Source organism: Bacillus sp. FJAT-27445, from assembly GCF_001510665.1.
Lineage (GTDB): Bacteria > Bacillota > Bacilli > Bacillales > Cytobacillaceae > Bacillus_D.
The window spans coordinates 151109-266451 of record NZ_LMTI01000003.1 but is presented as its reverse complement, the minus strand read 5'-3'; the positions used below and the strand labels follow the sequence as shown (position 1 = coordinate 266451).

General features: G+C 46.8%; 110 protein-coding genes and 1 riboswitch (2 of these 111 running past the window's edge). Of the genes, 27 read left to right on the top strand and 83 right to left on the bottom strand.

The window, feature by feature from the left end:
• The 5 genes from AR337_RS09805 to prfA all read right to left on the bottom strand — a co-directional run.
• Positions 1 to 273 carry the 5' portion of a KGG domain-containing protein gene (locus tag AR337_RS09805; RefSeq protein WP_059171836.1) on the bottom strand. It extends 123 nt beyond the left edge of the window, so the window shows 273 of its 396 coding nt (coding positions 1-273); the start codon lies at positions 271 to 273; its stop codon lies off the left edge, out of view.
• Positions 274 to 450: 177 nt separating this feature from the next.
• On the bottom strand, positions 451 to 1299 hold the full coding sequence (gene spoIIR / locus AR337_RS09800) for a stage II sporulation protein R (RefSeq protein WP_059171835.1): 849 nt from the start codon (positions 1297 to 1299) through the stop codon (positions 451 to 453).
• A 188-nt stretch (positions 1300 to 1487) separates the two neighbouring features.
• Positions 1488 to 1805, bottom strand: a complete 318-nt coding sequence (locus AR337_RS09795) for a general stress protein (RefSeq protein WP_059171834.1) — start codon at positions 1803 to 1805, stop codon at positions 1488 to 1490.
• Between the two features lie 87 nt (positions 1806 to 1892).
• Positions 1893 to 2753, bottom strand: coding sequence for a peptide chain release factor N(5)-glutamine methyltransferase (prmC, locus tag AR337_RS09790; protein ID WP_059171833.1), 861 nt, complete (start codon positions 2751 to 2753; stop codon positions 1893 to 1895).
• A complete protein-coding gene (gene prfA / locus AR337_RS09785) occupies positions 2746 to 3819 on the bottom strand; it encodes a peptide chain release factor 1 (protein WP_059171832.1) in 1074 nt (357 codons plus the stop codon). The genes prmC and prfA overlap by 8 nt, the downstream gene beginning before the upstream one ends.
• A gap of 337 nt (positions 3820 to 4156) precedes the next feature.
• Between prfA and AR337_RS09780 the strand changes: the two genes are divergently transcribed.
• On the top strand, positions 4157 to 5131 hold the full coding sequence (locus tag AR337_RS09780; RefSeq protein ID WP_172797533.1) for a cation diffusion facilitator family transporter: 975 nt from the start codon (positions 4157 to 4159) through the stop codon (positions 5129 to 5131).
• Between the two features lie 144 nt (positions 5132 to 5275).
• Here AR337_RS09780 and AR337_RS09775 read toward each other — a convergent pair whose 3' ends face one another.
• From AR337_RS09775 to AR337_RS09740, 8 genes are all read right to left on the bottom strand, one after another.
• On the bottom strand, positions 5276 to 5896 hold the full coding sequence (locus AR337_RS09775; RefSeq protein ID WP_059171831.1) for a thymidine kinase: 621 nt from the start codon (positions 5894 to 5896) through the stop codon (positions 5276 to 5278).
• 222 nt (positions 5897 to 6118) lie between these two features.
• Positions 6119 to 6334: a 50S ribosomal protein L31 gene (gene rpmE / locus AR337_RS09770; protein ID WP_059171830.1), complete on the bottom strand. Its 216-nt coding sequence runs from the start codon at positions 6332 to 6334 to the stop codon at positions 6119 to 6121.
• Positions 6335 to 6505: 171 nt separating this feature from the next.
• Positions 6506 to 7783: a transcription termination factor Rho gene (gene rho, locus AR337_RS09765; protein ID WP_059171829.1), complete on the bottom strand. Its 1278-nt coding sequence runs from the start codon at positions 7781 to 7783 to the stop codon at positions 6506 to 6508.
• 318 nt (positions 7784 to 8101) lie between these two features.
• Positions 8102 to 9064 (bottom strand): class II fructose-bisphosphatase, encoded by a 963-nt coding sequence (gene glpX, locus AR337_RS09760; RefSeq protein WP_059171828.1) that lies wholly within the window; start codon positions 9062 to 9064, stop codon positions 8102 to 8104.
• A gap of 106 nt (positions 9065 to 9170) precedes the next feature.
• Entirely contained in the window at positions 9171 to 10457 is a 1287-nt protein-coding gene (locus AR337_RS09755; protein ID WP_059171827.1) for a UDP-N-acetylglucosamine 1-carboxyvinyltransferase, read from the bottom strand.
• Between the two features lie 216 nt (positions 10458 to 10673).
• A complete protein-coding gene (gene fsa, locus AR337_RS09750; protein ID WP_059171826.1) occupies positions 10674 to 11315 on the bottom strand; it encodes a fructose-6-phosphate aldolase in 642 nt (213 codons plus the stop codon).
• A 132-nt stretch (positions 11316 to 11447) separates the two neighbouring features.
• Complete coding sequence (locus AR337_RS09745; protein ID WP_059171825.1) at positions 11448 to 12305, bottom strand: class II fructose-bisphosphate aldolase; 858 nt, start codon at positions 12303 to 12305, stop codon at positions 11448 to 11450.
• A 252-nt stretch (positions 12306 to 12557) separates the two neighbouring features.
• Positions 12558 to 12932 (bottom strand): response regulator, encoded by a 375-nt coding sequence (locus AR337_RS09740; protein WP_059171824.1) that lies wholly within the window; start codon positions 12930 to 12932, stop codon positions 12558 to 12560.
• A 197-nt stretch (positions 12933 to 13129) separates the two neighbouring features.
• On the opposite strand from AR337_RS09740, the gene AR337_RS09735 reads away from it, so the two are divergent.
• Complete coding sequence (locus AR337_RS09735; protein ID WP_059171823.1) at positions 13130 to 13663, top strand: DUF2529 family protein; 534 nt, start codon at positions 13130 to 13132, stop codon at positions 13661 to 13663.
• A gap of 69 nt (positions 13664 to 13732) precedes the next feature.
• On the opposite strand, the gene AR337_RS09730 is transcribed toward AR337_RS09735, so the two are convergent.
• From AR337_RS09730 to AR337_RS09685, 11 genes are all read right to left on the bottom strand, one after another.
• The gene (locus tag AR337_RS09730; protein ID WP_059171822.1) at positions 13733 to 15334 is read right to left on the bottom strand and encodes a CTP synthase; all 1602 of its coding nucleotides are present in this window, start codon (positions 15332 to 15334) and stop codon (positions 13733 to 13735) included.
• A 265-nt stretch (positions 15335 to 15599) separates the two neighbouring features.
• Entirely contained in the window at positions 15600 to 16214 is a 615-nt protein-coding gene (rpoE, locus tag AR337_RS09725; RefSeq protein WP_059172223.1) for a DNA-directed RNA polymerase subunit delta, read from the bottom strand.
• Between the two features lie 118 nt (positions 16215 to 16332).
• The gene (locus AR337_RS09720) at positions 16333 to 16542 is read right to left on the bottom strand and encodes a hypothetical protein (RefSeq protein WP_059171821.1); all 210 of its coding nucleotides are present in this window, start codon (positions 16540 to 16542) and stop codon (positions 16333 to 16335) included.
• Between the two features lie 163 nt (positions 16543 to 16705).
• Positions 16706 to 19966: a fused isobutyryl-CoA mutase/GTPase IcmF gene (gene icmF / locus AR337_RS09715; protein WP_059171820.1), complete on the bottom strand. Its 3261-nt coding sequence runs from the start codon at positions 19964 to 19966 to the stop codon at positions 16706 to 16708.
• A complete protein-coding gene (locus AR337_RS09710) occupies positions 19963 to 20637 on the bottom strand; it encodes a TetR/AcrR family transcriptional regulator (RefSeq protein ID WP_059172222.1) in 675 nt (224 codons plus the stop codon). The genes icmF and AR337_RS09710 overlap by 4 nt, the downstream gene beginning before the upstream one ends.
• 106 nt (positions 20638 to 20743) lie before the next feature.
• Positions 20744 to 21883: an acyl-CoA dehydrogenase gene (locus tag AR337_RS09705; protein ID WP_059171819.1), complete on the bottom strand. Its 1140-nt coding sequence runs from the start codon at positions 21881 to 21883 to the stop codon at positions 20744 to 20746.
• A 126-nt stretch (positions 21884 to 22009) separates the two neighbouring features.
• Positions 22010 to 23128 carry an acyl-CoA dehydrogenase gene (locus tag AR337_RS09700; RefSeq protein ID WP_059171818.1) on the bottom strand — a complete coding sequence of 373 codons (1119 nt, stop codon included), beginning with the start codon at positions 23126 to 23128 and terminating at the stop codon, positions 22010 to 22012.
• 50 nt (positions 23129 to 23178) lie between these two features.
• Positions 23179 to 24033, bottom strand: a complete 855-nt coding sequence (locus tag AR337_RS09695; RefSeq protein WP_059171817.1) for a 3-hydroxybutyryl-CoA dehydrogenase — start codon at positions 24031 to 24033, stop codon at positions 23179 to 23181.
• Positions 24034 to 24090: 57 nt separating this feature from the next.
• A complete protein-coding gene (locus AR337_RS09690) occupies positions 24091 to 25278 on the bottom strand; it encodes an acetyl-CoA C-acetyltransferase (protein ID WP_059171816.1) in 1188 nt (395 codons plus the stop codon).
• A gap of 24 nt (positions 25279 to 25302) precedes the next feature.
• Positions 25303 to 25473, bottom strand: a complete 171-nt coding sequence (locus AR337_RS23105; protein ID WP_156424357.1) for a hypothetical protein — start codon at positions 25471 to 25473, stop codon at positions 25303 to 25305.
• 129 nt (positions 25474 to 25602) lie between these two features.
• Complete coding sequence (locus tag AR337_RS09685; protein WP_059171815.1) at positions 25603 to 27714, bottom strand: 4Fe-4S dicluster domain-containing protein; 2112 nt, start codon at positions 27712 to 27714, stop codon at positions 25603 to 25605.
• Positions 27715 to 27963: 249 nt separating this feature from the next.
• Here AR337_RS09685 and cls point away from each other — a divergent pair, with 249 nt between their 5' ends.
• The gene (gene cls / locus AR337_RS09680; protein ID WP_059171814.1) at positions 27964 to 29163 is read left to right on the top strand and encodes a cardiolipin synthase; all 1200 of its coding nucleotides are present in this window, start codon (positions 27964 to 27966) and stop codon (positions 29161 to 29163) included.
• A gap of 48 nt (positions 29164 to 29211) precedes the next feature.
• Positions 29212 to 30168, top strand: a complete 957-nt coding sequence (uvsE, locus tag AR337_RS09675) for a UV DNA damage repair endonuclease UvsE (RefSeq protein ID WP_059171813.1) — start codon at positions 29212 to 29214, stop codon at positions 30166 to 30168.
• Between the two features lie 114 nt (positions 30169 to 30282).
• Here uvsE and AR337_RS09670 read toward each other — a convergent pair whose 3' ends face one another.
• The 5 genes from AR337_RS09670 to speE form a co-directional block, all read right to left on the bottom strand.
• Entirely contained in the window at positions 30283 to 30468 is a 186-nt protein-coding gene (locus AR337_RS09670) for an H-type small acid-soluble spore protein (protein ID WP_059171812.1), read from the bottom strand.
• A 155-nt stretch (positions 30469 to 30623) separates the two neighbouring features.
• On the bottom strand, positions 30624 to 32294 hold the full coding sequence (gene argS / locus AR337_RS09665) for an arginine--tRNA ligase (RefSeq protein WP_059171811.1): 1671 nt from the start codon (positions 32292 to 32294) through the stop codon (positions 30624 to 30626).
• The gene (locus AR337_RS09660) at positions 32291 to 32719 is read right to left on the bottom strand and encodes a DUF1934 domain-containing protein (RefSeq protein ID WP_059171810.1); all 429 of its coding nucleotides are present in this window, start codon (positions 32717 to 32719) and stop codon (positions 32291 to 32293) included. The genes argS and AR337_RS09660 overlap by 4 nt, the downstream gene beginning before the upstream one ends.
• A 483-nt stretch (positions 32720 to 33202) precedes the next feature.
• Complete coding sequence (gene speB / locus AR337_RS09655; RefSeq protein WP_059171809.1) at positions 33203 to 34075, bottom strand: agmatinase; 873 nt, start codon at positions 34073 to 34075, stop codon at positions 33203 to 33205.
• Positions 34076 to 34178: 103 nt separating this feature from the next.
• Complete coding sequence (speE, locus tag AR337_RS09650) at positions 34179 to 35009, bottom strand: spermidine synthase (RefSeq protein ID WP_059171808.1); 831 nt, start codon at positions 35007 to 35009, stop codon at positions 34179 to 34181.
• Between the two features lie 260 nt (positions 35010 to 35269).
• Here speE and AR337_RS09640 point away from each other — a divergent pair, with 260 nt between their 5' ends.
• Complete coding sequence (locus AR337_RS09640; RefSeq protein ID WP_059171806.1) at positions 35270 to 37336, top strand: transglycosylase domain-containing protein; 2067 nt, start codon at positions 35270 to 35272, stop codon at positions 37334 to 37336.
• A gap of 308 nt (positions 37337 to 37644) precedes the next feature.
• Here the strand turns inward: AR337_RS09640 and AR337_RS09635 are convergent, their stop codons facing one another.
• Both AR337_RS09635 and AR337_RS09630 read right to left on the bottom strand, forming a co-directional pair.
• A complete protein-coding gene (locus tag AR337_RS09635) occupies positions 37645 to 38154 on the bottom strand; it encodes a YwhD family protein (RefSeq protein ID WP_059171805.1) in 510 nt (169 codons plus the stop codon).
• A 40-nt stretch (positions 38155 to 38194) separates the two neighbouring features.
• Positions 38195 to 38851, bottom strand: a complete 657-nt coding sequence (locus AR337_RS09630) for a site-2 protease family protein (protein WP_059171804.1) — start codon at positions 38849 to 38851, stop codon at positions 38195 to 38197.
• A 184-nt stretch (positions 38852 to 39035) separates the two neighbouring features.
• Here AR337_RS09630 and AR337_RS09625 point away from each other — a divergent pair, with 184 nt between their 5' ends.
• Positions 39036 to 39221 carry a 2-hydroxymuconate tautomerase gene (locus tag AR337_RS09625; protein ID WP_059171803.1) on the top strand — a complete coding sequence of 62 codons (186 nt, stop codon included), beginning with the start codon at positions 39036 to 39038 and terminating at the stop codon, positions 39219 to 39221.
• Between the two features lie 90 nt (positions 39222 to 39311).
• Here the strand turns inward: AR337_RS09625 and AR337_RS09620 are convergent, their stop codons facing one another.
• The 3 genes from AR337_RS09620 to AR337_RS09610 all read right to left on the bottom strand — a co-directional run bounded on the left by AR337_RS09620 (position 39312) and on the right by AR337_RS09610 (position 41678).
• On the bottom strand, positions 39312 to 39821 hold the full coding sequence (locus AR337_RS09620; protein ID WP_059171802.1) for a YwgA family protein: 510 nt from the start codon (positions 39819 to 39821) through the stop codon (positions 39312 to 39314).
• An 88-nt stretch (positions 39822 to 39909) separates the two neighbouring features.
• Positions 39910 to 41208 carry an HD domain-containing protein gene (locus AR337_RS09615; RefSeq protein ID WP_059171801.1) on the bottom strand — a complete coding sequence of 433 codons (1299 nt, stop codon included), beginning with the start codon at positions 41206 to 41208 and terminating at the stop codon, positions 39910 to 39912.
• A gap of 248 nt (positions 41209 to 41456) precedes the next feature.
• Positions 41457 to 41678 (bottom strand): DUF1450 domain-containing protein, encoded by a 222-nt coding sequence (locus tag AR337_RS09610; RefSeq protein ID WP_059171800.1) that lies wholly within the window; start codon positions 41676 to 41678, stop codon positions 41457 to 41459.
• Positions 41679 to 41970: 292 nt separating this feature from the next.
• Between AR337_RS09610 and AR337_RS09605 the strand changes: the two genes are divergently transcribed.
• Positions 41971 to 42762: an RsfA family transcriptional regulator gene (locus tag AR337_RS09605; protein WP_059172221.1), complete on the top strand. Its 792-nt coding sequence runs from the start codon at positions 41971 to 41973 to the stop codon at positions 42760 to 42762.
• 97 nt (positions 42763 to 42859) lie between these two features.
• On the opposite strand, the gene AR337_RS09600 is transcribed toward AR337_RS09605, so the two are convergent.
• Positions 42860 to 43699, bottom strand: a complete 840-nt coding sequence (locus AR337_RS09600; RefSeq protein WP_059171799.1) for a lipoate--protein ligase family protein — start codon at positions 43697 to 43699, stop codon at positions 42860 to 42862.
• A 412-nt stretch (positions 43700 to 44111) separates the two neighbouring features.
• The gene (gene tnpA, locus AR337_RS24040) at positions 44112 to 44450 is read right to left on the bottom strand and encodes an IS200/IS605 family transposase (protein WP_367576257.1); all 339 of its coding nucleotides are present in this window, start codon (positions 44448 to 44450) and stop codon (positions 44112 to 44114) included.
• A gap of 482 nt (positions 44451 to 44932) precedes the next feature.
• Between tnpA and zupT the strand changes: the two genes are divergently transcribed.
• Positions 44933 to 45739: a zinc transporter ZupT gene (zupT, locus tag AR337_RS09590; protein ID WP_059171797.1), complete on the top strand. Its 807-nt coding sequence runs from the start codon at positions 44933 to 44935 to the stop codon at positions 45737 to 45739.
• Between the two features lie 120 nt (positions 45740 to 45859).
• Here the strand turns inward: zupT and pta are convergent, their stop codons facing one another.
• On the bottom strand, positions 45860 to 46837 hold the full coding sequence (pta, locus tag AR337_RS09585; RefSeq protein ID WP_059171796.1) for a phosphate acetyltransferase: 978 nt from the start codon (positions 46835 to 46837) through the stop codon (positions 45860 to 45862).
• A 352-nt stretch (positions 46838 to 47189) separates the two neighbouring features.
• Here pta and hemQ point away from each other — a divergent pair, with 352 nt between their 5' ends.
• The gene (gene hemQ, locus AR337_RS09580; RefSeq protein ID WP_059171795.1) at positions 47190 to 47933 is read left to right on the top strand and encodes a hydrogen peroxide-dependent heme synthase; all 744 of its coding nucleotides are present in this window, start codon (positions 47190 to 47192) and stop codon (positions 47931 to 47933) included.
• Positions 47934 to 48221: 288 nt separating this feature from the next.
• Positions 48222 to 48728 (top strand): spore coat protein GerQ, encoded by a 507-nt coding sequence (gerQ, locus tag AR337_RS09575; RefSeq protein WP_059171794.1) that lies wholly within the window; start codon positions 48222 to 48224, stop codon positions 48726 to 48728.
• Between the two features lie 72 nt (positions 48729 to 48800).
• Here gerQ and AR337_RS09570 read toward each other — a convergent pair whose 3' ends face one another.
• The 4 genes from AR337_RS09570 to AR337_RS09555 form a co-directional block, all read right to left on the bottom strand.
• Positions 48801 to 49172 (bottom strand): DUF423 domain-containing protein, encoded by a 372-nt coding sequence (locus tag AR337_RS09570; RefSeq protein ID WP_059171793.1) that lies wholly within the window; start codon positions 49170 to 49172, stop codon positions 48801 to 48803.
• 17 nt (positions 49173 to 49189) lie between these two features.
• Entirely contained in the window at positions 49190 to 49465 is a 276-nt protein-coding gene (locus AR337_RS09565; protein ID WP_059171792.1) for a YwdI family protein, read from the bottom strand.
• Positions 49466 to 49623: 158 nt separating this feature from the next.
• Complete coding sequence (locus AR337_RS09560; RefSeq protein ID WP_059171791.1) at positions 49624 to 50001, bottom strand: DUF1259 domain-containing protein; 378 nt, start codon at positions 49999 to 50001, stop codon at positions 49624 to 49626.
• A gap of 104 nt (positions 50002 to 50105) precedes the next feature.
• A complete protein-coding gene (locus tag AR337_RS09555) occupies positions 50106 to 50786 on the bottom strand; it encodes a uracil-DNA glycosylase (protein ID WP_059171790.1) in 681 nt (226 codons plus the stop codon).
• A gap of 162 nt (positions 50787 to 50948) precedes the next feature.
• On the opposite strand from AR337_RS09555, the gene AR337_RS09550 reads away from it, so the two are divergent.
• Positions 50949 to 51272 carry a general stress protein gene (locus AR337_RS09550; RefSeq protein ID WP_059171789.1) on the top strand — a complete coding sequence of 108 codons (324 nt, stop codon included), beginning with the start codon at positions 50949 to 50951 and terminating at the stop codon, positions 51270 to 51272.
• A 722-nt stretch (positions 51273 to 51994) separates the two neighbouring features.
• On the opposite strand, the gene AR337_RS09545 is transcribed toward AR337_RS09550, so the two are convergent.
• The 11 genes from AR337_RS09545 to fdhD form a co-directional block, all read right to left on the bottom strand.
• Positions 51995 to 53014: a thiazole biosynthesis adenylyltransferase ThiF gene (locus AR337_RS09545; RefSeq protein WP_059171788.1), complete on the bottom strand. Its 1020-nt coding sequence runs from the start codon at positions 53012 to 53014 to the stop codon at positions 51995 to 51997.
• Positions 53015 to 53120: 106 nt separating this feature from the next.
• The gene (gene moaD, locus AR337_RS09540) at positions 53121 to 53354 is read right to left on the bottom strand and encodes a molybdopterin converting factor subunit 1 (protein WP_059171787.1); all 234 of its coding nucleotides are present in this window, start codon (positions 53352 to 53354) and stop codon (positions 53121 to 53123) included.
• A complete protein-coding gene (locus AR337_RS09535) occupies positions 53347 to 53808 on the bottom strand; it encodes a molybdenum cofactor biosynthesis protein MoaE (protein WP_059171786.1) in 462 nt (153 codons plus the stop codon). Before AR337_RS09535 ends, moaD begins: the two co-directional genes overlap by 8 nt.
• A gap of 58 nt (positions 53809 to 53866) precedes the next feature.
• Positions 53867 to 55786 carry a molybdopterin biosynthesis protein gene (locus AR337_RS09530; RefSeq protein WP_059171785.1) on the bottom strand — a complete coding sequence of 640 codons (1920 nt, stop codon included), beginning with the start codon at positions 55784 to 55786 and terminating at the stop codon, positions 53867 to 53869.
• 12 nt (positions 55787 to 55798) lie between these two features.
• Positions 55799 to 57031: a gephyrin-like molybdotransferase Glp gene (gene glp / locus AR337_RS09525; protein WP_059171784.1), complete on the bottom strand. Its 1233-nt coding sequence runs from the start codon at positions 57029 to 57031 to the stop codon at positions 55799 to 55801.
• Positions 57032 to 57062: 31 nt separating this feature from the next.
• Positions 57063 to 57668, bottom strand: coding sequence for a molybdenum cofactor guanylyltransferase (locus tag AR337_RS09520; protein ID WP_059171783.1), 606 nt, complete (start codon positions 57666 to 57668; stop codon positions 57063 to 57065).
• Between the two features lie 36 nt (positions 57669 to 57704).
• Positions 57705 to 58514 carry a formate dehydrogenase accessory protein FdhE gene (locus AR337_RS09515; protein WP_156424356.1) on the bottom strand — a complete coding sequence of 270 codons (810 nt, stop codon included), beginning with the start codon at positions 58512 to 58514 and terminating at the stop codon, positions 57705 to 57707.
• A gap of 125 nt (positions 58515 to 58639) precedes the next feature.
• Positions 58640 to 59368 carry a formate dehydrogenase subunit gamma gene (locus AR337_RS09510; RefSeq protein WP_059171781.1) on the bottom strand — a complete coding sequence of 243 codons (729 nt, stop codon included), beginning with the start codon at positions 59366 to 59368 and terminating at the stop codon, positions 58640 to 58642.
• Positions 59361 to 60188 (bottom strand): 4Fe-4S dicluster domain-containing protein, encoded by an 828-nt coding sequence (locus AR337_RS09505; RefSeq protein ID WP_059171780.1) that lies wholly within the window; start codon positions 60186 to 60188, stop codon positions 59361 to 59363. Before AR337_RS09505 ends, AR337_RS09510 begins: the two co-directional genes overlap by 8 nt.
• A complete protein-coding gene (gene fdnG / locus AR337_RS09500; RefSeq protein ID WP_156424380.1) occupies positions 60188 to 63163 on the bottom strand; it encodes a formate dehydrogenase-N subunit alpha in 2976 nt (991 codons plus the stop codon). Before fdnG ends, AR337_RS09505 begins: the two co-directional genes overlap by 1 nt.
• 100 nt (positions 63164 to 63263) lie before the next feature.
• Entirely contained in the window at positions 63264 to 64025 is a 762-nt protein-coding gene (gene fdhD, locus AR337_RS09490; RefSeq protein WP_059171777.1) for a formate dehydrogenase accessory sulfurtransferase FdhD, read from the bottom strand.
• Positions 64026 to 64591: 566 nt separating this feature from the next.
• Here fdhD and pdxK point away from each other — a divergent pair.
• From pdxK to bshB2, 3 genes are all read left to right on the top strand, one after another.
• Entirely contained in the window at positions 64592 to 65401 is an 810-nt protein-coding gene (gene pdxK, locus AR337_RS09485; protein WP_059171776.1) for a pyridoxine/pyridoxal/pyridoxamine kinase, read from the top strand.
• Positions 65402 to 65563: 162 nt separating this feature from the next.
• The gene (locus AR337_RS09480) at positions 65564 to 65911 is read left to right on the top strand and encodes a YojF family protein (protein ID WP_059171775.1); all 348 of its coding nucleotides are present in this window, start codon (positions 65564 to 65566) and stop codon (positions 65909 to 65911) included.
• Positions 65912 to 65950: 39 nt separating this feature from the next.
• Entirely contained in the window at positions 65951 to 66616 is a 666-nt protein-coding gene (gene bshB2 / locus AR337_RS09475) for a bacillithiol biosynthesis deacetylase BshB2 (RefSeq protein ID WP_059171774.1), read from the top strand.
• 614 nt (positions 66617 to 67230) lie between these two features.
• Here bshB2 and AR337_RS09470 read toward each other — a convergent pair.
• A complete protein-coding gene (locus AR337_RS09470; protein ID WP_059171773.1) occupies positions 67231 to 67677 on the bottom strand; it encodes an SRPBCC family protein in 447 nt (148 codons plus the stop codon).
• Between the two features lie 214 nt (positions 67678 to 67891).
• On the opposite strand from AR337_RS09470, the gene AR337_RS09465 reads away from it, so the two are divergent.
• Genes AR337_RS09465 through AR337_RS09455 form a run of 3 tightly spaced genes read left to right on the top strand, consistent with a single transcriptional unit; the run spans position 67892 to position 70317 of the window.
• On the top strand, positions 67892 to 68617 hold the full coding sequence (locus tag AR337_RS09465; protein WP_059171772.1) for an ABC transporter ATP-binding protein: 726 nt from the start codon (positions 67892 to 67894) through the stop codon (positions 68615 to 68617).
• Positions 68617 to 69645 carry an ABC transporter permease gene (locus tag AR337_RS09460; RefSeq protein ID WP_059171771.1) on the top strand — a complete coding sequence of 343 codons (1029 nt, stop codon included), beginning with the start codon at positions 68617 to 68619 and terminating at the stop codon, positions 69643 to 69645. The genes AR337_RS09465 and AR337_RS09460 overlap by 1 nt, the downstream gene beginning before the upstream one ends.
• Before the next feature lie 21 nt (positions 69646 to 69666).
• Entirely contained in the window at positions 69667 to 70317 is a 651-nt protein-coding gene (locus AR337_RS09455; RefSeq protein WP_059171770.1) for a TetR/AcrR family transcriptional regulator, read from the top strand.
• A gap of 44 nt (positions 70318 to 70361) precedes the next feature.
• Here the strand turns inward: AR337_RS09455 and AR337_RS09450 are convergent, their stop codons facing one another.
• From AR337_RS09450 to AR337_RS09440, 3 genes are all read right to left on the bottom strand, one after another.
• Complete coding sequence (locus AR337_RS09450; protein WP_059171769.1) at positions 70362 to 71432, bottom strand: sorbosone dehydrogenase family protein; 1071 nt, start codon at positions 71430 to 71432, stop codon at positions 70362 to 70364.
• A gap of 78 nt (positions 71433 to 71510) precedes the next feature.
• Entirely contained in the window at positions 71511 to 72179 is a 669-nt protein-coding gene (locus AR337_RS09445) for a DNA alkylation repair protein (RefSeq protein WP_059171768.1), read from the bottom strand.
• A 26-nt stretch (positions 72180 to 72205) separates the two neighbouring features.
• Complete coding sequence (locus AR337_RS09440; RefSeq protein ID WP_156424355.1) at positions 72206 to 72697, bottom strand: GNAT family N-acetyltransferase; 492 nt, start codon at positions 72695 to 72697, stop codon at positions 72206 to 72208.
• Positions 72698 to 72817: 120 nt separating this feature from the next.
• Between AR337_RS09440 and AR337_RS23490 the strand changes: the two genes are divergently transcribed.
• Complete coding sequence (locus AR337_RS23490; protein ID WP_172797532.1) at positions 72818 to 72961, top strand: hypothetical protein; 144 nt, start codon at positions 72818 to 72820, stop codon at positions 72959 to 72961.
• Positions 72962 to 73027: 66 nt separating this feature from the next.
• Here the strand turns inward: AR337_RS23490 and AR337_RS09435 are convergent, their stop codons facing one another.
• The 4 genes from AR337_RS09435 to AR337_RS09420 form a co-directional block, all read right to left on the bottom strand.
• Positions 73028 to 73219, bottom strand: coding sequence for a hypothetical protein (locus AR337_RS09435; protein WP_059171766.1), 192 nt, complete (start codon positions 73217 to 73219; stop codon positions 73028 to 73030).
• A 117-nt stretch (positions 73220 to 73336) separates the two neighbouring features.
• A complete protein-coding gene (locus AR337_RS09430) occupies positions 73337 to 73537 on the bottom strand; it encodes a hypothetical protein (protein ID WP_059171765.1) in 201 nt (66 codons plus the stop codon).
• 209 nt (positions 73538 to 73746) lie between these two features.
• The gene (locus tag AR337_RS09425) at positions 73747 to 74292 is read right to left on the bottom strand and encodes a hypothetical protein (RefSeq protein WP_253701600.1); all 546 of its coding nucleotides are present in this window, start codon (positions 74290 to 74292) and stop codon (positions 73747 to 73749) included.
• A gap of 31 nt (positions 74293 to 74323) precedes the next feature.
• Complete coding sequence (locus AR337_RS09420) at positions 74324 to 75424, bottom strand: PRK06851 family protein (protein ID WP_059171764.1); 1101 nt, start codon at positions 75422 to 75424, stop codon at positions 74324 to 74326.
• A gap of 432 nt (positions 75425 to 75856) precedes the next feature.
• On the opposite strand from AR337_RS09420, the gene AR337_RS09415 reads away from it, so the two are divergent.
• A complete protein-coding gene (locus AR337_RS09415) occupies positions 75857 to 76393 on the top strand; it encodes an HD domain-containing protein (RefSeq protein ID WP_059171763.1) in 537 nt (178 codons plus the stop codon).
• Positions 76394 to 76435: 42 nt separating this feature from the next.
• Here AR337_RS09415 and AR337_RS09410 read toward each other — a convergent pair whose 3' ends face one another.
• From AR337_RS09410 to AR337_RS09380, 7 genes are all read right to left on the bottom strand, one after another.
• Complete coding sequence (locus AR337_RS09410; protein WP_059171762.1) at positions 76436 to 79465, bottom strand: Ig-like domain-containing protein; 3030 nt, start codon at positions 79463 to 79465, stop codon at positions 76436 to 76438.
• 22 nt (positions 79466 to 79487) lie between these two features.
• Positions 79488 to 79571: riboswitch (cyclic di-GMP riboswitch) on the bottom strand.
• Positions 79572 to 79831: 260 nt separating this feature from the next.
• The gene (gene ybaK / locus AR337_RS09405) at positions 79832 to 80314 is read right to left on the bottom strand and encodes a Cys-tRNA(Pro) deacylase (protein WP_059171761.1); all 483 of its coding nucleotides are present in this window, start codon (positions 80312 to 80314) and stop codon (positions 79832 to 79834) included.
• A gap of 63 nt (positions 80315 to 80377) precedes the next feature.
• Positions 80378 to 80833 (bottom strand): hypothetical protein, encoded by a 456-nt coding sequence (locus AR337_RS09400; RefSeq protein ID WP_059171760.1) that lies wholly within the window; start codon positions 80831 to 80833, stop codon positions 80378 to 80380.
• A gap of 206 nt (positions 80834 to 81039) precedes the next feature.
• Positions 81040 to 83493 (bottom strand): S8 family serine peptidase, encoded by a 2454-nt coding sequence (locus AR337_RS09395; protein WP_082686916.1) that lies wholly within the window; start codon positions 83491 to 83493, stop codon positions 81040 to 81042.
• Between the two features lie 414 nt (positions 83494 to 83907).
• Positions 83908 to 86391 carry a S8 family serine peptidase gene (locus tag AR337_RS09390; RefSeq protein ID WP_059171759.1) on the bottom strand — a complete coding sequence of 828 codons (2484 nt, stop codon included), beginning with the start codon at positions 86389 to 86391 and terminating at the stop codon, positions 83908 to 83910.
• A gap of 199 nt (positions 86392 to 86590) precedes the next feature.
• A complete protein-coding gene (locus AR337_RS09385; protein WP_059171758.1) occupies positions 86591 to 87238 on the bottom strand; it encodes a response regulator transcription factor in 648 nt (215 codons plus the stop codon).
• On the bottom strand, positions 87213 to 89048 hold the full coding sequence (locus tag AR337_RS09380; protein ID WP_253701597.1) for a GAF domain-containing sensor histidine kinase: 1836 nt from the start codon (positions 89046 to 89048) through the stop codon (positions 87213 to 87215). Before AR337_RS09380 ends, AR337_RS09385 begins: the two co-directional genes overlap by 26 nt.
• Positions 89049 to 89600: 552 nt before the next feature.
• Between AR337_RS09380 and AR337_RS09375 the strand changes: the two genes are divergently transcribed.
• The 4 genes from AR337_RS09375 (at position 89601) to AR337_RS09360 (ending at position 93819) form a co-directional block, all read left to right on the top strand.
• A complete protein-coding gene (locus tag AR337_RS09375; RefSeq protein WP_059171756.1) occupies positions 89601 to 91388 on the top strand; it encodes a TIGR04190 family B12-binding domain/radical SAM domain protein in 1788 nt (595 codons plus the stop codon).
• 168 nt (positions 91389 to 91556) lie between these two features.
• Positions 91557 to 92327 (top strand): transporter substrate-binding domain-containing protein, encoded by a 771-nt coding sequence (locus AR337_RS09370; protein ID WP_059172218.1) that lies wholly within the window; start codon positions 91557 to 91559, stop codon positions 92325 to 92327.
• Positions 92328 to 92397: 70 nt separating this feature from the next.
• On the top strand, positions 92398 to 93063 hold the full coding sequence (locus AR337_RS09365; protein ID WP_059171755.1) for an amino acid ABC transporter permease: 666 nt from the start codon (positions 92398 to 92400) through the stop codon (positions 93061 to 93063).
• A gap of 12 nt (positions 93064 to 93075) precedes the next feature.
• On the top strand, positions 93076 to 93819 hold the full coding sequence (locus AR337_RS09360) for an amino acid ABC transporter ATP-binding protein (protein WP_059171754.1): 744 nt from the start codon (positions 93076 to 93078) through the stop codon (positions 93817 to 93819).
• A 378-nt stretch (positions 93820 to 94197) separates the two neighbouring features.
• Here the strand turns inward: AR337_RS09360 and AR337_RS09350 are convergent, their stop codons facing one another.
• From AR337_RS09350 to AR337_RS09325, 6 genes are all read right to left on the bottom strand, one after another.
• Positions 94198 to 95403, bottom strand: coding sequence for an MFS transporter (locus AR337_RS09350; RefSeq protein WP_059171752.1), 1206 nt, complete (start codon positions 95401 to 95403; stop codon positions 94198 to 94200).
• A gap of 370 nt (positions 95404 to 95773) precedes the next feature.
• Entirely contained in the window at positions 95774 to 96481 is a 708-nt protein-coding gene (locus AR337_RS09345; protein ID WP_059171751.1) for an ABC transporter ATP-binding protein, read from the bottom strand.
• Positions 96481 to 97260, bottom strand: a complete 780-nt coding sequence (locus tag AR337_RS09340) for an ABC transporter ATP-binding protein (RefSeq protein ID WP_059171750.1) — start codon at positions 97258 to 97260, stop codon at positions 96481 to 96483. The genes AR337_RS09345 and AR337_RS09340 overlap by 1 nt, the downstream gene beginning before the upstream one ends.
• On the bottom strand, positions 97235 to 98206 hold the full coding sequence (locus AR337_RS09335) for a branched-chain amino acid ABC transporter permease (protein WP_059171749.1): 972 nt from the start codon (positions 98204 to 98206) through the stop codon (positions 97235 to 97237). Before AR337_RS09335 ends, AR337_RS09340 begins: the two co-directional genes overlap by 26 nt.
• 11 nt (positions 98207 to 98217) lie before the next feature.
• Complete coding sequence (locus AR337_RS09330) at positions 98218 to 99096, bottom strand: branched-chain amino acid ABC transporter permease (protein ID WP_059171748.1); 879 nt, start codon at positions 99094 to 99096, stop codon at positions 98218 to 98220.
• Positions 99097 to 99235: 139 nt separating this feature from the next.
• Positions 99236 to 100414, bottom strand: a complete 1179-nt coding sequence (locus AR337_RS09325; protein WP_059171747.1) for an ABC transporter substrate-binding protein — start codon at positions 100412 to 100414, stop codon at positions 99236 to 99238.
• Between the two features lie 280 nt (positions 100415 to 100694).
• Here AR337_RS09325 and pepT point away from each other — a divergent pair, with 280 nt between their 5' ends.
• Positions 100695 to 101933: a peptidase T gene (gene pepT / locus AR337_RS09320; protein ID WP_059171746.1), complete on the top strand. Its 1239-nt coding sequence runs from the start codon at positions 100695 to 100697 to the stop codon at positions 101931 to 101933.
• A gap of 53 nt (positions 101934 to 101986) precedes the next feature.
• On the opposite strand, the gene AR337_RS09315 is transcribed toward pepT, so the two are convergent.
• The 7 genes from AR337_RS09315 to AR337_RS09285 form a co-directional block, all read right to left on the bottom strand.
• Positions 101987 to 103195 carry an ABC transporter permease gene (locus AR337_RS09315; RefSeq protein ID WP_059171745.1) on the bottom strand — a complete coding sequence of 403 codons (1209 nt, stop codon included), beginning with the start codon at positions 103193 to 103195 and terminating at the stop codon, positions 101987 to 101989.
• Entirely contained in the window at positions 103196 to 104080 is an 885-nt protein-coding gene (locus AR337_RS09310; protein WP_059171744.1) for an ABC transporter ATP-binding protein, read from the bottom strand.
• Between the two features lie 257 nt (positions 104081 to 104337).
• Complete coding sequence (locus tag AR337_RS09305) at positions 104338 to 105357, bottom strand: LacI family DNA-binding transcriptional regulator (protein WP_059171743.1); 1020 nt, start codon at positions 105355 to 105357, stop codon at positions 104338 to 104340.
• Between the two features lie 87 nt (positions 105358 to 105444).
• The gene (locus AR337_RS09300; protein ID WP_059171742.1) at positions 105445 to 106260 is read right to left on the bottom strand and encodes a carbohydrate ABC transporter permease; all 816 of its coding nucleotides are present in this window, start codon (positions 106258 to 106260) and stop codon (positions 105445 to 105447) included.
• The gene (locus AR337_RS09295; protein WP_082686945.1) at positions 106260 to 107120 is read right to left on the bottom strand and encodes a carbohydrate ABC transporter permease; all 861 of its coding nucleotides are present in this window, start codon (positions 107118 to 107120) and stop codon (positions 106260 to 106262) included. The genes AR337_RS09300 and AR337_RS09295 overlap by 1 nt, the downstream gene beginning before the upstream one ends.
• A gap of 222 nt (positions 107121 to 107342) precedes the next feature.
• On the bottom strand, positions 107343 to 108650 hold the full coding sequence (locus AR337_RS09290) for an ABC transporter substrate-binding protein (protein ID WP_059171740.1): 1308 nt from the start codon (positions 108648 to 108650) through the stop codon (positions 107343 to 107345).
• Positions 108651 to 108921: 271 nt separating this feature from the next.
• The gene (locus AR337_RS09285; RefSeq protein ID WP_059171739.1) at positions 108922 to 109248 is read right to left on the bottom strand and encodes an MGMT family protein; all 327 of its coding nucleotides are present in this window, start codon (positions 109246 to 109248) and stop codon (positions 108922 to 108924) included.
• Between the two features lie 253 nt (positions 109249 to 109501).
• Between AR337_RS09285 and AR337_RS09280 the strand changes: the two genes are divergently transcribed.
• The 3 genes from AR337_RS09280 (at position 109502) to AR337_RS09270 (ending at position 113537) form a co-directional block, all read left to right on the top strand.
• Positions 109502 to 110761, top strand: a complete 1260-nt coding sequence (locus AR337_RS09280; RefSeq protein WP_059171738.1) for a GGDEF domain-containing protein — start codon at positions 109502 to 109504, stop codon at positions 110759 to 110761.
• A 250-nt stretch (positions 110762 to 111011) separates the two neighbouring features.
• Positions 111012 to 111731: a YebC/PmpR family DNA-binding transcriptional regulator gene (locus tag AR337_RS09275; protein WP_059171737.1), complete on the top strand. Its 720-nt coding sequence runs from the start codon at positions 111012 to 111014 to the stop codon at positions 111729 to 111731.
• A 126-nt stretch (positions 111732 to 111857) separates the two neighbouring features.
• Positions 111858 to 113537, top strand: coding sequence for a hypothetical protein (locus AR337_RS09270; protein WP_059171736.1), 1680 nt, complete (start codon positions 111858 to 111860; stop codon positions 113535 to 113537).
• A 67-nt stretch (positions 113538 to 113604) separates the two neighbouring features.
• On the opposite strand, the gene AR337_RS09265 is transcribed toward AR337_RS09270, so the two are convergent.
• The 3 genes from AR337_RS09265 to AR337_RS09255 all read right to left on the bottom strand — a co-directional run.
• Positions 113605 to 114108: a cupin domain-containing protein gene (locus AR337_RS09265; RefSeq protein WP_059171735.1), complete on the bottom strand. Its 504-nt coding sequence runs from the start codon at positions 114106 to 114108 to the stop codon at positions 113605 to 113607.
• 31 nt (positions 114109 to 114139) lie between these two features.
• A complete protein-coding gene (locus AR337_RS09260) occupies positions 114140 to 114988 on the bottom strand; it encodes a neutral zinc metallopeptidase (RefSeq protein WP_059171734.1) in 849 nt (282 codons plus the stop codon).
• A 253-nt stretch (positions 114989 to 115241) separates the two neighbouring features.
• Positions 115242 to 115343 carry the 3' end of an FAD-binding oxidoreductase gene (locus AR337_RS09255; RefSeq protein WP_059171733.1) on the bottom strand. It continues 1017 nt past the right edge of the window, so the window shows 102 of its 1119 coding nt (coding positions 1018-1119); the start codon falls outside the window, past its right edge; the stop codon is at positions 115242 to 115244.

The window sequence follows — 115343 nt, the reverse complement described above, 5'->3', positions numbered from 1 at the left end:
GAATTCCTTGCCACGCGAATCAGCAGTTGCCTCTCCGCCCTTTTTACCGATTTCTTGATAGAAATCCTTGTCATGTGATTCAGCTGTGGCTTCCCCGCCTTTGCGGCCAATTTCCTGGTAGAAATCCTTGTCGCGGGAATTTGCTGTTGCTTCCCCGCCTTTACGGCCGATTTCCTGGTAGAAATCCTTATCGTGCTTCCTGCTTGTCGCTTCTCCACCCATGCGTCCCGCTTCTTCTCTAGACATCTTTCCGTTGTTATTGTTTTTAGCCATCGTAAGATCACTCCTTCGAAGATTGTTGGTGCACACCCCCTTTTTATCCGCTATCGCCGCTTAAAAACTCTTATTTCACTTTTGTTAGCTACTTGTAATCGCATAGAAAAATTGACGGAAGAAGAACCCGATAATGGTAAATTTTTCTACACAAAAAAGAGTCCTATATTCGGACCCTTAATCGATTATTTTTTTCCAAAGCTCGACGACAAAAAATTTCACTTTAACTGGCTGTTCATCCTCTGGAGTGTAAACCTTAGGGCTTTGGTTCAAGGAATCCTGTTTGCTTTCATAATCCTTGGCCCCCTCTTCGCCAAGTCCGCCTGCCGGTTTACCAAGTTTTTTCGCGCCATTCCCTTCAACCAGGCCTGAACTGGTTAGAGGACTAACCGTTTCAGCTGGTTCACCAGGAGCAGTTTTTTCAACAGGACTCAATGCGTGCTTTTCATCAGCATGTTTTTCAGCCGGTTCAGTTCTTGAAGGCGCCTTGCCATTTCCATCTTCAAATCCCGGCGACCTCACAGCTGTCCCGCTTGAAAAATCGAGGAAACAAAGCGGCGGGTACAATACGCACCACCAATTCGCCCCCTTCCCTTCACCAAGGGTAATCAAGATTGCCTCATATTCACCGGCAGGATAGAGGAACTGTCCATACAGTTTTGTAGGAAATTTCACGGTTCCGAATTCAGTCTTGGCAGCCTGGGATGACCCATTTTCATCAAGTACTTTCCTGACAACGGCCTGAATTTCAGGAAGATGGCCCTTTATGACACCCCTGGCTTCTTCCAGGCTCGTCAAATCTTCAACCCACTCCGTAATCTTTACGTTAACTTCGTCGCGCACCTTGCGCTTTAATTCCTGGTCCTTAGCTCTGTCGCTATTTGCGAGAATCCTTAACCGGATAGCCTCGCCCGGGATAATAATTTCCTCTTTGCCGGAGGCTTTTATTTGCGGAGCATATAAATTCACTATAGTTCCAATTGATAATACCACCAAATACAGCCAAACGATTACTTTATGTTTCATTTCCCCCACCGTCCTTCACTATCAACAGTGTCGCCAAAATGGGAGAATCATAAACTAGCAGGATGCTTTTTGTTAAATTAGGTTAAAAACCCGAGTTATTTGCAGGACATTTCACATCATGGATTGAATGCGGGTTCCAGACAAACACAAAAAACCCGGCGATTTGCCGAGTTAAACAATGATAGTTTTTATATATGCGACACCGCATGTACACGGCTTCGCTCCTTTAAAAGGACGTATTTCCCATCATTTAAAACGGTTGATTTTATTTGGGTAAGCGTGGCAAAATCCATATCGTCGTGGTCCACGTATTCCTGTATGATATCCCACAGCAAGTGGCTGTCTGTTACTTGGATAACAGGAATGTCGATTTCTCCCTCAATACTTGTTTCCTCTTTTATAACGAGTGTCATATCCTCCGACCGGTAGCCTTTATTTCTAAGGTCTACTATGGCGTCCTCAAGCCTTTGGATACTATCAAATATGCCGACAATGGCATTGTCCATTTTGTCTTCCCCCTGTGACTAATAGTGCCGACTTCTTTATTTACCCAGCCGCAAGCACTGTTAAACACATTTATCTAAATTTAATATTTACGTTCGTTCAATAAACACCATTCGGTCCTTCCCATTTATATCACTGACAACTTCAACTTTGGCAGACGGAAAGGCTTTTTTACATAGGAAACCAACAGCCTCTCCCTGGCCGGAGCCAATTTCAAATCCAACTAGCGCCCGACGGTTCAGGACAGCTGGCAATTCCTCCATGAACCTTTTATAAAAATCCAGCCCATCACTGCCCGCAAAAAGGGCCCGGTGCGGCTCATGATCTGTTACGATATCCGACATCCACGCCCTGTCGCCATCAGGAATATAGGGTGGGTTGGATAAAATAATATCGAACTTCGTTTCAGCGTCTATAAAAGGCTTGAGGAGGTCGCCATGGACAAACTCCACCTCCGCACCAAGGCGGCGGGCGTTTTCCTCTGCAACCGCTAAAGATCCTTCAGCGATATCGGTGGCTGCCACAGCAAGCCTTGGCTCCTCAAGTTTCATCGAAATGGCTATAGCACCGCTCCCGGTCCCGATGTCCGCAAGCCGCAGCCCTTCCGCTTTGCCAAACAATGAACTAATCCGTTTAAGCGCTCCCTCGACAAGCTCTTCCGTTTCGGGGCGCGGGATCAGAACTTCTTCGTTAACTATAAACGGCCTGCCGTAAAACTCTTCCTGGCCAATGATATACTGAACTGGCTTTCCTAAGGCATGCTGCCGAACCGCTTTTTCAAATTGCTCGAGCTGGCGAGGGTTTAATTCATCCCTCATCATTAGAAACAATTGCGTCCGGTCTATTCCCAAGATATGCCTTACTAAAACTTCCCCGGCAAATTCCTCGCGCCCAGCTTCCTTTAAAAAAGAAGAAGCCCAGTTCAGGGCTTCATATACCTTCTTACTCATTAGAAGCACGTTCCAGCTTTGCGGACTGGTCTTCCATGATCAATGCATCGATGATTTCACCAAGCTTGCCTTCAAGAATCTGGTCAAGCTTCTGGATGGTGAGGCCAATTCGGTGATCTGTAACCCGGTTTTGAGGGAAATTGTACGTACGGATCCGCTCGGAACGGTCGCCGGTCCCAACCGCGGATTTACGCACCTGATCATACTCAGCCTGCGCCTCCTGCTGGAACTTGTCATACACGCGGGCACGGAGAATTTTCATCGCCTTATCCCTGTTTTTATGCTGGGACTTTTCATCCTGCATTGAAACAGTTATTCCAGTAGGAATATGGGTAAGCCGGACGGCTGACATAGTCGTGTTAACGGATTGTCCACCCGCGCCGCTGGATGCGAACGTGTCGAAGCGGATATCCTTGTCATGAATTTCAACTTCCACTTCCTCCGCTTCAGGAAGGCATGCGACAGTTGCGGTTGATGTATGGATTCTCCCGCCTGATTCTGTTTCAGGTACACGCTGGACACGATGCGCCCCGTTTTCAAATTTCAGTTTGGAATAAGCACCGGTTCCATTGATCATGAAGATGATTTCCTTGAAACCGCCTAGTCCGGTTGGGTTTGCATCCATAACCTCAGTCTTCCAGCCCTGGGATTCAGCATAACGGCTGTACATCCGGTAAAGGTCTCCAGCGAAAAGCGCCGCTTCATCGCCTCCTGCTGCCCCGCGGATTTCAAAGATAACGTTTTTGTCATCATTCGGGTCCTTCGGGATAAGCAGAAGCTTTAGCCTTTCTTCATATTCCTCAACCTGCTCGGAAAGCTCGTTCACTTCCTCTTTCACCATTTCGCGCATCTCTGCATCCAGCTTATCATCCAACATCGCCTTCGCATCCTGGAGCTGGGCTTTCGCTTCTTTGTATTCGCGGTAAACCTGGACAGTTTCCTGTATATCTGACTGCTCCTTGGAATATTCGCGGAGCTTCTTTGAATCATTTATAATGGCTGGGTCGCTCAAAAGCTCATTCAGCTTTTCATAGCGATCCTCAACAGCCTGGAGACGATCAAACACAAGCATTCACCTCAGTTTTAAAGTCCATATCGGTTTTATCCTACTCTTTATGGTCAGAAGATTCTCACCCCGTATTGAAAGCAGGAGGGAGATTCAATGCAGAAAGGCCCGATTGGTTCAGATAACCATCAGCAGGCATATAAAGCCTTCCTGATGAAAGTTTCACTCTATTATAATATAGCGGGAAATCTCCGTCAAAGCCGCTGTTAATCATGAAGCCTCAACTGTTTCCCTCGAAAGGGGAATTCCTCGGCCATGGAATTCCCTTCTTTTTGTATAAAAAAGGGTTAAATCCAAAGGAGGCGGGTACTTTTTTATACAAACGGAACAGGAAAGGATGAGTCTGGTGACCTTTGTTGCACTTTTAAAAAAAGGTAATAAATCCTCCGGGATTGCAGCACTCGCCAATACAGTGCTTGCTTTGATTAAAGGAATTGCTGCCTTCATCAGCGGAAGCGGGACGATGTTTGCGACCACCTTACATTCCGTGGCTGATGCTACAAATCAGGCATTTGTTTTCATTGGAAGCGCACTTGCGGAAAAATCGCCAACACGCAGGTTTCCGACTGGATTTGGGCGTGTTATCAACCTGTTCGTGCTTGTAGCCGTTATTGTCATTTCCATTATGTCGTATGAAACAGTTTTAAAAGGCTGGGAATTGATTCAACATCCAAAGGAACCTGAAAGAGTTTTGCTAAATGTAGTGATTCTCCTTGCAGCGGTTGGCCTGGACGGAGCAGTGCTCGTCAAAGCGATGAGGGAAATTGTCCACGAAACAAGAAACAGCGCAAAAGGGCTTGCAATAGTCCCCGCGGCGTTTAAAAACGTTAAACTCGCTTCTCCGCCGACAAGGCTCGTTTTTTACGAAGATATTATTGCGACTGCTGGTGCTGCCATTGCCCTCATTGCCATTGTGCTTGCAAAGTTTACTGGCCTATTCTTTCTCGACGGTGTCGGCACGCTTTTAATCGGATTTATGCTTTTGGGGATTGCCATTAAAATCGGATTTGAAAATACAATTGGCCTAATTGGGGTCGCAGCCCCAAAAGTGATTGAGGACAGGATCGTGTCGATTATTTTTTCAGATCCGGATGTCGATGACATTAAAAAATTGCGGATTATCCAGGAAGGACGCCAATACCATGTTGAAGGTTATATTGAATTAAGAAAGGGATTAAGCCTTGCAGTTGCCGATGATATTAAATTCAGGGTAAGGGATCTGCTTCTTGCCGACCCTGATATCAGCGATGTCACCATTGGCATTTTGGAGACTGATGGTATCACCGATTGGAAACCGTCTGTTGAGGACTAGCCCTGAATTCCAGGTACAGTAGCGGTTTTTGAAAAACAGTCCCTGAACGGAAAATTGGTCTTTACGTTGCTTTCAATACTTACAAGAAAAATTCAGCTTACACTGTAAAAAAGAGGCTTGTCCGTAACGGACAGCCTCTTTAGGTTATAACGCACGTGTTTTATAAACAGCCTCGTCTGCATTAGACATGGAATTCGGGACTTCGTGATGGTGCCTGCAGCGCGGCTCATACGCCTCAGAAGCTCCCACGAGGATAATCGGGTCATCGTAGGATGCAGGTCTGCCATCAATCAGACGCTGAGTCCTGCTCGCAGGAGACCCGCATACGGCGCAGACAGCCTGAAGCTTGGTAACGAGCTCAGCAACCGCCATCAGTTGGGGCATCTTGCCAAACGGCTCCCCTCGAAAGTCCTGGTCAAGCCCGGCAGCAATTACCCGGAAGCCACTGTTAGCCAAGTGCTGGATAACATTCACCACTTCATTATCAAAGAATTGGACTTCATCTATAGCAATAACATCGACCTCAACGTCGACATGGTCAAAAATTTCAGTGGAATGTGAGATTGGCATCGCAATAAAGGAAGAACCATTGTGGGAAACAACGGACTCCTCGCTGTACCGATTATCAATTTTCGGCTTGAAAACAGCAATCTTCTGCTTGGCGAATTGGGCGCGGCGGACTCTCCGAATCAATTCCTCTGACTTCCCCGAGAACATGCTGCCACAAATAACCTCAACCCAGCCGCTTTGTTTCATTACGTACATACTGCTGCCTCTCCTTCCCTGCATACCCTGTTAATTATTATGTATATTCAATCGTTTTTCACACGTCAACTGGCAAAAAGCGCCCCTGCTACTGTTAGCTATACCCTTACGGTCGGGCTGAAATCATTCTTTTTGGCAAATTTCGATATTTTTCTTGATAGAAAAAGTAAAAAAAACAGGCAAGCGATGTTGATTCTTGCCTGTTTTTTGAACAGTTTTCGATTATTGCTGTTGCTCTTGCTTAATGCCGTATTTTTTGTTGAAACGATCAACACGACCGCCAGCTTCAGCAAATTTTTGACGACCTGTATAGAATGGATGGCACTCGGAGCAAGTTTCAACGCGAATTTCGTTTTTCACTGATCCGGTTTCAAACTGGTTGCCGCAAGCGCAAGTCACCATTACTGTTTTATAATTTGGATGAATTCCTGCCTTCATTCTTTTCATCTCCTTCCGCCCTGAATCATTTCGAAACAGAGTTATAGACCCGGGTGCATTTAGCCCCAAGTGGTAAAAAAACACTGTTATTATTATAGCAAGCCCATCACGGTTTTGCAAGATGGGATTTTCAAGAAAATAAGTTTGATTTGCCAGTAATCAACAGTTTGCTTACTGTTGTTTCCTAGCTGTGCTGCCCTTCATTTCCTCGCCAACCTGGGTGAAAAATTCCTCGTTCGACTTTGTTTGCTTTAGCTTTTTCAGGAAGCGCTCCGCAAAGTCGGGGCTGTCGGACATGGATTTCCTGATCGCCCAAAGCTTGTCAAGCTGGTCTTTCGGTAAAAGAAGCTCTTCCTTCCTCGTACCGGAACGGCGAATATCGAGAGCAGGGAAAATCCTTCTTTCCGCAAGGGAGCGGTCAAGGTGAAGTTCCATGTTGCCTGTTCCCTTAAATTCCTCATAGATAACATCGTCCATACGAGACCCCGTATCAACTAGGGCTGTAGCCAAAATGGTCAGGCTGCCGCCTTCTTCGATATTTCTTGCCGCGCCAAAGAATCGCTTCGGGCGGTGGAAGGCCGCAGGGTCAATGCCCCCGGATAATGTTCGCCCGCTTGGCGGGATGACAAGGTTATAGGCCCTTGCAAGCCTTGTAATACTATCCATCAGGATAATGACATCCTTCTTATGCTCGACAAGGCGCATCGCCCGTTCGAGAACAAGCTCGGCAACCTTGATATGGTTCTCAGGCACTTCATCAAAGGTTGAGCTGACGACATCCCCTGCTACTGATCGCTCGATATCAGTCACTTCCTCCGGGCGCTCGTCGATTAACAGGACAATTAGCTCGGCATCCGGATGGTTGGCTGTGATACTGTTGGCGATTTCCTTTAACAGCATCGTTTTTCCTGCTTTTGGAGGCGCGACAATCAGCCCGCGCTGGCCGAAACCGACTGGAGCAATGACATCCATGATTCTTGTGGAAATATGTTTTGGAGTCGTTTCCAGTTTGATTTGCCTATCCGGATAAAGGGCTGTTAAAGCCGGGAAGTGGACCCGTTCCTTTGCGGACTCGGGGTTTTCCCCGTTGACAGCCTCTACATGGAGCAAGCCATAATAACGCTCGCTCTCCTTAGGAGGCCTAACTTTCCCTGAAACCTTATCACCATTCCTTAAGTCAAAGCGGCGGATTTGCGATGCGGAAATATAAATATCCTCTGAGCTTGGAGAATAGTTGATTGGGCGCAGGAAACCAAAGCCTTCCGATTGGATAATTTCAAGGACACCTTCCATGAAAAAGTAACCCTGCTGTTCGGCACGAGCTTTTAAAATTGAGAAAATGAGTTCTTTTTTTGTCAGTTTACTGTAGTAGGAGACCTTATATTCCCTGGCCAACTCGTACAGTTCCTTTAGCTTCATATTTTCGAGGCTAGTAATTGTTAATTCCATTTGGACACCACGCTTTATTTATTTGGTTCTTCTCTTTGCTGCATCCTATGGGATGCACTCGTTTTTATTAAATGAAAACGGTCGAAAAACAGGCAAGCCTATCCATATAAAAACTATCTGAATGCCATGTTTCCTGCAGAGAGGGATATCATTGCTCATGAAGGGTTCTGGAAGTTTAATTGGAAGATTAGCAGATGCTTACAAAACAATTTCTATTTTACCCGTTATTTTAAAAAATAACCATGTTTTTTAATAATTTGGTCCGTTCCTCCCCTAAGGGGGTCCGGGCCAAACGAAACCGGCCCGGATTTTTTTTGACTACCTCATAACAAGGTTTGGTTTTTTATGGAGGCTATGGCGGCCTTCGATAAAGCGGACTGTCCCCGATTTTGCACGCATAACCACGGAATGCGTGGATCCATATGCGCCTTTGAATTGAACACCCTTCAATAGTTCGCCATCCGTAACTCCAGTGGCAGCGAATATCGCGTCATCTCCGCGTACAAGATCTTCCATCCGGAGTACTTTATTAACATCAAGGCCCATTTTTATGCAGCGTTCAACTTCAGCATCATTTTGCGGAACAAGCTTTCCGATTAACTCTCCGCCAAGACATTTCAATGCTACAGCTGCGAGCACTCCTTCCGGGGCGCCTCCCGAACCAAACAATATATCAACACCCGTAAAATCGAACGCTGTATTAATGGCCCCTGCCACATCACCATCATTGATAAGCTTGATCCTTGCGCCTGCTTCACGAAGCTCGGTGATGATACCAGCATGGCGCTCACGGTGCAGGACCGTCGCTACTACATCTTCAATGTCCTTGTTTTTTGCCCGCGCAACTGCCTTAAGATTGTCGAGGACAGAGGCGTTAATATCAATTTGGCCTACCGCTTCAGGACCGACCGCTATTTTATCCATATACATATCCGGAGCATGGAGCAGATTCCCATGATCGGCAACGGCCAATACCGCCAGCGCATTCCAGCCGCCGGAGGCAACAATGTTCGTCCCTTCTAGAGGGTCAACCGCGACATCCACTCTTGGTCCATAACCGGTTCCAAGCTTTTCCCCGATATACAGCATAGGAGCTTCATCCATTTCCCCTTCGCCGATTACAACAGTGCCCTTCATCGGTACCGTATCAAATACATCCCGCATAGCCGAGGTAGCCGCATCATCTGCTTCATCCTTTTTCCCGCGGCCCATCCAGCGGGCGGAAGCCAATGCCGCTCCCTCCGTTACCCGGACCAGTTCCATCGTTAAGCTTCTTTCCATCGGTTTTTCCCCCATTGTTGGTTTAGTTCTCTCCCTTAAATCCTCGTTCAAGCAAAAGGCAACTTTAAAAGGCGCTGCCTGGCGTGGCTGGCGCCTTCCTGAAGTATTACGTATTTTTCAGCTGTTCAACTTCCTCTTCGGTCATTGCTTCACGCCAGATAGTTGCTCCCAGGCCGTTCAGCTTTTCAACAAGATTGCTGTAACCCCTGTCGATATGCTCAAGGCCCGTCACTTCTGTAATTCCTTCGGCCATTAGTCCCGCGATGACAAGGGCGGCGCCTGCCCGGAGGTCGCTCGCTTTGACCTTCGCCCCTTGAAGCTGGACAGGGCCGGAAATGATTGCTGAACGGCCCTCAACTTTAATGCTGGCATTCATACGCCGAAGCTCATCGATGTGTTTGAAACGAGCTCCGTATATTGTATCCGTTACCATACTTGAGCCTTCAGCCCTTGTCAAAAGGGATGTGAACGGCTGCTGCAGGTCAGTAGGAAATCCAGGGTAGACAAGTGTTTTAATATCGACGGCTTTCAGCTTGTCCCTGCTCCTTACAAAAATCTGGTCATCGCCCGCTTCGACGTACACACCCATTTCACTTAGCTTTGCAATCAGCGACTCAAGATGAAGGGGGATGACATTGTCGACGAGCACACCTTCCCCCATAGCCGCTCCAAGAATGATATACGTTCCCGCTTCAATTCGGTCTGGAATAATGGTGTGGCGGCAACCGTGGAGGCTTTCAACACCGTCAATACGGATTACATCCGTTCCAGCACCCTTAATCCGTGCACCCATATTGGTAAGCAATGTGGCCACATCAATGATTTCCGGCTCCTTGGCAGCGTTTTCAATAACTGTCCGCCCTTTTGCGCGAACGGCCGCAAGCATGATATTGATCGTTGCTCCGACGCTGACAACGTCGAGATAAATTCTTGCTCCCCTTAATTCATCGGCCCGGAGATAAATCGCACCCTGTTCATTAGTTATGCTTGCTCCAAGTGCCTCAAATCCTTTTATATGCTGGTCGATAGGCCTTGGCCCAAGGTGGCATCCACCCGGAAGCCCTATGACGGCTTTTTTGAACCTTCCCAGCATAGCTCCCATCAGATAATAAGAGGCCCGGAGCTTCTTCACTTTCCCATTCGGCAGCGGCATAGAAATCATGGCCGAAGGATCAACCGTCATTTCATTATCAGACAACTGAACCTTTCCGCCGATTTCTTCAAGCAGCCCCTTTAGGATTTCAACATCAGAAATATCGGGAAGCCCCTCAATTGTAACAGGGGAATCTGCAAGTATTGTGGCAGGGATCAATGCGACAGCACTGTTTTTGGCACCACTTACCCGGACAGTCCCTTTGAGTGGGTAACCGCCGGCGATTTTTAGCTTTTCCATTTCCGACTCCTTTTCTAGCCATCGATCATAGCTTTATCGGCCGATAGCTTTGCTGTCGGCCGAAGTTAAAGGTATTATTTTCCATTATCATGTGTCACATTCCGGCAGTTTGTCTTATCCTCTAGTTTACACGAAAATTCCCTTTTCATGTATCGATAACTAAAAAAGTTCAAAAATAGTTAGGCAAAGCCAAACAGGCACTCGGGAATTCTGCTTTTAGCGGGAATTCCAGTCTTTAAGGAATGCCTCGATTCCTTTGTCGGTAAGCGGGTGATTAAATAACTGCAAAAGGACTTTATAAGGGATCGTCGCGATATGTGCGCCCCTTAATGCCGCTTCGGTTACATGCATCGGGTGCCTGATTGATGCGGCAATGATTTCAGTTTCCAAGCCATGAACATCAAAGATTTCAGCAATGGTGGAAATGAGATCCAGGCCGTTTTGGCCGATATCATCGAGCCTTCCCAGGAAAGGGGAAACATAGCTGGCTCCGGCACGTGCAGCCAGCAAAGCTTGGTTTGCATTAAAAATAAGCGTTACGTTCGTTTTAATGCCTTTTTGTGAAAAAGCATGGACAGCCTTAAGGCCTTCTGGCGTCATCGGCACTTTAATCGTAATATTCGGGGCGATCTTAGCCAATTCCAACCCCTCTTTGATCATGCCTTCCGCATCCAGGGCAATAACTTCCGCACTGACCGACCCCGGGACAAGAGCGGTAATTTCCTTCAGACGGTCTTCAAAGGATACTCCCTTTTCTTTTGCGACAAGGGACGGATTCGTCGTTACCCCTGATAAGAGTCCAAGCGCATATGCTTCACGGATTTCATCCATATTGGCTGTATCAATAAAAAACTTCATTGTTGACCTCCTGATGTTCCAATTTTTCACGCAGATGATAAATGAATTGAAACCGCCCTCTGGTCCAGGGGCGGTTCCATCAATCGTTATTTGGCCGCCGCTATTGATGGCAGGTTATGGCCATTGATTCCATTAGGCTTTGCCTGATGAACCAAATTCACGCATTTTGCCGATAACCGTTTCTTTAATCGCATCCCGAGCCGGCCCCAAATATTTACGCGGGTCGTATTCGTTCGGCTTAGCGGCCAGAACTTCACGGACAACCTTTGCAGATGCGATTTGATTTTCGGTATTCACATTTATTTTAGCCGTTCCAAGTGAAATGGATTTTTGGATGTCCTTTGTTGGAATGCCAGTTCCGCCGTGCAGTACCAAAGGCACGCCCGTCATTCTGCCAATTTCCTCCATTTCCTTGAATCCTAGGTTCGGTTCGCCTTTATATGGCCCGTGAACAGATCCAAGTGCTGGAGCTAAGCAATCGATTCCAGTCCGTTTTACCAGTTCTTCGCATTCCTTAGGGTCGGCATAAATAACGCCGTCTGCCACCACATCGTCTTCCTGTCCGCCAACAATGCCAAGTTCGGCTTCGACGGAAACACCTTTTGAGTGGGCATATTCAACCACTTTGGAAGTTGTTGCCACATTGTCCTCGAATGAGCCATGGGAGGCATCGATCATGACAGAAGTAAAGCCCGCCTCGATTGCTTCTTTGCATTTTTCAAAGCTTGATCCATGGTCAAGGTGGATCGCAACCGGAACAGTAATATTGTAATCCTCCATTAGGCCCTCTACAATTTTAACAACGGTTTTGAATCCGCCGATATAACGCCCTGCCCCTTCGGATACCCCAAGGATGACTGGGGACTTCTCTTCCTCAGCAGCCAAAAGGATTGCCTGTGTGAATTCTAGGTTATTCAGGTTGAACTGCCCAACAGCGTATCCTTCCGCATTTGCTTTTTTCAGCATTTCAGTCATGGAAACTAAAGGCATTGAACTTCCTCCTTATATTGGCCGTTTCCCTTACAGGGCTCCTTCAATAAGGTTCCCCTCCGCATGGCCGATTATGTAACGATTTTTGGCCGGTTGCGAAAAGCCTCGCCAGCCAATTTCATTAGTTATCATATCAAACCAGCCCCGAAAATTCCATCATTCAGTCAGAATTCGGCAATCTGCCATAATGAAAGCGCAGCCACTTCCTCTTTACCCAATCGATGGCAAGCAAAACTAGAAAGGATGGAGATTTTACACTCCCTGGCTCCTGCCGGCGTACATTTTAACGGCATTGCGGATATCATCAATATCAAAAGGTTTTGCAAAATGCGTCAGGGCCCCTAGGTCCTTCGCTTCCTGGATCATATCTAGTTCCCCGTAAGCCGTCATAATGATGACCCTGATCTCAGGATCAATAATTTTCATCCTTTTAAGGATTTCAATTCCATCCATTCCGGGGATCTTCATATCCAACAGAACGAGATCAGGTGAATGCTTCTTTACTATATCAAGTGCCTGGATGCCATTTGCAGCCTGGAATGTCGAATAGCCTTCCTTTTGGAATACTTCATTGAGCAGGATACGGATACCAAATTGGTCGTCAACAATCAATATTTTCCCTTTCATTTAACAATCGCCCCGATTCTACCAGCTAATTTTCTTTTCATTCCCATGCTCTTTCGCCACGGTTATTCCTTTTGAACTAGTTCTCCTTTTCTTTGTAAATTCCTGCAATTTTCTCTGCCTGATTTTACGACAATTTTTGCATCGTGCCTAAATTTGTCTATAATGAAAGAAATAATGAACACAAAGTGGAGGCGGCCATGCTTAAAATGTTTTCTACGCAGCTTGCCGGGCTGTTTGGCAGGATACAGGATAAACAGGAAGAGAATTTTGAAGATGCCGCACGCCTTTTGGCCCAGGCGGCAGCAGGTAATGGAAGGATTTTCATTTTCGGTGTAAAAGAAATGGAGGCAATCGGGCTTGAGGCTACGCTTGGTACAGAGCCATTAGTTTCCGCCGTTAAGTGGGATGGAAAGGAAACAGGAGAGTTCACTCCCGCTGACCGGGCTATGGTTGTAGCCCGTTATTCCATGGATTGTGAAGCAATTAACGCCGCAAAGCTGTTGAAAAAAGAGGGCATCCCATTTGCTGGCATATCGGCAGCTGCCGACGGTGAAAGCGGGGAGTCTCTTGAAGGCCTCGCTGATGTTCATATCTCACTTTTGCTTAAAAAGGGGCTTCTTCCTGACGAATCAGGCGGTCGTTATGGATTTCCCGCTCCTCTTGCCGCATTATTCGTGTATTACGGAATTAAGTTTACGATAGACGAGATTCTCGCGGAATATGAGGATTAATAGAAAAATGCAAGTGCCATAGTTAAAACGAAAGAGCCGGCCCTATTGATCAGGGCCGGCTCTGATATTTTAATTTTGATGGTCTAATGACGCATGGATGAACTCGCGGAACAAAGGCTGCGGGCGAGTCGGCCTTGAAAGGAATTCCGGATGGAACTGCGAGGCAACAAACCATGGATGGCCCTCGACCTCAATCGTCTCGATTAAGCGGCCATCCGGGCTTGTCCCGGAAAATACAAAACCTGCCTTTTCCATATCATGGCGGTAATGGTTGTTGAACTCATATCGGTGGCGGTGGCGCTCGTACACGACCTTTTCACCATAAGCTTCAAATACTTTAGTTCCTTCAACAAGCTTGCACGGATATAAGCCGAGGCGAAGCGTTCCGCCGAGGTCTTCCACATCTTTCTGCTCAGGCAGAAGGTCAATGATCGGGTTGGATGTACCCGGATCAATTTCAGCGGAATGCGCATCCTTCAAGCCAAGGACATTCCTGGCATACTCGATTGTTGCTAGCTGCATGCCAAGGCATATTCCGAAAAATGGAACCTTTTGTTCACGGGCATATTTGATGGCGGTAATTTTACCCTCAATTCCCCTGTCCCCAAAACCGCCAGGAACGAGGATTCCGTTCACATCGCCTAGAAGTTCACCGACATTCTCTTCTGTAACCTCTTCAGCATTGACCCATTTGATGTCGATATCGGCATCATACGCATAACCTGCATGCTTTAATGCTTCAACGACCGAAATATAGGCATCCTGGAGCTCAACATACTTTCCGACAAGCGCAATCGATGTTTTCGCGGAAAGGTGGGTTACCTTTTCAACCAGGGCGATCCACTCTGTCATATCCGCTTCTGTGCATTGCAGCTTTAAATGATCACAAACAATTTGGTCCAAATGCTGTTCCTGCAAAGCAAGCGGTACAGAGTAAAGCGTTTCGGCATCGCGGCACTCAATCACGGCCTCTTTGTTAATATCACAGAAAAGAGCGATTTTATCCTTCATATCCTGCGCTACAGGCATTTCGGTCCGAACCACAATGACATTCGGCTGGATGCCAAGGCTGCGCAATTCCTTTACACTGTGCTGGGTCGGCTTCGTTTTCATTTCGCCAGCTACCTTAATGTACGGGATTAGTGTGCAGTGGATGTACAGGACGTTTTCGTGGCCAATATCGCTCTTGATTTGGCGTATCGCTTCCAGAAATGGCAGCGACTCGATATCGCCGACTGTTCCGCCGATTTCCGTTATGACTACATCGGCATTCGTTTCGTGCCCCGCACGGAATACACGTTCCTTAATTTCATTGGTGATATGCGGGATAACCTGTACAGTTCCCCCAAGGTAGTCGCCGCGGCGTTCCTTTTTAAGGACAGTCGAATAAATCTTCCCGGTCGTTACGTTGCTGTTTTTCGTCAAATTAATGTCGATGAAACGCTCGTAGTGGCCAAGGTCAAGATCGGTTTCAGCCCCATCCCCAGTGACATATACTTCCCCGTGCTGATACGGGCTCATCGTCCCTGGATCGACGTTGATGTACGGATCAAATTTTTGAATGAACACATCCAAGCCCCTGTTCTTCAACAGACGGCCAAGGGAGGCTGCAACAATCCCTTTTCCAAGCGAAGAAACTACCCCGCCCGTTACAAAAATATACTTTGTCATTATAAAGTCCCCCTCTAATACAGTTTGTGCAATCCTGGTTTGTTTACTGCTTTTTCGCGAAAAAAAAAATACGGCGGCAAGCGGCTGATTCATACTAAGGGGAATTGTAACAGTGCACTGCGATGGATCCCATAGTCGAAAAATAAAATAAAAAAGCGCCCATCCTGCTTAAATAGCAAGGGAGCGCTTGATAGCATATTGTGTCCGTCCTTATTTAAGGAGCCCAAAAATGATTGTACAGGCAGTGAATCGGATTGTCAAGCAACTAAAGGTCCTCTTCTTCCTCATCCTCTGCAAGTTCTTCTTCCTCTAATTGCTCGAGGCTTTCCTCAAGATCCTCGTCTAGATCTTCATCCAGCTCCTCGTCTAAATCCTCCTCGAGGTCTTCATCAAGGGCCTCATCTTCAACAATATCAAAATCCTCTTCTTCTTCCTCGAAGTCTTCCACCTCATCGATATCATCAAATGATTCTTCTTCATCGTCAAGGACATCGTCTTCTAATTCATCAAGTTCATCGTATTCGAGCTCTTCTTCAAGCTCCTCATAATCTTCAAGCTCGTCAATGACTTTCTTCGCCTTCTTTTTCTTCGGCTTGACGGCGACAACCTGCTCTTCTTCGACTGTATCGACTGGAAACCAGACGCGAAGGCCCCATTTGTTTTCACCAAGGCTGATAAAACGCCCATCTATATTCAAATCGGTATAAAATTGCGCAAGTCTTGTCTTGATTTCATTTGCTGAAATATTTGCTGTCGCAGCAATTTCATCTAACAGCTCCTTGAAGGGCACTTGCTGTTTCTTGCTTTTCAGCAGTTCATAAGCCATTTCAATCAAAGACATTTCCTTTAACTGTTCTTTTGAGTATTGTTCTAAACTCAACGTCGGCACTTCCTTTCTCATTTGAACCACCAGGTCCAGGAAGAGATTCTTCCAAAATGCATATTCTTCATTATAAACAAATTCTTCCCGTTTTAGCCAGTTCTAATTTAGCACAATCTTAATTTGCCGGTCCGGTCCCATTTCCTCTCCCTTTTCCTCCCGTTTTCCGGTCCTTTTCCTTGGAAACTTCCTTGACAGTGAGATAAAGGAAGAGAATGGCAAGCAATAGGAATGAAATTGCTCCCAGCTGGCGTTGGTATAGGTAGTAGAGTGGCCAGGCTATGATTATGAGAAGCAAGACGACATATTTCAGTTTCACTTTTATCACCAGCCATTCTCCGGTTGTATGCCAATATTATATATGAAAGACAGGAAAATTTAATCGTTCCGGGAAATTTTTTGGAAAAAAATATTCTTGACCGGTCTGTTTTAAAAATCAGCCAGGGATGGCTGGCAGGCCATCCCCGGATTTTATTCTTTATCATCAACGGTTACATATTGCGCCTGTACTGGCCACCGACCTCATAGAGGGCATTTGTTATTTGGCCAAGGCTTGCTACTTTTACAGTTTCCATCAGCTCGGCGAAAATATTCCCTCCGGAAACGGCCGCTGCCTTTAATTTTTGCAGCGCATCAGCCGTTTTGTCGACGTTCTGCTCCTGGAACTGATTAAGGTTGGCAATCTGAATTTCTTTTTCTTCCTTCGATGCCCTTGCAATCTCCATATTGTTCAAATCTTCCTCTGATGGAGGATTTGGATTTAAATACGTATTGACTCCAATAATCGGCAACTCTCCGGAATGCTTCTTCATTTCATAGTACATCGATTCGTCCTGTATTTTGCCGCGCTGGTATTGGGTTTCCATCGCACCTAGAACGCCTCCGCGGTCATTGATCCGCTCGAACTCCTGAAGGACCGACTCTTCAACAAGGTCCGTCAATTCATCTATTATGAATGCTCCCTGAAGAGGATTTTCATTTTTCGACAGGCCATGCTCCTTCGTAATAATCATCTGGATCGCCATCGCCCTGCGCACCGATTCCTCGGTAGGAGTCGTAATCGCTTCGTCATACGCATTCGTATGAAGCGAGTTGCAGTTATCCTGCAGCGCCATTAATGCCTGCAAGGTAGTCCGGATATCATTGAAGTCGATTTCCTGGGCATGCAGGGAACGGCCCGATGTCTGGATATGGTACTTTAGCTTCTGGCTGCGTTCGTTGGCACCGTATTTATCGCGCATGACTGTCGCCCAAATCCGTCGGGCTACGCGGCCGATGACTGTATATTCGGGATCAAGGCCGTTCGAGAAGAAAAAGCTCAAGTTCGGCGCGAAATCGTTGATGTCCATGCCGCGGCTTAAATAGTATTCGACATACGTAAAGCCGTTTGCCAGTGTGAAGGCCAGCTGCGAAATCGGATTCGCTCCAGCTTCGGCTATATGGTAACCGGAAATCGATACCGAATAATAGTTGCGTACCTGATGGTCAATGAAGTACTGCTGGATATCCCCCATCATCCTCAGCGCGAATTCAGTCGAGAAAATGCATGTATTCTGGCCTTGGTCTTCCTTCAGGATATCCGCCTGGACCGTTCCGCGGACATTTTTTAGCGTAAAGGCCCGGACCTCGGCAAATTCTCCAGGAGTCAGGATGCGGCCAAGCTCAGCCTCTTTTTTCTCGACCTGCTGGTGGATTGCCGTGTTCATGAACATCGCGAGGATGATTGGCGCCGGCCCATTGATAGTCATTGAAACGGAGGTCGACGGATGGCACAGGTCAAATCCGGCATACAACTTCTTCATATCCTCCAATGTACAGATGCTGACGCCGCTTTCCCCAACCTTCCCATAAATATCCGGGCGGTAATCCGGGTCCTCCCCGTACAGAGTAACCGAATCGAACGCCGTGCTCAATCGCTTTGCATTGTCATCTTTTGATAGGTAGTGGAAACGGCGGTTCGTCCGCTCCGGTGTCCCCTCTCCAGCAAACTGGCGCTTCGGGTCCTCGCCTTCGCGCTTGAAAGGGAAAACTCCGGCAGTATACGGGAAGGCACCAGGTACATTTTCCCGGTAAACCCAACGCAGGATTTCTCCGTAATCCTTATATTTTGGAAGAGCTACCTTCGGGATATCAAGGCCTGATAGGCTCTTTGACTTCAGCACCGTCCTGATTTCCTTATCGCGGATCCGGACCACATATTCGCCCGCCTGGTAATCGGACTTCAGCTTTTCCCAGCCATCAAGGACTGTCTTTGATTCCGGGGTCAGTGCGGCTTCTGTCGCTTCCTTGATCCGGTTCAGCTCGGCAACTGTTTCTTCACTCCCGCCATCACGGAGTACTACGAGGACACCCTCGATTTGGAACAGCTTCCTGGCTAAATCCGCCTGCTCTTCCCCTTTTTTATGATAATTCCTGACCGTTTCGGAGATTTCCCTTAAATAATACCGGCGGTCCGTCGGAATAATAACATTTTGCTTTTCGACAAGAGCTTTTTTGGCAAAAGAGGTCTTCCAATCCGTCCCGGCCTTTTCATTTATTTTTTCAATCAGCGCGGCAAACACCGCATTCGTTCCCGGGTCGTTGAACTGGCTGGCGATTGTGCCGTATACCGGAAGTTCATCCGGTTCTTTTTCAAATAGCATATGGCTTCGCTGGTATTGCTTTTGAACCTGCCGCTTTGCATCCTCAGAGCCCTTTCGCTCAAATTTGTTTATAACGATAAGGTCGGCAAAATCAATCATATCGATTTTCTCGAGCTGTGTTGGCGCGCCGAACTCGCTTGTCATGACATACATCGATACATCGCAAATTTCGGTAATGGCGGCATCGCCCTGGCCAATTCCGCTCGTTTCGACTACAACCAAATCAAATCCTGCAGCTTTAACCACCGCGACTGCATCCTGGATTGCAAGGGAAAGCTCGCTTCTTGACGCCCTGGTCGCCAAGCTGCGCATATAGACGCGCGGGTTGAAAATGGAATTCATGCGAATCCGGTCCCCTAGCAATGCACCGCCGGTTTTTTGCTTGGTCGGGTCAACAGAGAGGATCGCAACCTTTTTTTCAGGTATTTCATTGATGAACCGGCGAATCAGCTCGTCGGTAAGAGAACTTTTCCCGGCTCCGCCTGTGCCTGTTATCCCAATAACCGGGACAGGCGCGGCTACTGCTTTAACCTTTTCGATAACTTCAGAGGCTGCAGCGGTTTCTTTATCTGCGCCAACCTGGTATTCGGCAAGCGTGATCATTTTAGCAATCGCTTTTGTATCACCCTTTTGAAGCGCCTCAATTTCGGCAGCCGGGTCCTTCGGAAGCGTTAAAAAATCACATTCCTTGACCATCCCATTAATCATGCCCTGAAGGCCATGCTTTCGGCCGTCTTCCGGTGAAAAGATGCGGGCAATACCGTATTCGTGCAGCTCTTTTATTTCACGGGGGATAATGACTCCGCCTCCACCTCCGTAAATACGGATATGGCCAGCCCCCTTTTCCTGAAGCAGGTCATACATATATTTAAAATATTCAACATGGCCGCCCTGATAGGATGAAATGGCAATGCCCTGTACATCCTCCTGGATCGCCGCGTTGACGACTTCCTCAACGGAGCGGTTGTGCCCAAGATGGATGACCTCCGCACCTGTCGATTGAAGGATTCTTCTCATAATATTGATCGAGGCATCGTGCCCGTCGAACAGGCTCGAGGCAGTAACGAACCTGACGTGGTGGACCGGCTTGTAGATTTCCTGTGTACTCATCGTTCTCCTCCTCTCAGTGTTGCATGTCCGCTTAATTGCCGGCTCTGTTTCCCTTTGGAAATTCCCCATAACAGGATCTCTGTCTGGTGCTCGATGTAATCGTCGAGCGTGAATCGTTTCCCAAGCGCCCAGCGGCGGAACCCCCACATTTGACCTAGAACAATAATGTCGTGGGAAATAAGCTCAATCTCCTTTTCCGTTAAATCCAATTCGCCATTTTCCGTACAGCGGTCCAGCAGCGTTCCGAACATGGCGGCCATTTCATTTTCCTTCCGCAGTACATAAGGAAGCGCGTCCCTTGAAAGCGACTTCGCCTCCTGGTACATAACGAGGACTTCATCCTGCATTTCATCCATAATCCGGAAATAATCGGCAATGCCCTGCTTCAGGCTTTCGAGTGTTGCGCCCTTGCCGTCCAAGTCCTTCATCAGCTTGCTGGAAACCTGGTCATAAATACTATCGCAAACTAGATAAAGGACGTCTTCCTTTGTCCGGATATATTCATAGAGTGTGCCGATGCTGAAGCCTGAAGCCTTCGCTATTTCCCTCGTTGTGGTGCGGTGGAACCCTTTTTGTTTAAAAAGGGCAACGGCTCCCCTAATCATTTGGCTGCGCCTTCTCCTCACAAGAAGCTCATCCTTGACGGAAGCATGGACTTCCCTTTTCTTCAAAAAAACCACCGCCTTTGCCGTGCCATAAGTAGATTTATTTTCATAGGTTAGCCGTTCGATAATCGTTCTAATGGACTCTAAATCTGAAAAAAGCAAATTCAGCCCGTTATTTCGTCAGCATCCGGGAAATTACGAGACGCTGGATTTCTTGGGTGCCTTCGTAAATTTGAGTAATTTTCGCATCGCGCATGTACCGCTCCACCGGATAATCCTTTGTATAGCCGTATCCGCCGAATACCTGGACGGCTTCCGTTGTGGCCTTCATGGCAGTATCGCCGGCAAACAGCTTCGCCATCGCGGAGGCTTTGCTATACGGAAGGCCTTCCGACTCTAGCCAGGCAGCCTGGTAGGTTAATAGCCTTGAAGCCTCCACAGCAGTAGCCATATCGGCAAGCTTGAAGGAAATCCCCTGATTCACAGCGATCGGCTTGCCGAACTGGTGGCGTTCTTGCGCATATTCGACTGCAGCGTCAAGTGCACCCTGGGCAATCCCGACAGCCTGGGCGGCAATGCCGTTCCTGCCGCCGTCCAACGTCATCATGGCTACCTTAAAGCCATCTCCCTCTTCACCAAGCCTGTTTTCAACCGGTACACGGCAGTCTTCAAAAATGATTTCCGTTGTCGGCGATGACCGGATGCCGAGTTTCTTTTCCTTCTTGCCTACCGAAAAGCCCGGGAAGTCTTTTTCAATAATGAATGCGGTTGTCCCTCTTTGTTTGCTTGTGGGATCCGTCAATGCAAAGACAATATAAATATCGGCAATGCCGCCGTTTGTGATAAAAATTTTCGAACCATTCAGCACATAATGATCGCCGTCAAGGCGGGCAGTCGTCTTCATTGCACCCGCATCCGACCCACTCCCAGGCTCAGTCAAGCCATATGCGCCGATTTTCGATCCCTCTGCCATTGGGCGGAGAAACTTTTGTTTTTGCTCCTCAGAGCCGAATTTGTAAATCGGCCAGCCTGCAAGCGATGTGTGCGCGGACAGGGTTACACCCGTCGACGCGCAGACGCGGGAAAGCTCTTCAACTGCGATGCAATAGGCAAGATAATCACTTCCAATGCCGCCATACTCTTCCGGCCATGGAATCCCAGTCAGGCCTAGCTCGGCCATTTTGTCAAAAATCTCCCTGTCAAAGCGCTCCTCTTCATCACGCTCGGCAGCGGTCGGGGCGACTTCATTCCGGGCAAAGTCCCGAACCATTTTTCGAATCATTTCATGCTCTTCAGTCAGTTTGAAATTCATTTTCGTTTCCCCCTGGTAGGTTTGGAGTTTTGTTATTTCCACAATACTGGTTTTAACCTCTCTAATTTAGAGCCCTAAAGCGTTACAGTATCCACAACCGCGTCCGTTATTACCATTAAATTGCAACTAAAGCTGCCTTGCAATGACATGGCGCTGGATTTCGCTTGTACCCTCGTAAATTTCGGTCACCTTTGCATCACGGAAGTACCGTTCGACCGGATAGTCCTCGGTGTAGCCATAGCCGCCGAATATCTGGATGGCTTCGATTGCCGTTTCGACTGACGTTTTGGAAGCGAAGAGCTTTGCCATCGAGGCTTCCCTGCCGCATTTCAGCCCCTCCGAACGAAGCGATGCGGCCCTGTAAACGAGAAGCCTGGCAGCTTCGATCGCTGTAGCCATATCGGCCAGCTTGAAGGCAATTCCCTGCTGCGCGGCGATTGGTTTGCCGAACTGATGCCGTTCTTTTGAGTATTCAGTTGCCGCAAAAAGGGCCGCTTCCGCAATACCAAGCGCTTGCGCCCCAATGCCGATTCGGCCAGCGTCAAGGTTTGACATGGCAATCTTGAAGCCCTGCCCCTCTTCGCCAAGAAGATTTTCGCGCGGCACCCTCATATCTTCAAACGTTAGCTGCACGGTACGCGAACCATGAAGGCCCATCTTCTTTTCGTCCTTGCCAATAATGAGGCCTTTTGTCCCTTTTTCAACGATAAACGCGGAGATGACATCCTCGGCTGTTTTCGCAAAAACAATATAGATATCAGCTTCGCCACCATTTGTAATAAACACTTTTGCTCCATTGAGGACATAGGAATCACCGTCTAGGACCGCCTTTGACTTCAAGTTTCCCGCATCCGATCCGGCGCCCGGCTCTGTCAGGCAGAATGCGCCAAGCCATTCGCCCGCCGCCATTTTCGTTACATACTTCTGCTTCTGTTCTTCAGTTCCGAAATAAAGGATCGGGTTGGTCCCGACAGAGGTATGGACCGACAGGATAACCCCGACCGCGGCGCTCACCCTGGAAATTTCGTGGATGGCGATTATGTATGACATAAAATCCATCCCGGCCCCGCCATATTCTTCAGGAACTGGAATGCCCATCAGGCCAAGTTCGCCCATTTTTTTCAGGACTTCCCTCGGGAACTCCCCCTTCTCCATTTTTTCAACAAAAGGAGCAATTTCCTTTTCCGCAAAGTCACGGACCATTTTCCTCATCATTTCCTGCTCGTCTGTAAACCGGATATCCATCTGCCATCCCCCTCATGAGCTGGTTCTCCTGTAAAGCTTAAGTTTGTCGCCTATTTCTGATAGTCATAGAAGCCGCGGCCTGTCTTTTTGCCGAGCCATCCAGCTTTCACATATTTCCTCAGCAATGGGCATGGGCGGTATTTACTGTCGCCAAAGCCTTCATAAAGCGTTTCCATAATATAGAGGCATGTATCAAGGCCGATAAAGTCAGCAAGGGTCAACGGGCCCATCGGGTGGTTCATGCCAAGCTTCATGACATCGTCAATCGCTTCCTTCGTCGCCACGCCTTCATATAGCGTATAAATGGCTTCATTAATCATCGGCATGAGAATCCGATTCGAGACAAAGCCAGGGAAGTCATTTACTTCGACCGGCACCTTATTCAAGGCTCTTGTCATATCTTCAATTTCCTGGTAGACCTCATCGGCCGTCGCCAGCCCGCGGATGATTTCCACTAGCTTCATGACCGGTACTGGATTCATGAAATGCATTCCGATGACTCTCTCAGGCCGGTCCGTTTCCGCTGCAATCTCCGTGATTGGCAAAGACGATGTATTGCTGGCGAGAATCGCATGCGCCGGCGCAATCTTATTGAGCTTCCGGAAAATATCCGCTTTAACGCCCATATTTTCTACGGCTGCCTCGATGACAAGATCGACGGAGGCAGCATCCTCAAGAGAGGTCGAAGCCGAAATACGCTCAAGTGTTTCCTCTCTTACGCTAGCTTGTAGCCTCCCTTTTTCCACGGCGCGATCCAGGTTCTTTTTAATTCCGTTTAAGCCGCGCTCGATTTGCTCGCCGCTTAAATCATTCAAAATGACGTTATAGCCGGACTGGGCGCATACCTGGGCAATCCCCGAGCCCATCTGTCCCGCCCCGATTACCATTACATGTTTAATCGCCATACTATCCCCTCCAAAATAAGGCGGGGGCAAAGCCGCCCGCCACTCTAATCTCGTATTCTATTGCTTCGGTACTTCGATCATTATGGCATCACCCTGTCCGCCCCCGCTGCAGATTGCGGCAATCCCAATTCCCCCGCCGCGCCTCTTCAGCTCATGCATCAGCGTTACGATGATTCTTGCGCCGCTTGCGCCAATCGGATGGCCTAGAGCTACTGCACCGCCATTGACATTGACTTTTTCTGGATCAAGGCCGGCGATTTTATTGCTCGCGAGCGCAACAGCCGAGAAAGCCTCGTTGATTTCAAACAGATCGATTTCCTCGAGTGAGCGTCCTGTTTTTTCCAAAAGGGCATTGATGACCAGGCCTGGCGTCTGAGGGAAATCCTTTGCTTCGACCGCAATCGAAGTATGCCCGTGGATAAGGGCTCCAATCGTGCGTCCCTCTCGTGTTGCGCGCTCTTCGCTCATTAATACAAGTGCCGCTGCCCCGTCATTGATTCCAGGCGCATTGCCTGCCGTGATTGACCCTTCCTTATCAAAGACAGACTTAAGCGCGCCAAGCTTTTCAATCGTCGTATCCTTCCTTGGCGATTCATCGTGCTCGACGACAACTGGGTCGCCCTTCCTCTGTTGAACCGATACAGGAACAATTTCTTCAGACAAAATGCCTTTTTCAATCGCTTCATTGGCGAGATGGTGGCTTCTCATCGCCCAAAGGTCCTGCTCCTCGCGGGTAATGCCCATTTCGGAGGCTGTCGAGTTCCCGTACGTTCCCATGTGGACGCCGGTAAAGCTGCAGCTTAGCCCGTCAACTAATAGAAGATCCTGCATCTGGGCATCACCCATCCGGAAGCCCCAACGCGCCTTTGGCAACATATACGGAGCGTTGCTCATTGACTCCATACCTCCCGCGACAATGACTTCCTCGTCGCCAGCCCGGATGATCTGGTCGCCGATTGTTACACTTCTCATCCCTGATGCGCAAACCTTATTGATTGTCTCCGTCCTGGCCTCCCAAGGAATCCCGGCATGGCGCGCGGCCTGTCTGGATGGAAGCTGGCCCTGGCCGCCCTGGAGGACGGAACCGAGAATTACTTCGCCAACGTCTTCCGGATTAACTCCTGCACGCGCGAGCGCTTCCTTTACGGCAATACCACCTAATTCGGATGCGGTAAAACTGCTCAGTGCCCCTCCAAATTTGCCAAATGGAGTCCTCACTCCGCTTAAAATAACTGTCCTGGCCATTCAATCTACCCCTTTACAGTTTTTTCACGTGACAATATCCCAATCCTCTGCCGTGTGCAGCATGCCAACGATTACCCACTGCTGCCAGCCGTTCTGGCTTTTCTGATTTCCGCGTTCAAACAGCCAGTCTTGGCTTCCTGATTTTAAGGCTTTTACGGGAAGGCGACCGAACGCTCGCTCAATTGCCTCACACACAATGTAAGCGTTTTACCTCTTACAGATAATTTTACAGTAAAAAAAGCAGGAACTAAAATTTAAGACACAACATTCATAATTTTTAGGAATTTGCGCTTTTCAGTTCCTGCTTTCTATTAAAATAATGAATTAAGAGAGAATCGGAGCTGACTGGCCAATAACCGAACGCTCCAGCAGCTCGGCAACGTCGTATGTTCCGACTTTTTCTTCTACTTCCTTTGCCTTCGTTCCATCCGATAGCATCGTCAGGCAGTATGGGCAGCCGGAAGAAATGACAGATGGATTGACAGCCAGTGCCTGTTCTGTCCGGGCCACGTTGATGCGGTGGCCGGTCTCCTCTTCCATCCACATTAGGCCGCCGCCGGCACCGCAGCACATGCCATTCTCACGGGTTCGGTCCATCTCGACAAGCTTAACGCCGGGGATTGCTTTCAAAATTTCCCTTGGTGCATCGTACACATCGTTATAGCGGCCCAGGTAACAGGAGTCATGAAACGTAATTGTTTCGTTCACTTCATGACGGGGCACAAGCCTTCCCTCCCGGACGAGGTCAAACAATAGCTCTGTATGGTGGTAAATTTGAGCCTCGAGCCCAAAATCCGGGTACTCGTTTTTGAAAATATTGTAAGCATGCGGGTCGATTGTAACGATTTTCCTTATTTCGTTTTTCTCGAACTCCTCGATATTCTTCACGGCAAGCTCCTGGAACAGAAATTCATTCCCGAGGCGGCGCGGCGTATCGCCGGAGTTTTTCTCCTTGTTACCCAGAATCGCGAATTTAACGCCTGCTTCATTCAGCAGCCTCGCAAAGGAAAGGGCAATCTTCTGGCTCCGATTGTCATACGAGCCCATCGAGCCTACCCAGAAAAGGTATTCAAATTCCTCACCCGCTTTTTTCGCTTCTTTTACAGTCGGCACATGTACATCCTCACGGGCTTCGCGCCAGTCCTCGCGCTCTTTGCGGTTCAATCCCCACGGATTGCCCTGGCGTTCAATATTGGTCATTGCCCGCTGCGCATCCGGATCCATTTTTCCTTCAGTCAAAACGAGGTAGCGGCGGAGATCGATAATTTTATCAACATGTTCGTTCATGACAGGGCATTGATCTTCGCAGTTCCTGCATGTCGTACAGGCCCAAAGCTCTTCCTCTGTAATGACATCGCCTATCAAGTTCGGGTTATATGCAGAAGCCGCTGCCGCTTCATCCGCGGCTACGCCCTTTGCTGCAAGTGCCAGCTGGTTCCCTTTCGTATCGGCAAAAGCGAACGCCGGAACCCATGGCTGCCTTTGTGTAACGGCAGCGCCATAATTCGTCAGATGGTCACGGAGCTTCAGGATAATATCCATCGGCGAAAGCATTTTTCCGGTGCCTGTTGCCGGGCACATATTTGTACAGCGCCCACACTCGACGCATGCATAAAAGTCAATTATCTGCAGCTGGTTGAAGTCCTCGATTTTCCCCACACCGAAGCTTTCCTGACTTTCATCTTCAAAATCGATTTTCTTTAATTTCCCAACCGGGCCAGTACGGCTAAAATATGTATTCACCGGGCCGGCGATCAGGTGAGCGTGCTTGGACTGCGGCACGTAAACCAGGAAGGCGAGCAACAGAAGCAAATGAATCCACCATGAAATATAAAAAACGGCCACTGCTGCAGTTTTGCCCATCCAGCCGAAGCCCGCGGCGATTGCGGATGCTACCGGCTCGGACCAGCTTCCTTCAGCCCCGTGCCAAATTATCCCCATTGCATTCCCAAGGAGTACGGAAAGCATCAAGCCGCCAATAAAAAAGAGGACGATTCCCGCCTTGAAGTTCCGTTTCAGGCGGACTAGCTTTTCAACATAGCGGCGGTGAAATGCCCAGGCCACGGCAACAAGGATCATGAGGGCCACAAGCTCCTGGAAGAAGGTAAAGCCGTGGTACAGCGGACCGAGTGGCAGATGAGAACCAGGCTTTATTCCCTTCCAGATAAAGTCGATTGCCCCGAATTGGACAAGAATAAATCCGTAAAAAAACATAACATGGATGATCCCGCTCTTCTTATCTTTCAAAAGCTTCTTTTGGCCAAAAACATTTGACCATATTGCTTGCCAGCGTTCCTTGGAGGCGGCGTCGAATTCAACTTTTTTGCCAAGCTTGATGTAGGCAATTCTTGTTTTCACCACATACACGAATAAACTGACTGCGTAAGCGGTTACAATTAGGAACGCGATAAAATTAATCCATAAAAGTTCCTTCACTCGAAACTCCCCTTCCCTTTTCTTTCCTATACCCCTTTAGCCCATTAGAAGAAAATTTCAAACCTAGGCAATTTTCAGAACTATATATACTTTCATTATAAGTTGAATGAGCATTCAGTCAACAGTTTTGTCGTGCGCTTTCAATTCATACAACCCCTCTTTTCGGTATAAGCTATGGGAATAGAGTAGCATCATGTTGAGTACTATTTGGAGATTCCAAATAACAAACTGTAAACGGAGGCAGGCCGCGTGTTCTTAATCCTATTGGCTGCATGTATTTTGTTGCTCATTGCCTGGCTGTTTGCTGACCTCTACTTTGGGAGATCAAAACGAATCAGGGACACAGGGTTTTCTCCCCCTCCCCGGCGCAGGGGAACGATCCGGATTTTTACGAGGGGCAGCAAACTGTTCAAGGATTATTTCACCGATTTAAGACAGGCAGACCGTTATATTCATGTTTTATTCTATATCGTCAAAGAAGATGCCCTCAGCCATGAATTTTTCGAAATACTCCGCGAGAAGGCCCGTTCGGGAGTCGAAGTCAGGCTCCTGGTTGACTGGATTGGCAGCATGGAGATAAAAAAAGAGACGGTTGCTTCGCTCAAACAGGAAGGAATCCACTTTGCTTTTTCGCACAAGCTCAGGCTTCCATTCCTTTTTTACACTTCCCAGGCCCGGAATCACCGGAAAATAACGATTATCGATGGGAAGATCGGCTATCTTGGCGGATATAACGTGGGAGATGAGTATATTGGCGGACACCCGAAGCTATCGCCGTGGAGGGATTATCACCTGAAGATCACCGGTGAATCGGTTCAGGATTTGCAGGATGTTTTCCTCATTGACTGGAAGGAAGCAGCCCGGGAAGATTTGCGGAAACATCCTTTCTACTTTTGTAAAAAAGAGACTGGAGAGGCAGAGCATCAGCTCCTCCCTACTTCGGGTTTCATGCTTGAGCAGACATGCCTTGAGCTTCTAAAGAGCGCAAACGAAAGAATCGTGATTGGCAGCCCATATTTTATTCCAAGCAAAAAACTGTTCGCCGAGCTGCTCTCCTGTCTGGGACGCGGAGTTTCGCTCACCATCATAGTCCCTGGCATTGCAGACCATCCGCTCGTAAAAGAAGCCTCCTATCGGTCCCTCCGCCGGCTTATTAAGGATGGTGCAAGGGTATACCAGTATTCGAACGGATTTTACCATGCGAAGACACTTTTGATTGATGATACCGTCTGTGACATCGGAACTGCCAATTTTGATAAAAGAAGCTTGTTTCTAAACAGCGAGATCAATTGTTATATGTTTGGGCCCGAACAAATAAACGAAGCTGTTGCCATCTTGGAGAATGATATTCTCGCCTCCAGGGAGCTTGAGCTTGCCTCGCTTGAAAAACCAGATATCTCTCGGTCGGCAAAGGAGCTAGTTGCAAGGGCTATATCGCTGTTTTTATAAGGTTTGGGTTATAAAATGTTTTAGGAAGGCGGACAGGGGGATGATTTTTTGAAAATTCGGTTTGGCTATGTATCAACAGCACTTTCCCTCTGGGAAGCTTCTCCGTCACGCACGATGACCTTTGCCCGATACAAGCTGCTCGGCAAAGAAGAACGGCGGGAAAAATTGCTTTCCCTGACAGCGGAAAATCTGTGGAATACACGAAGAATCCTTTACTACAACATTGCGCATGGTATTGAAGTCTACCGCTTTTCAAGCTCAATTGTCCCGCTTGCGACCCATCCCGAAGCCGGCTGGGATTTTGCCTCCCCTTTAAAGGACGAGTGGCTTGAGATTGGTGCGCTCGTGAAAAAATACAGAATCCGCGTGAGTTTCCATCCAAACCAGTACACATTATTCACCTCGCCGCGCGAGGAGGTAACAAAAAATGCAGTCCGGGATATGGAATACCATTATCGAATGCTTGAATGCATGGGGCTGGAGGAATGGGGAACGCTCAATATCCATATTGGAGGTGCTTACGGTGACAAAGAGTCCGCAATCATCCGTTTCCATGAAAATCTGCGCCAGCTCCCATCTCATATTAAGGGTGCAATGACACTTGAAAATGACGACAAAACCTATACAACAGAGGAAACTATAGACGTTTGTTTAAAGGAACGAATTCCGCTCGCCTTTGATTACCATCACCATATGGCCAATCTCTCGGAGCGGCCGCTTGAGGAGCTTTTGCCCGGAGTTTTTTCGACATGGGCCAAAAGGGAACAGGTTCCCAAAATCCACATTTCCTCGCCAAAAACAGAGAAGGCCTTCCGCTCCCATGCGGACTTTGTCGATTTGGAGTTCATCATGCCTTTATTAAAGCTTTTGCGGGAAGTGAGCCAGGATGTTGACTTCATGATTGAAGCGAAGGCGAAGGACCAGGCATTGCTGAAGCTTGTGCCGGAAGTAGCCGCCATCCGCGGGGTGAAAAGGATTGGGGGCGCCGCAGTGGAATGGAAGTAGATGTTTGGTATATGGCGGCTTTCTTATTAAGATTTTGCGGCTTGTCAAAAATAAGAAGCTTACCCATCCACCGGGTAAGCTTCAATGGTTTCATGGCTTAGGCAAGTTACAACCTTAGTCCACCTCTTCTATTAAGTTCAGGACAGGGACCGTGCGTTCCTGCTCGGGGATTTCCCGCCAGTAAATCCGGGCCGTTTTTTGTTTTTCGTCAACGTTCTGGATAATGACCCGGCTTCCCTCGTACGTCACGGTTATATTATCAGCCGATTCCATGATTTCTTTTGCGCGGCCTACATTCATAATACCCACTCCTCAAACAGATTCTCTACCATACTATTCGCCGGACGGGCCTTTTTTATCCAGCAAAATCTGTAGCCCAATTGCAGGAAATTGAAGTGAACGAAAACCATACAAAAAGCCCCCCGGGAGAGCCGGAGGGCGTGGTTTACATAGTATTACATCTTATCCGGTGCGGAAACGCCGATCAGGGATAAAGCGTTTTTCATCGAAATCTGGACTGCCTTCACGAGTGCGAGGCGTGCTTGTGTGCGTTCCGCTTGCTCTTTGTCGACGACCTTCTCGGCATTGTAGAAGCTGTGGAAGGCGGACGCCAAATCGAAAGCATAATTTGCGATACGGTGCGGGGTGCGTTTAAGTGCAGCTTCCCCTACAGCCTGTGGGAATTCGCCGAGCTTTTTCAGCAGGTCGATTTCCTTTTCCGACCTGATAAGCCCCAAATCGACATCCTTTTGGAAGTCAAAGCCCTGTTCGGAGGCCTGGCGCAAAATACTCGAAATACGGGCATGCGCATATTGGGCATAATATACCGGGTTATCGTTCGATTGGGATACAGCTAAGTCAAGGTCAAAGTCCATATGGGTATCAGCGCTGCGCATCGCAAAGAAGTAGCGGGTTGCATCAAGGCCGACTTCTTCAACAAGTTCGCGCATGGTGACCGCCTTACCGGTACGCTTGCTCATCTTCATTTTCTCGCCATTTTTATACAAATGGACAAGCTGGATGATTTCGACTTCAAGAACGTCGTTGTCATAGCCTAGTGCCTGAATGGCAGCTTTCATCCTCGGGATGTACCCGTGGTGGTCGGCACCCCAGACGTTGATAAGCTTTTCAAAACCGCGGTCCAGTTTATCCTTATGGTAGGCGAGATCCGGGGTCAGGTACGTATATGATCCATCCTGCTTAATCAAAACGCGGTCCTTATCATCGCCGAATGGTGTTGAGCGGAGCCAGGTCGCTCCTTCCTCCTCATATATATGCCCGTTGTCACGGAGCGTCTTTAAGGCCGCATCAATTTTCCCATTATGGTATAAGGAAGTTTCCGAATACCAAACGTCGAATTCAACGCGGAAATCTTGAAGGTCCTTCTTTAGCTTGGCCATTTCATATTTTAGACCGTATTCCCGGAAGAAGTTGAAGCGCTCCTCGTCCGGAACATTTAGATATTTATCGCCGTATTCCTCGGCAAGCTTCTTACCGATGCCTTTAATGTCCTCGCCATGGTAACCGTCTTCCGGCATATCCTTTTCCTGGCCAAGCGCTTGGAAGTAACGGGCTTCAACGGAAAGGGCAAGGTTATTGATTTGGTTTCCGGCATCATTGATATAGTACTCGCGCGAAACATCATAGCCAGCCTTCGCGAGAATGTTTGATAGCGAATCACCGACTGCCGCGCCTCGAGCATGCCCGAGGTGAAGGTCCCCAGTCGGGTTGGCGGATACGAACTCGATCTGGACTTTTTGGCCTTTACCGGCAGTTGTTTCTCCATACTTGTCTCCGGCATCCAAAATCGCAGGAATTAACTCTGTCAGATAGCTATTGTCCATGTAAAAATTAATGAACCCCGGCCCTGCGAGTTCTATTTTCTCAATCGATGCCTTTGATCGATCAAAATGTTCGACAATTGCATCAGCAATCACTCGTGGCGCTTTTTTTGCCACGCGTGCCAGCTGCATTGCCATGTTGGTTGAATAATCACCATGTGCCTTTTCCTTCGGGACTTCCAATATAACCTCGGGAAGCTGGTCTTCGGACGCAAACCCGGCTTTTATGACGGCCGCTTTAATTTCCTGCTTCAGGTTTTGCTGAACCTGTTCAACTAAATTCATTCAGTTTCCTCCTCAAACGTAATCGTTAAGCTATATGTACCTGCGGGTGAACCCGCAATCTGCAAATCATATTTCAGCATGAACATGCCGCCTCGGCCATTTTCCCTGATTGCCTGGGCAAGCCGCTCTGTGACAGCCACGACAGGAAGGGTCCCGTACTGTGTGTTATAGCTGCCTCGTGTTTCCTGGCCAAGCTTGAATGGCAATCTCATTTTTACTGCACCGCTTCTCAGAATTAAAGCTTCACCGCTGTCCATTTTTAAAATAGTACGGATGCTGCCCTCCTCCCCCATTTCCTCATACTGGAGGTAAACGCCGCTCCCCTTTTTGTAAAAAAAGCCGTTTGCAACGGTTGTATATTCATCCTTCACACCGGATTGGGCGATCGAGGTGCTAATGGTAGCAATAACGGGTTTCGGGTCCATCCGGTCCACTCCTCTTTAATCCCTTATAAATAAAAAATTATATCATGAAAATTGAACAAGCTCTACTCTGCTATTATAGCCATCAGCGCCCGACAATACAAAAAGCGCCTGATTCATGGAAGAAACAGGCACTTAAATATTTTTATGGTTTCTCATCACAAAAAGTGGTTTTACGAATGTGTTAATTTGCGCTACAGGCACACGCTTTCCGCGGGGCGTCAGTGGAGCCTCCTCGGCGCTTGCGCCTGTGGGGTCTCCACCTTGCCGCTGCATCCCGCAGGAGTCGGTGCCCTCCGCTCCAATCAACAAATAAGTTAGGCATTTTAATCATAAACCAGCACTTATGGTGAAGAACCCTTTTTATCATTTTAACCCTTGACAAAGTTTGGCCAAATGCCAAAAAGGTGTCGCTCAAGAACGAATATATTTCAGTCCAGCCACCTTTTGGAAACGGGGACCAGGATTCCAACTCACCTGCCGTGCTTATCTCACCCAGCCGAGAAGCATTTCTCTGATGAGTTTGCTTGCGGTGTTGGCTGTTTGTTCGGAGTTGTCATAAATCGGCGCCACTTCAACAAGGTCCGCACCTACGACATTAACTTGGGAACGCGCAATTTCATGAATTGAAGCTAGGAGTTCACGGGACGTGATGCCGCCAGCATCAACTGTTCCGGTGCCTGGTGCATGGGCCGGATCTAGGACGTCAATGTCAATCGTCACATAGACCGGTCGGCCGGCAAGCTTCGGTAATATTTGCTTCAAAGGCTCTAAAACCTCAAATTTGGAAATATGCATGCCAGCATTCTTCGCCCAATCGAATTCTTCTTTCATTCCGGAGCGGATGCCAAAAGAATAAACATTCGTTGGCCCGATCAGCTCGGCAATTTTCCTGATTGGCGTCGAGTGGGATAGCGGTTCGCCTTCATACTCTTCGCGAAGGTCGGTATGCGCATCCATGTGGATGATGGCAAGATCCGGATGCTTTTTGTAGACAGCCTTCATGACAGGCCAGGATACAAGATGCTCGCCTCCCATTCCTAGCGGGAACTTTCCCTCGGCAAGAACCTTGTCTACAAATTCTTCAATGATATCAAGGCTTCGCTTCGGGTTCCCAAACGGAAGCGGAATATCTCCTGCATCGAAATACTTAACATCGTCAAGTTCGCGGTCGAGATACGGGCTGTATTCTTCAAGCCCGATTGATACTTCGCGAATCCTTGCGGGGCCGAACCGTGACCCTGGGCGGTAGCTGACCGTCCAGTCCATCGGCATCCCGTAAAGGACCGCTTTGCTTTCTTCGAAGTTCGGATGGCTTTTAATAAATACGTTTCCTGAATAAGCTTCATCAAATCGCATTGGGGAATTCCTTTCCAGGCACAACGAGAGGGAGACTGGGGCCTCCCTCCGCTGTGCTTCCTTTTATTTTTGCCCGGCCTTAACAGAATATGGCCTGACTCTTTTATTTTACTAAATCCCCAACAAACTTAGGCAAAACGAATGCCGCTTTGTGGAGTTCCTTTGTATAGTACTTTGTTTCAATTTCATGGAAGCGGTCTTCGGATACTTCCAGCGGATCGTATTTTTTTGATCCGATTGTGAATGCCCACATGCCGCTTGGGTATGTCGGGATGTTGGCAATATACAGGCGGGTGATTGGGAAGATTTCCTTCACATCCCGCTGAACATCGCGGATCAGATCGGCTTTGAACCAAGGATTGTCGGACTGGGCAACAAAAATGCCATCTTCTTTCAATGCCCTTGAAATGCCAGCATAAAATCCCTTTGTAAATAGGTTGACCGCTGGGCCGACTGGCTCGGTTGAATCAACCATAATGACATCGTAGGCATTTTCGCTTTCTGCGATATGCATGAAACCGTCGCCAACCTTTACGTCGACACGCGGATCATCAAGCTTGCCGGCGATTTCCGGCAAAAATTTCTTCGAATATTCGATAACCTTTCCGTCAATGTCAACTAGTGTCGCTTTTTTCACCTGGGGATGCTTTAAAACCTCGCGGATAACGCCTCCGTCTCCGCCGCCGACAACAAGGACGTTCTCGGGGTTTGGATGCGTGAACAAAGGCACGTGCGCAACCATTTCATGGTAGACGAATTCATCTTTAATAGACGTCATAACCATGCCGTCGAGCAGGAGCATATTGCCCCACTCTTCCGTTTCAACCATTTCAAGCATTTGGAAATCCGTCTGTTCTGTATGTAATGTTCGTTTAATCTTCATTGTAATTCCGAAGTTTTCGGTCTGTTTCTCAGTAAACCAAAGTCCACCCATTTTTCCATCTTCCTTTCAAAGTAATTTTACCAAGGAAAGCCGCCATTCGCCCGATAAAAAAAGCGTCGTTTCTACTGCTATACTTCCCCAACTCATTAAATGCAAACATGAGAAAAAGTATAGAGGAATCCAGCAAAAATGCAAGAAATATTTTCAAGCTATCTCTCCCGAAATGTTTAAAAATCTTCCATTCCTTTCATACTGTAGATACGGCCCCGCATGGGCACGAATTTTCCTCAAGGGAGCAAAGGGGTGAAAGCATGGAAACCATGACTGGCGAGGGGCTGAAACGAGTTGTGAAATATTTGCGGGCGGCTGCATTTTTTGGCCTGTTCGGTTCGGCCTTACTTACACTGGCGGCGATGCTTATTCTCGTATACGTAAAGGTTCTTGGCGCTCCTCCGCTTGCCGTCCCTCAATCTACTCTTTATTTTGCAGATGATGAATCAATCATTGGGGAAACTAACTATGGGCAAAAGAGGTACTGGGTGCCTCTTAAAGAAATTTCACCCTATTTGGTCGAAGCGACCATTTCCATAGAAGACAGGAAATTTTACGAACACAGCGGTTTTGATCTTAAGCGGATTGCCGGTGCCGCCCTTGCCGATATCAAGGCATTCAGCAAAGTGCAAGGAGCGAGCACCGTTACGCAGCAATATGCCCGGAACCTCTTTCTCGAGCATGATAAAACATGGACCCGGAAGCTGCGTGAAGCCATTTACGCCATCCGGCTTGAAATGAATTATTCCAAGGAGGAAATCCTTGAAGGCTACCTAAATACTATCTACTACGGTAACAGGGCGTACGGCATCCAGGCTGCCAGCCAGTATTATTTTGGGAAAAATGCCGCCGATTTATCCCTGGCGGAAGCATCAATGCTCTCGGGTATCCCGAAAGGCCCTGCCGCTTTTTCCCCGTTTGCCTCCATGGAAAGGGCGAAACAGCGGCAAGGGATTATTTTGAAAGCAATGGTTAATAACGGCTATATCAAGAGCGCCGAAGCCGAAATGGCTTATGCTGCCAATCTGGGGCTGACGGGCAGGGATCCGCACCGCGAGCTGAAGGCCGCACCGTACTTCCAGGATGCGGTCTCCAATGCATTAAGGAAACAGCTTGGCCTGGATGAACGGGCGATCGCTCTTGGCGGATTGAGGGTATATACTACGATTGATCCGAAACAGCAGGAAGCCGCCGAAAAGCAAATTAAATCGGTCATCTCCCCAAAGTCGGAAATTCAGGCGGCCCTCGTTGCCATCAATCCGAAAAACGGTCATATCAAGGCCATGGCAGGCGGGCGCGATTATGAAAAGAGCCCGTTCAACCGCGCTGTCCAGGCAACCCGGGCACCTGGGTCGACGATTAAGCCGCTCCTCTATTACGCAGCTCTCGGGCAAGGCTACACACCTTCTACGATGATCAGAAGCGAGCAGACGACATTCCGATTTGAAAACGGCAGCCCTGACTACACGCCACATAACTACAATAATAAATATGCCGATGGGGAAATCACGCTTGCCCAAGCATTAGCGGTCTCAGATAATGTTTACGCGGTTAAGACGCATTTGTTCATTGGGGAAGAGACGCTCGTTGACACCGCGAAGGAATTCGGGATAACAACAAAGATGGCAAAGGTACCCTCGCTTGCCCTAGGCACTTCGGGCGTAAGGGTCATTGAAATGGCCAATGCTTACAGCCTCTTTGCCAATGGCGGCAAAAAGGTCGAGCCTACTCTTATTACCCGGGTTGAAACGGCAGATGGGAAAATTATTTACGAAAAGGAGGAACGGGACGAGGTGGTTCTTGACCCAGCCAAGGCGTATGTCATGACTCAGATGATGACGGGAGTTTTTGATAAAAAGCTGAACGGTTATACGTCTGTCACCGGAAGCGCAATAACAAAAGGGATGACACGGCCCTATGCCGGTAAATCAGGTTCAACTCCGACAGATAGCTGGATGATCGGCTTCACTCCCCAGCTTGTTTCCGCCGTATGGACAGGTTACGACGATGCCCGTGAGATTGACAGCGTCCCTGAAAAATCGTATGCGAAACAGATTTGGGTGCGCTTCATGGAGGAAGCGTTGGACGGGAAACCGGTTAAGGCATTCAAACCGCCGAGGGAAGGGGTCACAGGAGTATATGTCGATCCGGCAAACGGGAAGCTTGCTGTAAAGGAATGTCCGGTCCGCCGCTTTACCTATTTCGTGTCAGGGACAGAGCCAGTCGAATACTGCACCGACCATCTTGTGCATACACATTTGGAGAACGGCGGCGATAAAAAAGGCGGGAAAACATGGTACAAGCGGCTTTGGGACTGGAGTGACTAAGCTATCCTCCTTAACGGGCTTCCAAATGTCACAGCGGAGGGTTTTCGCTCCAGCCTAAATAAAGGCCAAAAGAACAAAATGCGCAAGCGCCTTGGTCAGCCCCGACCAGATTAAGACGGGGCCAGCAGGACGGGCCTGCCCTCCGGAGGGAACCGGCTTAAGACCTCGAGGGGCTAGGCGCTGGAGCTGGATTACAACAACCTATTTCGAGTTATTCACAATGTTCTATTTTATATTTTCCTAAAATATGAAAAAAGCCGCACAGCATAGCTGGCGGCTTTTTCCATGCCCGGGCGTCGGGCAGCAACCTATTTAACGGCAAGGCCATTTTTTAGCTCTTCGGTTGAATTTTCCCAAAACGCTTCGTTATGCGTCTTCAGGAATTCTGTGAGAATCGTTTTTGACCTGTCATCCATGTGGTCGACGATAATGTAGCGCTTAAGTGATTTGTCCATCCTGTTCACATGCTCCGGAAGCGATTTGTATCCCCTGCGGATTTCACGGTTGATGGTCATTTCACAAGCTGTAACCCCCGCATAATATGGACCGTTTTCGTTCCGGTCAATTGTCACCCAAATTAGCCAAAACAGCTTGGCATTCGGCACATCGTCCTTTTTCGGCAAAAATTTGATGCCCTTCTCGGCGACGCTGCGCGCATGCATGGCGCCCACATCAATAACAGCCTCGCCCTCTTCCACGTCAATAATAACCGGCGATACATTATCAAGAGTCAGCGAGCCTTTGCCGAACCCCTTGTGGTTGTCGAGTGGGTCGGTCTTGATAATGTTAAAGGCGACCTTTTTCTTTTTTTCTTCCATTTACTTTACCTCCCTACAAGAAAACACGATAAAAATACTTTTATATAAAAAACGCTAAAAAGAATTCGTACATCCCATCCGCGAGGGCGGGAAGAATGACTCGAAATACAGGCCAAATCGTGTAATCACCAAGTGGCGTAATAACGAGGATTAAAAAAATTAGTGATCCATAGCGCTCGTACTGGGTCATTTTTGCCCGGAGCCCGCCTGGAGCCAAATCCTCAACGATCCGGTAGCCGTCGAGCGGAGGCAGCGGCATCAGATTAAAAACAAACAGAACAAGATTCAGCCAGATAAACGTATTTAAAAACTGGAGCAGCGTTTGGGCGTATGTACCATCAGCCCCAAGGCGCCCAACGCTGAAAAAGACCAGGAATCCGATTGAGGCAAGAATAAAATTACTGAGTGGCCCAGCGACGGAAACGATAATTCCCGCAAGGCGGGGATTTTTAAAAAAGTAACGGTTGACCGGGACGGGGCGTGCCCAGCCAAAGCCAACGACAAAAATCATAATAGCTCCAATCGGATCAATATGTTTAATGGGGTTCAGCGTAAGCCTGCCCTGATTCTTCGCCGTATCGTCACCAAACTTCCAAGCTGTAAAAGCATGGGCAAACTCATGCACTGAAAATGCAATGACAAGTGTCAGCGCGGCAAATACAAATGTTTCAAGAGTATTATATGGAAAGAGACTCAATAGTTTTCCCCCTGTACCGTATTGTTCTATTTATATGCCAGCCTCTTATATGTAAATTTCTTCTTGGCTGTTTTCTCAAGTATACACGAATCGGACTTAAAAATGAAAAAGGACTTCCCCTGCTTGCGGTTTTTTTCTGTTTATGGAAAACTGAAATTACAGACATATAGAGGAGGAATCAAACATGCCAATCGTAACAGTCAAAATGCTTGAAGGGCGCACAGATGAACAGAAAAGGTCGCTCGTCGAAAAAGTAACTGAAGCGGTCGTTGAAGCAGCGGGAGCTCCAAAGGAAAATGTAACTGTAATCATTGAAGAAATGGCCAAAAACCATTATGCGAAAGCAGGCGTCAGGGCAAGCGACCAGTAAGCATTTAAATAAAAGTTTTTTGCCATTATGTTTTTAGTGGGACGGAAAATAAATAGTAAGATTTACCGTCTAAAGGAAAAGCTAAGCCCTTTACTGGAGCTTAGCTTTTTCTTTTAACAAACGAATGTATTCATACGCTTCATCAATTTCTTCTTCGGTATAGCGCTGGCTACTTTTGAGGGTAAAAATCTTTTCGGCAACCTCCGGGCGTTCAAGATTGTCAAAATAAAGAACTGTGGAAACGAGTTCAAGGAACCGTGCATTCTGGCTATTCATATCGGTGAAGCAATCGGCCAGGTTCGGCATATCGATTCCGCTTATGCCGAGAAATTCTTTACCCGCCTCGGTCAGGCAGTAACGGTACTGGCTGTAGCCGCCCTTGTTTTCCTTGCATTCCTCCAGGAAGCCCATGTTGCATAGCTCCTCTACCCTCAGGGTCAATTCCTCTGAATAAGGGCCGTAAAAATGGAACTGGAACCTCTCCTGGAAAGGGAAGGCCATTTTTTTCGCGATAAAAACCATCTTCTGCAGCTTCTTCCTCCCGACAATCTCACCGGATACCATTACTGCCTGCATCAGCCTTGCATGATCATTTAACAAACCTATTCATCTCCTGCTCCCTTTTTTAAAAGAAAGGGCATCTTTTTAAAGTCGCCTTCAGCCTTGAGTCGCTCTGCCCAAGGCATCTCTAATAGTCAAGAATGCTGCGAATCTGCTTTTTTATATTTTTTTTGGAGGAGTCATCCAATAGGAAATCCCCTGGAAAATAAAGTTTATGGTCCGTTCTCCTTTTCCCGGAAATGGCCTCGACGATTGCCGACTCCCGCGAAAGCTCACGCAGCTCGCCGCTTTTCATTAAAAGATTAATTGGCAATCGTTCCTCTTCCTCCCCGGGACGGTAAAAGTCATAGGGCAAATCAGAGGAGGAATCGACAACAAGGTAATAATCCGGGTCGATTCCCGCCTTTCGGAACAAACCGGTCAGCTCGGCCAGCTTTTTGTATTCCCTCGCCGGGTCGAACTCCACGAATTTAAACAGGTTACGGTTCACAAACCGGCGGCACAGATCACTCAAGATGGCATCCTCTTCTTCCTGCCACATCTGGAAATAATAGAGGATTATCGACTCATCAAGCTTTAAATAGTCTTCGAGTGTAACTTTCCCTTCAAAAATTGAATAAAAATGGAGCGGCTCATTTTTAAACGCGTAGCCCTCGCGGTGGAGGTCCTTTGCCCGGTGGAGGATTTTTGTCAAAATAACCTCCGCCCCCCTTGAAACGGGATGAAAATACACCTGCCAATACATCTGGTACCGGCTCATTATGTAATCCTCAATGGCATGCATACCGGTGTGTTTGAATACAACCTGGTCTTCCCGCGGCCGCATGACCCGGAGAATCCGTTCCATGTCGAAAAAGCCGTAGCTGACTCCGGTAAAATATGCATCACGCTGCAGGTAATCCATCCTATCGGCATCAATCTGGCTCGAAATAAGGCTGATGACCTGTTTTTTGTCCGATGTTTTGGCGATGACTTCGGCAACCTGCTTCGGGAAGCCGCTGCCCACCCTGGAAAGGACATCGTTGACTTCCGTACTGCCAAGGATAATCGAGCGGGTGAATTCTTCGTGGTCAAGATCAAAAACTTTTTCAAAAGCATGGGAAAATGGGCCATGGCCGAGGTCGTGGAGAAGCGCGGCACAAAGTGTCAGGAGCCGGTCGCTTTCATCCCATTCAGGTCTCCCTTCGAATACATCGTCGACGATCCGCCGGACGATTTCATACACTCCGAGAGAATGGTTGAATCGGCTATGCTCGGCACCGTGGAACGTAAGGAAAGTGGTCCCGAGCTGCTTAATCCGCCTGAGCCGCTGAAATTCCTTCGTCCCGATTAAATCCCAGATAATCTTGTCGCGGACATGGATGTAGCGATGGACGGGATCCTTAAAAACTTTTTCTTCATTCAGTTTTTCCGATAAAACTCCCATCTCTCTCCCCTGCCCCTCTAAACTTGTCTCTATTATATCCCCATTTTGAGTGAGAATCATCCCTCTTCCAGCAAATATCTACAGCAATTTTCGACGCATCCACCTTGCTATTTTTACAGTGATTTGCTTTTGATTCACGCAAGGATGAACCTCTAACCCCCACTTTCTTGCCAATAATGGGTTTTATTAATAGAAAAATCACCCTGCCAGAGCCAGCGAAGGTGAGATCAGTCGGGCCTTAACCCAGGTTATTTTAATTTCTTGGTTACTTTTTCAATCAGTTCCTCTTCGCTCAGGGCCGCCAAGGGACGGTTATTGACAAACGCAAACGTCTTTTTCCTTCCGGGGCCGCAGTAAGACTGGCAGCCTATTTCTATTTTCGCGTCAGGATCAAGCTGTTTCAGGCGAGGAATGAGTGTCTTCAGATTGACTGCCTGGCAATCATCGCACACGCGGAATTCATTCGGCATTCCGTTCAAATCCTTTCCGGTAATCGATCTATGTAAATGAGTCAATGGATTATAGAAGGTTCTAAGGTATTTTACAGCTTCTTTTCCTTCAATGCAAGCACGCTGGCGGAACTTACCTTTTGATTTGGTACTCTACTATCCTTCCAATCCCCCTGTATAAAACTTTAAAAAAGTGTCCATGATATTACTAGGAATATAAAACATTCAAAAACATGTGCAAAATTGGATATTTTGTACAGGGAGGTTCGATGAAATGAATGCAGAAACAAAAAGTGAGAAGGAGTGTTTTGACATGAAAGTTCGCCAGGACGCCTGGACGGCGGAAGATGATTTGTTGTTAGCGGAAACGGTCCTGCGCCATGTGAGGGAAGGAAGTACGCAGTTAAATGCCTTTGAGGAAGTCGGCGACAAGCTGAACCGGACTTCGGCTGCTTGCGGGTTCCGGTGGAATGCAGTCGTTCGCCATACGTACGAGAAAGCACTCCAGCTTGCTAAAAAACAGCGCAAACAGCGCCAGAGAATGCTTGGAAAAGATCAAGGAGGAAAGAAAAAACTTCTTTATACTCCTCCGATTGAGGTCCAGCCAGAACACGTGAATCTAGGAGTGGCAATGGAAGCGGCAACTGAATTTGAGCTTCCTACAGAAGACCATTCCACCTCTTTTGATCTTGAAAAGATGGTTGAGGAATTAAATGGCAAGCCTGCTGTACAATCGCAGTCTTCCAGATTCTCCGTGTCCGCCCCTTCCGGCATTGGCATGCAGGCGGCGCCTCAAGGGCTGACGATGCAGGCTGTTATTTCCTTCTTGCAAAACTATGACAGTTCGAGCATCCATGCCGAGGCTCTGAAAAGCGAGAATGAAAGATTAAAGCGGGAAGTTGCCAATCTGCGTAAGCAAAATGAGGAAATGGAAGCTAAAATCAATGATTTGGAGGAAAATACTGGCGTAATCCAAGAAGATTATGAAACACTTCTCAAGATTATGAACAAAGCGCGCAATCTCGTCCTTTTTGAAGAAGAAGAGCGTCCTGCCACGAAATTCAAGATGGACCGAAACGGCAACCTTGAAAAAATAGCCGAATAATTTTTGGGCTAAAACTGTGGAATCACCGGAAAATAGATAGAATAGCCTTACTGGAGAGAATGGCAATACATTCTTCAAGCCGTAGACCTTTTTGGGTTTACGGCTTTGTTAATGGCGCATTTCGTTCAGCTATTCTTGAGAGGTAGCCTGGCAAAAGCTCTTGTTCATAGGGAGTCAGTTGCCCTGAAAAGATGAGGCCGCTGTTTTTCTTCAGCTCGAGCATAAGCCTTAGCATTACATCCTGTACAGTAAGCGGGGTTTCTAGGAGCTCCGACAGGCTTCCCATTACATCCGGCCGTATCTCCGGGTAAACGGTCTTTGTACTTTCACCTTTTAACGTACGGGAATAAAATTCCCTTATAAGCTCGGCCCGCTTGCCGCCACTGTATTCTACGCTGAGGTAAATTTGGACAGCAACCCCTTTCCTCAACCTGCGCTGCGAGATTCCGGCAAATTTTTTGCCTCCGATACTCAGGTCATAGCTGCCGGGGCAGTAGGAACCAACGATTTCCCTAGCTTCGATCTGTTTGCCAAAGTCCGCGAACATCCGCCGGATTAGCATCCACATCGCATCGTAACCGCGGTTGATATCGATACCCTTTTCCTTTTCCGGAAAAATCAGAGAAATATTGAGGACGCCTTCGTCAAGTACTACCGCAAGCCCGCCTGAATTCCGGACAATCGGGGTATATCCCTTGCTGTGGAGAAATTCAAGCCCTTCGCCTAGATGGGGCAGCTTCGTATCCTGTATGCCAAGGACCACTGTATCACGGTGTACCCAGGTACGAGCGGTCGCAGGGGCAAGATGCGCTCCGACAGAGGCGCAAAGCGTATCATCAATAGCGAATGATTGTATAGCAGGCATGAGAATGCCAGTTGTCGATTGGTCGATCAGCCGCCATTGTTCCTGGCGAAGCAACGAGAGAGCCTGATCCATCTATATGCCTCCATCGCATTTAGTCTGTTGCCTATTCTGACTTACTCCACGGGGCGAGCCCCGTGGGTTCTCACATATAGTTTCTCGCAAGCGTACATGGAGTCAAGCTCCCGTCGGCGTTACGCACTAGCTATAGGGGTGAGAACCAACAAACAAGCAGTCCGATGACCACATTAGCGTTTGTTTTCTTTTCTTTCGAAAATGGAGGCTAAGTCATACCCCCAGATATGTTTTAAGAGATTTTAATGCCGCTATTTAAGACAATCTTATGGTTGTTTTTAATTTGTTGAATACATCGATCATGTAATAGGTGAAAGTTTTCAAATTCAATTTGACACCGTTCTGGGTCGGGCTTTTGTCCTTCATCATCTGAACAATAGAGTAAAAAAGATGAATATAAACATACTCCTTTCTATAAAGTTTTGGTCTTTTGCTCTTGTATATACCGTTTCACCGTTGCTGCACTTACTGTGCCAACTGTACTGGCAAAATACCCCTTGCGATATAAAACACCACAACGAGAATAAAATTTCTTTAAATTTGGAAATTGCTTAAACAACATAATAGCTGAAATACTTTTAAATGTTCGGACAACGTCCGTGGCAGACACAGTTGGTTTCGTTGAGACAAACATATGGATATGGTTCGGCATTATCTCCAGTTCTTTTATTTCATATTCATATCTATCAGCAATAGAATGTAGAATGTTTCTTAATTCGTATTCCACGTTTCCATATAAAACATCATATATCTAAATTTCGAACACCAAATTATATGGTACTGAACTAGAAACTTCAATGATTTAAAGTGTTGTATTCACTCATATTTACGACCTAAGTCCCATCAAGTTTAAATCCAATTTTATACATCGATTTTAACACAAAGGAACACATGTTTGCAAAAGATATCTCTTAAAGTCGCTCAAATAGGATGGTCAAAAGACCATCCTTGAGCGATGCCCTTACATCCTCGGGGCAAGCCCACGCGATTTTACGGGCAAGTTCTATAACATAGTCGCTGTTGTTAAAATAAACCTCCCGAATGGCGTGGAAAGCCGATTAAGGTTCATTATTTTTTCAATTGGAATAAATAGTTGTTGCAATTGAAGTTCACTATCAGATAAAATCTTCACCATAGGAAACATTTCATTCTGATTGCATATAGTATTTTTACAAAGATGTGCCTTAAACCAGGGCATTCTCCATATACACCTAAATCGAGAGGGGAACGGTAATGTCTCAGGAAGTTTTATTTGCTTTAGGATTAACATTATTTGCAGGCCTTGCCACCGGGATTGGAAGTTTGCTGGCCTTCTTTACCTCTACAACAAACACCAAGTTTTTATCCGTAACATTGGGTTTCTCAGCAGGGGTCATGATCTACGTATCGATGGTCGAGATTTTTTTTAAAGCAAAAATAGCCCTTGTTTCCGCAATGGGGGTTCAGCAGGGGAACTGGGCAACGGTCGGCGGCTTTTTCGGCGGGATCCTCCTGATTGCCTTGATTGACAAGTTTATTCCGAAACAGGGAAATCCCCATGAGTTGAAAACGGTTGAAGAAATGCAGCCCGGGAGTCAGGTTAAAGACGCCGCATTGTTAAAAATGGGAACCTTTACAGCGCTCGCCATCGGAATCCACAACTTTCCGGAAGGAATTGCAACCTTTACTTCCGCCCTTCAGGATCCAGCCCTTGGCGTTGCAATTGCAATCGCCATCGCCATCCACAACATTCCGGAGGGAATTGCGGTTTCAGTACCGGTTTATTTTGCAACAGGGGACAAGAAAAAAGCGTTCAAGCTTTCCTTCCTATCCGGATTGTCTGAGCCGATTGGTGCGTTAACAGCGTACTTTTTCCTGATGCCATTCCTGAATGACATTATGTTTGGCGTCATCTTTGCTGCAGTAGCAGGAATCATGGTCTTCATCTCCCTTGATGAACTTCTTCCCGCTGCCAAAAAGTACGATGAAACCCATCTGCCAATCTACGGCTTGATTGCCGGGATGGCCGTCATGGCAGTAAGCTTGCTGCTGTTCATCTAACAGAACAAAAACCCGGCCGCTCAATTGGAGGCCGGGTTTTCATAGTTAAGTTGTTTGCGCTGGACTGACAAATGTCCTCGGCAGGTGACAGGCACCGAAGAAAGCTCCAGAGAAATTAACCTATTGCCTCAAGGTTTGGACTGCTGTCAAGAGTGCGAGGTTGTAGACATCGTCGGTACTGCAGCCACGGGACAAGTCGTTGACAGGGCGGTTCAGGCCTTGCAACAACGGCCCTACTGCCTCGAAGCCGCCGAGCCGCTGGGCAATTTTATAACCAATGTTGCCGGCCTCAAGGCTTGGGAATACAAAGACGTTGGCGTTGCCTTGAAGAACCGAATTCGGCGCTTTAGCAATTGCAACTTCAGGAACGAATGCCGCATCGAACTGGAACTCCCCGTCAATGATAAGGAGCGGGTCACGGCGTTTTGCCTCTTCCGCTGCCTCCATTACCTTTTCAGTTTCTGGCGACCTCGCAGACCCTTTTGTAGAAAAGCTTAGCATGGCTACACGCGGTTCAATGTCAAACAGCCTAGCCGTCCTCGCACTTTCAATCGCAATCTCTGCCAGGTCCTGGCTATCCGGGGAAATGTTGATTGCACAGTCGGCAAAAACGTATTGTTCATCCCCTCGGACCATTAGGAATACTCCCGATGTTTTGTTGACGCCTTCTTTAGTTTTAATAATTTGCAGTGCCGGCCTTACCGTGTCAGCCGTAGAATGTGCCGCGCCGCTTACAAGCCCGTCCGCTTTATTCAAATAAACAAGCATCGTACCGAAATAATTTGGGTCAAGGAGAATTTTCCGGGCATCTTCCTCGGTTGCCTTTCCCCTTCTTCTTTCGACAAATGCGGTGACAAGCTCATCCATCATTAAATAATTTGCGGGATCATAAATTTCCGCTGCTTCAAGCGAAACATCTAGCTGTTTTGCCCTTGATTGAAGCTCTTCAATATTTCCGATCAGGACAGGAGTGAGGATCCCCTCTGTGGCCAGACGCCCGGCAGCCTTCACTATTCTTTCGTCAAACCCTTCAGGGAAAACAATCCTCAGATTGTGGCCGGATATTTTCTGTTTAATTCCATCAAATAAATCGCTCACGTTACGCTCCTCCTTCTATTCACTCATATTCAGCATACTTCACCGCACGCAAAATTCAAGGAAAACAAGGCATCCTTCCAAAAGTTGTTTTTTTCAGAAATCTTCGTTACGTTAAAGCATTAAATTCCTAACAAAGATCAGAAAATGCCCACCCCGGATGACTATTTCTTCCAATTATCCTCAAAATATGAAAACCCTTGACGTTCACTGACTATATAGTGACATTTTTAAATTATCCCATTTGGGGAGTGTTTAAACTGTCTCAGGCATAGGGTTTTGTTTTGGGGCAATTAGGTGAAACTGTGATATAGTAGTCTGGTGTATGGATAGTATAGATAGGGAGTGATTTTTGATGAGTGAAGCAGCAAAGACGCTGGATGGCTGGTACTGTTTGCACGATTTCAGGAGCTTGGATTGGACAACGTGGAAGATGACGCCTGCCGATGAGCGCCAGGCCGCTATAGATGAATTCCTTGGCCTCGTCGAAAAGTGGAACGCGACGATGGAAATGAAAGAAGGAAGCCACGCATTGTATACAATTGTAGGGCAGAAGGCCGATTTTATGATGATGATCCTGCGCCCGACAATGGAGGATCTGAATGAGATTGAGACGGAATTCAACAAGTCCAAGCTTGCTGAATACACTTTGCCCGTGCATTCCTATGTTTCCGTCGTCGAGCTTAGCAACTATTTGAATGACGGGGAAAATCCATATGAAAACCCGCATGTCCGCGCTCGCCTTTATCCAATGCTTCCGAAAGCCAAGTATGTTTGCTTCTATCCTATGGACAAGCGCCGCCAGGGCAATGACAACTGGTATATGCTGCCGATGGAAGATCGTAAGAAGCTCATGTACAGCCATGGAATGATTGGCCGGCAATACGCTGGCAAGGTAAAACAAATTATCACTGGATCTGTCGGCTTTGACGATTACGAATGGGGCGTTACCCTGTTCTCAGACGATGTACTCCAGTTCAAAAAACTGGTATATGAAATGCGCTTTGACGAAGTAAGCGCCCGCTATGGCGAATTTGGATCATTCTTTGTTGGCAACCTGCTCACAGAGGATGGAGTGAATTCCTTCCTGCATGTATAATAAAGTATTTTTGTGCCCCGCCCGTGTGGTTGCGGGGCTTTTTCCTTGCCTCATCAAATCAATAGAAAATCCGCACCTCTTAAAAACTTCCTCCACTTCTGTAAATGCGAGTCATCCCCGACAGTCATATTTCCGTTCTTTCCTTCATAAGATTCAATTAGCGAGTCTTCACTTCCCGCATTGCACAAAACTTGGGCGAGGATTGTGGATAATCGGCAAAATGCGGCGGGATAGCCCCACTTCAGCTGGGCGCATTCCCCATGCTTATTTTTTAGAGGAGGGAATGAAATGAATCCATACGGAAGTTATGGTACGGGGCAGCAAGGGTTCCAACCTTATACCGGAACGGGTGGTGTACCTATCAGTCCTGGACCGGGACAGCAGCAACAGCAGTCTTTCGGTGGCGGTCAAATGGGGGGGTACCCGACTATGCCAGGAAGCGGGGGCTTTGTACCTATACCGCATAGTGCTCCAACGACCGGGCCGCAGGTACCAGGAATGCTCCCGATTGAGGAATCCTATATTGAAAATATCCTCCGGCTTAACAAAGGAAAACTGGCCACGGTTTACATGACATTTGAAGGGACAAGGGATGGCCAAAAACGGCAGCAGGTTTTTAAAGGCATTATTGAAGCGGCCGGCCGTGACCATATCATCCTTAGCGACCCGCAAACAGGAACGCGTTACTTACTTTTGATGGTTTATCTGGACTATATTACATTCGATGAGGAAATCGAGTATCAATACCCATTCCCCGGTGGCGGAGCAGGCCTCGCCTCTTACTCCCCACGCTAAAAGGAAATTTACCCTTACGAAAAGGAGGACCGCATGGCTAAGCCAGCGGCCCTCCTTATTTTTCAAAAAATATTATAAATACTTTGAGGCGCCAACGATGATCAATACCCATGCAGCAAGGAATGCCACTCCGCCCAAAGGTGTGATCGCACCAAGGACACTAATTTTCGTCAGGCTTAGTACGTAAAGGCTGCCGCTAAAGAGGACTATTCCAGTAAGCATAAGCCATCCGGCTGTGGTAAAGACCGATCCGGTTGGTACTTTGCCGGCGAGAAGGCCGATAATGAGCAGTCCGGCCGCATGAAACATTTGATAGTTAACTCCGGTTTTCCATATTTCCAGATACTTTGGAGTAAGCCGCCCCTCAAGGCCATGCGCACCAAATGCCCCAAGCGCCACAGCTAAAAATGCATTTATAGCCCCAATTATAATAAATGTTTTCAATTCATTTTACCCTCTTTCTAAAAATCAAAAATTGAATCCCCGTTCGCCTCGTCTTTCAACTCAAGCTTCTGGCCCTGACTAGGAATCGCTCTCGGTCCGCCCGCCGGAAAGGCTTGAACCCCCAAAGCTTGCCTCTCTTTAGGGACTGGCGTTTCCCTTTCAGTAAGGATGACCTCGCAAAGAGTTTTGATAGAGTATACTTTTTCACGAAGTTCCTCCTCTTTTACAGCACCCTTGGCAAGGCCAAGCTCTTCCGAAATTTTAGCCAAAAGCGTTTCAATATGTATGTTCAAAAAAATCCACTCCCTTGAACAGCACTTCCTAACAATATGTCCATTTTACATGATTCCAATTTAAATCGCACATCCCTGCTCCCTTAAGCATATTCCCAAGACAAAAAGGCTAAGAGCCCGTTTCGACTCCAGCCTTTTATGCAACGCCTTTCTATCGCTTAAAACAGTCCTGCTTCAAGGGCGGCGTCAAAGCTTTTTTCCGCAAATTCAACCGCATTCCCTTCTGATTCCCAGTGCATATACATTATTCTCGGCTCATCAAACAGCCAGTGGTTGTGCACAGCCGTTACAATCAGCCCTCGCTTTCTTAATGCGGTAAGCATTGGATTGATTTCCCTTTGAAGGATGACCGTTTCCCCAAGATTCAGGCCATTTCGTTCAAAGGACAGGGCAAACGGCAGTGCGAGCGGAGATCTAGTCTGCCGTCCAAGGATTGTGGCTTTGATATTCCGGTTGGGCTGGACCACGCAGGCACCTGTGGTTGTTATGACTGCTCCACCAATAATATCAGCTAGATTCTGGCAAGTAACTCTCATTTTTTTCCCTCCCTTCTTGTTCCGTACTAGACTATGAAGGGAGGGACTTTCTTGTATAAACGCTTGTCCTGAAAAAAAAGTAGAATAATAAATTCAGCGAATGCTTAAAGTGGAGGAAGCTGCCAATCTATTTCTTCCTGGCCAATCGACCGCAGTAATTCATTCGTTTTCGAAAATGGCCTGCTGCCAAAAAAACCTTTCCTCGCCGAAAAAGGGCTCGGATGCGGCGACATGATGATCGAGTGCTTCGAGGTATCTATTAAATTCAGTTTGCTTTGGGCCGGCTTTCCCCAAAGAATAAATACAACAGGCTTATCCCTTTCATTCAAAAGGGTAATGACTTTATCGGTAAATTGCTCCCAGCCTTTGCCGCGGTGGGAATTTGCTTCCCCTTTACGCACTGTCAGCACTGTGTTCAGCAAGAGAACTCCCTGTTCAGCCCACTTTAACAAATAGCCATGGTCTGGCGATTCAAACCCGAGGTCATCACACAGTTCCTTAAAAATATTCTTCAGTGATGGGGGCGGATTAATTCCGGGTTTTACAGAAAAACTTAATCCGTGGGCCTGTCCAGGACCATGGTATGGATCCTGGCCGAGTATGACTACTTTTACTTCATCGTACCCCGTCAGCATAAGGGAATTGAATATATCCTTGTATTCCGGAAAGACAGTTTTTGTCCGATATTCCTCTATTAAAAACTCTCTCAGCCTTTGAAAATAGTCCTTTTGATATTCCTCGCCAAGAAGAATTGACCAGCTCGGCGGCAATGTATTTTCTAGCATAGAATCCCTCCTTTCCCCCACTATTCCCTTTTTTCTATGATTCTATCATCCTTTCAGCCCGAAACGGAAATCTGCCGGGGATTTCCGAAACTTTCATGTTTAGCTGCCACAGGAGAGGTTATATAAAAACTGTGTGAATCATTACAAAGGAGGAATTATACTATGGTTAAAGTAGAGGTTGTCGAGAACGGAGTCCAGGCTAAAGATAAACTAGCATTACTGGCTACCGAGGGATACACAAAAGATGAAGTCTATCTGTTCGCCCATGATAAGGATCGCGAAGATGACCTGGCGGATGCGCTCGGAGCCGGTGATGTAGGCCTCAAGGAACAAGGATTGATTGACTCGGTCGCAAATGTATTCAAAAAACGCGGCGACGAATTGCGCTCCCAGTTCGAGTCTTTGGGACTTACGGCAGATGAGGCAGAACGCTATGAAAAAGTGTTGGATGAAGGGCGCCTTGTCCTTGTTGCTTCTAAAAAGTAAACGAAATCCCCGGAAACGACATTTCCGGGGATTTCTGATTGTCAACAAAAGGCAGCGAGAGGTTACCCCTCGCTGCCTTTTGTAATTAATATGGAAATTACGAAGGTTAAAAGTTCTTCCCCACAAAAGTGGTTTTTGCGAATGTGTTGATTTGCTCTACGGGCACACGCTTTCCGCGGGGCGTCAGTGGAGCCTCCTCGGCTTGCGCCTGTGGGGTCTCCACCTTGCCGCTACATCCCGCCGGAGTCGGTACCCTCCGCTCCAATCAACATAAAGTTAGGCATATTAATCATAAACCAGCACTTATGGTGAAGAACCAGGTTAAATTAAACTAAAAACTTTTTTCCAATTGTTCACATTCATTGGATTGATTTTTAGTCATCACCGGGCACCTCATAAATATAGTGTTCTTTATAAAAAGGGAATTTCATTTGATTGGAATGGAGGGTGGCGACTCCTCGAAAATGCTATCGCATTTCCTTCGTGCAAAGCTTATTCGGGGAAGCTGTATGTCCTGCGGGAATAGCAGGATAGTCGAGACCCTGGACTGAGCGTAGCGAGGGAAGCGGCTCGGCCCCGCCCGCGGAAAGCGTCCACCCGGAATGGAAATCTAGAGACGCATTGTCATTTCAATTTATATTTGAAATTAAAAAAGACTGTAGGCAAACCCGAAACTCTTCGAGTTTGTCTACACGGGTATTTTTCTTCTATACCGGACTGGTTTACCCCATTATCCTCTGATAAACCGATTTAGCATGGGTTAAATCCTTCGTTCCATGTATAAGGGCACGTCCATCGTTAAAAATGACCATTCGCTCTTCACCAAGTTCAACTGAGATGAGGTATGGATTGCCTTTGACTGCATAGCCGAGGGATCCAAGCTGCGCTGCTAGCTTCTCAAGCGAAACCTCGCCCTGTACGGATGGCCGGATTTGCACAGTATCCCGTCCGCAAAGCACTGTTGTTTTTGTCCTGTTTTCATGATCGAGATACGGATAAGAAGGATGTTCGCCGCATGACAAGCAGCCCTCGTACTTTGCCTTGGACATCCTCATCGATGTATATTCATTCCGCCACAAATCAAAGCTGACGAAGGTTGACCTGACTGCATCCCAATCCTCAACAAGGATTTTGAGCGCTTCAGCGGTTTGATGGGAAATAACCATCTGGGCGGCCGGGGCAATGATTCCGCCTGTATCACAGGTCAGTCCTTGAAGCGGAATCGTCCTCAGCAGGCAATTCAGGCACGGAGTCACTCCAGGCAGAATGGTAAAGACCATCCCATGGCTGCCAACACAGGCGCCGTATATCCACGGAATCCTGTATTTTTGTGAAACATCGTTGATGGCCATCCTCGTCTCAAAATTGTCGGTCGCATCTATAATCAAATCGATTCCTTTCGCCAGCCTCTCCAGCACTTCGGGGGTGGCGTCACCGATAATCGCTTCTATTTCAACATCCGAGTTGATCGCATGAAGTTTTTTTTCTGCGGCTGCAGCCTTAGGGAGCTTTTCGGCCACATCTTCCTCAGTATACAACTGCTGGCGCTGGAGGTTGCTCGCCTCCACGTAATCTCGGTCAATGATTGTCAGCCTGCCAATCCCAGCCCTTGTGAGGATTTCCGCGTTCCCCGATCCAAGCGCTCCGGCGCCGACCAGCAAAACATGCTTTGCGCGAATTTTTTCCTGGCCTTCCCTGCCAATCCCGGGAAAAAGTATTTGCCTTGAATACCGTTCTGCCATACTTCAATTTCCCCTCTCCTGGGCACTGGATAGTGGATTTCCCATATAGAAAAGACAGGGCTTCCTTTCTACGGAAGCCCAGCGGGTTTATCTATCCTGCCTGTTTTCAGCCCCCGCTTACCGGAGGAATGAAGGCGATCACGTCACCCTCATTAATTGTTTCTTCATTCGATGAAAACTCCTCATTGATTGCTGTCATCACCGTATCCATTTTGGGTAAATCAAATTTTTTGCCAAGTTCAGCCTTTAGCTCGGCGACCGTCTTGCCCGCGGCTTCGACAGTGATCGAGTCAACTCCGGCGGCATCCCGCAAATGAGCAAAAAACATTACTTTATTCATTCAAATCACCGTCCTCAGGCTTCCCTGTTGGGTAAGAAACCGTTTCAAGCTGATTGCCGACCCACTCATCGCCATCCTCCCAATGCTCTTTTTTCCAAATTGGGACGATTTCCTTAATCCGCTCGATAGCATAGCGATTCGCCTCGTAAGCGTCTGCGCGGTGGGGCGTTGAAACAGCAATGACCACGGCAATATCGGTGATATCCAGCCTACCCACCCGGTGGCTAATGGCCGCCTTGGATCCAGGCCAGCGCTCCTCGATTTCCCGGCCGATTTGCTCAAGCTTTTTCACAGCCATTGCCTCGTATGCTTCATAAATCAAAAACAACGTCTTTTTGCCATGGGTCAGCTCCCGGACTGTTCCAATGAATGTAGTAATCGCCCCAGCCTCTCGCTGGACGACCTTGTCGATCACGGACTGGATATCAATTGGTTCCTTTGAGATTTCAAACATGCTCCTACCTCCAAACAAATACTGAAGCGCTCCAAAGCTTTATGAGGCAGCCCTTTTATCAGCCAATTTTAGGGGCCGTGCCTGCAACGACTTCATAGCCGCCAATTTTTTCAACACTGTGCCTGAACTCATCGGACTGGATAACCGAAACAAGCAGCCTGCCTTTCTCACTTTCAAAAAATTCCTTTGTCATAACCAAATCATACTCTTCATCGGCTACAGGAACAAACGATAGCCCCATTGCCCTTGCAGCCGGGAAAATGCCCAAGCCGACTGACTCTGGATTTCCCTTCACTTCGGCTGCGACACTGAGATGCGAGAACATTTCCCTGCTGTAGCCTGTTATGTTTTCAGGAGTAAGCCCGGCTTCCTTTAAAAGCAGGTCAAACAAAATCCTCGTCCCGGCTCCTCTCTGGCGGTTTACGAAGTGTGCAGGCCTGGCAGCGATATCCTCCACCGTTTTAACGCCCAGCGGGTTCCCTTCCTGAACGAGCCAGCCCTGTTTTCGTTTTAGGAAGGGATAAAGGACAATATCCATGCCATCAAGCAGCTTTTTTACATAGGAAAGGTTATACTCTTTTGTCTCAGGGTCAAGCAAGTGAACTCCCGCAACATGGGCCTCACCTTTGCGGATTGCCATCAGCCCGGCCATGCTGCCGACATGGGAGGAAATAATTTTCATCTCATTGCGCTTCCGCTTTATAAGGGAAGACAAAAGGTCGATTGTCAAATCATGGCTGCCACTGACAACAATGCTGTTTTCCACCTCTTCAAGCGGCTTGAAAAGCTCAACCTCCGCCGAGTCCCCCTGTTCATACCCAAGTATGTCGGAAGGCACAATAAGCAGGCCATCAGCCCGTACATAGGACATGGTCACGCCTGCCGCCCTTGTCAGCGGATTGGCTACGTATTGCCCGTTCACATAGCCGATATTCATTCTGATGAAGTCTTCCTGGCCCATAGTTGAGACAATCCGTCTTCCAAGTTTCACCTGGACAGACTGCCGTTTAGGCTCAGGGATTTGCAAATACTTGCAAATCAAAGGCCTTACAAACCATTCGAGGGCAAGATAGGCGGAGACAGGGTAACCCGGCACTCCGACAACCGGCTTGCCGTTTATTTTCCCCAAAATGACAGGCTTTCCTGGCCTTGCGGCGACCCCGTGGGTAAACACGGTGCCGATTTCACCGATAATATGGACCGTAAAGTCTTTGGACCCCGCTGATGAGCCTGCGTTAATGACGATGATGTCCGCTGTTTCGGAGGTGTCGAGAAGTGCTTCCTTTATTTTTTCGGGTTCATCCTTCACAATTCCGGTCAAACGGGGCTCGCCGCCCCATTCCTTGACGAAATTGGCAAAGACAGTACCGTTGAATTCAATTATTTTACCCTGAACAGGCTCGTCGGTTACGTCGATTAATTCATTGCCTGTCGGGATGATAGCGACAACTGGTTTTTTTACCGCTTCAAATTCTGTAATCCTTGCCGCAAGAAGCGAGCCCAAATCAGCGGGCCGCAATTTGTGGCCCTGCGGGAATATCATTTCCTCCTGGACGATGTCCTCGCCAATGGGGCGGATATGCTGCCAGGGGGTTGCGGGTTCAATGATTTCAAGTGTCTGATCATCGACCACGTTCACATTTTCAATCATGATGACCGCGTTATACCGGGCGGGAATCGCATTGCCCGTATCGACATAAACAAACTGTTCTCCATACGTAAGCTTTAACGGATTTGTTTCATGCGCACTGTACGTATCCGCCGCATTAACGGCAATTCCGTCCATTGCGGAGGCATGGTAATGGGGCATGGAAGTCGACGCAAAAACCGGTTCGGCTGTTATCCTGCCAAGGCCATCATCCACCTTGACCCATTCCTTCTGCGGCGGAAGATCAAAAGCCGCAAGCAATTCTTCCCTTGCCTGAGCCCTTGGCTTATCCTCGAGATAAATTTTTCGTTTATACCGCTTCTGCTCCATATGCCGTTCCTCCTACTTTGTTGCAATGACCGGGACGTATTCGCCCTGGGTGATGCCCTCTTTTTCAGAAACTATTTCCACAATCCCGCCGCTTTTCACAAGTGTCGTAATTAAGCCCGATTTGCCAATGATGGGATCCGCCCACCATTCACCATCCCTTTCGAACAGCCTGACCCTAATATAATCGGAACGGCCGGGTGCCGATGGAATGTTTTTCGTAATCCTTGCAAAAATCCGCTCAGGCCGGTGCTCCAATCTTTCTCCTTGAAGCTTTTTTAAAATCCGCTCCCCGAACAGCCGGAAAATAATCATGGCCGATGCCGGGTGTCCCGGCAACCCAATAACCGGCTTGCCTCCTGCTGTTGCAAGGATGGTCGGCTTGCCTGGCTTTACCGAAATTCCGTGGACATAAACCCCTGGTTCTCCAAGAGATTGGATGACCTCCGTCGTGTAATCCTTCGCGCCGACAGAACTCCCTCCGGATAGGATCAGGCAGTCTACCTGTTCAAAAAGCGCACTGGCCCTTTGGCGGAATTTCTCGTAATCATCCGGGACAATTCCCCCATAAATGACATCTATTCCCCACTCCCCTGCAAGGCCGGCTATTGTTACATAATTTATATCACGAATTTCGCCTATTTTTAACTTTGGCGTATTGAATGGGACAATCTCATCTCCGGAGGATAGATACCCAGCCCTTAGCCTTGGGTATACGCTAACATGGGTAATGCCAAGCGAAGCCAGGGCGCCTATTTCCTGTGGCCTTAACCGTGTCCCCTCCTTTAGCAAAAGCTCACCCTCACGGATATCCTCGCCTGCCCGGATGATATTCTCCCCGGGCGCCACCTGCCTATATGTATTGAGAAGGCCGGCAATTTCCTCGCAATGCTCGATCATAATCACGCTATTGCTGCCAGGGGGGATCATTCCCCCTGTCGGAACATAGATTGCTTCCCCAAAGCCAACCGGGACGCTGGCGGCCTCACCCATCCTAACCTCCCCGGTTACAGTTAAAAAGCCCGGCATTGATTCCGATGAACCAAATGTGTCCTCCGCCCTAACGGCATAGCCGTCAACGGTCGACCGGTCAAAACCGGGAACATTCTCCCGTGCCGTCACATCTTCGGCCAGGATACACCCTCTGGCATCTTCTATCGCCAGACGCTCAGAACCGCCGATCTTCCCTACCTTTTCATCAATCAACGCAAAGGTTTCCTCAACTGTTTTGACTTTGAAAAATTGCATATGCCAAACCCTCTCTTTCAGTTCCCCCTGCTTACCTCGAAGCTTCTTCCCCGGCCTGTTTGACGGCCTGTTCGTATTCCTCCGGCAGGTTCATATTAAAAAATATCCGGTCCAGCGGGCCATTTGAATAAATTTCAAGGTCCTGCTCCGATAAATAGAGTACATCCAGTTTTTCAAGCAAATGCCTCAGGCGCAGGCTGCCCTTTTCAATGCACGCCTCGGTTTCTTCAAGTAGCCTTCTTTGATACACGGCAAAGAGGGGATGCTCCCTGCCCTTTATGGCTGGAACGACTGCATCATGATGCCCGAGCCTTTTCACCATACTTTCCGCCAGTTCCGCAGAAACGAACGGCATATCACAGGCGACGACAAGATTTGCGTCAAAACTTGAAGCCTTCAGCCCGGCATGGATGCCTGCCAAAGGCCCTTTACCAGGATATTCGTCCGTGACTGTCGTAACATTTAGAAAGCGATAAGCTTCAGGTTCATTTGTAACGAGAATAACCTCATCAAATAGTTTGAGGAGCTCGTCTCTTATTCTTTCAATATTCGTTTTTTCATTTATTTTCAAAAGGGCCTTATTGGTCCCCATCCTGCTAGATTTCCCACCTGATAATAGGATTGCCGAAGCTTTCATAGAAACACCTACTTTTTGGTCCGGTCTCCGGCCCTCTTAGTTATCCATTTCCCCGCTTCCGCCGCTATGGTACCCGTTTTCCTGGGCAACAAAATCGAGATGGAGCGTTGTCAGGTCAAGCATGGCAGCGGAAGGCTTATTGATAAACTGCCGGGTATCGATAACTTTCACATAACCGTGGCATTTTTCGCATACCTGTATTTGGGATGCGGCATCGCCTTCAACCGTAACAAATTTTATCGTTTCATGATCATCATTTCCGCAATGGGAGCAGGTAATCCGCTTGTCGTGCCAATGGGCAAAGCAACGCGGACAGTATAATTCTTTTTTGCCTTCCCCTTCAAGCTGAGCTAGCCTGGCCGGTTCCCCGCATGCAGGGCACCCCGATCCATGGATGCCGGCATGGATTTCCGGCTGGGCTTTTTCGGCGGCCAGCTGCAAGTAAGGGCGAAGGGCGGTTTCAGCCAGGAAGTGGGGAATCCACTCCTCCACCCCATGCTCCTCCGCGAATCCTTGGAAATAAATATGGTTAAATGCAAGCGCCTCATCAATCCAGCGCCGCGCCGTGTTTTCGTCTATTATCGTGGTAATGAAAGCCAGCTTCTCTTCCATCTTATCATTATTCTTCACCAACAACCCTTTAATTTCCTCTATCCACTGTAAAAATAGTGGAATATTAAAATCAAAAATTGAAAGCGCCGTCACCGGCACCCCTGCCGACATTGCCGCTTTGTCCAATTTAATCGATACTGCCTGGCTGCCCAGGCTTTCTTTCCATTTTCCTTGCAAACCAATGATTTCTTTGTGCAAATTCTGATATTCTTTCGAGACGACGGATGTTTTCAACCCGGTTGCACCTCTTTTCATTTTTTTAGCAGGAATGGCTGTCCATATAGACAGCCATTCCCCATTTCATTCCTATTTACGCCAAAGGTTGGCACCATTTCCGGCACCAGGCGGGGTACACCCTCTTAGGCTCCTTTGTGTTTCCTTTTATCCAATTTTTTCGGTTTATCCAGTTTATCCAGATCAGGGAAGTTTCCTTTTTTGACTTCTTCCTCGTACCATTCAGTATAGTGGTCCTTGGCCCACCTAGCTGGCACTTCTCCGGTTATGACGCCTGTGTAGCCGGGGCGTGAATTCTTATGCACCACGCTAAGATATACGTGGCCGACAACAACTGCGATGGCAAGGCCAAAGCCGACATTGTGGAAGAAATACCCCCATTGGACGATCATCTTCGGGAACAGGTGTGGAAACCACATTGGAAATCCGGAACCAATGATCATGAACGCCGTAACAATCTGAATGATTGAGTTGATTTTCTCGCCGGCATTGAAGAATGTTTGCTTTACATGCTTAGACTTAAAGCCAAACAGCTCTTTTACGAATTCAGTGAAGAATTGGAGATCTCTCTTTTTCCAGGTAATGAGTTCCTTCATCCACCGCACAAAGCCTTTAGGGTCGAAAATCAGCCAAATGAATGTCGGTGAAATGAACGTTACGGCAAAAATCCTGTGCAGCAGCCGCGCATTTTCTGGTCCTCCGAGTACTGGATAAAGCCAGTTAAAAAACTCTGTGTACATTGGAAGAGCCGTAATGTACAGGGCTAAGAAGGAAATGGCATTAATAGCATGGGCCCAGACAAACGCCTTCGAGAACCGCCTTACCTTAATTTCAGGATTATGCTGCTTACTCATTGCCTCCACCTCCATCTTCGTCATGCCCATTGCCATCTTTGTTAAACAGCTTGTTAGATATAAATGCGCCAACAACTGCCATAGTTGTTGCGCCAATCATCATTTTACCGATCGGCTGGGCATAATCCTTCCACAATACTGCAGAGGTTGGAACCTTCGGATTTTCCGGAAGCCCATAGACGGAAGGCTTTTCCGCAAGCACATAGATGGTGTGCGTTCCGCCGACGCCCTGCGGATTGTATACCATGGCATTCGGATATTTTTCTTTAATTTCTTGTACGCGCTTTTCAGCCTTCTGGATCATTTCATCCTTGCCGCCGAACTCCATCGCCCCTGTATGGCAGGTAGTGACACAGGCTGGCTGCATGCCCTCCTCGAGTCGGTCCGTACACATCGTACATTTATTCGCTTTCTTGTATTCCTTACCGTTTTTATCCTTGTATTCCTTTAAAGAAATGACATCGAACGGGCAATTTTGGACGCAGTATCCGCAGCCTACACACTTGTCATGGTTAATAACAACCGTTCCAAATTCTGTGTAGGAGATGGCATCCTCCGGGCATACCTTTTCGCATGCGGCATCCTTGCAATGGAAACAAGCGGAATGGCGGAAAAGATAGTCCAGATTGCCTTTTGAATTTTCATGTTCCACAAATTGGAGGACGTTCCAGGTATCAGCTGTTACTTTCAAATGGGACTGGGCGCTGCCAAGGAAATCCTGCGGCTCGGCAGGAAGGTCATTCCAGTTTTTGCAGGCAACCATGCAGGCCCGGCAGCCATCACACTTGGTAACGTCAACATATTTTACATATTCCGGCATTAGCCCTTCCTCCTTACGTCGCAAAGGAATGCTTTATACTCTGGGATTGTCGTGTTTGCGTCACCGATATGCGGTGTCAGACGGTTTGCAGAATCCCCTGTAGCAAGTCCCTTGAAACCAAAATGCCAAGGCATGCCGATCTGGTGGACCTTTTTGCCTTTAATTGTGTGAGGCTTAAATCGCTTTGTAACCATTGCATAGGCCTCAATTTCACCACGGGCCGATGTAACGATAACCTTATCCTTATTCTTGATGCCTTTTTCCTTGGCCAATTCTTCACTGATTTCAATGTACATATGGCCGACCAGCTCAGACAGCCATTCCTGGTTGCGGGTCATCGAACCGGATTGCCAATGTTCGCTCACACGGTAGGTTGTCGCGACAATCGGGAAGTCCTTCTTTGTACCCTTGAGATTGAAATCACCCTCGAAAATTTGGATGGCTGGATTTATTTCCTGGCTTGAAAATACGTTGGATGATGGGCTTTCAAACGGCTCGTAATGTTCAGGGAACGGTCCGTCATTCAAAGTTGGCGCGAATATCCCCGCCACTCCGTCCTTCATCATGATAAACGGATTTTGTCCGCCTGGTTCAGTTGGAGAAACAACTGGCTTGAAGTCTGGAACATCGTTTCCGACCCATTTTGCCTGGAGGGCATCCCAATGGATGACTTCTTTATCCTTGCTCCACGGCTTGCCGCTTGGGTCCGCAGATGCGCGGTTATACAGAATCCGGCGGTTTGCCGGCCATGCATAGGACCAGTTCAGGAAGTTCGGGCCTCCCTCTTTAGCATCACGGTTTTTCGACCTGTTCTTGCCTTCCTCCGGATAAAATCCGCAGTAAATCCAGTTTCCGCTGCAGGTCGAGCCATCGTCCTTCAAGTCGCCGAAGATAGCGACTTGTTTGCCTGTCGCAGTATCATAGCCATTGATTTCCCTACAGACAAGGTCAATGTCCGGATGGTGGTCGTCGCCATAGTTCCAGTACAGCGCATTGATTGTTTTCGCTGCAGGCGTCGACTCGTTTTTATACATATTTTTCAGCTTTATTGCCAGCGTATTGATAATTTCAAGGTCAGCTTTAGCTTCTCCCCTGGAATCGATTGCTTTCCAACGGTATTGCATCCAGCGGGAGCTGTTTGATACCGAACCTTCTTTTTCAAAAGAAGCGGATGCCGGCAGCAGGAATACCTCGGTCGCGATTTTGTTTGGATCCGAACCTGCTTCCTTCTTCCAAAATGCGGACGATTCTGTTTCCCATAGGTCAACTGCCACAAGCCATTTCAGATTGCTGAGTGCTTCTTTCTCTTTTCCTGCATTCGGTCCCCCGACAACAGGGTTTGTTCCAAAGAAGAACGCGCCATCAAGCTCTCCTTTATACATCGCACTGAACAAGTTGATATGCGAATAGTTTTTATTTCCTTTTGGAAGGTACTGATAGCCGAATTCATTGTCTTTTGTTGCATTTGGCCCGTACCACGCCTTCAGCATGCTGACGAGGAATTTCGGTTTGTTGCTCCAATAGCCTGTCTTTGGTGTTTCCTTCTCGTTGTATCCGGCAAGAGTGGCATGTTCCGGAACCGTCGCTTTTGGCACTCCGACATATCCTGGGAGGTCGCCGTAAAGAAGCGCAAAGTCGGTTGATCCCTGGACATTCGACTCGCCGCGCATTGCCGCAAGGCCGCTGCCCGGAAGCCCGACGTTGCCCAAAAGCAGCTGAAGCATGGCCATCGCCCGTACGTTTTGTGAACCAACCGTATGCTGGGTGATTCCCATCGCATACATAATGACGCCTGACTTGCCGACCTTTCCAGTTGAACAGAATGCTTCCGCGACTTTCAGGAAATCTTCCTTAGGAGTCCCTGTCACTTCCGAAACAGTGTCGTAATCGTAGCGGGCATAATGTTTCTTCATCATTTGGTAGACAGAGCGCGGATGTTCGAGTGTCAAGTCTTTGACCGGCTTCCCTTCCTCATCCGTCTCAAACGCCCATTTTGTCTTGTCATACGAGCGTTTAGCCTCATCGTATCCGCTAAACAGCCCATCATTGAAGTCATAGCTGTCTTTTAAAATAAACGAAGCATTTGTATATTTAGCAACATACTCTTTGTGGGTATAGCCCTTTTCCATCGCATAATTGATCATACCCGCAAGGAAAGCAATATCCGTCCCGGAACGAAGCGGCGCATAGATATCAGCAAGCGCTGAAGATCTCGTAAAACGCGGATCGACGGAAACGATTTTTGCTCCCTTTTCCCTTGCTTTTGTCAGCCACCTGAATGAAATTGGGTGGTTCTCGGCAGGATTCGCTCCCATGATCAAAGCACAATCAGTATATTGCAGATCATTCCAATGGTTAGTCATTGCTCCACGACCAAATGTAGGTGCCAGACCGGCAACCGTAGAACTATGTCATATTCGTGCCTGGTGTTCGAGATAAACGACGCCAAGCCCTCTCATCATTTTCGAGAGCAAATAACACTCTTCATTATCAAGAGCCGCTCCGCCCATGCTGGCAATGCGCTCTGTTTTATTAACGATCATTCCGTTCTCTTGTTCCACAAATGAAGCATCACGTGTTTCCTTGACGCGTTTGGTAATGGTGTCGTACATCCATTCCCAGTCTTTTTCTTCCCATGTATCGCTGCCCGGTGCGCGGTATAACGGTTTTGTCATACGCTTCTCAGAAGTATAAAGCTGTCGTAAAGTTGTTCCTTTCGAGCAAAGCTTTCCTTCATTGATCGGGTTGTCGGGATCCCCCTCCGTGTACACGACAGTGTTGTCTTTTGTATGGACAAGGATTCCGCATCCTACGCCGCAATAGCAGCAAATGGTTGGTGTTACTTTTGCCTTAGCAATTTTAAGTTCTTTCGTTTTCGCATAGGCCGTTTTTTCATCAAAGCCCAGCTCGACGATGGCCAATGTGGCCGCGGTGGCGCCTGACAGTTTTAAAAACTGCCGGCGGTTCAGGTTGATTTCAACCATTTCTGTGTCTCCTTCCCTTAATTAACCTAGAGCATCCCTTTTTCCCTTAATCAGAGCCAACTGATGAATCGGCTTTCGCTTAAGCCTCCTTTCAATTAACTTCTGCAGCGGCAGTCTCCCTGAGGTCGCTGTGGACCCTCCCTGCCGAGGTATAAATGACGGCCATTTTCCCCCGTAAATAGCCTACAACCTCTATATTTAAATATTTGGCTAACTGGACTGCCTGCTTGGTTGCCGCAGTCCTTGAACCGATGATGGCGAAGCCAAATTTTGCTGCCTTTGAGAGCATTTCGTATGAAACCCTTCCTGTTGTCAGGAGAATCAGCTTATCCGGGCTGAGGCGGTTCCTGATTGCATGGCCAATTATCTTGTCCACCGCATTGTGGCGGCCGATGTCTTCGCGGACGGTCATCCGGCCCTCATCATCAATGATGCAGGCGCCATGCATGCCTCCAGTTTCCAAATAGAGTGTCGAGACTTGAGCGAATTCCGCCCGTTTTTTAAGAAGGTAGCTTAACGGACATTTCTGTTTGGAACGGATTTTTTCAAACTGCTTGACATCCGTCATCGAAAAGAACGTAACCCCCCTCCCACATCCGGCGGTGTAGTGCTTTTTCTTGGAGAACATTTTCTCTCCATCAAAAGAATGAATAAGCGTTACCTGAAGTGTTCCAGTCCCTTCATGGTATATAACTTCCTCTATGTCATCACCGGATTCAATCATCCCTTCGGAAAAGAGATATCCGTAGACCCAATCCTCCAAATCGGATTTCGTCAGCTGGAAAACGGCAATTTCATAGCCATTGACCGAAAGATTAATAGGATATTCATCGGGACAGCTTTTCCTGTTCATTGCCTTTCCTCCCTTGCATATTACTGGCAAATAACTTCCACCATTTCCATTGTAGGAATAGGACTCTATACAAGCAGTGAGGAAAATCACTTTGCCTAATTTGGCCTCCTAATAGCCAAAAACGTTGATGTAAATGGGAAAAATGCAGTTACTTATAAAATTTAAAGGAAAATCAGATAATTTGGAGGCTAAGTTATGACAGTTCGATTGCATCTTTGTGTCTTTTGTTTGTAAAATTTGTGAACCCCCAAGGTAACCATGGTGAGAATAGGAATAATTAGCTGAATTTTATTGAGAGCGGTTTCACTTATTGCCAACCTAAATACCTTCCTCCCCTTTTATTTAGAGTAAAGGGCGGGGGCGTCTTTTGCAGTAATAATTGTCACGGCAGCCCCTAAAGTCATAAAACCGTAACATCCTTCGCAACCCGAAAAGACGCGCTTCACGATTTCTTTACAAATATGCATTATACTGAGTACAATGAGGAAGGAAATATACTGTAAGAATATTGGGTTAACTAAAGAGTGGACCATCCATAATCAATCCCTTTATAAGGAGGAAACAGCATGTCGATCAAAAAAGTAATGACAATTGCCGGTTCAGATACAAGCGGGGGCGCGGGCATCCAGGCCGACCTGAAAACATTCCAAGAGCTCGGTGTTTACGGGATGACCGCATTGACGACAATTGTCACGATGAAGCCGGAGGGCTGGCACCACCAGGTCCACCCGCTACCAGTCGAAACATTGAAAACCCAATTGGAAACCATCCTTTCAGTAGGGATTGACGCCATGAAAACAGGTATGCTCGGTACTGTGGAAATCATTGAGCTTGCTGCGAAAGTGATTGATGAAAACAAGCTTGGCAAGGTTGTCATCGACCCTGTCATGGTCTGCAAAGGGGAGGATGAAGTCTTAAATCCGGAAACAACCGATGCAATGCGCGAATTGCTTGTTCCGCGTGCAACAGTCATCACCCCGAATCTATTTGAGGCCGGCCAGCTTGCGAAAACAGGGCCAATCCGCAACATGGACCAAATGAAACAGGCAGCAGCCATTATCCATGAACAGGGTGCCAAATATGTCGTCATCAAAGGCGGAAGAAAATTCGAGCATGAAGGCAAAGCGGTAGACCTACTGTTCGACGGGAAAAACTATAAGTTGTACGAATCAGAAAAAATGGAAACAACCTATACACACGGGGCAGGCTGCACATATTCGTCAGCCATCGCCGCTGGCCTTGGGAAAGGGCAGGATGTCGAACAAGCAATTGATACTGCAAAGGCGTTCATTACGGAAGCCATCAAACACGGTTTCAAACTCAACGAGTATGTAGGGCCGACCTGGCAAGGTGAATACAGGAACCTTACTAAATAGGGAATGCGTTAATGGGCCGGTTTTCCTTCCGGCCCTTTTTGTTTTCTGGGACACATAACCAAGTGCAATGCTTTCGCTTTTCTATCCAGTTTTTAGTATGATAAAAGGATTAAAAGACACTAGCGGATAAAGCAGAGCCATCTGCCGCGAAGGGGGATTTGTATGGAACCAGTCATCATGGCCGAAATCCAGACCGCAATAGACAGGTTTTGCGGGAAGGAGGTCTATATCCATTTGGAAACAACGAATGGAGCGTATGCCTCCCATTTTGACCAGTCATTCTTTTCATCGGGGGCCTATATCCGGAACGCCAAAGTCACATATGAACTCGGCAAAATTACGGGCACCGGCCCATATCGAGTCGGGTTGAAAATACCCCTTGGCTGGGTGTATGCGGAAGGGATTACGCATTATGAGGTGGATGAAAAAGGGCGCCTATTGATGGCGGGGCATGATTACAGCGGGAAACTTGCAGTGGCCCTTCAAATAAGCCCAACACCTTTTGAATAGGACTTGATTTGAAACTATAATTCTAAAGGAGATTTGAATATGGAAAAGGAACGCCATGTGCTCGTAGTCTTTCCACATCCGGATGATGAAGCATTTGGAGTATCGGGGACAATCGCCACCCACACAAAAAACGGCACCCCCGTCACCTATGCCTGCCTGACACTTGGTGAAATGGGCAGGAATATGGGGAATCCTCCTTTTGCAACGAGGGAATCGCTTCCGGCAATCCGCAGGGAAGAGCTTCTGGATGCAGCCAGGGTGCTTGGCATCAGAGATTTGCGCATGCTCGGCTACAGAGATAAAACAATCGAATTTGAGGATGATGGAAAGCTTGCGGCCAAGATTGCTTCAATTATTGAAGAGGTCAATCCTTCATTGGTCATCACATTCTATCCGGGCTACTCTGTCCATCCTGACCATGAAGCAACTGGCAGAGCAGTTGTCAGGGCAGTCAGTGGCATCGCTCCCGGAAAAAGGCCGAAGCTCCACTGTGTCGCATTCGCCAAAAACTGCGTCGAAGAACTTGGGGAAGCGGACATTGTCCACGATATCACTCCGGTTGCCGCGGTTAAGCTTCAAGCAATAAAAGCTCACCGCTCCCAGACGCAACTAATGGTGAAGGATATGGAAGAGAAACTGAAGAACCAGGATCCGCAAACAATGGTCTGGGTCAATGTTGAACGGTTCTGGACTTATAAATTTTAAACTCAATTTAGCGGAATACGACTTTTCCGACGAGTTATTAAACTTTGATTTAACGATAATTCAAAAAGCACCCGGGCGGTTTGCCACCGGGTGCTTTTCGAGGAGATTGGGGGTTTGTAGTGGAACGGGTTTTATAGGGTCTGCGTCAGCACCGTTTCATCTTGTCAACTTACCCAAAACGGTCTTGAGAAGCCCTGTCAGGACCGTTTCAACTCGTCAACTTACCCAAACGGTCTTGAGAAGCCCTGTCAAGACCGTTTCAACTCGTCAACTTACCCAAACGGTCTTGAGAAGCCCTGTCAAGACCGTTTCAACTCATCAACTTACCTAAAACGGTCTTGAGAAGCCCTGTCAAGACCGTTTCAACTCGTCAACTTACCCAAAACGGTCTTGAGAAGCCCTGTCAAGACCGTTTCAACTCGTCAACTTACCCAAAACGGTCTTGAGAAGCCCTGTCAGGACCGTTTCAACTCGTAAACTTACTCAAAACGGTCTTGAGAAACCCTGTCAAGACCGATTCAAATCCATCGACCACCACAATCGGTCTTTAGACCGTTTATAATAAAAATTTTACTTTATGGGACGCTAAAAAGGGCCAAAGCGTGCTAACCTTTCTACACTGTAACAGTTCCCTCCATTACGTCCTTCAAATACTTCATCTGGTTGCCGTCTTCTCGTTTCAGCATGTTGACAATGAACCGCTTTGTTAGAGCCATGACAATGCCTCTTGTTTTAATTTCAGCTTTAAAATGAGCATTGGTTCCTTCTTCTATTTCATTAAAGGTATACCGGTAGGTCGATTGAAGCCCGTTTAGATTGCTTCGGTACGAAAACAATTTATTTTCTTCATATTCCAGAATTTCGAGTTCGTTTTTTGTTTCCCTGCCGCGAATCATGCGTGTTTCGACAACCTTATCGCCAGGCTTTAAAGGGCCGGGGCCTGGCTTTTCAATTTTGACAATGTTTGGCATGATTTCCGGCATATAGTCCATGCTGCTGACAAACTGGAATACCTCGCTGACCGGTTTATGGATGATGACACTCGATTGAAAGCCTGCCACTTCTTTCCACCTCACTAATATACTTTTCCTTTTTTCCTTTATATATTGTATCCCTACTAATTCGTAACACGCAATGCATGAATAGCTCCAAACATTTTGTCGAAATATTTTTAGATTAATGAGTGATTACTCACTTTTATTCTTAAAATGAATCACATATAATATAATTAACAAATGAGTGATTACTCACTCCAAATAAGAAAGGTGGATTGCTATGGAAAACAGCTCCATCGTCTCAATTAAAAACGTTTCAAAGTATTTTGGAAAACAGCAGGTCTTGGACAATATTAATCTCGATATTTACCCAGGTGAAATCTTCGGCCTGCTCGGTCCCTCCGGTGCGGGGAAGACAACAATCGTCCGGCAGCTGATTGGCCTTGAACTGCCGACGGAAGGGGAGAACTGGCTGTTCAACGAAAAAATGCCATCCCTTAAGCTAGTTGAAAAAGCGGGGTATATGTCCCAGGCAGATGCCCTCTATCAGGAACTGTCCGCAAAAGATAATCTTGAATTTTTCGGTGCTCTCTTTGGATTGAAAGGAAAAAGGCTAAAGGCAAGAATCGGGGAAGTCATGGAGATCGTCCAGTTAAGCGGCGACCTGAACAAGCTTGTGGCGAACTATTCGGGGGGGATGAAGCGGCGCCTATCCCTCGCGGCAGCATTGCTCCATGAACCCGAACTGCTAATCCTCGATGAGCCTACAGTGGGGATTGACCCTGTTTTGCGGAAAAGTATCTGGGAGCGGTTCTATGAGCTGAAGGAAAAGGGCACTGCCATCATTGTCACAACCCACGTGATGGACGAGGCCGAGAAATGCGACAGGCTCGGCATGATCCGCGATGGGAAGCTTATTGCCGCCGGAACGCCGGAAAAACTCAAGAAAGACACAGGTTCTGAAACAATCGAGCAGGCATTCCTTGTTTATGGGGGTGCGGTATAATGCGTATCAAGGCACTCGTCATCCGGATTTTAAGGCAGTTTTTACGCGACAAACGGACGATGGCACTGATGATTCTTGCCCCCATCCTTATTCTGACAATGCTGAATCTCGTCTTTAACGGCAGGGATTATATACCGAAAGTAGGGCTAGTAGATTTTCCAGAGCAGCTAAAGGAACAAATGGATCTTGATGATGCTAAAATTAAAAACTACAGTTCCAGCGAGTCAGCAGAAAAAGCATTGAAAAATGGCAATCTGGATGGATACCTGGCCATCAAAGGGCAAAGTCCCGAAATTATGCTTGAAGGCAGCGATCCAACCGCAAACCGCGCATTCATGCTCTGGGTCCAAAAGGCATTCAAACCGGTCCTTCCCAATGCAATTACTCAGGAACTAGATGTCGATTATTTGCACGGCTCGGACACGATGAGCCAATTTGATTACTTCGGCCCGGTTCTACTTGCTTATTTCGCGTTTTTCTTTGTGTTTTTAATCGCGGGGGTATCCTTCCTGCGCGAACGCACGAGCGGAACGCTTGAAAGGTTATTGGCAAGCCCGCTGCGACGTTGGGAAATTGTCGCTGGATATGTACTCGGTTTCGGGATTTTCACCACCATCCAGGCAACGATCATCGCCTGGTATGGAATTTATATTCTTGATATGCTGATGGAAGGGTCATTCCTGCTCGTCCTTTTGACCATTCTTCTCCTTTCCTTTACAGCATTGACGCTCGGCATTCTATTGTCGGCCTTTGCGAATAATGAAATGCAGATCATCCAATTCATTCCGCTGGTCATCGTGCCGCAGGTTTTCTTCTCGGGCTTGTTCAACCTGGAAACGATGTCCGAGTGGCTCAGCTGGATCGGCCCGCTGACACCTCTTTATTATGCCGCCGATGCGATGCGGGACCTGATGGTTAGGGGATATGGATTTAATGAAATTTATCCGGACTTGCTTCTATTGTTCGGGTTATCCATCATTTTCATGATTTTGAATATCGCTGCTTTAAAAAAACACAGGAAGATGTAGCTTTGCGGAAAGGGGATTGCCATGTCTGACCAGGATATGTTCACAGAGTACCTTTTTGAAGAGGAAGAATTAACCGATAAACAAAAGAAAATCCTTGTTGCCGCAATCGAGTCATTTTCCGAAAAAGGCTATGCGGCAACTTCGACGAATGAAATTGCCAAAAAGGCTGGCGTTGCCGAAGGGACAATTTTCCGGCATTATAAAACAAAAAAAGAGCTGCTACTTAATATCGTTGCTCCCGTTATGGCTAAGTTGGTCGCCCCCTTCGTTATTAGGGACCTTGATAAGGTGCTGAACAAGCGCTTTAATACGTTTGAAGATTTTCTCCGGGCAATGATTGAAAACAGGCGTAAATTCATCGAAAAAAACGGGCAAATCATCCGCATCCTCGTCCAGGAAATCCCGTTTCAGCCCGAGCTTCGCGAGCAATTCCAGGAGCATGTCGCAACCCAACTGTTTGAGCGTTTTACGAAAGTGGTCAATTACTATAAGGAGAAGGGGGAAATCGTTGCTATCCCCCCTCTAAGCGTGCTAAGGATGACCGCCTCCTCCATTATCGGCTATTTCATCGCCAAATATTTGATTATCCCGGAATCGGAGTGGAATGACGAAGCTGAAACAGAGCGCACAATCCAGTTCATCCTGCACGGGCTTGGCACAGGGAAGAAATGATTGGGTAAACAAAGAGGCTGCCGATTTTGGCAGCCTTTGTTTTGTTAGTTCAACCGAACCCTGTAAAGCTTGTCGTCTGTTTCATCCGGAGTTCCCCGCCCATCTGTGTTGTTGCTGACGAAATACAGATAGTCCCCGTCAACCAGCACATCTCGGATTCGGCCAAAGCCATTGACGAATTCGCGTGTTTTTTTCCCCGCCAGGTCGAATTCCCTGACCGCATTCCCCCTCAATGTTGCTACATAAAGCTTATCGCCATACGCCGCCATACCGGAAGGGGCCCACGTCACATCGCCTGACTGAAAGCGAGGCGTTTCCATTCCCTGCATTTTCTTTTTTCCCATAATTACCGGCCAGCCGTAGTTTTTACTCGGCTGAATTAGGTTAATTTCATCGTGGGCCGACTGTCCGTGTTCGCTTGCGTACATTGTCCCATCAGCCGTCCAGGCTAGCCCCTGCGGATTCCGGTGCCCGTAACTATAAATATACGAATCTTGAAACGGATTATCAGCCGGAATGCTTCCATCAAGGTTCATACGAAGGATTTTCCCACCAAGCGTATTCAGGTCCTGGGCAAGCTCCGGATTGGCAGCATCGCCCGCGGTGATATACAGCTTCCCGTCCGGGCCGATTTCCAGCCTGCCGCCATGGTGGACCGGACCGCTCGGAAGCCCGTCAATCAACGTCCTCTCCTCTGACCACGCTCCATTACTATGGGACAGGACAACCACTCGGTTTTTCTGCCCGGATGAATCATTATACGTATAATAGGCATAAGCCATTTGGCTCGAGAGGAAATCCGGGGCAAGGACAAAGCCCAGCAGACCCGCTTCCGAAGCGTCTGACAGCCTTTCCTTCAGCATGACTCTTTGCCGCTCTGCTTTCCCGTTTTCAATTTTTACAATGGCCCCTGGCCGCTCGGAAATGTAGAAGGTTTCCCCCGATTTTGCGATTGACCACGGAATTTGGAGATGTTCGTCTATCACTTCCGCTTTTCCCTGCCAAACAAAAGGCTTATCCTTAGGAGGATTCTTTCCCGGCTCCGTCTTCCCCTCTGGGGCACAGCCACTCAACAGTGCCGCTGCCAACACAACCAGCCCAATCCACTTCTTCATCGGTTTCAACTCCTTTACGTACAATTCGGCCACCAGCAAACCAGTGTCAACAATTCAGCTAATACTTACCCACTTATTTCAGCCAAGATACTTCGAGCCCTCACGCCGGCTAAGCGCGGCAAGCTTTGTGCGCTGAATGAATTCCCTGACCGAGTCCGGATTCGTTTTCGAATATTCCCTTAGTGCCCACCCAATCGCCTTTTGGATAAAAAATTCCCTGCTGTCAGCATTTTTCCTGATGTATGTATACAGACGATTTTCATCCGTCTCGTGCTTATATTTCAACTGGTGCAGGATGGCAGTCCTCCTTAACCACATATGATCTGAAACAGCCCATTTATCCATTTCAAACGAGATTGCGCTGGGAAACCTGGCCGCAAGTTCTCCGACAGGCCTCTGGGAGAGTGCATCGACTGTATCCCACCACGACTTATCTGTAATTAATTCCTTTGCCAAACCGAGAGACTCCGGTCCAAGCTTACGGCTGAATTTCGCGATGTATTCAAGCGCGGCATACTGGTATTCACGTTCCGGCAACTCCCAGAGCATTCGGACAAATCTTTCGTCAAACGGCTCCTTCACGAGACCGGTCTCTGTATAAAATCTTTTTTCTAAATCAGCCCGGAGCGGTTTTTTGATTCCCAGAAACGGGAAGTGGTTTTTCATGTATTTTTCCATCGACACCGCATTTTCCTGACTGCGATGTTCCTCAAAAAGTGTTTTTATTTGTAAAATATATTTTTCCATAACAGTCTTCCTTTTCACATGAATTGTTACGTGGTTATCGTAAATTCCTGGCAGAGAATCGATTCGCCATCTTCCTCGTCCTCATATTCATCATAACTGATCGCATACTTGTCAAATACCTTCCGCCAAAATGCAATTGCCCGGTTATTTCGGGTAAGCTGCGCGACAAAATAACTTCCGCTTCTCCCGTCAAAAATAGTTTCTGCGGCCCGGCTCGCGATTCCTTTCCCCCGGAATCGGTTATAAACGAAGAAATCATTAATAATATAATTCACTTTTTTGGTAAATGGCGGCTCCAGCAGCAGCACGAATCCCGCCCGCTCCCCGTCCGCCCTAATGAAATAAGGATTGACCCCTTCTCTTTTCCAAAAAAGAGGGAAAGAGTCGAATTCATACAGTCCTTCAGCATTTTCCTTCAAGGAATGCGAAAAGGCTGAAAGATCGTGCAGGTAAAGCGAGTACATATTGCTTAATATTCTTGCATCTTCAGGACCAGTTTTTTGTAAAATTACTTCCATTTCTTTCAACTCCAACTATTTTGTCTCTTTTACCTATTCTCCCCAAGAAGGGTAATATCCTTTGTATGAAAGACTTCTCTTCAGACAAACTACAAAGGAAACAGGAAAGGGGGTCAGGCGTTGACGAAAAAATACAACCGGGGCAGCCGGAACCAAAATTCTCCCGAGTCCGGGCACTATCAAATGGAAATCGCCGAGGAAAACAGCGGGGATAACAGCAAAGGGAACAAACGGAACAAAAGCCAAAATACAAAAACGAAATGATAATTTCCTCGCAAGCAAAGAAATGCCCGGCTGCCAAGTAGTTGCAGCCGGGCTGCCCGCTTTTCTTCATTTACTAAGGTCCTCCCTCACATGGTTGTAAATTTGCCGGGCGGTATCAGAAAATGCGAAGACAACGAGCGTTAAAAAGATCATGATTGTTTTTTTCACCCAGAGTTCTTCTATGGCTGTCGATCCGATTCCGATAATTAATGCAATGAAGAAGACGATGAAGAATACGGCTCTGCGCTTCCATTCCATTTCATCACCTCCCTTAAAAAGGATCGGACAAAAGCTTCCTTTCTTCGCTCTAAATGTGAATATATGCACAAACTTAACCGAAATAAAACCGGCACTCACTGAGGCCGGCAACAAGGGTTATGACTTTTTTTCTATTTTATCCAGCCCATACTCGTACATCTGATAAAACTTCCCCATGGAAACAGCTCCAACGACCGCCAAAGCAATCCATAAAGCTTTTTTTACCCATGAAACATCCACGATAATCGCCAAGGAACCCAGTACCAGACCAATTACGAACAAAAATATCCATTGCTTGAATACTTTTAACCCCTTCATTGCCCTCGCCCCTTCGTAATCAAGTATTTACTTTACTTATTCCTACGGGTTAAACTGGAAAAAGATTCAATTGTTTTCTAAATTTTCTCATATTTTGCTGTTGTAATCAACTATCGTGCCAATGGTGCAAAACACTATTTCCCCTATCCGACTGGAAGGTAAATCCACCTAAAAAACGCCTGGGAACCCAGACGTCTTTAACCCTTATTTTAAAAACAGCGGAACGACCGAATTCTCCTCAAGTCGGTTCCATAATACGTCCAACCGTTCCTCCTGAAGCGCCAGCCAGCAATCGAGGTCCGACCGATAAAGGTAGGGTAAAACCAGAAGCTGCGCCCGTTGTTTAGCCAAATATAGGTGTAACGGTGCCGGCAGCGCCGAATTCCACCCGGATCGACCGCAAACTGTGTTGCTCCATACCCTTCCTGTGGGGTTGCAAAAGGCGGCGGTCCTGACGGCGGTCCATCGTGCCCTCCGCCCGGGCCTCCTCCCGGGAATTGACCCCCTGTTTGCCCTCCTCCTGGAAACTGGCCACCGGTATGGCCACCACCTGGGAATTGACCTCCCGTCTGCCCGCCTCCCGGAAACTGGCCACCGGTATGGCCGCCACCCGGGAATTGACCTCCCGTCTGCCCGCCTCCCGGAAACTGGCCTCCGGTATGGCCGCCACCTGGGAATTGTTGAAATTGCCTATCATCTCCCATTTCCTGGTAGGGCAAAGTCCCATATAAAAACTCGTTCTTGTTGTCCTCCATTTGGAATCCTCCTTAAGTTATTCAAATTTCTTTATACATTCGCCCTTGCTACTTCCCTTATTTGGCTGGCAATCCTGTCGCGGATGGCTTCCACCTTTTTAAAATCCATCGCTTCTATATAAATCGCCTCTAGTTCATCATGCAGATCCTTTGCCCTCGCCAGATGAGATGTTGCTTCCCTCATCTTTGCTCTGTATCTTCCAGCTATGTCTGAAAGTCGGTCTTCAAAAATTTCATCAGTTCCCTTTGGAAACAGCAATTCGTACATATCGATGATTTCATCCCCGCCGCGGTTCGGAAAGTATTCATGCGGAGCGGTGCTGTCGAAAATGGCAATTCCCAGTTCGCGGAAAATGACCATATCGAGGCTGTGGGGATCAAAGCCGCAATGATAAATTTCAACATCAATTCCCCGCTCTTCGGCGTTTTTCGCCAGCTTTTTCAACATCGTCGATTTTCCGCTTCCTGGCCGACCTTTGATGAAATAACGCTTCTGGATATCCTCTGTCAGGTTGGGGACAAAGTCCACGGCTCCCTTTGGCGTGGCAGCTCCAAGGAAACGATGGCGAACCTCGCCCGTTTTATTCAGTTTCATTTTTCCAAAAAACTGCTCAATCAGCTTTTCTGTCAATTCATCCGCTTTTTCAAAATCCATGCTTTGGATGTAAATCATTTCCCATTCATCATGGACAGCCAGCGCTTCCTTGAAGGTGTCATAAGCCTTCCTGAAGGCCTCTGCTATGCGTTTGTTCAGCTTCAGGATCACTTCTTTTTCTCTGTGAAGAGCCTCCGAATCCCACGCCTCGCCGAGATTGACGTATTCCTCAATTGCTCCGGGCGCCGTCGGTTCAATGACATGTGGGTGGGTCCCATCGACAATGCCTGTTCTCAAGGCGGGGATGATGACCCCATCAATTGATTTATTGTCGGAAGAACAATGCAAATATTCTATGTCATAGCCCCGTTCATGCCATTCCCTGCCAATGGTTTTCATCAATGAAGACTTGCCGGTACCAGGCCCTCCTTTCAGGATGAACAGCCAGTCAAGACCCTGCAGATTCGATGCGTATAAACTGTAAAACCCCCTTGCGGTATTGCCCCCGGCATAGTAGTTCCTGATCCTGCTCGCCACTAAAACACACCCCTTTTTCAGACAAATGGACTGTTTCACCCACTATCATATGCACCGCCCTCCCATAGTTGAATGCCCAGTGTGAAAAATGGGCTTGGTCTTGTTCCAACAAATTTTGCAGCGCGTTTAAACCGCTACACCGCGGGAATAGTAAGAGTAAGGAAGCAAGTTACTCCTCCGCCCAAAAGGCGGTTGATATAGATGGCAAGAAAAGCAGAAGCGCCTTAATTAGCCCCTACAAGCTTAAGATGGACCCGTATGATTGGTCTGCCCTCCGGAGGGAACCGGCATAGGGGCTTGGCGCTGAAGCTGGACGATTCTCAAAAATGGAAGAATGCTATCTTATTTTTCTGGGAAAGGACTCCGATTCGGGAGTCTTTTTCTTCATATACGGGGGAAAAATGATAATATTGCTAAAAGCGGAGGTGGAGTATGAGGGATGTAAAACTTGAAAACATTTTCAAACACCGGATTGCCCAGAAATTCCTAAACCGCTCGGGCATGGCGCATGCCGTCGCCGTCGCCTACCATGCGTTCAATCTTGCGCGAGAACAGGGCCAGGATGTAGACATTGCCGCAAAGGCTGGATTTTTGCATGATATGGGCCACTATACGTGGTACAGGAACGGCAAATGGGATTATGAGCTTTATAGGAAAAATGATATCCATGCGATTAAAGGGGCAGAGCGCGCCCATAAGCTGCTAATCCGGCTCGGCGAGAACCCTGTCAAGGCAAAAACCATTGCGCTCGCCATCCTCTTCCATACCGATTCTTTCCTCCCCACCAACGACATTGTCCGCACGCCCATGCAGGAAATCGTCAAACAGGCCGACGAAAAAGACGAGGAAGAAGGCGGCATGCACCACTACCGAACGATTGAATACGACCGTGCGCTAAACAGCATCATCCGCCTGGATAATATGATTGATGAAATTTTGGAAAAAGAAAACCCTGGCCAGAACCTTTAAAGGGTTTGGACAGGGTTTAGTAATTCAAATTTTATTTTTGGTTCACCACTTGACATCTGCTTCAGAAAAATTACCGGCTTTATCGGTTGCTATTACGGTCAATTTCGTTTTATTGCCAAGCGGTGGGGTCAGGGTAAACGAGAATATTCCATCTTTTCCGACAATCATGCTTCCAAGGTCTGATTTTGATCCAGTTAAATATAAATAAACAACTGCTCCTGGTTCAGCCGACCCTTTAACCGTGGTTGTTCCTTTCGGGCCATTGTTGTCATTAGCCGCGCTAACATCTTTTAGGATAGGCGCAGTCTTATCAACGGTAAATGAAACTGTTGTCTCGTTTCCAGCCACATCCCTCACGACCAAAGTGTAAACCCCTTCGCTGGATACTGTTGTTCCAGATATAAATGTGTTGCCGTTTAAAGTGGCTGTACCTTCGTTATATGTCGGCTTAACATCTTTATTGTAGTATTGATTATTCATTACTCCGTTCACAACTGGTGCAGTTTTGTCGATTGTGAATGTCACAGACGTGGCATTCCCAACCGCGTCTGTTACGACTAAGGTATAGTTGCCTTCAGCTGATATCGCTGTACCGGATTTATATGTTGCACCGTTCAGGGTCGCGGTTCCTTCAGTAAAGGTTGGTTTTACATCGGTTTTGTAAGCAAATCCATTAATGACATCACTTACAGTCGGAGGCGTTTTATCGATATTTGAAATGACAACCATTATTTTTGTTACATTTCCAGCTTCGTCGGTCGCCACAAATTCAAATTCACCATTTTCCGTGAAAGTGTATGAAGAGGCATTCAGTGTCCCCTCATTGGTTTCAACAGTAACGATAACATCCTGATTGGTCGGAGCAACGTTATAAGGATTTACTGTAATGACTGGGGCCACTTTATCGATATTGGTGATTTCAACAGGATATTCAGTAATGTTTCCTGCCTCATCCTCGGCGATGAAAACGAAGATGCCATTTTGGGTAAAGGTATGGCTAGTTGCATTCAATGTACCTTCGTTTGTTTCCGCTGTCACGACAACATCCTGGTTGGTTGGTGATGTGTTATAGCTAAAAACCCTAATGGTTGGGGCAACCTTGTCAATGTTCTCGATGACGATTTTCTTCCTCGTTTCATTTCCGGCACGGTCTGTCGCAATGAACTCGAACTCGCCATTTTCTTTGAATGTATAGCTTTCCTTGTTTAAGGTACCAGGCTCATTCATGCTAACCGTTACCGTAATATCCTGATTTGTAGGGTTTTTAATGTAATCTTCAACATTGATTTCTGGAGCAACCTTATCGATATTTTTAATAGTAACTTTAGTTTCGGATTTATTCCCTGCACGGTCAATCGCTTCAAAGGTGAAGCTGCCGTTTTCAGTGAACGTATGGCTCTGCTTGTTGAGGGTACCTTCATCCACTGTAACTTCTACCGTAATATCCTGGTTTGTCCAGTCTGTATTGTATGGTAGAACAGTAATTTGAGGGTCCTCTTTATCAATGTTTGTAATTTGTACTGTGTGCCTTGTAACGTTCCCAGCAAGGTCTGTCGCAACAAACTCAAAGCTGCCATTTTCAGTGAAGGTATAACTTTCCTCGTTCAAAATTCCATCTTCATCCATGCTCGCAGTTACAGTGATGTCCTGGTTCGTCCACTCAGTTGAAAAATCACTGATTGTAATTTTCGGAGCAATTTTGTCAATGTTTATTACGCTAACTTCAGCTGAACCCGTGTTCCCTGCCCTATCTACAAAAGAGAACTCGAACTCGCCATTTTCCGTGAACGTTTTGCTTAAGGAACCATTATTGTTAAGGATTGTTACTTCCTCACTTGGCTTAATTGTCACTATAACATCCTGGTTTGTAAGGTCTTTAGTTGAATAGCTAACTGAGGCGGTTGGAGCCACTTTATCAATATTTGTGACGTTTACTTCTACTTCGCCGTTATTTCCAGCTGTATCCTTAAACTTGAGATTTACCTTTTCGTTTTCAGTGAATGTAAGTGTGTAGGTCAACTCATCTACTTTATTAAAAGAAACAGTTTTAGGTAAACCATTAATCTCTTTAAATGTAACTGGCTTAGTGACGGTCACCGTCGCCGTTACATCTTGGTTTGTCCATTCACTGTCTGAGTAAGTGAGTGAACCGACAGGGGCTTCCTTATCGATATTGTTGACGGTAACGTTCACAGAGCCTGGATTTCCAGCTCTATCAACAAACTTTAAATCGAAGCTGCTATTTTTAGAGAAGGTAAGGGTTGAGGCCGCTTCATCAAAGATTATATAATTAGGAAGTTGATCAAGATTTGTGAATGTTACCGGTTCTTTTGGATCAATTGTGGCAACTACTTCCGTATTGATTGGCGATGTCGTTGAATATTCCACATCCGCCTTAGGAGTTACCTTATCAATCTTATCAATGGTCACCGTTTTCTCCGAAACATTTCCCGCTAAATCTGTAGCAATGAATGTGAAGCTGCCATTTTCATCAAAGGTATAGCTGCTGGCATTCAACGATCCTTCTTCATTCATTGCCGCATATACAGTGATGCTTTGATTTGTCCATTCTTTGTTATAGTCATTGAAAGTAATATCCGGCGGAGTAAGGTCTACCATTACTTTTGCCGGCTCCGCATTTGTATGAATCTGTCCTGCATTTTTGCCATTTTGGTAAACTGTATAGGCGCCAATGATAATTTGCTCGTCTTTCTTGTTTTCTACATTTTCCGGTATTAGTGGATGGTTATATTCAAAAGTCCATACCGTATCACCGATTTTTGTAATCTTGGCGTTGTTTACATTTTGATCATTCACTTTTAGCTCAAGCTTTGGCCCATCGATGGCTACTGTCCCGCTCAACAAGACTGTGTTTGCGTTACCGTTTCGGGCTTGAATTGGATTCATCTTGATTTTCCCTGTCGTTATGTTCATTTCGGTCCTGCCGGTTGTCATGCTCTTGTCATTTGCTTGTGCAGCAGGAGCAGCAAGTGCCATTGGGCTAGCATTCAAGATTAACGTCGTTGCCAAAAGTGTTGAACCCCATTTTTTTGCGATGCTTTTCTTTTTCATACTTTTCCCCCAAAAAATAAATTTTTTAGAGGGCCGGTTACACTACTAGCTCCGGAACGCCCAAGTGTCCAAATAGAGGCCATCCTTCATCGCTTCCCTAAATCGATTTCCATGACTTTTCCAACAAGATAGATTGATTATAAATCGCCAAACTACCAAAACTAAACACATTTCGTTAGCCAAATCTCGGGGCGGATATAAGGAGAATTTAAGGAAATTGAATGGAAATTGTCGAAGAAGAAACTATATGGGGAGATAATTTTCACAAAATTGCGAACAAACAACAAACCTCGCTTACTCATGCTTTGTTTTTAATAAAAAACTTGCCTTTCCATAGAAAAAAGACGCAATTTGTCATGCGTCTTTTTACCTCTGCTCGGATAGGTTCGCTATCTCGGCATGTACAATCTCTTTTAAAATTTCTGGCGAGAGTTCAATTTGAACCCCAATCTTCCCCCCGCTGACAATCATCCGATCAAGCTGTTCCGCACTGCTGTCTAAGTATGTAATGTAAAGTTTTTTCATTCCGATTGGCGAACAGCCACCACGGATATAACCGGTCAGTTTTTGAATATCCTTTACAGGCACCATTTCGACCTTCTTTTCCTCAGCGGCTTTGGCGGCTTTTTTCAAATCCAGCTCGGCCTCAACCGGAATAACAAAAACATAGATATTCTTTGATGCACCCTGGGTGACGAGCGTTTTAAAGACCATTTCCTTCGGCTTGCCGATTTTCTCCGCAACCGAAACGCCGTCCACCTTGCCATCGCTTACTTCATAGGACAACATTACATACTCAGCCTTTTTCGAATCGAGCAGCCGCATTGCATTTGTTTTTGAAACAGCCATCCCCATCCGCCCTTTCTATCGTAAAACCAGATAGGAATAGCCTATGCCTTCCGCCTTAAAAATTCAAGCCCCGTGCTGCAGCTCAATCTGTTCATAATAATAACGGAGCGACTGGAAAATAATTTTTTTCGTAAACTTCCGATCGGTACCCCGTAACAGCTTCTCAGCAAACTTCCAAGCCCTTTTTTCAATTAAAAAAGACAGCCTTGCGCGTTCATTCTCGCTAGTTGCAGCATCAAGCCGTTCCGCCAATATGCCGAGAGCCTTGTCTTCGGCATGGCCGAGTTCATGGGCGAATACAACTGCAATATAAATATCCAGGTTAGCAAGCGATCCAAATATCTGGATGCACTGCTCCTTAATTTCTTCTATATAAAGGGTGATCGTATGAGTCGACATTGAGTATTTTCCGCCTGCTAGCCTTGAGTATGGATGGTGCCTTTCCAGCTTGATTGCCGCCTTGCTTCCGGACTCGAGGAGAAGCGGGGTAAGTATCTCTTTATATTTTTCCAGCAACATTTCCGCCCCTTTTTACATAATGGAGAACAGTATACTCCTTTAGACTTGGAGAAGGAAATCCTCCTTTTTGCCTATTTTTCTAAAATAGCTATTCAGTGCCTGCTGTCTCACTTCCTCTAGTGAGGCAATGGATACGTCCCCGCTTCACTGCTTCACTCAAAAAAGAGGAGCAGATGCCCCTCTTCTTCTTTCAATCTATTTACTTATTATTGAAACCATGCCTGGAACCAGCGGGACGAGGCAACTGCGTAGTCGGCGCGGGTCACTTTTTTTCCTGGTTCGAAGACGGCCTCGACAGTCGGGAACAGGTCATACTGCCCCTGTTTTACACTGAACGCCGCATTGAGGATATTCAGGTCAAGCGCCACCTGTACATATCCCTTTAGATCTGCCGGAATTGAAGCATTGTCTTTAAGCTTGATCCGGTTGCTATTGTATGAGACGGTAACATCGCCGGTATGGTCAAGCGCCATTTGCTGCAGTCCTAGCGCCTGGACTAGCGTGTAAGCGAGTTCAGCTTTTGTCAGGGTGCCATTAGGATTGAAGTTCCCCACTGCATCGAGGCGCATGACGCCCTTTTGCATAACTTTTCCATCCTTGATTGCCGCCCCTTTTGCAAGTACGGCTAGCGCGAATGGAAGATCCGCGGCTGCTGTATCCTTAACTGAACCAGATAGATTTTGGCGAATACCTGCACCGGCAACTAGATAACGTGCCAATTCTTTTCTCAGCAAATATTGGTCAGGCTTGAAGTTACCATCCGCATAGCCATCCATCAGCCTTTCATTGACTGCCATCTGGATTGCCGAAGATGCAGCATGGCCTGTAATATCGTTGAGCCCTGTAAAGCCGCTTACTTTTGTAAAAGCGAGGCTGCCTGTGATTGTTTCCGGAAGGGCGATGCCAATTGGATTAAGCTCATTTCCGCGCAAGCCCCGTACCTCTGCCTTCCATTGTCCCGCCTTTGGCGATGTGACTGAAGCCGTCCGGTCCGGGTAAAGGGCGAAAAGCAGATTGACTCCGGAGCTGTATTCCGTTCCATCCGGTGCAATCAGCACCAGGTTAACCGGGTTCCCGGTCTGGCCCAATAGGCCGTATGCATCAATCCGGGCTGTAAGCTGGGAAATCCCCTCCGGCACGGTGAATGCGTATTGGCTTGGAAGCAGCGGGTTATAGGATACCTCAAACGGAACTCGCTCTGTTTCCGCTTGTACATTGGCGTTAAACTTCTGGTATTCATTGACGGTCTTTCCATACTGCTTTCCGAACATAACCGCTTCAAGGGCCGCATGGGCATTGACATAGCCTGAACCTGCTTCCCAAGTTTCATAACCAGGCATATTTGTCGCTGTATCCTGAAGCGCCTTTTTGATTTCATCCGGTGACAAGGATGGATTCGCTTCAAGGAGAAGCGCTACAATTCCAGCCACATGTGGCGTTGCCATCGAGGTACCGCTCATCGTTGTATAGAATGGAAGATAGGCAGGCTCAATCGTGGTCGCATCTGCATCAGCCGCAAGCGATGAAACCGGAGCGATTACCCGGGTCGAAATGATGTCCACTCCTGGAGCTGTCAGTGTTGGCCTGTCTTCCCACGTGTAAGTTTCCCCGTCCATTTCAAATGTTCCGCCAACCCCTTTTGTTCCTCTGGAAGAGAAGTCAGCCAGGGAGCCATCCTTCTCTCCAGCCGCTACGGAAATGACCCAAGGCGCTTTTGCATAAGGATTATGCGTATTTTCACCAGGACCTTCATTTCCAGCCGCAAAAAGAACGGTGATGCCGCGGTCATGCGCAGCCTTGCTTGCGATGTTGATTGGGTTATTTGGATCGAAATCACCCGATCCTCCCCATGAATTTGTTATGACTCGAATATTATATTTCGTTTGATTTGTGATGGCATAGTCAAAACCGCCAATTCCATCAAGAATTAATAATGCCGCACCTGAGCCGTAACCAATCAAATTCGCTCCCGGCGCCACTCCTTCATATTTTCCGCTTGAACTTGCTCCCGTACCGCCAACCGTGCCGGCTACATGGGTGCCGTGCCCGGAGTTAGTGTCAGTATTCAGGACATTTTCCAGGTAAGTAACCGGAAGTACTCCCGGTGCCAGGGATGCCAGGTTACTGCTGCCAAGAACGTTCTGGACAAGGTTTTTTCCAAGTTCATGGTCACGGTGTGTACCGTCGACGCCGCTGTCATTAACGACAACCCCGACTCCCTTGCCTGTCACAGGCAGTCCGCCATTTGCCTTTTGCATTGCGGAATCCGTACGTGCTTTATCGACGCCTGTCAGCGCTGTTGCGTCAAAGTTATAGTATGTGAGCTTACGGTTCAGGTAAAGCGACTTTACTCCTTCTTTTGCCGCAAGCTGCTTAATCTGGTCCTTAGTCGCCACGACCCCGGCGATTGGCAGCGACTTCATCGTCACGCCAGTCGTAATGCCGAGCTGTTTTAAAAGGTTAAGCTGCGAGTCGGAAGGCGCCCCTTTCCCGTCGAATGTAACTATTACCTGGAGGCTTCCCGTTGCCGTATCTAGCGCTTTGGCAAGATGGCCGTCCATTACCGCCGGAAGCCCGGCCGCTTGTGTATTGGCCATACCTGGTGCCAGCAATGAAAGAAATAAGAGCAGACTTGCCAAAACCGATAACCACTTTTTCATTTCGTAATCCCCTTCCAATCGTTAATTCTCTTGCTACTATCATTATCGTAAAATCTAGAGGTTTCTACTATTCAGCAAATGGAGTAATTGCGTTTGGTAAAGGTACTATTTTACAATCGTACGAAAGTTATAGAAAAGGAGTGTTGTGTATGCCAGGGTAGTAGGCTGTGCAGAGGTAGGGAATTTAAGAGAGGCGATCAGACCGTTTTCATATTAAAAAGCTCATCCAAATGGTCTTGAGAAATACCGTCAAGACCGTTTCAACTTAAAAAGCTCATCCAAATGGTCTTGAGAAACGTCTTCAAGACCGTTTCACCTAAATATTTTTACCCAAACCGTCCTGAGATGTTTTTCAATACCTGATTAATATCCAAATTGAAAAGCCTCCGCCCAATAAGAGCGGAGGTTGTTTCATTAAAGCGCAGCCGGGTGGTAGCTCGCGAAGTAGCGGGTGATGGCTACCGCGTAGTCGGCGCGCGTTACTGTTTTGCCTGGATCAAATTTTGCTGTAATTGTCGGCTTCAGGTCGAATGGACCCTGCGTGACTGAGAAGTACGCATTCAAGATATTCAAGTCAAGGGCGAGCTGGACATGGCCGCGAAGATTTGCGGGAACGTTCGCCGCATCCTGGATTGCCACCCTCGTTCCATTGTATTGTACGGTAAGTTCTTGCCCTTTCAGCTCATTTGCCTGCTCCTCAAGACCAAGTGCCTGGACAAGCGAGTAGGCGAGCTGCGCGCGGTTTACTTTTTCATCCGGCGAGAATTTCCCTGATCCAACTGGCAGCATAACTCCGCCGTTGTTCTGGTTTCCGTCCTTAAGTGCTGCGCCTTTGGCAATTACCGCTTCAACGTACGGAAGGTCAGGGACTTTAACATCGGAAACGCTTGGAGTTCCTGTGAGAGGAAGAAACTGCCTGACCCCCGCACCCATTACAAGGTATTTCGCTAGTTCGGATCGCTTTAATGCGGCATCTGGCTCGAACTTTTTCGTGCTTTTCCCGTCAACAAGCCGTTTGCTTACAGCCAGCTTGATTGCCGACTCTGCCGCGTGCCCGCCAATGTCATCCAAACCGCTAAAGCCGCCGGCCGTCTTAGTAACAAGTTCAACATTCAATTTTTCCGGAAGGGCAAGTGAACCCTGGAGCCCTTCCGTACTTACCTTCCAGGTGCCAGGCTGTGGGTTGACTACCTGGACCGTACGGTCAACATATAGTGCGAAAAGAACGGAAATTCCTGAAGTATACCTCGTTCCATCCGGTGCGGTCAGGACAAGGTTGATTGTATTCCCTGTCTGCCCGAGCAGGCCATAGGCGTTCAAGCGGGCAACTAATTCCGTCTGGCCCTGTGATACGGTAAATGAAGATTCATTTTTCAGGTTCAGCGGGCTGTAATCAATCGTTATATTTTGCGATGACGTGGTCATTTGCGCATTGGAATTAAAGTTGTTGTTCGCGTTCAGGATTGAGCCATAAGCACGCTGATTAAGCGCAGCATCCACTGCCGCATAGGCATTGACATAGCCGGAACCGACTTCCCACGATTCATAGCCAGGCATGTTCGTTGCCGTTTGTTCAATGATTTTCTTTACCTCGAGTGGCGAGAGCGCAGGGTTCGCGTCAAGAATTAAAGCGACGATTCCCGCGACATGCGGTGCAGCCATCGAGGTTCCGCTCATCGTTGTATAGTATGGCAAGTAGGCCGGCGGAATCAGGTTGACATCATCGGTTGCCCCAAGAGCGGCCACTGGTGCAATGACACGCGTTGAAATGATGGATTCCCCCGGTGATGTCACTGTCGGGCGGTCCTCCCACGTCCACGTTTCAGACCCTACAGCGACCGTACCGCCTTTCCCCTTCACGCCTCGGGATGAGAATTCAGCAAGCTGGCCTTGTTTTGTTCCTGCAGCAACCGTAATTACCCATGGCGCTTTTTTATAATTTCCGGAAATGGTCGAGTCCCCAGGTCCCGAGTTCCCTGCTGAAAATACCGTGACAATGCCGCGGTCGTAAAGCGCCTTTGTTGCTACGTTGATTGGGTTGAACGGGTCAAAGTCCGTTCCCGAATCGCCCGTGTCCCCCCAAGAATTGGTGATGACGCGGATATTGTATTCAGCCTGATGCGTTAGTGCATAATCAAAGCCTCCGAGTGTATCAAGCATGGCAACAGCTGCACCGGAACCGTATCCGATCAGCTTTGCACCTGGCGCTACCCCTTCATACTCACCCTTTGACATCGCTCCAGTACCGCCAACAATCCCGGCAACATGCGTGCCGTGGCCGGAGCTTGTATCCGTATTCGGTACATTTTCCACCCAGGAAACCGGAAGCAATTCGCTCAAGGCATTCAGGTTCGTTGCCCCAAGTACGTTCTGGACAAGATGGCCGCCAAATTCAATGTCTTTGTGCGTGCCATCAACCCCACTGTCATTGATGACAACGCCGATCCCGTTCCCGTTTACAGGCAGGCCGCCATTCGCTTTTGTAAAAGCCGCCTCGGTCCGCAACCGATCGACTCCCGTCAGTTCAGTCGCTTCCTTGTTTTCATATTTGAGCTTCTTATTTGGATAAATCGAAAGCACGTTATCGTTCTGCGCAAGCCTGTCAACCTGTTCCTTTGTAACGAGGACGCCCGCAATTGGAAGCTCGTTAAGGACGACTCCCTTTGACAGCCCAAGGTTCTTCAAAATGGACAGGATGCCGTTTTGCCCGCCGGCTCCATCCTTGAATGTAACAATAACATGTTGCGGTTCAATCACGGATGCGAGCTTCTTTAGCAAGCCCGGCTCGATGACAGCCGTACCGGCCGCGCTCGCCCTTTCGGAACCTCCGAAATGAATTGAATTTAAAAATAGTCCAAGAATCATGAAAATGGACAGGAATAAAGAAACTTTTTTCATTTAAAACCCTCCTTGTTCTCAATATTGCAACTTTACCCTATTATTACATTATTTAAGTTGGAGTCCTATTCTCCACAGGCTGTATTTAGCGGACACAAAGGTACTAATTTTTCATAAGCCAAAAGTAGTACCAAGGCAAACAACACCCTTTTTTTCAAAAAATAAGCCGGTGCTTCTAATCGAAGCCCGGCTGGTGGTTTTATGGCAGTGGGATAAGCTGGTTCTGTACGGCATAGATGACGACCTGCGAACGGCTTTTTACATCAAGCTTTTTAAAAATTTTCGAAACATGGATTTTTACCGTTTTATCGCTGATGAAAAGCGCCTGGGCAATTTCCTTATTGTTCATGCCCTGGACAAGGCATAGGAGCACTTCCTTTTCCCTCTCTGTCAGCAAATCATCCTTCTTTTCCTTCGACTGTTCCGGCGGCTGCTGGTTGAAACTCAGGAATTTCTTTGTCATCGACGGTGCGATAACAGACTGGCCGCGGGCAACAGATCTAATTGCTTCAATCACATGCTGGGAAGGCGCGTCTTTCAACAGATAGCCATCAGCCCCTTCACGTATAGCGGACATGAAATATTCATCATGGTCAAACATTGTTAAGATAAGAATTTTAATCGAGGGATGGTCCTTCTTAATCAAACCAGTAACCTCAATTCCGTTTTTATCCGGAATATTAATATCCATCAAAATGACATCGGGCATGATCTCCGGCACCTTCCGAAGTGCATCCTCCCCCGATACTGCCTCGCCGACAACCTTAATATCCTGTTCAAGGTCAAGGATATTTTTCAGGCCGTCGCGAAGCACCGCATGATCATCGACCAGCATAAGCTTGATCATTGATTACTCCCCCTTCTATTCCCATCCTCGGCACTGTCAGCGTGATTTCTGTTCCGGCTCCTTCCTTGCTGTCCACCTGGAGGGATGCCTGGATTTTTTCAGCCGTTTCATTCATGTGCAAAATGCCGAAATGGGGTTCGTTCCTGGCTTTGATCATCGCCTGGAACAACGAAAATCCAACTCCGTCATCTTTTACTTTTAAAAAGACATTCTCACGCTGATAGCTCAGCATGATTTCGATTTTGGTTGCCCGTGCGTGTTTCAGCGCATTTTGGACGCTTTCCTGGAAAATATCGAAGATCACTTTTTCCGTCATGGAACTCAGGTCAAATTCGGTTCCCCTCTTTTCAAGGATAACCTCCACAGGATGTTCCTTCCCAATCGCCTTTATCTTGGCTTGGATGGCAGTCATAAGGCCAACCCGTTCAGTTGGATAGGGACGGAGCGCGTAAATCGACTCCCTGACCTCCCGCAGGCTCTTTCGCAATTTGTCCGTGCTTTCCTGAACGAGTTTTAGCGAGTCTTCCGGAGCTTTTGTGAATTTCCGCTCGGCGGTTTCCAAATTCAAGACTGCTCCGGCAAGCGTCTGCGCGACACCATCGTGAATATCGCGGGCAATCCGGTTTCGTTCCTCCAATATCAACCGCTTTTCTTCCTCCGTAAAAAGCCATTTCGTTTTTATCAGGACAGCCAGTTGGTTAGCCAGTGTAACAGCCGACTGAATGTCATCCTCGGTAAAGCTTTTTGTCCTGCTCCTCCCAAAAACGAACAAGCCGACAAGCTCTTCATCGAGCATCAGCGGCGCATACATTTTCGTCCGGATTTCTTTATGGAAAAAAGGAGCAGCAGGACCGGATTCCCGTCTAGAATTATGATAAATAACTAGATGCCTAACCGTGTCAAATGCTGCAAATTGGTCTTCATCGGAATCGGTGTCTTCATTTATGAGGCCAGATTGAAATTTTCCGACCCATCTCCCATCCTCTTTCGTCCAAAGGATGCAAGCGTCCACATCAATGAACGCCGGAAGATTTTCGCCGAGGAACCCCAGCCAGTCGTTCGACGCAATTTTTTTATTCAATTCCGAGGATATGCTGAAAAGGGCTTTCAGCTTCGACTTTTCCTTTCTTAGCCTGACGATGATTGAACTGAGCAGCGCAAGCCCTACCAGCGGGGCAAAAAAGAAGAAAAAGGTGATTGCATCGACTTCTCCCCTATTTTGGTTGCCCAATACAACAAATAGGACAAGGTAAATATAGGAGATTGCCAGACTATTTAGCTCCTGGAGTGATTTTTGCTTCCACATCTTCAGCGTGTATGGCTGTGGCCGCACGACGAGAATAAAATCAACTAGCAGGTTATTGATAATATAGAATGGGCCTATGAAAAAGGTAATATAGAGAAGCCCGGAAAGGACAGCCGGTTTCGAATCCAGCCCTGCGGCCGTTCCCGCCCATTCAGACAGCAAGTATGCGCCATACAGGCTTATGACCAGCTGGGCAGGATTGAAGCAGACAATTCTAATCGGTCTTCTTTTCCAAAGATTTGTCCCGAAAACAGCAAGAGCATAGGCCCAAATCGCATACTCGATACCCTGCATGACAAATATCGCATACACGAGTGGAAAGGCAATCGTTGTAAAACCACGCCAAACTGGCATTGGGTAAAGCTCAACGATTACCAGGAATACAACTAAAAGTCCGAGGATTAGCGGCTCATTTGGTTCCCTCATTCCCAAAAGGGCGTTAATAAGGATTAAACCGCCCACAACTGATATCCCTATCATGGAGTATCGGGATATTTTTTCCATTCTTTTCAAAAACTCCTTGCCTGCCATAGCATCCCGATCCCCCTTTTTCCTACTCCACATTCTAAATTTTCTGTTAATTATACTCTATGTGATTTACCTTCCATGTACAATAAAAAAGCCTCTTTCTTAGAGAAAAAGGCGGGAAAAAACCCAAACCGGCCAAATGGCAAGCCACTGGCCGATCCTGGGACAAACCTGCTCCGGGTTTGTTTACTGACATTATCGCAAATTTTTGTAGATACTCCTATTCAGCAAAAGCAATATTCTATGTACTACTTTAGTAGTAAAATTGAAAAGCACTTTCAATTGCCACTTAATTAATGGAATTAATAACCGGGTTTGTCACGGTATTGTCAATCTATGACAGGCTAGGCAAAAGAATTTTATACTAAACTTGAGGTGTACAATGAATACCTTTATTATGATAGTTTTTTGTGAATAAATTCACAATATATATTTTCAACGAATTTTCCACCCTCATATTTAAGCTGGCCGCAGCGTTTGGTGTTTACCGGGTGGAGCTACTACTACTATATAGAGGGTGACAAACAAATGAAATACGATTTGGTTCTCCTGCATGCCCCGAGTGTTTACGATTTTCGGAAAAACTCCCTTCTGGCCGGCCCAATCAGTGATGTGGTCCCTTCATCACCCGTTTTTGAAATGTATCCGATCGGCCTGACAAGCATTGCCGACTACCTTGAACGGTATGGCCTCAAAGTTAGGATTATCAATATTGCGAACAGGATGCTAATGGATCCTGACTTTGACGTTGAAAAAAAGCTTAGGAATATCCAAACCCGCGCCTTCGGGATTGACCTTCACTGGCTTCCCCATGCACATGGAAGTATTGAACTCGCGAAAATTGTAAAAGGGCTTCATCCGGATACTCCTATCGTATTCGGCGGGCTTTCTTCCACTTACTATCATAAAGAATTGATTGAGTATCCGTTTATCGATTTCGTCATGCGTGGCGACTCTACCGAAAAATTAATGCTCATGTTGATGAATAAGCTTGAGTTCGGGAATTCGCGGTTAGAAGACATCCCGAACCTGACGTGGAAAAGAGGCAAGGAAGTAGGCTATAACCCGCTCTCCTACGTGCCAAAGGACCTTGATGAATTTGACGTGCCCGGCTACCGATACACAATCCGGTCTGTTTTCAAGTACAGGAATTTCATGGACCCCCTTCCTTATAACGGATGGCTACAATACCCAAATACAGCCATACTTACTGCCCGGGGCTGCACTCAGAATTGCCTCATTTGCGGAGGATCGAAGGAAGGCTACGAGCAGAACTGCAACCGAAAATCCCTGGCACTCCGATCCCCTGTAAAATTAGTGGAGGACATTCAATTCATCCAGCGGTTCAGCCGTGCGCCAATTTTCATTCTTCATGACATCCGCCAGGGCGGGAAGAAATATGTGGAAGAATTTTTCAGCCTTTTAAAAGGGATAAAGCTGAAAAACGAACTGGTTTTTGAATTATTCCAATATGCTGATGAAAAATTCTTTAAACAAATCAACGATGCTGTTCCAAAATACAGCGTGGAGCTAACTCTCGAAACACACGATGAAAAACTGCGCCGCCTGAATGGCAAATTCCATTGTTCAAATGAAAAGGTCATTAGCACACTTCAATTTGCCCTGAAGCATGGCTGCAAAAAAATCGACTTGTTCTTTATGATTGGCATACCGGGCCAGACGGAGCAAAGTGCTCTTGAGAACATCAATTTTGCAGAAAGGATCCATCTTGAGTGCGGAAAGGATTCCCGTCTATTCTATTTTGTCGCGCCGCTTGCTCCTTTTCTTGATCCTGCCAGCGCGGCTTTTGAAAACCCGGAACTTTATGGCTATAAGAAGCTATGCCACACACTCGAAGACCACCGCAGAGCAATTACACAGCCATCCTGGAAGCATATGTTAAGCTACGAAACAATTGATATGACCCGCGACGATATAGTGAATGCAACCTATGAATCTGCTAGGCTTCTAAATGAATTCAAATTAAAATACAACCTAATCGACAATGATGGATATCAAGAAATTGAGAATAAAATAGAAAAATCAATGCATTACATTAATCGAATTGATCATTTGCTGACCCTTCCTGAAGAACAGTACGTATCTGAACTGGCCAGCATCAAAAAGGAAATTGAGGAACTAAACAAGCATAGTATATGCGGCAGCAACGAGCTAAAGTGGGAAGTCCAGAAGAATTACGCAAACTTCTTTTCACTGGCGATGGTCGGACTTGAACAGCTCTATGAGGATTATGCCATCAAATTCCGCAAGCAATTCCATCCAAAAGTGCGCCACAAAGTGAAGCTGGACGTTTAAATTTCAGAACCCTAATCAGGGTTCTTTTTTTTGGTCCTGCCGTCCGGGTTATCGTTCCACAGTGGTACCTGGAAATATTTTTTTCGACAAAAAAGGATTATCCTACGGACATGGGGGTAAATATTCCTATCACTCATAAGGGAAAGGGGTATTATCGCCAGCATGAATATGAGGAATTTTTTTGCTTTTTGCTTGATTGCTATCTTGCTTTTATCGGGCTGTGCCGAAAAGGACAAGCTTGCAGACGGTTCCAAGCTTATACATGAAGGGGAATTTGTCTTCGCTGCCTCCGGTGAGTTCAAGCCATTCAGTTATATGAAAGAAGACCTCTCTATGACGGGTTTTGATGTAGAAGTCGGGAAGGCTGTCGCAAAGGAAATGGGCCTTAAGCCTGTACCAAAGAGAATGAAATTCAAAGGTATCGTTGAAGGTGTCAAAACTGGCAGAGCTGATGCCGCTGTAGCATCACACACGATCAATCCCCAAAGGAGCAAGCATGTCTCCTTTTCCACTCCCTATTATTACTCGGGACCCCAAATTTTTGTACGACCTGACAGCGGGATTAAAACAGTTGAGGACCTTAAAGGGAAAGAAGTTGCCGTGGCTAAAGGCTCTACATATGCGGATACGGCCAGCAAATACACCTCAAACTTGAAAATGTACGATAGCGACATTACCGCCCTGAATGCATTGAGTATAGGGCGCCACGATGCGGTCATCACCGACTTTGTGACCGGAAAGAGTGCTAAAAAGGAAGGCTTTAAAATTGAAGGCCGCCAGTTGATTGAACGCAGTGAACAGGCGATCGTCCTTCCTCAAGATAATCCTGCCTTGCTAAAAAAGGTCAATAATGCACTTGAATCACTTCGGAAAGATGGGACACTAAGCAAAATTTCCATGGAGTACTTCGGTGAGGATATCACGTCAAAGCCTGAATAAGGTAGGCTTTGATGTTTCAGTCGATTCCAAGTACCCCGAATAGAATCCAACGAGAAAGGAAGATTTTACTTTGCCAAGTTTTTCACACTTTTTCAATACTTTAATCGATAGCAGCGGCCTGTTCATGGACGCAATGCTCTTAACATTGAAGCTTACCGTTGTTTCGGTGCTTGTCGGTATCGTCATCGGCCTGTTTTTTGCTCTACTTAAAATATCGAGAATTAAAGCTTTGGGCTATATTTCAGATACCTATGTGTATCTAGTCCGCGGAACCCCGCTGATCGTGCAGATTTTCATTTTGTATTTCGGGATTAGCGGCATATTTCTTTTGCCGGACTTCTGGGCCGCTGCATTGGCGCTGGCCTTTCACAATGGCGCCTATATCGCTGAAATATTCCGTGGTTCAATCCAGGCCGTTGACAATGGCCAAATGGAAGCGGGCCGTTCACTAGGGATGAGCAAGGGCCTTGCCATGCGGAGGATTATTTTGCCACAGGCCTTCCGCCGTGCCCTTCCGCCGCTTGGTAACCAATTCATCATCGGGCTTAAGGATTCTTCACTTGCTGCTTTTATCTCAATGAACGAGCTTTTCAACGTAGCGACTACTCTAGGCTCCAACAATTTCGATGAGATGACGTATTTGCTGATTGTTGCGGTATACTACCTGATTCTTGTAGCCGTGCTCACACTAATCGTCAACCGTTTTGAAAAGAGACTGGCAGTCAGTGACCGATAGGAGGAAATATCGATGGAATCACGTGAAATGATACGAATTGAAAATCTGAATAAATCGTTTGGCGATTTGCATGTATTAAAAGATATTAATCTATCCGTTTATGAAAATGATGTTTTATGCCTCGTTGGAGCTAGCGGCTCGGGGAAAAGTACATTGCTCCGCTGCCTAAATTTCCTTGAAAAAAAGGACAATGGCAAAATCATTCTGAATGGCCAGGAAGTCTTGCCGCATACCCATGATATCAATGAAGTCCGCCAGCATGTCGGCATGGTGTTCCAACACTTCAACCTCTTTCCCCACATGACAGTGCTCGAGAATATCATCGAAGCACCCGTCCATGTGAAAAAGGTTTCGAAGGAGGAAGCGTCAAAGGATGCGTTGGAACTTCTTCGGAAGGTTGGTCTTGAAGATAAGGCTGATGTATACCCGAGCAAGCTTTCAGGCGGGCAAAAACAACGCGTTGCTATTGCCCGCGCGCTTGCCATGAAACCGGATATCATGCTTTTCGATGAACCCACCTCCGCACTGGACCCGGAACTTGTCGGCGAGGTTCTCCAGACGATGAAGGAGCTGGCGGATGATGGGATGACAATGGTTGTCGTTACCCATGAAATGGGCTTCGCAAAGGAAGTTGCTGATTGGATGGTCTATATGGATGACGGATTCATCATCGAAAAGGGCCACCCAGACGAGTTTTTCACTAATCCGAAGGAAGAAAGAACCCGTGAGTTCCTAAGCTCTACTGCATTAAAATAATTTTAGTTTGTTTGGGGAGGCTGGGGAATTAGCTGGGGCTCGGGCTCGAAGCTTGGGATTTCGGATTTCGGGGAGCCTCCCACCCTCGTTTTGGGACGAACCGGGGTTTTAGTGACATTCTTTTTGGATTTTGCCCGAACAATGTCACTCATCTGGATTCGGGTGACATTTTTTTGAATTTCGACCAAACAATGTCACTCATTCGAATTTATCTAGTATACGCCACCAATTCTCCCATATTGGAATAAGAATTCCACTAGAAGGATGTGTATCCTTAGCTACTTCTCTCCACCATCATCGGCCGCACAATACCTTACTCCACGAAAAAAGGCGCCGAGCAAGTGCTCAGACGCCTTTTTATCAGTATAAAAAACAAACTTAGTTGAGCTCCAGGTTTTTCGTTTCACGCCCCAGGAAGAATACAGCTGCCGCGCCAATGAGGATTGATACACAGAAAATCGTGAATATGGTCTGGATCGAGTATCCCTGTGCGGAAAGATATGGAACTAAAAGCGGTCCGAGCACGCCCCCGACCCTGCCAAAGGAAGCGGCCATTCCAGTCCCTGTTCCCCTGACCGATGTTGGGTATTGTTCAGGTGAATACGCATAGAGCGCTCCCCATGCCCCAAGGTTGAAGAACGATAGGAATGCGCCGGCCGTAAGCAAGACCCAGAGTGTGTCCGTTGTCCCAAAGAAATAGGCGCTTGCAGCCGTTCCCGCCAGATAGACGACAAGGACGAACTTCCTGCCGATTTTTTCAATAAAATAAGCTGCTGTGAAATAGCCTGGCAACTGAGCCAAGGTCATAATCAATACATACTGAAAGCTCTTTATCATGCTAAAGCCCTTCATAATCATGACGGATGGAAGCCATAGAAACATTCCATAATACGAAAAAACGACACAGAACCAAAGAATCCATAGCATGATAGTCGGACGGAGGTATTTCCCCGACCAAAGTGTTTTTATCCCTTCCAGAACAGTTGGTTTTTTCTTTTCCTTAAGTGTCATGTACTGTGGTGAATCCGGGAGGTTTATCCTTAGGTAAATGGCGTAAAGCGCAGGAAGGGCTCCGAGGACCATCGCTGTCTGCCAGCCAAACTTTGGAATGATAAAATACGAAATAACTGCTGCAATCAGCCAGCCAAACGCCCAAAAGCTCTCAAGCAGGACAACAACCCTGCCCCGCTTTTCCGCGGGAACACTTTCCGCTACCAGTGTAGAAGCAACCGGCAGTTCGCCGCCAAGACCCATTCCGATTAGGAAACGAAGAACTAGGAATAATCCCAGGGAAGTAGTTAAAGCCGAAAGCCCGCTTCCGACAGAAAATAATAAAAGCGTAAAAATAAAGACATTTTTGCGGCCAATTTTGTCAGCCATCAGTCCGAATAAAAGCGCCCCCACGGCCATCCCTATCGAGTTGATGCTGCCTATCCAGCCCATTTCCTTTGGCGTCAGGCCCCAGTCAATTTTTAGAGCGGCAATGATGAATGAGAGCATCCCAACATCCATCGCGTCAAACATCCAGCCGAGGCCGGCGATCCCCAATAATTTTTTCTCTGAAATTGTTTTGAGTTTTTTCATCTCTTCCCCCTGAATTTTATATCGATTTTATAAAACTCCTTGGTCCACACATTTTCAGTTGGGCCTGTTTTTTATTTTAACAGGTGTCAAGACACTTATCACCATCTTTTTTTAAAATATTTCCCGGGAAAACAAAATTCGTCATAAAACGGAACAAAATGCGCAAGCGCCTTCGCGACAAGCACAGACCGCTTGTCCCTGCGATGATTATTCTAAGGAGCTTTCCTTAGTGGTCAGCCCCGACCAGATTAAGAGGGAGCTGGATTACAACAACTTATTTCGAGTTATTCACAATGTTCTATTTTATTATTTCTTAAAATACAAAAAACCATCCGCCCTTGTTTCATGGCGGATGGTTAAGTATTGCTTATTAATGCCCTCCAAGATAGGCCATTTTTATTTGTTCGCTCTCATTTAATTCTGCCGCGGTACCTGACAGGATTACACGGCCAGTTTCAATAACATAAGCCCGGTTGGCAATTGATAATGCCATATGGGCATTTTGCTCAACAAGGAGGATTGTTGTTCCCGTTGCATTAATCTCCGTTATGATTCTAAAAATTGTTTTAACAAGCAGCGGCGCCAGACCCATGGACGGCTCATCGAGGAGAAGGAGCCGCGGCCGCGCCATCAGGGCACGCCCCATTGCAAGCATTTGCTGTTCCCCTCCAGAAAGCGTGCCTGCCTGCTGTTTCTTCCGTTCAAGAAGCCGCGGAAATAAATCGTATACTTTATGAAAATCCTCCTTGATTCCCGCCTTATCCTTGCGGAGAAACGCCCCAAGCTCAAGGTTTTCCTCTACAGACATATTGGAGAAAACACGCCGCCCCTCCGGAACATGGGAAATCCCAAGTTTAACGATCGATTGGGCAGCCTTGCCTGCTATAGAATTACCTTCAAATTGGATCTGCCCCTGCTTTGGCTTCAGCAACCCGGAAATTGTTTTCAGCAAGGTGCTTTTCCCAGCCCCGTTAGCACCAATCAGCGTGACGATTTCTCCTTCGTTTATTTCAAGGGAAACCCCCTTTAATGCCTGGATATTACCGTAAAACACATTAATTCCATCCACTTTCAGCATCACGACACCTCCTCGCCTAAATACGCCTCGATTACCTTTGGATTATTCCTGATTTCCTCAGGTGTTCCTTGTGCAATCAGCTGCCCGTGGTCAAGGACGTATATCCGTTCACAGACCCCCATAACAAGCCCCATATCATGTTCTATTAATAACACTGTCAGATGGAAACGAGTCCTTATGAAAGCAATCAAGTTCATAAGCTCCTTCGTTTCCTGCGGGTTCATGCCTGCTGCAGGTTCATCGAGGAGCAGGAGTTTCGGATTGGCCGCAAGCGCACGCGCAATTTCTAGCCTCCGCTGCTGGCCATACGGGAGGTTTTTCGCTTTTTCATCCTTGAATCGCTCCAGCCCAAAGATTTTCAAGAATTCGATTGCCTTTTCGTCCATTTCCTTTTCCCCATCAAAATGCTTCGGAAGACGGAAAACGGAGCTTGGTATCCCATGCTTCGCAAGTGAATGATAAGCAACCTTTACATTGTCAATTACCGAAAGTTCGCCAAAAAGCCGGATATTCTGGAAAGTCCTGCTGACACCCTTTCTTGTTATCCGATATGGAGGAAGCTTTTTCAGGCTTTCACCATCAAGTTTAATTTCCCCTTCAGTTGGGACATAAACGCCAGTAAGTAGATTGAAAAAGGTTGTTTTTCCGGCACCGTTCGGCCCAATCAAACCGACCAGTTCACCCTGGAACAATTCCAAGTTGACATCCCATACCGCTTTCAGACCGCCGAAGCGAATTCCGGTATTTTCTACCTTAAGCAACGGTTTGTCCTTTGCCATCATGGTCCCCTCCCGCCTTTTTCGATCTTTTAAAGAATGAAGTTAATTCCCTTGTACCCAATAGCCCCTGTGGGCGATAAAGCATTGTCAAAATGAGAATTATGCTGTAAATGATCATCCTCGTTTCCGGGTAAGCCTGAAGGAAAGTTGAAACAATTGTCAGTAGGATAGCGGCAATAACTGCTCCTGAGAGGCTGCCAAGGCCGCCGAGGACAACGATGATCAAGATATCGAATGACTTTAGGAAACCGAAATTGGACGGTTGAATGATAAAGAAATTATGGGCAAAAATTGCACCCGCGACTCCGGCAAAGAATGCTCCAATCGCGAAGGCGACAACCTTGTAGTACGTTGTGTTAATACCCATCGCATCGGCAGCCGTTTCATCTTCCCGAATTGAAATGCAGGCCCTGCCGTGGGTGGAATTGGTAAAATTGACAATGACAATCAGCGTAATCAGGACGCTGACGAATGTCCAGCCCCATGTACTCATCTGCATGACCTGCAAGCCGCTGGCTCCGCCGACATAGTCGAAATTCAAAAGGGCAATCCTGACGATTTCCCCGAATCCAAGCGTTGCAATTGCCAGATAGTCCCCTTTAAGGCGAAGGCTCGGAATTCCGATGATTAGGCCCGCAATGGCTGCTGCCAGTCCTCCGACGATAATCGCTATGGCAAATGGAAGCTCGAACATCATTGTTATGACTGCCGATGAGTAAGCCCCAACTGCAAGAAAGCCCGCATGGCCGATTGAAAACTGGCCGGTAATCCCGATAATCAGATGAAGGCTTGCAGCAAGCATGATGTTAATACCAATTGTAATAAGGGTATTTATATGAAAAATATTTAAAATTCCTCCGGAAATCATCGCCTGGATTACTGAAAAAACAACCAATGCCAGTACAATTGAGAGCCAGAAGCCTTTTCCGCGTTTAAAATGATCCATCATGCTCCCCCCTATACTTTCTCTCTAACATTTTTGCCGAACAATCCGGATGGGAGGAAAATAAGTATCAGGATGAGGACAATGAAGGCAACACCGTCACGCCAGAGTGAGTAGCCAAGCGCGCTGACCAGTGCCTCGATTACCCCGAGCAGAAGTCCTCCTACCATAGCTCCTGGAATAATGCCGATTCCCCCGAGCACGGCCGCTACGAATGCTTTAAGTCCAGGGATGATGCCCATTAGGGGTTCGATTTTTGTATAATAAACCCCAAAAATCACGCCAGCTGCGCCAGCAAGTGCCGAGCCAATCGCAAACGTGGCTGAAATTGTATTATTCACATTTATGCCCATCAGCCTTGCCGCATCGGCATCATGGGATACGGCTCGCATCGCTTTGCCAATTTTAGTCTTATGGACAATAAACTGGAGGATGATCATCAGGGCAACCGAGACCCCAAGGATTAACAAAGACTGGCTGCTGATATTTACTCCAAATAGATTAATATTTTCTTTAGGAAGTACATTTTCCGGATATGCCTCGGTCTGGGCTCCACGCGCATAAATCATACTGTATTCTATTAAAAGGGATACGCCGATTGCCGTAATCAGTGCCGCAATCCGGGTCGCATTCCGGAGAGGCTTATAGGCTATCCTTTCAATCAATACGCCGAAGATGGAGCACACAGCCATTGTTAAAATAAGTGCCGGAAAAAATGAAAGTTCAAGAATCGTAATAGAATAAAAGCCGACAAATGCACCGACCATAAAGACATCGCCGTGAGCAAAATTGATTAATTTTACTATCCCATACACCATCGTATAGCCAAGAGCAATCAGGGCATAAATGCTTCCCAGTGAAATCCCGTTTATCAACTGCTGTACAAATTCCATAATTATTACTCCCCTTGAAAGGTACTATTATTTGTGTTCCTTATCGGGTTTCCTCTATTATCCCACTCTTTGCTTTGTTGCCTTTCCCTTAACCCAAAATAGGGGGACTATGCCCCCTATTCAGCTTCCCTCACACACTTTATGGATTAACCTTCGTTTCGAATTTCTGTTCCCCGTCCTCATACTTCAAGATAGCTGCTGATTTTACAGGGTTATGGTTTTCATCCAGGGTAAGCGTGCCTGATACAAGCTGGAGGCCATTTGTTTCTTCAAGCGCTTTTCTGATTTTCTCTGAATCAGCGCTGCCAGCTCGCTTGATTGCATCCGCAAGGTAATATCCTGTGTCATAGCCAAGAGCTGCAAAGGCATCCGGTGATTTACCTTTGTACTCCTTTTTGAAAGCTTCTACAAAATCCTGGATTTTTTGATCAGGATCGGCTGAAGAGTAATGGTTGGTAATGAATGTGTTATTAAGGGCCTTCGCGCCAGCGAGTTCAATCAACTTTGGCGAATCCCAGCCGTCTCCGCCCATAAATGGCACATCAAGTCCGATTTCTCGGGCTTGCTTAACGATTAGGCCAACCTCTTCATAATAGCCCGGGAGGAAAATGAAATCAGGATTTTTCGATTTAATACGAGTCAATGTAGCCCTAAAGTCTGTATCCTTTCCCAAATAGGCTTCCTCTCCAAGCACTTCCCCGCCTTTTGCTTCATAGGCTTCTTTAAAGGCTGCGGCTAGCCCTTTTGCATAGTCACTCGAAGTATCGACATAGACGATTGCTTTCTTGGATTGAAGCTTTTCAATTGCGAAGTTTGCTGCCACCGTGCCCTGGAACGGGTCGATGAAGCATGTTCTGAATGCATAGGCATTCAGCTTGCCTTTTTTGCTCGTTACATCCGGATTCGTACCTGTAGGGGTGATAATCGGAACTTTATACTTTTCTGCCGACTGAGTTTGTGCAAGTGTATTCCCACTTGTCGCCGCGCCGACAATTGCAGAAACCTTGTCCTGGCTAATCAGCTTGACCGCGCCAGCTGCCGCTTCTGAGGCATCTGACTTATTATCGAACTTTACAAGCTTGATCTTCTTGCCATCAATGCCATCCTTGTTGATTTCGTCCACGGCGAGTTTAAGCCCCTCAGAAATCGATTGGCCATAGGATGCCACCCCCCCGGAAAGCTCGACGTTTACCCCAATCTTAATTGTTTCACTGTCTTTCCCGCTCGATCCGCTGCTTTCCTTTGTGCCGCAGCCTGCCAAAACCCCGGCAATCAAAGAAAATGATAGAAAAATGCCTGCCAACTTTCTTTTCTTCATTTTTAGTTCCCCCTTCTCTTTTTTAACCTTAAACATTTTACAATCTGAAAATAGACTTAATTCATAATAAAAGCAATATTCTGAAAACATTGTACATGATTCACCAACTTCCGTCTAGTCCTATAAAAGTTTTTTGCCATAGCTTTTTTTGTTTACTTATCCCCATTTTTCGACAAGGGGGACTTTTCCCTATCCTTGTGTTTCTTTCTTTTCCTCGTTTTGTATTATAATTGCATTAACATGGAAATGTTTTTCATTACATATGTGGGAGATGACCAATTTGAAAACAGAAATTATTGAACGCTTTATTTCTTACGCGCGTGTGAACACCCAATCAGATGAATCCAGCTCGTCCTGCCCATCCACTCCTGGCCAATTTGACCTTGCCAGGATGCTGGTTAATGAGCTAAAAATGATTGGAATGGAAGACGTAACGATGGATGAAAATGGTTATGTGATGGCAACCCTGCCCTCTAATACCGAAAAAGATGTCCCAACAATCGGTTTTCTCGCCCACCTGGATACCGCAACTGATTTCACAGGGAAGGGCGTAAACCCGCAAATTGTTGAAAATTATGACGGAAAAAACATTGTACTAAACAAAGACTTAAATATTTTCATGAAAACGAGTGATTTCCCACAGCTTTCTGATTACATCGGCCATACACTAATTACGACTGACGGAACAACCCTTCTTGGTGCCGATAATAAAGCGGGTATTGCCGAGATAATGACCGCCATGGCGTATTTAATTCAAAACCCGCAAATTAAACACGGCAAAATCAGGGTGGCCTTCACCCCTGATGAGGAAATCGGCAGGGGGCCGCATAAATTTGATGTTGCCGCTTTCCAGGCGAAATACGCCTATACTGTGGACGGAGGGCCAATTGGCGAGCTTGAATATGAAAGCTTTAATGCCGCTGCCGCCAAATTAACCTTTAAGGGGTCAAATATCCATCCCGGCACTGCAAAAGGAAAAATGGTCAATTCTGCCAAGATCGCGATGGATTTTCATCAGAGGCTTCCTGCTGAGGAAGCGCCCGAATTGACGGAAGGCTACGAAGGTTTTTATCATTTGATTTCTTTTAATGGAGACGTTGAAGAAACAAAGGTTTACTATATCATCCGCGATTTTGAAAAGAGCAGTTTTGAGGCAAGGAAAGACAAGATTAAGGAAATAGTGGGGGAACTTAGGAAAATCCATGGCGAGGATGCCATTCACCTAGACCTGAATGACCAGTACTACAATATGCGTGAAAAAATTGAACCGGTGATGGAGATTGTCGATATCGCCCATGAAGCCATGACCAACCTGGGAATTACGCCAATCATCAAACCGATTAGGGGCGGTACGGATGGTTCCCAGCTTTCCTATATGGGCCTCCCTACCCCGAATATTTTCACCGGCGGAGAGAACTTCCATGGGAAGTATGAGTTTATCTCTGTAGACAATATGCTAAAGGCAGTCAACGTCATCATTGGGATTGCTGGGATTTTTGAGGAAAAGGCCCAGGCATAATATGTTTAAAAAAGCAGGATGAGGCAGGGGACGGATCCCCTGCCTCACTTTCCTTACATCTCTGTCCCTTTTACCATTTTTACAACATCGGCGAGAGTCGTTTTGCCGCTGTAGCGCATAACGCCTTTTGAATAAATCCTGTTGGCAACATAACTCATCAGGGCAATTGAGGCAATCAGTATCGCAATTGAAAGGGCAATCTCAACCACCCCTGCTTCCCCAAGGACAATCCGCGAGAACACCACCATTGGCGAGAAGAAAGGGATATAGGAACTAACCAGGACAATTCCCGCATTCGGGTCCATCATTGTTTTCATTCCAAGCATGAAGGCCCCCATCAGCAATATGGAGACAGGAAAGATGATTGCTCCAATGTCCTCCATCCTGCTGATGACTGAAGTAATCGAGGCAAACAGCAAAGCATACACAAAATAGCCGAGTACAAAGAATAAGCTCAAAAATAAAAATATTTTTGGATTCAAAACGGACAGGTCGAGCGGCATTCCAAAAATATTCATGTCACCTGATGTCCACCCAAGAAGCTTCGCTATTCCGTAGGCTAAGGCCACCATCCCTATTTGCAACAGGCCGGAAATCATTGCAGCGATGATTTTCGCATACATCATCGTTATCGGCTTTACTTTTGTTATCATAATTTCCATAACCCTGGACGTCTTTTCACCTGCAATGCTTAACGAGACAGTATTGCCGAACATAATAATAAACATATACATCAGGAAAAGAAAGAAGTAAACGAGTCCAAGCGATTCTGTTTCCTTCAGTGCAATTTCATCTATTTTTACAGGCGTTAGCAAGGCGCCCGCAACAACTGGATCCATTTTGTTTTCGGTAACGATGGTATTCAGGTATTGCGGCTGGATAATCGAATTAATTAGGCCCAGCACCTGGAAATCAGCCATTCTTTTGAAGTAGTATTCCACTTCGGGTGAATTACCGCTCCCCTTCAAAATGATAAGGGCATCTGCATTGCCATCCCTTACCTTCCGTTTCATTCCTTCGACTTTTTCCAAGTCAATTTCCTTTACTTCCGCAAAATCTGCCTTTGCCGCTTTCGTGTCGAATGAATAGCCGGTTGATTGGTTGCTGACATACACTGTCATTTTTTCATCTTCGCCAAAATAATGCGAAAAGCCGAAATAGCCAAAAATAGCTGCGAATAACACTGCTGCTGTAATGATAAATCCCTTGCCGGCCAGACCTTCTTTTAAATGAAATCGCAATACCACCAGAAACTTGTCCATTTAACCCACCCTCTCGACAAAAATTTGATGAAGTGTAGGTTCAAGCAGGGAAAAATTCTGGAGCGGGACACCCGCAGCCTCTGCCGCCCTCAGAATATCCATTCCTTCTTTTTCGTTATGAACCTTTGCGTTGTAAACAAGGCCATTTTTCTCAAATGGCAACTTAAATTGACGGAAGACTGGCTCAAGTGAAGCTGTTGAAGTAATCTTTAAATTCTTGTACCCGTACTCTTCTTTCACCCTTTGGAGCTTACCGGAAACAGCAATATTTCCTTTTTTCAGCATACAGACATTCTCGCAAAACGCCTCTATCGATTCCATCCGGTGGCTCGATAGAATAATCGTTTTCTCCTGCTCGACAAGCTCCTCCATGACTGTTCCAAGCATTGTCGCATTCACTGGATCAAGCCCGCTGAACGGTTCATCTAGAATAATGATATCCGGGTCATGAAGCAGAGTAGCTATGACCTGGATTTTTTGCTGATTCCCCTTCGATAGCTCACTTGCCAATTTGTTTTTGTACTCTGTAATCTCAAACCTTTCTAACCAAAAATCAATTCGTTCATTGGCAAGCTTGCGGCTCATTCCCTCGAGCTGTCCAAAGTATTTGAGTTGTTCGGCAATTTTTGTTTTTGGGTAGAGCCCCCTCTCCTCTGGAAGATAGCCGATTGACAGCTCTTCCCTGCGGAATGGACGCCCATCCCAAAGGATCTCGCCGCCATCGGGACTGATCAAACCAAGCATCATCTTAATGGTTGTTGTCTTCCCCGCTCCGTTCCTGCCAAGCAGGCCGAGCACCTCGCCTTTTGGCAGCCGGACGGAAATATTATTTACAGCAACATTATCGCCATATCGTTTTGTTAGATTCCGAATTTCCAAACCCATTTATTTTCCCCTCCCAAAAAGTTAAAACCCTGGCATCTCGCTTCTAAGCAGGCATCTGTTTACCCATTGTTAAGTAAAACATTGGCATGCCCTTCCAGGGTATTTTTTGTATAATAGCACAATCATTTCCAATGTCAATTCTCCTATTAAAATGGTTTTTTGTCTAGCAGGCAGCAGAACCATCCTGTTAGCAAACTGGTTAGGACCAAAAAAAGAAACCCGTAATCCTGACGGGTTTCGTAAATTCTGTACATTCCTTAAAGTATCGGCGCACACGATTTCCGTTCAATCAGCTCAGCTGGAATGATGACTCCCTTTGGCTCAAACTTAGGGTTTTCAATCTTTTCAATTAAATATTGGGTAGCCTGAAAGCCCAGCCGGATGGTTCCAATATCAATTGATGTCAATGGAGGGCTTGAATGCTCTGAAAGAGAGAGATTATTAAAGCTGGCGATGGAAATGTCTGCTGGTACGCGGATATTATACGCCTCAAGGCTGCCGATCATTTCGTGCGCAAGCAGATCATCCAGAGTGACGGCCGCGGTCGGGCGGCTTTCAAGCTTAAGCAGAGCCTTAACCGCATCCTTTCCATTGCCAGCAACCATATCATTTGTAAATGTATAATGCTCCACGTAAGGAATCCCAGCTTCCGCCAAAGCTTCCTTGTACCCCTTTAACCGGTCGACTGTCACGACAAAATCTGGATTGCCGCCTACAAACGCAATCTTTGTGTGTCCTAGCTTAATCAAATACTCAGTCATTTGTTTCGTAATCCCAACATTATCGTTATCGACATACGTAATCGAATTCTTATTTTTATACGGCCTACCCACAACTGTAAAAGGGAATCCGCTTTCCCTCAAATATTCCATGGTCCTGTCTTTAATCCTTGAATATAACAGGACTATCCCATCAACGCGCCGGCCCATTACCATGGACACAACCTCTTCGTGAATTTCCGCCTGTGTTGAACCCGTTGAGAGGTATATTCCATATTTGGTTGCATGGGCTTGCTTGCTGATTCCTCTTAGTACCTCCGGGAAAAAAGGGTTCTGAAAAGCCTTTTCTGCGGAGGCGGGCATAATGACCCCGATTGTCCTCGTGCTTTTTGCCGCAAGGCTCCTCGCCTGGAGATTCGGGTAATAGCCAAGCCTTTCCATTACCTCTTTTACACGCTGCTTTGTTGTTTCGCTGATCCGGGGACTGTTTGCAATGACCCTCGACACGGTGGAAGGCGCCACTCTTGCCTCTTTCGCAACCTCTTTTATCGTAACCATCCTGCTTCCTCCCGGTGTTCAATTGTACCTCAAGTTTCTCTATCTAGTTTTTATAACATTTAAAAAGGCTTATTGCCATAGCCATTGTTACTTAACAGCACCTTCCGATATCCCTTTTATAATTTGCTTTTGCGCAAAGAAATAGGCGATGATGACAGGAATAATGCCGATTGTCAGCCCGGCGAGGGCAAGATGCCATTGCTTCGTGTATTCTCCGAAAAAGAAGAACATCTTCAGCGGGATTGTTTCCATTCCTTCCTGGTTGATGACAAGCGATGGAAGAAGGTAGTCATTCCATATCCAGATTGTGTTCAAAATTCCGACCGTAACTGTAATCGGCTTCAGCATTGGAAAAATAATATACCAGAAAACCTGGAATTTATTCGCGCCGTCAATGGTTGCCGCCTCATCGAGCGATTTTGGGATATTGTTCAAGGTTCCATGGTAGAGGAAGATGGACAGGCTTGCACCGAAACCAAGGTACATAAAGACAAGTCCGCTCCTGTTCAGCATCTCCAGCTTCCCAAAAATTGTGACAAGCGGAATCATCACAGATTGGAAAGGGATCAGCATGGCTGCCACAAACACAAAAAAGATTGCTGTGCTAATTTTGCTCTTGTTCCGTGAAAGGGCGTATGCGGCCATCGAGGAAAACACAATAATGATGGCAACGCTCGCAACCGTAATAATTACCGAATTCATGAATGTCCTCAGGAAATCGAGCTGGGTGAATGCAACACTATAATTTTCAAAGCTGAATAGTTCCGGGAGCTTCAACGTATCCGAAAAGATCTCTCTCTTTGTTTTAAAAGAATTGACGAGCATAAGATAAAAGGGTGAAAGCCACAAAAGGCCAAGTAAAAGCCCAAGGATTTCAATGGGTAACTTTTTGGTCCGCCTCATTATAGCTCAACCTCCCTTTTCTTATTAATGTACACCTGGGTCAATGATATTACCGCCACGATGATGAAAAAGATAACTGCTTTGGCCTGTGCATAGGACATATTCAGCTCAACAAATGCTGTTTTAAAAATTTCCATCGCTACCATTTGCGTCGAATTGTACGGCCCTCCAGCTGTAAGTGAAAGGTTTTGGTCGTACAGCTTAAATGTATTGGACAAGGTCAGGAACATACTTACAGTAAAGGCCGGGGCGACAAGAGGGAAAACAATATAGCGAAGGCGCTGGACAGAGCTTGCGCCATCTATCTCGGCGGCTTCAAGCAGTTCATGCGGCACGCCTTCCAAATAAGCGATATAGATTACCATAATATATCCTGACATCTGCCAGCTCATTAGAATAACGAGCCCCCAGAAGCCGGTTTCAGTAGTAGACAGCCACCCCTGCAGGCTTTCAACCCCCATCAGGCTGCCGATTCCGTCAAACACCTTCATAAAGATGAACTGCCAAATAAAGCCTAGAATCAAGCCACCAATCAGGTTGGGCATAAAGAAGATCGTCCGAAGAAAATTACTCGATTTAATCCTTGAGGTAACAATAAGAGCCAGTGAAAGGCCAATCAAGTTAATCAGGATAATCGACACAATTGAAAATTTGACCGTAAACCAGAGGGCAGCCATGAATTTTTTATCACTGAAAACATTGATATAGTTTTCAAATCCAATAAAACCGCCCGTTTCAATCCCGTTCCAATTTGTAAAAGAATAATAGATTCCCAGGGCAAGCGGTAAAATTACAACCATGGATAATGCCAATAGGACTGGGGCGAGAAAAAGCCAGTAAGATAAATCCTTCGTTCGCAGCATGTAAAACCCTCCGCATCATTCGCTTCGTTTACGGTACAAATTTGCCTTAAATCGGCAAAGGTAAACAGTTTATCTGAAAATGGCTGTAGATTTGCAGCCATTTTGCTTTCAAGTTTATAAAATATGGAAATTCATTTCACTAGCAACAAAGGGACTGATTCATAAGGTGTATCCCTCATAAAATCAGACCCTTTGCAACTGACCCTTGTAACACTATCTTTATTTATTCCTTGCTTTTTCCCATCCTTCTTTTGACACGTTTACAACATCATCCCACTTAGCCTTGCCGCTGACGTATTTCTGAATTTCGATACCCAGCGTATCCTGTCCCCATCCTGTTGGATAGCCCATGAATGTCCAGCCAATCGTCTTGCCTTCCTGAGCATACTTGTAAATTCCTTTAGAAAGTGGATCTGAGATTTTTGAAGAATCATAGCCATCATATGCAGGGATAAATTTAAAGTCGTTAAGGACTGTTTCTTTTCCTTCATCAGACGTATAGAGCCAATCAAGGAAGTTCTTCGCTTCTTTAATCGTTGCTTCGTCTTTGTTGCTGTTTACGCCCCAGTACATTGGGATGCCTACAGGAAGCGCGTCTTCCTTGTACCCTTCAACAGGGATTGGCATTATGCCGATTCCGTTATCCGCGAATTCCTGGTCAATGCCTGCGACTGATCCATATACCCAGTTACCCTGTTGGATAATGGCAACCTTTTGCAGCGAGAACAATTCTTCAACCTGCTTAGAATAATCAAGGCTTACAACTGGCTGTACAGAAAACTCATTCTGCAGGTCAAGGACCTTTTTGAAACTGTCGCCATAAGTGAAATCAATGTTCTTTGCATCAAATGCTTTTAAAACATTGCCGTCAAACTCGCCAGCAAGGAAGGCGTTGGACAAGTGAAGACCAGTTACCCATGTTTCCTTTGCAGGAAGGGCGAATACTGCCTGTAGCCCAAGCTCTTTCTTCTTGCTGTCCAACGTTTTAACGGCTTCTTCAAGTGCGGCATAGCTCTTGATATCTTCCGGGTTAATGCCTGCTTTTTCAAAAACAGCTTTATTGTAAATGAATCCGTAGCCTTCCTGATTATAAGGTAGACCCATTACCTTGCCGTCGACTGTAACGCCATCAAGTGTTCCTTCAAGTGCTGCATCCGCAGCTTTTGTGCCGGACAAGTCGGCAAGCTTTGACTTCCAGTCGGCAACATCCTGTGGCCCGCCGATATTGTAGATTGCAGGCTCCTTGCCTGAAGCAAACTTGGACCTTAGGGCAGCACCGTAATCTTCTCCGCCGCCAACAGTCGTAATATTGATTTTGATGCCTTTATTTTCTTCTTCATATTTCTTCGCAACCGCTTCAAACTGGTCTTTAAACTCGACCTTGAACTGGAAAATATCAATGGTAACGTCCTTCTTTTTCGTATCAGAATCCTTTGAACCACCTGATGAAGAAGAACAGCCAGCCAAAACTAGGCTAAACAATAGAACGAACGCAAATAGGCTTAAAAAAAGCTTTTTCTGTTTCATGACTTACCCCCATTAAATAAGTGTTTAAGTAATTGAGAAAGCGTTTGCACAGCCTCCGAAAAAAAAACTGCTTGAAAAAGAGCGGAGGAATCTATGCACCCTTATGTGAAATCGTTTGCACTATCGCGTAAAAAAAAGACGCATTTCAGCAGAAAACCAATTCCTAGCTTGACGCCCCCTCCCTTTTCATAATTGAGAAAACGTTTGCACATATTGCCCATTCATCGTATCACGTTTAAAATAGGCCTGCAATCTTTTTATTTTAAATTAATTACATTTCCTCCCAGAACTCTATATCAGGATTATGCCTAAATTCAGATAGTTCAACTTGGTTTCCTGATATTCGCACCCCTTCCGCCTCCAAAAGAAGCCTCTGCTGGAAACTTGTTTCTTCATCCTTGATGGTGATTTCTCCATGGCTGTTTACAACGCGGTGCCATGGCAAGCTGTAATTTCCACTCATTGAATGGAGGATCCGGACAACCTGCCTGGCCCCCCGCGGACTGCCCGCGAGCCTGGCGATTTGGCCATAGGACATTACCTTTCCCTCAGGAATGGCGCAAATAATCTTGATTGTTCTTTCAGTGAATGGAGTCATTTTTTGGGCCTCTCTTTCTACTGGGCAGGTAATAGCATTAACCTTTAAAGGATGAAACAAGGCACTTGTTTGCAATTTTGGATAATTGATAGTTTACCATGATCGTGTACAACTTATTTGACTATTTGACTTTGCTTTGAAAAAATTAACATATGTTGAAAATATTTCTGATTACTCAAAAAATAGTTATGCAAACCATAACAATTTTCAAGTATTATTAATGGTATAGGATTGGGAAGGGGCAGCACCTGCAATGTGGAGAGCAAGAATCTTTGATTTTGTATTGTTTTTTTTCGCGCTGGCGATTGCCGTGTATTCGGGGAGCCTGGATGTTCAAACAAGCCTATATATAAAAGCTCTATTTTTGTTTTGGGCTTTTTCAACCCTTTACCATCATTTGCGCGTCGTCAAAAAAACCGGCAATACGACCGTTGACTACGGAATCACCTATAGCCTGTCATTCGGAATCTTTGCCGGACCGCTAGGCCTGTTCATCTTTGAAACGATTTACCGGTTTACTATCTATTTTAACCGGAAACGGACCAATACAGCAGACCCGGATGAATTTTGGGATACCTTTTATAATATCGGTTCCTTTACCCTTGCCTACTCGGCAGCCTACTATTTATATAACTTGCTGGTTCCGGTATTTGAACCCATTCCCTTTGGTTATTGGATTTTGCTTATTTTGCTTGTAATTGTATCCTCATTTCTCATAGACACTTTCTTGATCATTGTTTTCTCTATGTTAGGGGATATTAACACCTTAAAAGATGCAATCGATTTTTACAAAAGCAGAAGCTTGACAGATATGGGGAAGACCGCATTCACAAATGGCTTATTGCTTCTATTCATCCATGACGCTGAGTGGGGTGCGCTCATTGCCCTTTTCTTTTTAAATTATCTTGTCAGCTTATCGTTTTATTCCAAGTCCCAAAGTATCCAGGATAAATATGAACGGGACAAGTTCGAACAAATGGCCTATACAGACTTCTTGACCGGCATCAATAACCGCGCCTTTATGGACAAAAGAATGGCTGAATTGAGCGAGACCGAGGAATATATAGGAATTGTAGTTGCAGATATTGACAAATTCAAGAGCATTAATGACAGCTATAACCACTCCGTAGGCGATCAGGTCATCCAGCAATTTGCTCAAAAACTGAAAAGCTATCTTAATGTAAACGATAACCTGTTCCGGAGCGGAGGCGAGGAATTTACATTATTCCTTAGGAACAGAAATTACTCCCAATGCCTAGAATTGGTCGGGAGAATCCTCCGCGGGGTGGAGAATAGCAGCGTTGAGGTCGAATTCGGTTCCAAAACGGTTGCCATTTCGTATACCTCATCTTTTGGGCTCTATTTTTACAGGATTTCGGAGCATATACCACTGGAGAAAGGATATATCCTTGCCGACCAATTGCTTCTTGAATCCAAGCAGGATGGGCGAAACCGTCTCACAGCCGTTAACGGATGCGCCATATCTGCAAATAGTGAACTTGTAAACAATTGAATCCCGTCGTTTAGAAAAGCTGATTCTGGAACGGGGGTCAGCCTTTTCCATTATGAACTATTTTTTTTGGTTTGGTGGTATCTCGTTCACTAAATTTGCAATTAATTTCTTCCTAAAATTGTTGTATAATAGTTCGTGGTGATTTTTTCAGCTACTTTCTTACAGATTGAAATACAGGAGTAAAGGTACTTATTTTTGTAGTGTCGTCCATCATCCCATGGAGATTTAAAGGAAAGCGAGTGTGTTCAGAATGGGCCGCAAATGGAATAATATTAAGGAAAAAAAGGCATCCAAGGATGCGAATACAAGCCGGATTTATGCCAAGTTCGGCCGCGAGATTTATGTAGCGGCGAGGCAGGGAGAGCCGGATCCAGAATCGAACCAGGCCCTCAAGGTCGTACTCGAGCGGGCTAAAACGTATAACGTTCCTAAGGCCATAATTGACCGTGCCATTGAAAAGGCCAAGGGCGGTTCCGATGAAAACTATAGCGAACTACGCTATGAAGGCTTTGGGCCGAACGGATCCATGGTCATAGTTGATGCCCTTACAAACAATGTGAACCGTACTGCTTCCGAGGTGCGCGCCGCGTTTGGCAAGAATGGCGGCAATATGGGGGTCAGCGGGTCGGTGGCCTATATGTTCGATGCGACAGCGGTTTTCGGAGTTGAAGGAAAGACAGCCGAAGAGGTACTCGAACTGTTAATGGAGGCGGACCTGGACGTTCGTGACATCATTGAAGAAGATGATTCGGTCATCGTCTATGCGGAACCAGACCAGTTCCATGCCGTACAGGAGGCATTCAGCAACGCAGGGATAACTGATTTTACCGTAGCGGAACTGACGATGCTGGCGCAAAATGACGTAACCCTCCCTGCCGATGCGCAGGCCAAATTCGAAAAAATGATTGACGCCCTTGAAGATTTGGAGGACGTCCGGCAAGTGTATCATAATGTTGATTCGGAAGAATAGGCAGTTTTTTTACACAGGCTTTCCTGTCCGGAAGGCCTGTTTTTATTTTTGGTAATGAATCTTTTCTTTACTTGCCACGTATTTCTTTAAAGGGACCATTCATGGGCCACTGGAAGGAGAAACCTTATGGGGAATATTTACTTGTTTTCACTGATTGCAGGACTGCTGATGGCTATTTTAATCATTCCATTCTACGGTCTCAAGGGACCGAAAAAGGATAAAGGAAAATCCGGCCGCATTCCGCAAATTGTACTTGCAATCCTACTCGTAGTTTTGGTTTTTATATTCTATTATTTATTCAACATCGACAGGAACCTTACTTCATTATGGTTTATTATCACTATTTCGGCCGCTCTTGGGGCGATGTTTTCCACTAGGAAGGAACAGATGGTTAAATCGCTGTTCTTCCTTGGAAGCCTAGTATTCAGCATCTATTTATTGACGGCATTCCTCTTTAACGCCAATGAAAAATACGAAACGGCGAAAATGGATCAGCAAATCGAAATCAAAACCTTCGATGAAACTAAAACACCGGCAAGCGTTCCGCCTCAATTTGCACGCAATAAGATGAGAAAGGCATTCGGACAGGTGCCGAACACAAGCTATTACGAGCTAGGCAGCCTTCAAATTCAAAAGGTAAAGGGCGAGTATGTGTATATCGCGCCTGTTGAGTTTTCAGGGGTCTTTAAGTGGTGGAACGGGAAAACGACGCCTGGCTACTTTACGCTTAGTGCTACCGATTCATCGGCAAACCCTAAGTTCATTAAATCTGAAATGGCCTATACCCCATCCTCCTATTTCGGAAAAAGTATCGAACGCCATATCCGGACGAAGTACCCGAAATACATTTTTCATGGTGATGTCCAATTGGAAGTGAATGAAGACGGCAAGCCATTCTATATCCGCTCCTTCGGGAACTTCATTTCTGCGAGGAACGGCTTTGATGTGAAAGGGATTGTGCTCGTTGACCCTCTTAGCGGAAAGTCCGATGCCTACGCCCTGGGTGAGATACCCGATTTCATAGACGGAGCCGTTTCTCCCGAAGTTGTAAGCCTGCAGAACAGTTATTTCGGCAACTATGTCCATGGCTTCTGGAACAGCGTGTTCGGGAAAAAGGATGTCAAGCTCCCTTCGGATGAAGGAACAGAAGCAAATGTAACGCCAATATTCGATGAAAATGGCTCGATGTATTACTTTACCGACTTCTCAAGCCCGAAAGAAGGGGTCGATTCGATGCTCGGTTATTCCCTGACGGACTCAAGGACAGGGAAAGCTACTTATTACACAGGCAATCTCGAAGAGTCCTATATGGATTCGGAAGGCGCACTGCAAATCATTGAAAAGAAATTCATCGAAAAGAAATGGAAAGGCAAAATGCCGGTCCTCTACAATTTTTATGGTGAGGCAAGCTGGCTGACGCCTGTCCTTGATTCAAACGGCTTTTTGCAAAATTACTTTATCGTCTCGGCGGCAAATCCTGAAACATCCGTTTACGGTACAACTCCAAACGATGCCCTCAGGCAATATAAGCTTGAACTTCAGCGCGGAGGAGGAGGGCTTGACGGCAGGTCCAAGGCCGAAGAGAAACAGGCAGTTGGGACAGTCCTCAGGGTATATAAAGAGAAGTCCGGCGATTATACAGCCATTTCCTTTCTGCTCGACAACCGGAAAAGCTTTATCGTTTCTTCCGAACGGGAACCATTGGCGATTTACCTGAAAGAAGGCGACAAAGTACAGTTAACGTACCAGGATACAGGTGAGAACTTCCTCCCGGCTATTCAAATTAAAATAGATGGCCTAAACTGAAACAACACGATGAGCGAATTTCGCTCATCGTGTTTTTATGTGTCCTGTTTTTCCATGCGGCTTTCCCTCATTTTACCCATTTTCGGAGGAGCGGGCCTGTATCCCCGTAGACTGGGTCTGTGTCAGGAACCGGTACATTACGGATTTCCTTAAGCGCCTGCGCGCGGCCAGCCGGATTCCTCTCCTTCATATTCGGGCTGTTCCCGTCAGGATAGGCACCAATCACCTCAAAGTCCTCGCTGCCAGCAATCAATTTATGGCCGGTTCCCGCTGGAAGCAGGACCACATCCCCCGCCTTCAGGTCGACCCTTTCACCCGCATCGCCGCCAAGGAGGATGGTCGCCTGCCCAGATTTAACTTCAAGCACTTCATGCGCGTTGCTGTGATAATGGTGATAACCGAAGATACCGCCTGACCAGCTGCCGGTCCAATTATGCCGGTTGAATGTTTCCTCAATTCCATTGGGATTGTCGTTAAACACACCTTGATAAACTATTACAGGCAGCTCGGGGTTATTTGGAACCTGTCCGTCATCCTTCAGGAAAAAAGATCGTTCATTAGCCGTTGCCAAAATGAAACTCCCCTTTCTGGATTAAGAACCTTTAAAGATTCTTGGCGTTGAAGGTATCCCCACCTTCAATCGTACCCGTCTTGAAACCTTTGTAAAACCAGCGCTTCCTCTGCTCGGAAGTTCCGTGAGTAAAGCTTTCGGGAACAACATATCCTTGTGACCTCTTCTGGATTGTATCATCACCCACTGCGGTGGCAGCATTCAGCGCCTCTTCCAGGTCGCCTTCCTCGAGCAGGTTTAGGTTCTCGGCGCGGTTTGCCCAAACGCCTGCGAAATAATCCGCCTGCAATTCCATCCGCACCTGATATTTATTGTATTCCTTCTCGCTAAGCCGCTGGCGGAGCGATGCCATTTTTTCCGATGTCCCCAACAATGTCTGGACATGGTGGCCAACCTCGTGGGCAATCACATAGGCCATTGCAAAATCGCCCGGAGCCTGGAACTTGTCCTGAAGCTCCCGGTAAAAACTCAAGTCAATATACAGTTTCTCATCACCCGGACAATAAAATGGCCCGACAGCTGATCCCGCCGTTCCGCAGGCAGACTGAACGGTTCCCGAGTACAAAACAAGGGTTGGCTCCCTGTATTCCAGGCCCTCTTCCTTGAATATCTCCGTCCAGGCCTGCTCGGTATCAGCCAGGACAACCGAAACAAATTGCGCCAACTCTTTGTCTTCGGCCGTTTCTTCGTATGGAGGGGGGGATTCGAGCCCGGTCCCGCCGAGATTATTAAGGACGTCCCCTATGTTGCCGCCGCCCAGAAACGTCATAATCAAAACAAGGACAATCCCGCCGATTCCCCCGCCCATGAGCATACCGCCGCCGCCCTTGCCTCTTCTATCCTCAACATTCGAACTTCCCTGTCTACCTTTCCATTGCATAGGTTGTTCCTCCTCGGAGTTTTAAAAATAGCAATTGTTATATCTACCCTTTTACCCCGATAGGATAATTTTAAAATCAATTCGCAATGGGATTATTTTCTGAAAATGGAGCCATTTTGGTCGGCATGGAAAACAATTAAGTTTTTACACAATCGAATGTTGATAAGTTTTAATTATCTATAAAATAAAGTAAGGCTATTTTAAGTTATCAACAAAACAAAAAAAGCACAGGCACATCCCGCCCGCGCTTCCTTTAATCACCAATTATCTCGCCTACATCATAAAGGTTCAAATCAATATCAACTTCCAGTCCGAGTCCCATCTTCGCAAGCTGCCCACCAAGAAACGGCCCGAT

Coding starts and splice junctions, on each gene's coding strand:
- AR337_RS09305 (WP_059171743.1), bottom strand. CDS start 105,357: ATGGTTACGATAAAAGAGGTTGCGAAAGAGGCAAGAGTGGCGCCTTCC.
- AR337_RS09280 (WP_059171738.1), top strand. CDS start 109,502: ATGTGGAGAGCAAGAATCTTTGATTTTGTATTGTTTTTTTTCGCGCTG.
- AR337_RS09550 (WP_059171789.1), top strand. CDS start 50,949: ATGGTTAAAGTAGAGGTTGTCGAGAACGGAGTCCAGGCTAAAGATAAA.
- AR337_RS09275 (WP_059171737.1), top strand. CDS start 111,012: ATGGGCCGCAAATGGAATAATATTAAGGAAAAAAAGGCATCCAAGGAT.
- argS (WP_059171811.1), bottom strand. CDS start 32,294: ATGAATTTAGTTGAACAGGTTCAGCAAAACCTGAAGCAGGAAATTAAA.
- AR337_RS09670 (WP_059171812.1), bottom strand. CDS start 30,468: ATGAATGTAGGCCGCGCAAAAGAAATCATGGAATCGGCTGATAATATA.
- rpmE (WP_059171830.1), bottom strand. CDS start 6,334: ATGAAGGCAGGAATTCATCCAAATTATAAAACAGTAATGGTGACTTGC.
- bshB2 (WP_059171774.1), top strand. CDS start 65,951: ATGGAAAAGGAACGCCATGTGCTCGTAGTCTTTCCACATCCGGATGAT.
- glp (WP_059171784.1), bottom strand. CDS start 57,031: ATGCAATTTTTCAAAGTCAAAACAGTTGAGGAAACCTTTGCGTTGATT.
- AR337_RS09535 (WP_059171786.1), bottom strand. CDS start 53,808: ATGTTTGAAATCTCAAAGGAACCAATTGATATCCAGTCCGTGATCGAC.
- AR337_RS09530 (WP_059171785.1), bottom strand. CDS start 55,786: ATGGAGCAGAAGCGGTATAAACGAAAAATTTATCTCGAGGATAAGCCA.
- AR337_RS09640 (WP_059171806.1), top strand. CDS start 35,270: ATGGAAACCATGACTGGCGAGGGGCTGAAACGAGTTGTGAAATATTTG.
- AR337_RS09360 (WP_059171754.1), top strand. CDS start 93,076: ATGGAATCACGTGAAATGATACGAATTGAAAATCTGAATAAATCGTTT.
- AR337_RS09625 (WP_059171803.1), top strand. CDS start 39,036: ATGCCAATCGTAACAGTCAAAATGCTTGAAGGGCGCACAGATGAACAG.
- AR337_RS09660 (WP_059171810.1), bottom strand. CDS start 32,719: ATGGACCCGAAACCCGTTATTGCTACCATTAGCACCTCGATCGCCCAA.
- AR337_RS09335 (WP_059171749.1), bottom strand. CDS start 98,206: ATGGATCATTTTAAACGCGGAAAAGGCTTCTGGCTCTCAATTGTACTG.
- AR337_RS09460 (WP_059171771.1), top strand. CDS start 68,617: ATGCGTATCAAGGCACTCGTCATCCGGATTTTAAGGCAGTTTTTACGC.
- AR337_RS09465 (WP_059171772.1), top strand. CDS start 67,892: ATGGAAAACAGCTCCATCGTCTCAATTAAAAACGTTTCAAAGTATTTT.
- AR337_RS09370 (WP_059172218.1), top strand. CDS start 91,557: ATGAGGAATTTTTTTGCTTTTTGCTTGATTGCTATCTTGCTTTTATCG.
- AR337_RS09755 (WP_059171827.1), bottom strand. CDS start 10,457: ATGGAAAAGCTAAAAATCGCCGGCGGTTACCCACTCAAAGGGACTGTC.
- AR337_RS09300 (WP_059171742.1), bottom strand. CDS start 106,260: ATGAGGCGGACCAAAAAGTTACCCATTGAAATCCTTGGGCTTTTACTT.
- AR337_RS09455 (WP_059171770.1), top strand. CDS start 69,667: ATGTCTGACCAGGATATGTTCACAGAGTACCTTTTTGAAGAGGAAGAA.
- AR337_RS09345 (WP_059171751.1), bottom strand. CDS start 96,481: ATGCTGAAAGTGGATGGAATTAATGTGTTTTACGGTAATATCCAGGCA.
- AR337_RS09410 (WP_059171762.1), bottom strand. CDS start 79,465: ATGAAAAAGAAAAGCATCGCAAAAAAATGGGGTTCAACACTTTTGGCA.
- AR337_RS09315 (WP_059171745.1), bottom strand. CDS start 103,195: ATGGACAAGTTTCTGGTGGTATTGCGATTTCATTTAAAAGAAGGTCTG.
- AR337_RS09795 (WP_059171834.1), bottom strand. CDS start 1,805: ATGGACAATGCCATTGTCGGCATATTTGATAGTATCCAAAGGCTTGAG.
- AR337_RS09385 (WP_059171758.1), bottom strand. CDS start 87,238: ATGATCAAGCTTATGCTGGTCGATGATCATGCGGTGCTTCGCGACGGC.
- icmF (WP_059171820.1), bottom strand. CDS start 19,966: ATGAGTACACAGGAAATCTACAAGCCGGTCCACCACGTCAGGTTCGTT.
- AR337_RS09380 (WP_253701597.1), bottom strand. CDS start 89,048: ATGGAAAAAATATCCCGATACTCCATGATAGGGATATCAGTTGTGGGC.
- AR337_RS09600 (WP_059171799.1), bottom strand. CDS start 43,699: ATGGATCAGGCTCTCTCGTTGCTTCGCCAGGAACAATGGCGGCTGATC.
- ybaK (WP_059171761.1), bottom strand. CDS start 80,314: ATGGCTGTTTCAAAAACAAATGCAATGCGGCTGCTCGATTCGAAAAAG.
- AR337_RS09415 (WP_059171763.1), top strand. CDS start 75,857: ATGAGGGATGTAAAACTTGAAAACATTTTCAAACACCGGATTGCCCAG.
- prmC (WP_059171833.1), bottom strand. CDS start 2,753: ATGAGTAAGAAGGTATATGAAGCCCTGAACTGGGCTTCTTCTTTTTTA.
- AR337_RS09610 (WP_059171800.1), bottom strand. CDS start 41,678: ATGCCGAATGAATTCCGCGTGTGCGATGATTGCCAGGCAGTCAATCTG.
- AR337_RS09510 (WP_059171781.1), bottom strand. CDS start 59,368: ATGAGTAAGCAGCATAATCCTGAAATTAAGGTAAGGCGGTTCTCGAAG.
- AR337_RS09635 (WP_059171805.1), bottom strand. CDS start 38,154: ATGGAAGAAAAAAAGAAAAAGGTCGCCTTTAACATTATCAAGACCGAC.
- AR337_RS09740 (WP_059171824.1), bottom strand. CDS start 12,932: ATGAAAGGGAAAATATTGATTGTTGACGACCAATTTGGTATCCGTATC.
- speE (WP_059171808.1), bottom strand. CDS start 35,009: ATGGGTGGACTTTGGTTTACTGAGAAACAGACCGAAAACTTCGGAATT.
- AR337_RS09310 (WP_059171744.1), bottom strand. CDS start 104,080: ATGGGTTTGGAAATTCGGAATCTAACAAAACGATATGGCGATAATGTT.
- AR337_RS09340 (WP_059171750.1), bottom strand. CDS start 97,260: ATGGCAAAGGACAAACCGTTGCTTAAGGTAGAAAATACCGGAATTCGC.
- AR337_RS09450 (WP_059171769.1), bottom strand. CDS start 71,432: ATGAAGAAGTGGATTGGGCTGGTTGTGTTGGCAGCGGCACTGTTGAGT.
- AR337_RS09285 (WP_059171739.1), bottom strand. CDS start 109,248: ATGACTCCATTCACTGAAAGAACAATCAAGATTATTTGCGCCATTCCT.
- glpX (WP_059171828.1), bottom strand. CDS start 9,064: ATGGAAAGAAGCTTAACGATGGAACTGGTCCGGGTAACGGAGGGAGCG.
- hemQ (WP_059171795.1), top strand. CDS start 47,190: ATGAGTGAAGCAGCAAAGACGCTGGATGGCTGGTACTGTTTGCACGAT.
- AR337_RS09745 (WP_059171825.1), bottom strand. CDS start 12,305: ATGCCTTTAGTTTCCATGACTGAAATGCTGAAAAAAGCAAATGCGGAA.
- AR337_RS09520 (WP_059171783.1), bottom strand. CDS start 57,668: ATGAAAGCTTCGGCAATCCTATTATCAGGTGGGAAATCTAGCAGGATG.
- AR337_RS09400 (WP_059171760.1), bottom strand. CDS start 80,833: ATGTTGCTGGAAAAATATAAAGAGATACTTACCCCGCTTCTCCTCGAG.
- AR337_RS09425 (WP_253701600.1), bottom strand. CDS start 74,292: ATGGAGGACAACAAGAACGAGTTTTTATATGGGACTTTGCCCTACCAG.
- AR337_RS09445 (WP_059171768.1), bottom strand. CDS start 72,179: ATGGAAAAATATATTTTACAAATAAAAACACTTTTTGAGGAACATCGC.
- AR337_RS09695 (WP_059171817.1), bottom strand. CDS start 24,033: ATGGCGATTAAACATGTAATGGTAATCGGGGCGGGACAGATGGGCTCG.
- AR337_RS09690 (WP_059171816.1), bottom strand. CDS start 25,278: ATGGCCAGGACAGTTATTTTAAGCGGAGTGAGGACTCCATTTGGCAAA.
- AR337_RS09480 (WP_059171775.1), top strand. CDS start 65,564: ATGGAACCAGTCATCATGGCCGAAATCCAGACCGCAATAGACAGGTTT.
- AR337_RS09330 (WP_059171748.1), bottom strand. CDS start 99,096: ATGGAATTTGTACAGCAGTTGATAAACGGGATTTCACTGGGAAGCATT.
- moaD (WP_059171787.1), bottom strand. CDS start 53,354: ATGAATAAAGTAATGTTTTTTGCTCATTTGCGGGATGCCGCCGGAGTT.
- AR337_RS09350 (WP_059171752.1), bottom strand. CDS start 95,403: ATGAAAAAACTCAAAACAATTTCAGAGAAAAAATTATTGGGGATCGCC.
- AR337_RS09775 (WP_059171831.1), bottom strand. CDS start 5,896: ATGTACGTAATGAAACAAAGCGGCTGGGTTGAGGTTATTTGTGGCAGC.
- pdxK (WP_059171776.1), top strand. CDS start 64,592: ATGTCGATCAAAAAAGTAATGACAATTGCCGGTTCAGATACAAGCGGG.
- AR337_RS09270 (WP_059171736.1), top strand. CDS start 111,858: ATGGGGAATATTTACTTGTTTTCACTGATTGCAGGACTGCTGATGGCT.
- AR337_RS09560 (WP_059171791.1), bottom strand. CDS start 50,001: ATGAGAGTTACTTGCCAGAATCTAGCTGATATTATTGGTGGAGCAGTC.
- AR337_RS09705 (WP_059171819.1), bottom strand. CDS start 21,883: ATGAATTTCAAACTGACTGAAGAGCATGAAATGATTCGAAAAATGGTT.
- AR337_RS09390 (WP_059171759.1), bottom strand. CDS start 86,391: ATGAAAAAAGTTTCTTTATTCCTGTCCATTTTCATGATTCTTGGACTA.
- AR337_RS09395 (WP_082686916.1), bottom strand. CDS start 83,493: ATGAAAAAGTGGTTATCGGTTTTGGCAAGTCTGCTCTTATTTCTTTCA.
- AR337_RS09730 (WP_059171822.1), bottom strand. CDS start 15,334: ATGACAAAGTATATTTTTGTAACGGGCGGGGTAGTTTCTTCGCTTGGA.
- AR337_RS09735 (WP_059171823.1), top strand. CDS start 13,130: ATGCTTAAAATGTTTTCTACGCAGCTTGCCGGGCTGTTTGGCAGGATA.
- spoIIR (WP_059171835.1), bottom strand. CDS start 1,299: ATGAAACATAAAGTAATCGTTTGGCTGTATTTGGTGGTATTATCAATT.
- AR337_RS09430 (WP_059171765.1), bottom strand. CDS start 73,537: ATGAAGGGGTTAAAAGTATTCAAGCAATGGATATTTTTGTTCGTAATT.
- speB (WP_059171809.1), bottom strand. CDS start 34,075: ATGCGATTTGATGAAGCTTATTCAGGAAACGTATTTATTAAAAGCCAT.
- AR337_RS09700 (WP_059171818.1), bottom strand. CDS start 23,128: ATGGATATCCGGTTTACAGACGAGCAGGAAATGATGAGGAAAATGGTC.
- rho (WP_059171829.1), bottom strand. CDS start 7,783: ATGGAATTAACAATTACTAGCCTCGAAAATATGAAGCTAAAGGAACTG.
- AR337_RS09440 (WP_156424355.1), bottom strand. CDS start 72,697: ATGGAAGTAATTTTACAAAAAACTGGTCCTGAAGATGCAAGAATATTA.
- fsa (WP_059171826.1), bottom strand. CDS start 11,315: ATGAAGTTTTTTATTGATACAGCCAATATGGATGAAATCCGTGAAGCA.
- AR337_RS09375 (WP_059171756.1), top strand. CDS start 89,601: ATGAAATACGATTTGGTTCTCCTGCATGCCCCGAGTGTTTACGATTTT.
- AR337_RS09435 (WP_059171766.1), bottom strand. CDS start 73,219: ATGGAATGGAAGCGCAGAGCCGTATTCTTCATCGTCTTCTTCATTGCA.
- AR337_RS09260 (WP_059171734.1), bottom strand. CDS start 114,988: ATGCAATGGAAAGGTAGACAGGGAAGTTCGAATGTTGAGGATAGAAGA.
- gerQ (WP_059171794.1), top strand. CDS start 48,222: ATGAATCCATACGGAAGTTATGGTACGGGGCAGCAAGGGTTCCAACCT.
- AR337_RS09605 (WP_059172221.1), top strand. CDS start 41,971: ATGAAAGTTCGCCAGGACGCCTGGACGGCGGAAGATGATTTGTTGTTA.
- fdhD (WP_059171777.1), bottom strand. CDS start 64,025: ATGAACAGGAAAAGCTGTCCCGATGAATATCCTATTAATCTTTCGGTC.
- zupT (WP_059171797.1), top strand. CDS start 44,933: ATGTCTCAGGAAGTTTTATTTGCTTTAGGATTAACATTATTTGCAGGC.
- AR337_RS09780 (WP_172797533.1), top strand. CDS start 4,157: ATGAGTCTGGTGACCTTTGTTGCACTTTTAAAAAAAGGTAATAAATCC.
- AR337_RS09555 (WP_059171790.1), bottom strand. CDS start 50,786: ATGCTAGAAAATACATTGCCGCCGAGCTGGTCAATTCTTCTTGGCGAG.
- AR337_RS09290 (WP_059171740.1), bottom strand. CDS start 108,650: ATGAAACAGAAAAAGCTTTTTTTAAGCCTATTTGCGTTCGTTCTATTG.
- AR337_RS09615 (WP_059171801.1), bottom strand. CDS start 41,208: ATGGGAGTTTTATCGGAAAAACTGAATGAAGAAAAAGTTTTTAAGGAT.
- AR337_RS09545 (WP_059171788.1), bottom strand. CDS start 53,014: ATGGCAGAACGGTATTCAAGGCAAATACTTTTTCCCGGGATTGGCAGG.
- AR337_RS09505 (WP_059171780.1), bottom strand. CDS start 60,188: ATGCCGGAATATGTAAAATATGTTGACGTTACCAAGTGTGATGGCTGC.
- AR337_RS09325 (WP_059171747.1), bottom strand. CDS start 100,414: ATGAAGAAAAGAAAGTTGGCAGGCATTTTTCTATCATTTTCTTTGATT.